Annotated in this window: 98 protein-coding genes (2 of these 98 running past the window's edge); 49 read left to right on the top strand and 49 right to left on the bottom strand. The window is 67.8% G+C overall.

The genetic code is table 11. From position 1 onward, the window contains the following. From QY917_RS13415 to QY917_RS13405, 3 genes are all read right to left on the bottom strand, one after another. Positions 1-581 carry the start of an MFS transporter gene (locus QY917_RS13415; protein WP_302077305.1) on the bottom strand. It extends 676 nt beyond the left edge of the window, so 581 of the gene's 1,257 nt are visible here — the first part of the coding sequence; its start codon is at positions 579-581; its stop codon lies beyond the left edge, outside the window. Between the two features lie 221 nt (positions 582-802). Continuing rightward, positions 803-3,424 carry an S-layer family protein gene (locus tag QY917_RS13410; protein WP_148060995.1) on the bottom strand — a complete coding sequence of 874 codons (2,622 nt, stop codon included), beginning with the start codon at positions 3,422-3,424 and terminating at the stop codon, positions 803-805. Further along, on the bottom strand, positions 3,414-4,697 hold the full coding sequence (locus tag QY917_RS13405) for a DUF4347 domain-containing protein (protein WP_123675486.1): 1,284 nt from the start codon (positions 4,695-4,697) through the stop codon (positions 3,414-3,416). Before QY917_RS13405 ends, QY917_RS13410 begins: the two co-directional genes overlap by 11 nt. 304 nt (positions 4,698-5,001) lie before the next feature. Here QY917_RS13405 and uvrA point away from each other — a divergent pair, with 304 nt between their 5' ends. Continuing rightward, on the top strand, positions 5,002-8,067 hold the full coding sequence (uvrA, locus tag QY917_RS13400) for an excinuclease ABC subunit UvrA (RefSeq protein WP_123675487.1): 3,066 nt from the start codon (positions 5,002-5,004) through the stop codon (positions 8,065-8,067). Between the two features lie 234 nt (positions 8,068-8,301). After that, positions 8,302-9,795 carry a sodium/proline symporter PutP gene (gene putP / locus QY917_RS13395; RefSeq protein ID WP_123675488.1) on the top strand — a complete coding sequence of 498 codons (1,494 nt, stop codon included), beginning with the start codon at positions 8,302-8,304 and terminating at the stop codon, positions 9,793-9,795. 62 nt (positions 9,796-9,857) lie between these two features. Here the strand turns inward: putP and QY917_RS13390 are convergent, their stop codons facing one another. The 5 genes from QY917_RS13390 to pyrF all read right to left on the bottom strand — a co-directional run bounded on the left by QY917_RS13390 (position 9,858) and on the right by pyrF (position 15,956). Continuing rightward, positions 9,858-11,819: a methyl-accepting chemotaxis protein gene (locus QY917_RS13390; protein ID WP_123675489.1), complete on the bottom strand. Its 1,962-nt coding sequence runs from the start codon at positions 11,817-11,819 to the stop codon at positions 9,858-9,860. A gap of 313 nt (positions 11,820-12,132) precedes the next feature. Continuing rightward, positions 12,133-13,107: a succinylglutamate desuccinylase/aspartoacylase family protein gene (locus QY917_RS13385; RefSeq protein WP_123675490.1), complete on the bottom strand. Its 975-nt coding sequence runs from the start codon at positions 13,105-13,107 to the stop codon at positions 12,133-12,135. Then, positions 13,104-14,096 carry a tripartite tricarboxylate transporter substrate binding protein gene (locus tag QY917_RS13380; protein ID WP_041836128.1) on the bottom strand — a complete coding sequence of 331 codons (993 nt, stop codon included), beginning with the start codon at positions 14,094-14,096 and terminating at the stop codon, positions 13,104-13,106. The genes QY917_RS13385 and QY917_RS13380 overlap by 4 nt, the downstream gene beginning before the upstream one ends. A gap of 121 nt (positions 14,097-14,217) precedes the next feature. Further along, positions 14,218-15,114 (bottom strand): LysR family transcriptional regulator, encoded by an 897-nt coding sequence (locus QY917_RS13375; RefSeq protein ID WP_088888065.1) that lies wholly within the window; start codon positions 15,112-15,114, stop codon positions 14,218-14,220. Positions 15,115-15,131: 17 nt separating this feature from the next. Continuing rightward, positions 15,132-15,956 carry an orotidine-5'-phosphate decarboxylase gene (pyrF, locus tag QY917_RS13370; RefSeq protein ID WP_041839097.1) on the bottom strand — a complete coding sequence of 275 codons (825 nt, stop codon included), beginning with the start codon at positions 15,954-15,956 and terminating at the stop codon, positions 15,132-15,134. Between the two features lie 107 nt (positions 15,957-16,063). Here pyrF and QY917_RS13365 point away from each other — a divergent pair, with 107 nt between their 5' ends. Further along, positions 16,064-16,960, top strand: a complete 897-nt coding sequence (locus tag QY917_RS13365) for a DMT family transporter (RefSeq protein ID WP_123675491.1) — start codon at positions 16,064-16,066, stop codon at positions 16,958-16,960. 70 nt (positions 16,961-17,030) lie between these two features. Here QY917_RS13365 and QY917_RS13360 read toward each other — a convergent pair whose 3' ends face one another. The 6 genes from QY917_RS13360 to def all read right to left on the bottom strand — a co-directional run bounded on the left by QY917_RS13360 (position 17,031) and on the right by def (position 21,421). Beyond that, entirely contained in the window at positions 17,031-18,224 is a 1,194-nt protein-coding gene (locus QY917_RS13360; RefSeq protein WP_123675492.1) for a phosphoglycerate kinase, read from the bottom strand. Positions 18,225-18,313: 89 nt separating this feature from the next. After that, complete coding sequence (locus QY917_RS13355; protein ID WP_047349385.1) at positions 18,314-18,649, bottom strand: AzlD domain-containing protein; 336 nt, start codon at positions 18,647-18,649, stop codon at positions 18,314-18,316. Beyond that, positions 18,646-19,395: an AzlC family ABC transporter permease gene (locus QY917_RS13350; RefSeq protein WP_123675493.1), complete on the bottom strand. Its 750-nt coding sequence runs from the start codon at positions 19,393-19,395 to the stop codon at positions 18,646-18,648. The genes QY917_RS13355 and QY917_RS13350 overlap by 4 nt, the downstream gene beginning before the upstream one ends. Continuing rightward, entirely contained in the window at positions 19,392-20,363 is a 972-nt protein-coding gene (gene fmt, locus QY917_RS13345; protein ID WP_011807134.1) for a methionyl-tRNA formyltransferase, read from the bottom strand. The genes QY917_RS13350 and fmt overlap by 4 nt, the downstream gene beginning before the upstream one ends. A 33-nt stretch (positions 20,364-20,396) precedes the next feature. Next, complete coding sequence (locus tag QY917_RS13340; protein ID WP_123675494.1) at positions 20,397-20,912, bottom strand: hypothetical protein; 516 nt, start codon at positions 20,910-20,912, stop codon at positions 20,397-20,399. Beyond that, complete coding sequence (def, locus tag QY917_RS13335) at positions 20,909-21,421, bottom strand: peptide deformylase (protein ID WP_011807132.1); 513 nt, start codon at positions 21,419-21,421, stop codon at positions 20,909-20,911. Before def ends, QY917_RS13340 begins: the two co-directional genes overlap by 4 nt. Before the next feature lie 202 nt (positions 21,422-21,623). Between def and QY917_RS13330 the strand changes: the two genes are divergently transcribed. Further along, entirely contained in the window at positions 21,624-22,883 is a 1,260-nt protein-coding gene (locus QY917_RS13330; protein WP_302077296.1) for a LysM peptidoglycan-binding domain-containing protein, read from the top strand. A gap of 52 nt (positions 22,884-22,935) precedes the next feature. Next, complete coding sequence (gene dprA / locus QY917_RS13325) at positions 22,936-24,096, top strand: DNA-processing protein DprA (RefSeq protein ID WP_123675496.1); 1,161 nt, start codon at positions 22,936-22,938, stop codon at positions 24,094-24,096. A gap of 210 nt (positions 24,097-24,306) precedes the next feature. Here the strand turns inward: dprA and argC are convergent, their stop codons facing one another. Then, entirely contained in the window at positions 24,307-25,239 is a 933-nt protein-coding gene (gene argC / locus QY917_RS13320; RefSeq protein ID WP_011807129.1) for an N-acetyl-gamma-glutamyl-phosphate reductase, read from the bottom strand. Between the two features lie 176 nt (positions 25,240-25,415). Between argC and sucC the strand changes: the two genes are divergently transcribed. The 7 genes from sucC (at position 25,416) to tfpZ (ending at position 31,934) form a co-directional block, all read left to right on the top strand. Beyond that, on the top strand, positions 25,416-26,576 hold the full coding sequence (sucC, locus tag QY917_RS13315; protein ID WP_011807128.1) for an ADP-forming succinate--CoA ligase subunit beta: 1,161 nt from the start codon (positions 25,416-25,418) through the stop codon (positions 26,574-26,576). Positions 26,577-26,595: 19 nt separating this feature from the next. Continuing rightward, on the top strand, positions 26,596-27,489 hold the full coding sequence (sucD, locus tag QY917_RS13310) for a succinate--CoA ligase subunit alpha (protein ID WP_011807127.1): 894 nt from the start codon (positions 26,596-26,598) through the stop codon (positions 27,487-27,489). A 155-nt stretch (positions 27,490-27,644) separates the two neighbouring features. Continuing rightward, positions 27,645-28,328 carry a TerC family protein gene (locus QY917_RS13305; RefSeq protein ID WP_123675497.1) on the top strand — a complete coding sequence of 228 codons (684 nt, stop codon included), beginning with the start codon at positions 27,645-27,647 and terminating at the stop codon, positions 28,326-28,328. A gap of 283 nt (positions 28,329-28,611) precedes the next feature. Then, positions 28,612-29,427 carry a Stp1/IreP family PP2C-type Ser/Thr phosphatase gene (locus QY917_RS13300; protein ID WP_123675498.1) on the top strand — a complete coding sequence of 272 codons (816 nt, stop codon included), beginning with the start codon at positions 28,612-28,614 and terminating at the stop codon, positions 29,425-29,427. Positions 29,428-29,531: 104 nt separating this feature from the next. Beyond that, on the top strand, positions 29,532-30,167 hold the full coding sequence (locus tag QY917_RS13295) for an FHA domain-containing protein (protein WP_123675584.1): 636 nt from the start codon (positions 29,532-29,534) through the stop codon (positions 30,165-30,167). Between the two features lie 343 nt (positions 30,168-30,510). Beyond that, entirely contained in the window at positions 30,511-31,074 is a 564-nt protein-coding gene (locus QY917_RS13290) for a pilin (RefSeq protein ID WP_123675499.1), read from the top strand. 80 nt (positions 31,075-31,154) lie between these two features. Then, a complete protein-coding gene (gene tfpZ, locus QY917_RS13285) occupies positions 31,155-31,934 on the top strand; it encodes a TfpX/TfpZ family type IV pilin accessory protein (protein ID WP_148060996.1) in 780 nt (259 codons plus the stop codon). A 104-nt stretch (positions 31,935-32,038) separates the two neighbouring features. On the opposite strand, the gene moaC is transcribed toward tfpZ, so the two are convergent. Then, complete coding sequence (gene moaC / locus QY917_RS13280) at positions 32,039-32,524, bottom strand: cyclic pyranopterin monophosphate synthase MoaC (RefSeq protein ID WP_123675500.1); 486 nt, start codon at positions 32,522-32,524, stop codon at positions 32,039-32,041. 252 nt (positions 32,525-32,776) lie between these two features. Here moaC and QY917_RS13275 point away from each other — a divergent pair, with 252 nt between their 5' ends. Continuing rightward, positions 32,777-34,201 (top strand): M48 family metalloprotease, encoded by a 1,425-nt coding sequence (locus QY917_RS13275; RefSeq protein WP_302079275.1) that lies wholly within the window; start codon positions 32,777-32,779, stop codon positions 34,199-34,201. Here QY917_RS13275 and QY917_RS13270 read toward each other — a convergent pair. The 3 genes from QY917_RS13270 to QY917_RS13260 all read right to left on the bottom strand — a co-directional run bounded on the left by QY917_RS13270 (position 34,169) and on the right by QY917_RS13260 (position 35,922). After that, the gene (locus QY917_RS13270; RefSeq protein WP_041836445.1) at positions 34,169-34,525 is read right to left on the bottom strand and encodes a phage holin family protein; all 357 of its coding nucleotides are present in this window, start codon (positions 34,523-34,525) and stop codon (positions 34,169-34,171) included. The genes QY917_RS13275 and QY917_RS13270 overlap by 33 nt on opposite strands. Before the next feature lie 143 nt (positions 34,526-34,668). Continuing rightward, positions 34,669-35,142, bottom strand: a complete 474-nt coding sequence (locus tag QY917_RS13265; protein WP_123675502.1) for a hypothetical protein — start codon at positions 35,140-35,142, stop codon at positions 34,669-34,671. A 48-nt stretch (positions 35,143-35,190) separates the two neighbouring features. Beyond that, complete coding sequence (locus tag QY917_RS13260) at positions 35,191-35,922, bottom strand: TerC family protein (protein ID WP_011807113.1); 732 nt, start codon at positions 35,920-35,922, stop codon at positions 35,191-35,193. A gap of 522 nt (positions 35,923-36,444) precedes the next feature. Here QY917_RS13260 and QY917_RS13255 point away from each other — a divergent pair. Beyond that, entirely contained in the window at positions 36,445-36,888 is a 444-nt protein-coding gene (locus QY917_RS13255) for a DUF3717 domain-containing protein (protein WP_123675585.1), read from the top strand. Positions 36,889-36,928: 40 nt separating this feature from the next. Further along, complete coding sequence (locus tag QY917_RS13250) at positions 36,929-37,234, top strand: DUF2007 domain-containing protein (RefSeq protein ID WP_011807111.1); 306 nt, start codon at positions 36,929-36,931, stop codon at positions 37,232-37,234. 73 nt (positions 37,235-37,307) lie between these two features. Here QY917_RS13250 and QY917_RS13245 read toward each other — a convergent pair whose 3' ends face one another. Together QY917_RS13245 and purB are read right to left on the bottom strand one after the other, a co-directional pair. Then, complete coding sequence (locus QY917_RS13245) at positions 37,308-37,868, bottom strand: YaeQ family protein (RefSeq protein ID WP_011807110.1); 561 nt, start codon at positions 37,866-37,868, stop codon at positions 37,308-37,310. Between the two features lie 76 nt (positions 37,869-37,944). Further along, positions 37,945-39,324, bottom strand: a complete 1,380-nt coding sequence (gene purB / locus QY917_RS13240) for an adenylosuccinate lyase (RefSeq protein WP_123675503.1) — start codon at positions 39,322-39,324, stop codon at positions 37,945-37,947. 117 nt (positions 39,325-39,441) lie between these two features. Here purB and QY917_RS13235 point away from each other — a divergent pair, with 117 nt between their 5' ends. After that, a complete protein-coding gene (locus QY917_RS13235; protein WP_123675504.1) occupies positions 39,442-40,056 on the top strand; it encodes a glutathione S-transferase family protein in 615 nt (204 codons plus the stop codon). A gap of 293 nt (positions 40,057-40,349) precedes the next feature. Here the strand turns inward: QY917_RS13235 and QY917_RS13230 are convergent, their stop codons facing one another. The 6 genes from QY917_RS13230 to glnE form a co-directional block, all read right to left on the bottom strand. Then, the gene (locus QY917_RS13230; RefSeq protein WP_123675505.1) at positions 40,350-40,937 is read right to left on the bottom strand and encodes a glutathione peroxidase; all 588 of its coding nucleotides are present in this window, start codon (positions 40,935-40,937) and stop codon (positions 40,350-40,352) included. A gap of 213 nt (positions 40,938-41,150) precedes the next feature. Then, complete coding sequence (locus QY917_RS13225; protein ID WP_123675506.1) at positions 41,151-44,246, bottom strand: efflux RND transporter permease subunit; 3,096 nt, start codon at positions 44,244-44,246, stop codon at positions 41,151-41,153. A 9-nt stretch (positions 44,247-44,255) separates the two neighbouring features. Next, positions 44,256-45,428 carry an efflux RND transporter periplasmic adaptor subunit gene (locus QY917_RS13220; protein WP_088888085.1) on the bottom strand — a complete coding sequence of 391 codons (1,173 nt, stop codon included), beginning with the start codon at positions 45,426-45,428 and terminating at the stop codon, positions 44,256-44,258. Positions 45,429-45,444: 16 nt separating this feature from the next. Further along, on the bottom strand, positions 45,445-46,899 hold the full coding sequence (locus QY917_RS13215) for an efflux transporter outer membrane subunit (protein WP_088888086.1): 1,455 nt from the start codon (positions 46,897-46,899) through the stop codon (positions 45,445-45,447). Then, on the bottom strand, positions 46,896-47,663 hold the full coding sequence (locus tag QY917_RS13210; RefSeq protein WP_123675507.1) for a CerR family C-terminal domain-containing protein: 768 nt from the start codon (positions 47,661-47,663) through the stop codon (positions 46,896-46,898). Before QY917_RS13210 ends, QY917_RS13215 begins: the two co-directional genes overlap by 4 nt. Before the next feature lie 158 nt (positions 47,664-47,821). After that, complete coding sequence (gene glnE, locus QY917_RS13205) at positions 47,822-50,560, bottom strand: bifunctional [glutamate--ammonia ligase]-adenylyl-L-tyrosine phosphorylase/[glutamate--ammonia-ligase] adenylyltransferase (RefSeq protein ID WP_123675508.1); 2,739 nt, start codon at positions 50,558-50,560, stop codon at positions 47,822-47,824. Positions 50,561-50,682: 122 nt separating this feature from the next. Here glnE and QY917_RS13200 point away from each other — a divergent pair, with 122 nt between their 5' ends. The 4 genes from QY917_RS13200 to QY917_RS13185 are packed head-to-tail and all read left to right on the top strand — an operon-like array spanning position 50,683 to position 58,413. Beyond that, positions 50,683-54,801: a YhdP family protein gene (locus tag QY917_RS13200; RefSeq protein WP_123675509.1), complete on the top strand. Its 4,119-nt coding sequence runs from the start codon at positions 50,683-50,685 to the stop codon at positions 54,799-54,801. Beyond that, positions 54,798-55,613 (top strand): carbon-nitrogen hydrolase family protein, encoded by an 816-nt coding sequence (locus tag QY917_RS13195; RefSeq protein WP_123675510.1) that lies wholly within the window; start codon positions 54,798-54,800, stop codon positions 55,611-55,613. Before QY917_RS13200 ends, QY917_RS13195 begins: the two co-directional genes overlap by 4 nt. After that, entirely contained in the window at positions 55,613-57,763 is a 2,151-nt protein-coding gene (locus QY917_RS13190) for a nitrogen regulation protein NR(II) (RefSeq protein WP_302077258.1), read from the top strand. The genes QY917_RS13195 and QY917_RS13190 overlap by 1 nt, the downstream gene beginning before the upstream one ends. Then, positions 57,763-58,413, top strand: coding sequence for a response regulator transcription factor (locus QY917_RS13185; RefSeq protein ID WP_123675511.1), 651 nt, complete (start codon positions 57,763-57,765; stop codon positions 58,411-58,413). The genes QY917_RS13190 and QY917_RS13185 overlap by 1 nt, the downstream gene beginning before the upstream one ends. A gap of 90 nt (positions 58,414-58,503) precedes the next feature. Here the strand turns inward: QY917_RS13185 and QY917_RS13180 are convergent, their stop codons facing one another. Together QY917_RS13180 and QY917_RS13175 are read right to left on the bottom strand one after the other, a co-directional pair. Beyond that, complete coding sequence (locus tag QY917_RS13180; RefSeq protein WP_011807097.1) at positions 58,504-59,154, bottom strand: OmpA family protein; 651 nt, start codon at positions 59,152-59,154, stop codon at positions 58,504-58,506. Between the two features lie 190 nt (positions 59,155-59,344). Further along, entirely contained in the window at positions 59,345-59,494 is a 150-nt protein-coding gene (locus tag QY917_RS13175) for a hypothetical protein (protein WP_162844525.1), read from the bottom strand. Here QY917_RS13175 and QY917_RS13170 point away from each other — a divergent pair. Further along, positions 59,427-60,635 carry a murein transglycosylase A gene (locus tag QY917_RS13170; protein WP_162844526.1) on the top strand — a complete coding sequence of 403 codons (1,209 nt, stop codon included), beginning with the start codon at positions 59,427-59,429 and terminating at the stop codon, positions 60,633-60,635. The two genes, QY917_RS13175 and QY917_RS13170, sit on opposite strands and share 68 nt — an antisense overlap. 108 nt (positions 60,636-60,743) lie before the next feature. Here QY917_RS13170 and QY917_RS13165 read toward each other — a convergent pair whose 3' ends face one another. The 4 genes from QY917_RS13165 to QY917_RS13150 form a co-directional block, all read right to left on the bottom strand. Continuing rightward, positions 60,744-62,453 carry an MFS transporter gene (locus QY917_RS13165; RefSeq protein ID WP_123675513.1) on the bottom strand — a complete coding sequence of 570 codons (1,710 nt, stop codon included), beginning with the start codon at positions 62,451-62,453 and terminating at the stop codon, positions 60,744-60,746. A gap of 74 nt (positions 62,454-62,527) precedes the next feature. Further along, on the bottom strand, positions 62,528-63,784 hold the full coding sequence (locus tag QY917_RS13160) for a DUF5666 domain-containing protein (RefSeq protein ID WP_302077252.1): 1,257 nt from the start codon (positions 63,782-63,784) through the stop codon (positions 62,528-62,530). 20 nt (positions 63,785-63,804) lie between these two features. Beyond that, complete coding sequence (locus QY917_RS13155) at positions 63,805-64,662, bottom strand: DUF6502 family protein (RefSeq protein ID WP_123675516.1); 858 nt, start codon at positions 64,660-64,662, stop codon at positions 63,805-63,807. Positions 64,663-64,962: 300 nt separating this feature from the next. After that, entirely contained in the window at positions 64,963-65,469 is a 507-nt protein-coding gene (locus QY917_RS13150) for an Lrp/AsnC family transcriptional regulator (RefSeq protein ID WP_011807092.1), read from the bottom strand. A gap of 176 nt (positions 65,470-65,645) precedes the next feature. Here QY917_RS13150 and QY917_RS13145 point away from each other — a divergent pair, with 176 nt between their 5' ends. Next, positions 65,646-69,266 (top strand): indolepyruvate ferredoxin oxidoreductase family protein, encoded by a 3,621-nt coding sequence (locus QY917_RS13145; protein ID WP_123675517.1) that lies wholly within the window; start codon positions 65,646-65,648, stop codon positions 69,264-69,266. A gap of 83 nt (positions 69,267-69,349) precedes the next feature. On the opposite strand, the gene QY917_RS13140 is transcribed toward QY917_RS13145, so the two are convergent. Beyond that, positions 69,350-70,480 (bottom strand): mechanosensitive ion channel family protein, encoded by a 1,131-nt coding sequence (locus QY917_RS13140; RefSeq protein WP_123675518.1) that lies wholly within the window; start codon positions 70,478-70,480, stop codon positions 69,350-69,352. Between the two features lie 391 nt (positions 70,481-70,871). Here QY917_RS13140 and yajC point away from each other — a divergent pair, with 391 nt between their 5' ends. The 4 genes from yajC (at position 70,872) to QY917_RS13120 (ending at position 76,603) form a co-directional block, all read left to right on the top strand. Then, positions 70,872-71,204, top strand: coding sequence for a preprotein translocase subunit YajC (gene yajC, locus QY917_RS13135; RefSeq protein ID WP_015914577.1), 333 nt, complete (start codon positions 70,872-70,874; stop codon positions 71,202-71,204). A gap of 94 nt (positions 71,205-71,298) precedes the next feature. Further along, the gene (gene secD, locus QY917_RS13130) at positions 71,299-73,197 is read left to right on the top strand and encodes a protein translocase subunit SecD (protein ID WP_015914576.1); all 1,899 of its coding nucleotides are present in this window, start codon (positions 71,299-71,301) and stop codon (positions 73,195-73,197) included. A gap of 14 nt (positions 73,198-73,211) precedes the next feature. Then, the gene (gene secF / locus QY917_RS13125) at positions 73,212-74,165 is read left to right on the top strand and encodes a protein translocase subunit SecF (RefSeq protein ID WP_015914575.1); all 954 of its coding nucleotides are present in this window, start codon (positions 73,212-73,214) and stop codon (positions 74,163-74,165) included. Between the two features lie 83 nt (positions 74,166-74,248). Beyond that, entirely contained in the window at positions 74,249-76,603 is a 2,355-nt protein-coding gene (locus QY917_RS13120; RefSeq protein ID WP_123675519.1) for a DUF1631 family protein, read from the top strand. Positions 76,604-76,837: 234 nt separating this feature from the next. Here QY917_RS13120 and recX read toward each other — a convergent pair whose 3' ends face one another. Together recX and recA are read right to left on the bottom strand one after the other, a co-directional pair. After that, on the bottom strand, positions 76,838-77,293 hold the full coding sequence (gene recX / locus QY917_RS13115; protein ID WP_011807085.1) for a recombination regulator RecX: 456 nt from the start codon (positions 77,291-77,293) through the stop codon (positions 76,838-76,840). An 81-nt stretch (positions 77,294-77,374) separates the two neighbouring features. Next, on the bottom strand, positions 77,375-78,496 hold the full coding sequence (gene recA, locus QY917_RS13110; RefSeq protein WP_011807084.1) for a recombinase RecA: 1,122 nt from the start codon (positions 78,494-78,496) through the stop codon (positions 77,375-77,377). Between the two features lie 149 nt (positions 78,497-78,645). On the opposite strand from recA, the gene QY917_RS13105 reads away from it, so the two are divergent. The 3 genes from QY917_RS13105 to QY917_RS13095 all read left to right on the top strand — a co-directional run bounded on the left by QY917_RS13105 (position 78,646) and on the right by QY917_RS13095 (position 81,389). Continuing rightward, positions 78,646-79,140, top strand: a complete 495-nt coding sequence (locus QY917_RS13105; RefSeq protein WP_088888100.1) for a MarR family winged helix-turn-helix transcriptional regulator — start codon at positions 78,646-78,648, stop codon at positions 79,138-79,140. 49 nt (positions 79,141-79,189) lie between these two features. Continuing rightward, positions 79,190-79,864 carry a response regulator transcription factor gene (locus QY917_RS13100; RefSeq protein WP_011807082.1) on the top strand — a complete coding sequence of 225 codons (675 nt, stop codon included), beginning with the start codon at positions 79,190-79,192 and terminating at the stop codon, positions 79,862-79,864. 79 nt (positions 79,865-79,943) lie between these two features. Then, positions 79,944-81,389 (top strand): sensor histidine kinase, encoded by a 1,446-nt coding sequence (locus QY917_RS13095; protein ID WP_088888101.1) that lies wholly within the window; start codon positions 79,944-79,946, stop codon positions 81,387-81,389. Positions 81,390-81,469: 80 nt separating this feature from the next. Here the strand turns inward: QY917_RS13095 and QY917_RS13090 are convergent, their stop codons facing one another. After that, positions 81,470-82,396, bottom strand: a complete 927-nt coding sequence (locus QY917_RS13090) for a LysR substrate-binding domain-containing protein (RefSeq protein ID WP_015914570.1) — start codon at positions 82,394-82,396, stop codon at positions 81,470-81,472. A gap of 110 nt (positions 82,397-82,506) precedes the next feature. On the opposite strand from QY917_RS13090, the gene QY917_RS13085 reads away from it, so the two are divergent. The 3 genes from QY917_RS13085 to QY917_RS13075 all read left to right on the top strand — a co-directional run bounded on the left by QY917_RS13085 (position 82,507) and on the right by QY917_RS13075 (position 85,728). Continuing rightward, positions 82,507-83,472 carry a tripartite tricarboxylate transporter substrate binding protein gene (locus QY917_RS13085; protein ID WP_011807079.1) on the top strand — a complete coding sequence of 322 codons (966 nt, stop codon included), beginning with the start codon at positions 82,507-82,509 and terminating at the stop codon, positions 83,470-83,472. A gap of 18 nt (positions 83,473-83,490) precedes the next feature. Continuing rightward, a complete protein-coding gene (locus QY917_RS13080; RefSeq protein ID WP_088888102.1) occupies positions 83,491-84,429 on the top strand; it encodes an N-formylglutamate amidohydrolase in 939 nt (312 codons plus the stop codon). A 330-nt stretch (positions 84,430-84,759) separates the two neighbouring features. Further along, the gene (locus tag QY917_RS13075; protein ID WP_123675520.1) at positions 84,760-85,728 is read left to right on the top strand and encodes a tripartite tricarboxylate transporter substrate binding protein BugE; all 969 of its coding nucleotides are present in this window, start codon (positions 84,760-84,762) and stop codon (positions 85,726-85,728) included. Between the two features lie 121 nt (positions 85,729-85,849). Here QY917_RS13075 and QY917_RS13070 read toward each other — a convergent pair whose 3' ends face one another. Genes QY917_RS13070 through QY917_RS13060 form a run of 3 tightly spaced genes read right to left on the bottom strand, consistent with a single transcriptional unit; the run spans position 85,850 to position 88,135 of the window. Then, the gene (locus tag QY917_RS13070) at positions 85,850-86,581 is read right to left on the bottom strand and encodes an SPOR domain-containing protein (RefSeq protein WP_123675521.1); all 732 of its coding nucleotides are present in this window, start codon (positions 86,579-86,581) and stop codon (positions 85,850-85,852) included. A 58-nt stretch (positions 86,582-86,639) separates the two neighbouring features. Then, on the bottom strand, positions 86,640-87,497 hold the full coding sequence (locus QY917_RS13065) for a biotin--[acetyl-CoA-carboxylase] ligase (RefSeq protein WP_123675522.1): 858 nt from the start codon (positions 87,495-87,497) through the stop codon (positions 86,640-86,642). Continuing rightward, a complete protein-coding gene (locus QY917_RS13060) occupies positions 87,494-88,135 on the bottom strand; it encodes an SET domain-containing protein (protein ID WP_123675523.1) in 642 nt (213 codons plus the stop codon). The genes QY917_RS13065 and QY917_RS13060 overlap by 4 nt, the downstream gene beginning before the upstream one ends. A gap of 110 nt (positions 88,136-88,245) precedes the next feature. Here QY917_RS13060 and QY917_RS13055 point away from each other — a divergent pair, with 110 nt between their 5' ends. The 9 genes from QY917_RS13055 (at position 88,246) to QY917_RS13015 (ending at position 97,247) form a co-directional block, all read left to right on the top strand. After that, positions 88,246-91,191: a DNA topoisomerase III gene (locus QY917_RS13055; protein WP_123675524.1), complete on the top strand. Its 2,946-nt coding sequence runs from the start codon at positions 88,246-88,248 to the stop codon at positions 91,189-91,191. A gap of 4 nt (positions 91,192-91,195) precedes the next feature. Next, a complete protein-coding gene (locus QY917_RS13050) occupies positions 91,196-91,546 on the top strand; it encodes a DUF4124 domain-containing protein (protein ID WP_123675525.1) in 351 nt (116 codons plus the stop codon). A 627-nt stretch (positions 91,547-92,173) separates the two neighbouring features. Then, complete coding sequence (locus QY917_RS13045) at positions 92,174-93,091, top strand: hypothetical protein (protein WP_148060997.1); 918 nt, start codon at positions 92,174-92,176, stop codon at positions 93,089-93,091. 144 nt (positions 93,092-93,235) lie between these two features. Beyond that, on the top strand, positions 93,236-93,832 hold the full coding sequence (locus QY917_RS13040; RefSeq protein ID WP_123675526.1) for an SHOCT domain-containing protein: 597 nt from the start codon (positions 93,236-93,238) through the stop codon (positions 93,830-93,832). Positions 93,833-94,020: 188 nt separating this feature from the next. After that, the gene (locus tag QY917_RS13035; protein WP_123675527.1) at positions 94,021-94,458 is read left to right on the top strand and encodes a hypothetical protein; all 438 of its coding nucleotides are present in this window, start codon (positions 94,021-94,023) and stop codon (positions 94,456-94,458) included. A 110-nt stretch (positions 94,459-94,568) separates the two neighbouring features. Beyond that, positions 94,569-95,099: a hypothetical protein gene (locus tag QY917_RS13030; protein ID WP_148060998.1), complete on the top strand. Its 531-nt coding sequence runs from the start codon at positions 94,569-94,571 to the stop codon at positions 95,097-95,099. 246 nt (positions 95,100-95,345) lie between these two features. Beyond that, positions 95,346-95,747, top strand: coding sequence for a VOC family protein (locus QY917_RS13025; RefSeq protein ID WP_123675528.1), 402 nt, complete (start codon positions 95,346-95,348; stop codon positions 95,745-95,747). A 25-nt stretch (positions 95,748-95,772) separates the two neighbouring features. After that, positions 95,773-96,534, top strand: a complete 762-nt coding sequence (locus QY917_RS13020) for a 3-oxoacyl-ACP reductase (RefSeq protein ID WP_123675529.1) — start codon at positions 95,773-95,775, stop codon at positions 96,532-96,534. Between the two features lie 14 nt (positions 96,535-96,548). After that, positions 96,549-97,247, top strand: a complete 699-nt coding sequence (locus tag QY917_RS13015) for a glutathione S-transferase N-terminal domain-containing protein (RefSeq protein ID WP_123675530.1) — start codon at positions 96,549-96,551, stop codon at positions 97,245-97,247. A 188-nt stretch (positions 97,248-97,435) separates the two neighbouring features. Here QY917_RS13015 and QY917_RS13010 read toward each other — a convergent pair whose 3' ends face one another. The 5 genes from QY917_RS13010 to QY917_RS12990 form a co-directional block, all read right to left on the bottom strand. Further along, a complete protein-coding gene (locus QY917_RS13010) occupies positions 97,436-99,523 on the bottom strand; it encodes an acetate--CoA ligase family protein (RefSeq protein ID WP_123675531.1) in 2,088 nt (695 codons plus the stop codon). Between the two features lie 203 nt (positions 99,524-99,726). Further along, positions 99,727-100,719: a tripartite tricarboxylate transporter substrate binding protein gene (locus QY917_RS13005; RefSeq protein WP_123675532.1), complete on the bottom strand. Its 993-nt coding sequence runs from the start codon at positions 100,717-100,719 to the stop codon at positions 99,727-99,729. A gap of 37 nt (positions 100,720-100,756) precedes the next feature. Then, on the bottom strand, positions 100,757-101,122 hold the full coding sequence (locus tag QY917_RS13000; RefSeq protein ID WP_123675533.1) for a Zn-ribbon domain-containing OB-fold protein: 366 nt from the start codon (positions 101,120-101,122) through the stop codon (positions 100,757-100,759). 5 nt (positions 101,123-101,127) lie between these two features. Next, positions 101,128-102,279, bottom strand: coding sequence for a thiolase family protein (locus QY917_RS12995; protein WP_123675534.1), 1,152 nt, complete (start codon positions 102,277-102,279; stop codon positions 101,128-101,130). Then, positions 102,276-103,145, bottom strand: a complete 870-nt coding sequence (locus tag QY917_RS12990) for an IclR family transcriptional regulator (protein WP_123675535.1) — start codon at positions 103,143-103,145, stop codon at positions 102,276-102,278. The genes QY917_RS12995 and QY917_RS12990 overlap by 4 nt, the downstream gene beginning before the upstream one ends. 219 nt (positions 103,146-103,364) lie before the next feature. Here QY917_RS12990 and QY917_RS12985 point away from each other — a divergent pair, with 219 nt between their 5' ends. The 7 genes from QY917_RS12985 (at position 103,365) to QY917_RS12955 (ending at position 108,873) form a co-directional block, all read left to right on the top strand. Then, complete coding sequence (locus tag QY917_RS12985; protein WP_088888163.1) at positions 103,365-104,126, top strand: tRNA-uridine aminocarboxypropyltransferase; 762 nt, start codon at positions 103,365-103,367, stop codon at positions 104,124-104,126. 64 nt (positions 104,127-104,190) lie between these two features. Next, positions 104,191-104,751: a hypothetical protein gene (locus tag QY917_RS12980; RefSeq protein ID WP_011807054.1), complete on the top strand. Its 561-nt coding sequence runs from the start codon at positions 104,191-104,193 to the stop codon at positions 104,749-104,751. Positions 104,752-104,922: 171 nt separating this feature from the next. After that, positions 104,923-105,927, top strand: coding sequence for an SDR family oxidoreductase (locus QY917_RS12975; protein ID WP_123675536.1), 1,005 nt, complete (start codon positions 104,923-104,925; stop codon positions 105,925-105,927). Between the two features lie 179 nt (positions 105,928-106,106). After that, on the top strand, positions 106,107-106,508 hold the full coding sequence (locus tag QY917_RS12970; RefSeq protein WP_103738492.1) for a hypothetical protein: 402 nt from the start codon (positions 106,107-106,109) through the stop codon (positions 106,506-106,508). Between the two features lie 42 nt (positions 106,509-106,550). Further along, positions 106,551-106,979 carry a VOC family protein gene (locus QY917_RS12965; protein ID WP_011807051.1) on the top strand — a complete coding sequence of 143 codons (429 nt, stop codon included), beginning with the start codon at positions 106,551-106,553 and terminating at the stop codon, positions 106,977-106,979. 268 nt (positions 106,980-107,247) lie between these two features. After that, positions 107,248-108,291, top strand: coding sequence for a pirin family protein (locus QY917_RS12960; protein ID WP_123675537.1), 1,044 nt, complete (start codon positions 107,248-107,250; stop codon positions 108,289-108,291). A gap of 108 nt (positions 108,292-108,399) precedes the next feature. Continuing rightward, entirely contained in the window at positions 108,400-108,873 is a 474-nt protein-coding gene (locus tag QY917_RS12955) for a peptidylprolyl isomerase (RefSeq protein WP_011807049.1), read from the top strand. Positions 108,874-108,930: 57 nt separating this feature from the next. On the opposite strand, the gene QY917_RS12950 is transcribed toward QY917_RS12955, so the two are convergent. Then, positions 108,931-109,812 carry a gamma-glutamyl-gamma-aminobutyrate hydrolase family protein gene (locus QY917_RS12950; protein ID WP_172209386.1) on the bottom strand — a complete coding sequence of 294 codons (882 nt, stop codon included), beginning with the start codon at positions 109,810-109,812 and terminating at the stop codon, positions 108,931-108,933. Between the two features lie 208 nt (positions 109,813-110,020). Here QY917_RS12950 and QY917_RS12945 point away from each other — a divergent pair, with 208 nt between their 5' ends. Then, the gene (locus tag QY917_RS12945) at positions 110,021-110,365 is read left to right on the top strand and encodes an HPF/RaiA family ribosome-associated protein (RefSeq protein WP_015914545.1); all 345 of its coding nucleotides are present in this window, start codon (positions 110,021-110,023) and stop codon (positions 110,363-110,365) included. Between the two features lie 98 nt (positions 110,366-110,463). Here the strand turns inward: QY917_RS12945 and QY917_RS12940 are convergent, their stop codons facing one another. The 3 genes from QY917_RS12940 to tkt form a co-directional block, all read right to left on the bottom strand. Further along, entirely contained in the window at positions 110,464-111,024 is a 561-nt protein-coding gene (locus tag QY917_RS12940) for a DUF924 family protein (protein ID WP_047351172.1), read from the bottom strand. Positions 111,025-111,168: 144 nt separating this feature from the next. Next, positions 111,169-112,170 carry a type I glyceraldehyde-3-phosphate dehydrogenase gene (gap, locus tag QY917_RS12935; protein ID WP_123675538.1) on the bottom strand — a complete coding sequence of 334 codons (1,002 nt, stop codon included), beginning with the start codon at positions 112,168-112,170 and terminating at the stop codon, positions 111,169-111,171. Between the two features lie 53 nt (positions 112,171-112,223). Beyond that, a protein-coding gene (gene tkt, locus QY917_RS12930) for a transketolase (RefSeq protein ID WP_123675539.1) crosses the window boundary here: on the bottom strand, positions 112,224-112,928 show its 3' portion. It continues 1,332 nt past the right edge of the window; 705 of the gene's 2,037 nt are visible here — the last part of the coding sequence; the start codon falls outside the window, past its right edge; the stop codon is at positions 112,224-112,226.

Raw genomic sequence — 112,928 nt, 5'->3', positions numbered from 1 at the left:
GCGCAGGTCAGGCCGAAGAGGCCGGCCAGGCCGATGTGCGCGGCCAGCAGCGGCGCCGCCACCAGGGCGATGGCGAACATCAGCCCGATGCTGGCGCCCACCAGTGCCATGGCCTTGGTGCGCACCGCGTCGCGTGTCTGGTCGGCCAGCAGCGCCGTGACGGCGGCGGACACCGCGCCCGCACCCTGCAGCGCGCGCCCCACCAGCAGCCCCATCACCGAATCGGCCAGCGCGGCGAGCAGGCTGCCCGCGGCAAAGACCAGCAGCCCCAGGACGATGACACGCTTGCGCCCGAAGCGGTCCGACGCCATGCCCAGCGGCAGCTGCAGCACCGCCTGCGTGAGCCCGTAGATCCCCATGGCCAGCCCCACCAGGGCGGGGTCGTCGCCGCCCGGGTACTTGCGTGCCTCCAGCGCGAACACGGGCAGCACCAGGAACAGGCCCAGCATGCGCAGCGCGAAGATCAGCGCCAGGCTCACGCTGGCGCGGCGCTCGAGTGGGGTCATGCGCTGAGGGGCGGGCGTCGATCGGGCTGCAGCAGCATCCGACTGGGAAAAAGAAGAATCCGGCACGGCGTGCACTGAGGCCAGTAAAGCAAAAGGCGATTTTCACCGATTGGCGTCCTGCATGCCTGAACCTGTGAAAGCCAGGGGCCAAGGGGGCTGCCCAACGGCACCCCCGCTGGGCCGGGCCTTTTCGAAAGATGCAAGTAAAAATGCCTGTAGCGCTTGATGGATAAGCGGTAGTAGCTATGTTTTTGAGAGCGTACCGTTTCGACCCATTTCTGCTACTGGCGCGTGTCTCAACACCGCCGCGCCAAGCGGCGCTGTCTGCGCCAGCCCAGCGCACCCAGCGCGGCCGACAGCAGCCCCAGCGCCCAAGGCGCATCCACCGGAATGGAGGCGGGGTCGCTCACGACAGGGCCAGCAACGAGCGCAAACGGATCTCGGATGGCCCCTGCCACGGGGTCTGAATCACCCACTCCGTTGTCGGTGATGGTGTAGCTCACGGTCTTGCGATCGACACTCAGTGTCACTCCCGCCAACGGGAACCAGGTGGAACTGGTTGCCCCGACCGTGGCGGGGCCATATTTCCAGAACTGCACTCCCTGCGGCAAGGGCTGGGGGTATTCGAGGGTCATCGTCACCGATGCCGCGCACCCGCTGGCCTGGAATGCATATTCCCCATACAGCATGGTTTTGCCTGCCGGGGCGGGGTTCGAGAGGCTGGCGAAGCCGCTGGTCGGATCCAGCGTGCAGCTTGCGCCGCCTCCGCTGAGCGTTGCCGTTGCGGTACCCGGCATGTCTGGCGCGCTGCCACTGACCGTCAGCAGACGTGGGATCACGGCGCTGGAGGCTGCCGATGGCGCACTGGTGCCAACGCTGTTGGTGGCTGTCATCGTGAAGGTGTACGACGTGCCGTTGGTCAGCCCCGTCACGGTGCAGGAAGTCGCCCCCGTGGTGGAGCAGCTGCCCGAGGGCGTGCCCGTGACCTGGTAGCCCGTGATGGGGCTGCCATTGGACGCCGGTGCGCTCCATACCAGCGAGACGGAACGATCGCCCGCGGTGACGCTCGTGAAGGAGGGGGCGGCGGGTGCGGTCGGGGCAGCGCCAATCACCAGCTCGTTGGTGGTGGTGTCGGTGGACGCATTGCCGGCAAGGTCGGTCGCCGTGGCGGTGACGCTGTGGGTGCTGCTGTAGGTCAGCGCCAGGGTGCCGCTGGCAGGCGTGGCCGATGCCAGGTTCAGGCTCCAGTTGCCTCCCGTGGGCACCACGGCATACGTGGCGCCGCCGACGGAAACCGTCAGTGTTTCGCCGGCGGCCAAGGTGGCAGTGCCGGTGAGTGTGGGCGTAGTGCTGGTCGCCACCAGAGCGTTCACGGTGGGAACGGTCGGCGCGGTGGTGTCCAGTACATAGGCGCTCGACCAGACGGCGCCGCTGTTGCTTGCGGCATCACTGACGCGGGCTTTGAGCGTGTTGCTGCCGGTGAGCGTTACTCCCGACAACGACCAGGCGCTGGAACCCACACTGGCGGTCGCAGTGGCCCAGGTGGCGCCGTTGTCCAGAGATACCTGCACGGTTTCACCACTGGCCAGGTTGGCCGACAGCGTGCCGCTGACCGTTTGCGCTGCCACTTTGGTGATCAAGTCGGTGCTGCTGGCGCCCGTGTCGGCAGAAAACGCCGCGGTGGCTACGGTGGTCGTTGGGGCCGTGGTGTCAATCACGATGTTTTTGTTGGCTCCCAGCGAGCCGGCCGCACCCGGCGCGCTCAGTTGGAGCAAGGCATTCACATGGATGCCACCACTGTCCTTGATGGTGGCGCCATTCAACGCCAGTGCGCCAGTGCTGCTGTAGTCGAGGTCGGCGCTGTTGTGGCCGGTGGCAACGGTGTAGCTGAAAGTCAGGGTGCTAGTGCCGGAGCCACTTGCGTAAGCTGCGGTACCGCCGGAATTGAGTGCCAGAGTCGGGGTGCCGCCACTGGTGTCCACGACAACAGCGCTGCTGAAACCGACGGTGATGGAGATGGCCTGGCCGGCGCCGTAGCTGCCATTGGCGTTGCTGGAGCTGACGCTGGTAATGCTGGGCTGTGAACCGTCGACCAGTACGCCAGCAGTGCTGCCCAAGCCGTTCAATGTGAGTACGGCATTGTTGCCGGCGAGGTCGCTCAGCGTGCCGCCATTGGCGTTGAGGGCGCCGACGGTGATGCCATTGGCATCGACGTCGCCGTTGACCACGGTATAGCGAAACACCAGCGCGCTGGTGCCCGAGCCGCTTACATAAGTGGCGTAGCGGGTAGTGGCGCCGACCACGATGGCGATACGCGGGGTGCCGCCGCTGGTATCGGCGTGGACTGATTCGTTGAAGTTCACCGTGAAGTCCAGCGAATCACCAGCGTAGTAGGTGGCATTGGGCGGAAGCGCCACGGAGGTCACGGCAGGTGCCGTGGTGTCGAGCATGTAGCTCTGGTTGGCGACAGGGCCGACGTTGCCAGCGGCATCAGTAACCCGGAAGCTCAGGTTGTTGGTGCCGTTTGCCAGCGTAGCGCCGCTCCAAGCCAGCGTAATGCCGCTGACCTTGCTGCTGACATCGAACCATGTGGCCCCGCCGTCCAGCGAACCGTAGACGACATCGCCGAGGGCCAGCGTACTGCTCAGCGTGGCACTGATGGTCTGGCTGGCGGCGTTCGTGATGAAGTCGGTGGCGCTGAGGCCCGTGTCTGCAGACAGCCCGAGATTGCTGAAGGTGATGGAGGGGGCGGTGGTGTCGAGAGTGTAGGTGTGGGTGTAAGCAGTGCTACTGCCGTTGGCGTTGGCCACCCGGGCTTGAAAGGTGTTGCTCCCAGTCAGCGTGGCGTTCGTGCTCCACGTGCTGCTGCCGACAGCGCTGGTGGCATTGCTCCAAGTGGAGCCGTTATCAAAGGACACCTGGACGCTTTCGCCCGCCAACAGATTGGCCGACAGGGTGCCACTGATGGTTTGCGCTGCAACGTTGGTGATGAAGTCGCCTGCTGCTTTGCCCAGAATCTTGCGACAGAGCTGCGGTAACTACGATGGTGCTCGGCGGTCCTACGATGTTGCTCAGCACAATATTGTCGAAGCCCCATTCAAAGACACCCCCGGAATCAGCTGTGGTTATGACCACGCTGCTCACCCCGACGAAGTATCCAGGATGCACCGCAGTTGAAAGGTTGAGCACCCGCGAGTTGCCTACAGAATTGGCAGTGAAAGTTTCGCTACCCTTACTAGTGGTGAGAGTGATGGTTGCTCCATCACCCCCCACTTGGGCCAGCGTGAAAGAGGTCAAGTCGAATGTTTTTCCGCCGGACATCGTCAAGACAAGGCGTGACTCTGTGTAAAAACCGCCTTCTCCCGTCGCCATGACATTGCCGCTTGCATCGGGGACATCGAATCTGAACGCATTTGACTCGGAGTCAACCAACATGTTGCTATCGGTCGACGTGATCACCATCGTGTCAGAACCGATTGTTTGGGTAATCGTTTTGCTACTAGCCGGAGCGACGCTTTCAAAGTCGAAAGTCGTGCTGGCCAGCAGGTGCGGATACCCGCGCACTGTCAGCTTGGCGGTTTCGATGGCGCCCGTTTGGTATTCCAGCACCCAGTTGCCGCCTTGTGCGGCGTCGCCCGTGGCGTCACTGGAAGCCGCGACATCGACCCCCATGGTGGCGGACAGACTTTTAACAAAGGCCCGGCCTGAAATACCCGACGCCACGTCGCAGCTATACAGCAACACATCGCCACCCGTAACCAAGGCTCGGCCTAGTGCGGACAGCTCTGCTTGTGTGGTGGCGTCAGCCAGCGATTCCTGGGTGAGCACTGCTGTGCCCAGCCGCACCACCCCGGCGGAGCCATGCGACAGGATATGGATGGCGTCATAGCCGCTTGCGGTGGCGGCCCATTGCGCGATCTGCGCCAATCCGTCCTTGCTGCCGTCGAATTCCACAATGCCGATGCCCGCGCCAATGCCCCGTGCTAGGTCTTGATAGTCCTTTACCGAGGTATCCACCAGGGCCACTTCTTTACGCCCTTCAAGCTGCGATGGGTTGGCCGCGCGAGTTTCCGCCGCGTGTGCGGTGAAAATGACCCCGAAAGCCGGCATGGTGGCAACCATGGCGAACGCAACCAGCCATCGCGTGGAAATGCGGTGAAGGCATTGACGTAAGAAAAGGGCAGCGTTCATGGGGCAGTTTTCAGAGAGACAGCATCACGCAGAGCTTGATGGCTGAAATGCATCGAGAGCGGCTTGGGCTGTGGGTTGCCGGAGCAGCGACGGCAGGTGGAGGAGGCGCCTCGTGGCGGGGGCTGTTCAAATATCCGAGAAAACTTGATGTAACACAAGTAAAAAGGATGGCGCGTACGCTCAGGGTCGCGCAAGTGCATGCCTGCGGTGCAGGGTCGCCACTTTCTGCCACCCATGCACGGACCAGGCCCCGCCGGGCAGGGCGCCGCCTATGATGTAAGGTTTCCCTTCCGCCTTCTCGCCCGTGACCCGCACCGACGAACCCACCCCTCCGGCCGATGACCCCTACCTCGCCAGCGCTTTGCGCGAGCAGCGCATCAGCATCCGCGGCGCGCGCACGCACAACCTCAAGAACATCGACCTGGACATCCCGCGCAACCAGCTCGTGGTGATCACCGGGCTGTCGGGCTCGGGCAAGTCCAGCCTGGCGTTCGATACGCTGTATGCCGAAGGGCAGCGCCGCTATGTGGAGAGCCTGTCGGCCTATGCGCGGCAGTTCCTGGGGCGGCTGGACAAGCCCGATGTGGACCTGATCGAGGGTCTGTCGCCGGCCATTTCCATCGAGCAGAAGGCCACCAGCCACAACCCGCGCTCCACCGTGGGCACGGTGACCGAGATCCACGACTACCTGCGCCTGCTGTTCGCGCGCGCGGGCACTCCGTACTGCCCGGACCACGGCCTGCCGCTGTCGTCGCAGACCGTGAGCCAGATGGTGGATGCGGTGCTGGCCTTGCCCGAGGACACCAAGCTCATGTTGCTGGCGCCCGTGGCACGCCAGAAGAAGGGTGAGTTCACCGAGCTGTTCTTGCAGATGCAGGCGCTGGGCTACGTGCGCTTTCGCGTGGACGGGCAGATCTACGAGCACGAAAGTCTGCCGCAGCTCAAGAAGACCGAGAAGCACGACATCGACGTGGTGATCGACCGCTTGAAGGTGCGCCCCGACGCCCAGCAGCGCCTGGCCGAGAGCATCGAGGCCGCCCTGCGGGTGGGCGGGCACGAGGGCAACGGCCGGGTACTGGCGCTGGAGATGGACTCGGGCCAGGAGCACCTGTTTTCCAGCAAGTTCGCCTGCCCGATGTGCAGCTACTCCCTGCCCGAGCTGGAGCCGCGCCTGTTCTCGTTCAACTCGCCCACGGGCGCTTGCCCCGCGTGCGACGGCCTGGGCCAGCAGGAGGTGTTCGACCCCGCGCGCGTGGTGGCTTTCCCGGCCATCAGCCTCGCCAGCGGCGCCATCAAGGGCTGGGACCGGCGCAACGGCTACTACTTCGCCATGCTGGAGAGCCTGGCGCGGCATTACGGCTTTGATGTGGAGACGCCCTTCGAGGAGTTGCCCGAACGCGTGCGCGAGGTCATCCTGCACGGCTCGGGTGAGGAAGAGATCGCCTTCAGCTACCTGCTGGACAGCGGCCCGAACAAGGGCAAGCCCATCGTCAAGAAGCACCCCTTCGAGGGCATCCTGCCCAACATGGCGCGGCGCTACCGCGACACGGACTCGGCCGTGGTGCGCGAAGACCTCGCGCGCTACCGCAGCGCGCAGCCCTGCCCCGAATGCCACGGCGCACGCCTGCGCCGCGAAGCGCGCCATGTGAAGGTGGGCGAGGGCGACGCCGCGCTCGGCATCTACGACGTGAGCCACCGCACGCTGGCGGACGCGCTGCAGTGGTTCGCGTCTCTGCAGCTGGCCGGCGCCAAGGCCGAGATCGCCGGCAAGATCGTGCGCGAGATCGCCGCGCGCCTCACCTTCCTGAACGACGTGGGCCTGTCCTACCTGAGCCTGGACCGCAGCGCCGAGACGCTCTCGGGCGGCGAGGCGCAGCGCATTCGCCTGGCCTCGCAGATCGGCAGCGGCCTGACCGGCGTGATGTACGTGCTGGACGAGCCCAGCATCGGCTTGCACCAGCGCGACAACGACCGGCTGATCGCCACCCTCACGCGGCTGCGCGACCTGGGCAACAGCGTGATCGTGGTGGAGCATGACGAGGACATGATCCGCGCCGCCGACCACTGCGTGGACATGGGGCCCGGCGCGGGCGTGCATGGCGGTCGCGTGATGGCGCAGGGCACCTACGCCGAGCTGTGCGCCAACCCGCAATCGCTCACCGGGCAGTACCTGAGCGGCGCCAAGACCCTGCCGGTGCCTGCGCGGCGCACGCCCTGGCTGCCCGTGTTGCAACAGAGCGCCGCAGCGCCCGAACCCGACAAGAAGCCCAAGTCGCGCTTTCCCGAGACGGCTGCCAGCCTGCGCAAGAAGGAGCGCCTGGCCGAGCACCGCGCCACGCAGGGGCAATTGCAGGCGCTGCGCGTGGTGGGCGCCACGGGGCACAACCTGAAGGGCGTGAGCGTGCAGTTCCCGGTGGGGCTGTTCACCTGCGTGACGGGCGTGTCCGGCTCGGGTAAGAGCACGCTGGTCAACGACACGCTGCACAAGGCCGTGGCGCGCCAGCTCTACCGCGCGCACGACGAGCCCGAAGCGCATGAAACCATCGAGGGGCTGGAGTATTTCGACAAGGTCATCAACGTCGACCAAAGCCCCATCGGCCGCACGCCGCGCAGCAACCCGGCCACCTACACGGGCCTGTTCACGCCGATCCGCGAACTGATGGCCGAGACCACCACCGCCAAGGAGCGCGGCTACGGCCCTGGGCGCTTCTCCTTCAACGTGGCGCAGGGCTCGGGGGGCGGGCGCTGCGAGGCCTGCCAGGGCGACGGCGTGGTGAAGGTGGAAATGCACTTCCTGCCCGACGTGTACGTGCCCTGCGACGTGTGCCACGGCCAGCGCTACAACCGCGAGACGCTGGAGGTGCAGTGGAAGGGCAAGAACATCGCCCAGATCCTGGACCTGACGGTGGAGGACGCCCACGCCTTCTTCAAGGACGTGCCCACGATCGCGCGCAAGCTGCAGACGCTGCTGGACGTGGGCTTGTCTTATATCCGCCTGGGCCAGAGCGCCACCACGCTCTCGGGCGGCGAGGCGCAGCGCGTGAAGCTGGCGCAGGAACTCTCCAAGCGCGACACCGGCCGCACGCTCTACATCCTGGACGAGCCCACCACCGGCCTGCATTTCGCCGACATCGACCTGCTGCTCAAGGTATTGCTGCAGCTGCGCGACGCGGGCAACACCATCATCGTCATCGAGCACAACCTGGACGTCATCAAGACCGCCGACTGGGTCATCGACATGGGCCCGGAGGGCGGGGCCGGCGGCGGCACCGTGGTGGCCGAGGGCACGCCCGAGCAGGTGGCCCACAATGCGGCCAGCCACACGGGCCGCTACCTGGCGCCATACCTGTCTGCCGCCCAAAATCAGTAGTAACCCTGAGGTTTTGCGCCGCCGGCAGTTACAGTTGCGCGCCGCGGCGGAGTGTTTCACTACGCCAGCGCGGCTTTATGGCGAATGATTGGGCGCGGGCTCTGGAATCATCGAGCCACTTCGCTGGCCGGCGCTTACCGGCACGGCAGCCCCCGGCCTCCGCGCCGGCTTCTCCTCCACCTTTTTTGGCAGGACTTCGCGGCGCGCAGCGCGCCCCGCGGGCCTGGACGTTTCATGAACCTGCTAGACCCGACCGTCATCACCTTCGGCATCTACCTGCTGGCCATGCTGTTCATCGGCTGGCTGGGCTACCGCGCGACGACCGACCTCTCCGACTACATCCTGGGCGGGCGCAGCCTGGGCAGCTTCGTCACCGCGCTGTCGGCCGGCGCGTCCGACATGAGCGGCTGGCTGCTCATGGGCCTGCCCGGCGCGGTGTACCTGAGCGGGCTGAGCGAGGCGTGGATCGCCATCGGCCTGACCATCGGCGCCTACCTCAACTGGCGCCTCGTGGCCGCGCGGCTGCGCCTGTACACCGAGCGCACCAACAATGCCCTCACGCTGCCCGACTACCTGGCCTCGCGCTTCGAGGACGGCGCCAACGTGCTGCGCCTGGTGACCACGGCGGTGATCCTGGTGTTCTTCACCATCTACTGCGCCTCGGGCGTGGTGGCGGGTGCGCGCCTGTTCGAGAGCATGTTCGGCCTGCCATACCAGACAGCCCTGTGGGTCGGGGCGCTGTGCACCATCGCCTACGTGTTCATCGGCGGCTTCCTGGCGGTGAGCTGGACGGACACCATCCAGGCCTCGCTGATGATCACCGCGCTGATCCTGGCGCCCGTGGTGGCCTACTTCGCCGTCACCGGCGAACTGCAGGCCGGCCAGAGCCTCACCGAGATGATCGGTGCGCAGAAGCTCGACCTGATGCACAACGCCAGCGTGATCGGCGTGGTCTCGCTCATGGCCTGGGGCCTGGGCTACTTCGGCCAGCCGCACATTCTGGTGCGTTTCATGGCGGCGGATTCGGTGGCCTCCATCCCGCGCGCGCGCCGCATCGGCATGACCTGGATGGTGCTGTGCCTGGGCGGCGCGGTGGCTGTGGGCCTGGTCGGCATCCCGTACTTCGCGGTGCACACGCAGCAGGCCGCCGGCGTGCAGGCCAATGCCGAAACGGTGTTCATCGAGATCGCGCGCCAGCTCTTCAACCCCTGGATCGCCGGCCTGCTGCTGGCGGCCATTCTGGCGGCGGTGATGAGCACGCTGTCGTGCCAGCTGCTGGTGTGCTCCAGCGCGCTGACCGAGGACATCTACCGCGTGTTCCTGCGCAAGAACGCCACGCAGCGCGAGCTGGTGTGGGTGGGCCGGGCGATGGTGTTCGCCATCGCCGTGGTGGCGATCATCATCGCGGGCAACCCCAACAGCCGCGTGCTGTCGATGGTGAGCTACGCCTGGGCGGGCTTCGGCGCGGCGTTCGGGCCGGTCATCCTGCTGTCGCTGTTCTGGCGCGGCATGACGCGCAACGGCGCGCTGGCCGGCATCGTGGTTGGTGCCGTGACGGTGGTGGTGTGGAAGCAGGGCGGCTGGCTGGGGCTGTACGAGATCGTGCCCGGCTTCGTTCTGGGCGCGCTGGCCGTGGTGCTGGTGAGCAAGCTGGGCAAGCAACCCTCGCCCGCCATGCTGCAGCGCCACGACGCGGTGGACGCCGAGATGGCGCGTCTGCAGGCTTGAGGCGATTGCGGGTTTGAGGCAAAAATGGCCTCAAACCCTTTATGGATAAGCGCTAACAGCTATTAATTGGATAGCGCAACGGCGTGCGGTCGTTCGCCCAGCTTGAACACCGCCACGCCCTCCACCAGCTCCTGCGCCTGGCTGCGCAGGCTGGCGGCGGCGGCGGCCATCTCTTCGACCAGCGCGGCGTTCTGCTGCGTGGTCTGGTCCATCTGGCTCACGGCCTCGCCCACCTGGGCCACACCCAGCGACTGTTCGCGGCTGGCGTTGCTGATCTCGCCCATGATGTCGTTGACGCGGCGCACGGCGGTCACCACGTCTTCCATGGTCTTGCCGGCGCGCTCCACCAGCGCATTGCCGCGTTCCACGTCATGCACGCTGGCGGAGATCAGCTCCTTGATCTCGCGCGCAGCGCCCGCGCTGCGCTGCGCCAGGCTGCGCACCTCGCTGGCCACCACGGCAAAGCCGCGGCCCTGCTCGCCGGCACGCGCGGCCTCCACGGCGGCGTTCAGCGCCAGGATGTTGGTCTGGAACGCGATGGAATCGATCACCCCGATGATGTCCGCGATCTTGCCGGACGAGCTGTGGATGCCGTGCATGGTCTGCACCACCTGCGCCACCACCTCGCCACCCTGCGCGGCCACGCCGCTGGCGCTGGTGGCCAGCTCGCTGGCACGCGCGGCGCTGTCGGCGTTCTGACGCACGGTCGCGGTCATCTGCTCCATCGATGCGGCGGTCTCTTCCAGGGCGCTGGCCTGGCTTTCGGTGCGGGCTGCCAGGTCGGTGTTGCCCTGCGCAATCTGCGCGCTGGCCGTGGCCACGCCCTCCGCGCCCTGGCGCACACGGCCCACCACCTCGGTGAGCTGGCGGCGCATCTGCAACAGCGCGGCGATCAGGCGGCCCATTTCGTTGCTGCCGTGGGCGATGTCGCTGCCCGACAGGTCACCGCGCGCCACGGCGCGGGCCAGCTCCACGGCCTGCGCCACCGGCTGCGTGATGGAGCGCACGAAGACCAGCATCAGCACCGTGGCGCCCGCCAGCGTGCCCAGCAGTGCCAGCGCCTGCCATGCCAGCGTGGCGCGCAGGTGGTCGATGCGCGCCTGCAGGGCCTCGTCCACGCCCTGCATGGCCTGGGCGTTCAGTGCATACAGCGCGTCGATGGTGCGGGTGTAGGTGTCGAAATACTCCTGCGCGGGCAGCGTCAGTGTGTCGGCCTGCAGCAGGGCCTTGTCGGCCAGGGCCAGCGTGGCCGTGATTTGCGCGTCCAGCGTGCGCGCGGGCGCGCCCAGCGTGGCCGCAAAGGCAGGGCTCGCCTCGGTGGCGCGCGCCAAGTTGCGCAGCGTGTCGCCCTGCAGCTCCACCACGCGCTGGCGCAGCGACTGCAGCAGCCCCTTGGCCTCCAGCGGCAGCTCGCCGCCGCGGCCCAGGAAGCCCGCGCCCTGGGCGCGCATCACGCCCAGCTTCTCACCCAGCTGCGGCGCATGCACCAGCGAGGCCTGGATCAGCGCGTTGGTGGCGAAGTCGGGGTCCAGCTGCAGCTCGTAGCTGTGCAGCAGCTGCTCGCCGGTCTGCAGCAGCGACGTGATCAGCGCCGTGTGCTGCGCCGTGCTTTGCGCGGCGGGCAGCGAGCGTGCGGCCACGGCCGGCTCCAGCTGCTGCCAGGCCTGCTGGGCGCGCTGCCAGGCGTCGCGCTGGGCCGCGGGCACCTGCGCCGCGTCCAGGCGGGCGGTGGCCTCGGCGAAGGCTTTGTTCACCGCATCGCGCGCGGCCGGGCGCCGGGCGGCCAGGGTTTCGTCACCGCCCAGCATGCCGTTGGAGAGGCCGCGGTGCACCTGCAGCCCCTGCACCACCTTGTGCAGCGCCAGCAGCGGCGGGGCGCCACGGGCCTCGTGGCGGGCGCGCGCCAGGTCGTCGAGCGCGCCGCTCACGAACAGCCAGGTGGGCACGGCGCTCATGAGGATGCCGGCGAGGCCCAGGATGAGGAATTTGTAAAGCAGCGGCAGGCGCTGAGAAAGCGAGGTCATAGCGGGAACCTTTCCTTGTCCGCGAGACCGCCTAGTGGGCGGGCGAGACAAAGAGATGTCAAGGACGTGTAACGTAATGTTATTCGGCAAAAACCGGCCTGTCCTTGAACGAGTTCAGCTTTTTGGGCGCGCAGGGGCTTCATTCCGTCCCAGAGGTTTTGCGACGGGTTTAAGGGTGTTTTTGGCCCCTAGCCCAATAAATACGGGCGCTAGTAGCTATCAGTATGGAAGCAAAACCTGCGCATGCCCCAGACGCTGCCACGCGGCCGGCCCGCCCTGCGCGGGGCGAGGCACCGACCGCAGGCCGTGCCGCCTACAGCGGCCGCCGCGTGGCGAAGCGCACCACCGTCACGCCGGCGCGCGCCTGGCGGGTGCTGGGCATGACCAGCACGCAGTCGTCGTAAGGCGTGGTGACGGGCTCGCCATCGTTGTCGCCGATCACGGTACCGGCCTGGGGGATCACCTCCAGGCCCGTGAAGGGCTCGGTGAAACGAAAGCGCTCGCTCCTGGCGACCACCGGGCCGGTGACCTCCAGCGCCCACTGGCGCGGCGCGTCGGGCAGGCGCCAGCCGGGCAGCACACGTGCCAGGCTGGCGGAATCCACCACGCCGGCCGCTTGCAGGAAGCGCACGCACTGGTCCTGCGCCACGGCGCGGCTGGCCGGGTCGCCATGGAAGCCGCATTCGACGAGCAGCGAGCGCGTGTCGCCGCCCTCGGCATCGGGCTGGCCGAAGCGGCCATAGTCGCGCATGCGCGTGCCGTCCTTGTGGCCCGCGTCCACCACGATGTGCTCAGGCGCGGCCAGGGTGCGCGCGAGGTGCAGGTTGCGCGGCTGCATGCCGGTGAGCAGCAGCGGCGCGCAGGGCTCGTGCATGGAGTGCAGGTCCAGCAGCCAGTCGGCCTCGGCCACGAAGGGGCGCAGCGCGGCCGCGCGCCGGCGCTCCAGCGTGTCGCCGGCGTCCATGCGCGCATCCACCCACTGGCGGTTGAGGTCTTCGTCCACGAAGCGGGCGGCGTCGTGGTGGTGGGGGTCGAACCGGTCGAACGCGGCCAGATTGCACAGCGCCAGCGTGAGCGTGCCGCGCGCGGGGCGCAGGCCGGCTTCCAGCAGGCCCTTGAGCGCCCAGGCGCCGCACAGCTCGTTGCCGTGCACGAGGGCGCTGATCATCACGTGGCGGCCCGGCGTGCCGGAGTCGAAGCGCCACACGCCCTCGGTGCCGGTGTTGCCGGCGCGCCAGGCGCCGAGGTCGGGCGCGGTCAAAGTGAAAGGCAGGGGAGCGCTCATCATTCTTCGATCTTGGCGAACTCGATGATCTTCTTGTACTTGGCGACCTCTGCGGCGAGGAACTTGTCCACGTCCAGGCTGGGGGATGCCACGGTGGAGCCCGCGGCTTCCATTCGCTTGCGGAAGTCCGGCGACTCCAGTGTCTCGTTGAGCGCCTTCTTGAGCCGCTCGGCCACGGGCTTGGGCAGGTGGGCGGGCGCCATGAGGGCGAACCAGGTGCCGATGTCCACGTTCTTGTACTGCGCCGATTCGGCCAGCGCGGGAATGTCGGGCGCGACGGTCGAGCGCTTGGCCTCGGTGGTGCCCAGGGCGATCACTTTGCCGCTCTTGATGTGCGGCAGGCCGCTGGAGAGCACGAACACGCCGAATTCCAGGTTGTTGCCCACCAGGTCGTTGGTGAGCGGCGCCACGCCGCGGTAGGGGATGTGCGTCATGAACAGCTGGCCCTGTTCCTTGATCATCTCGCCGGCCAGGTGCAGCGAGGTGCCCACGCCCGAGCTGCCATAGCTGAGCTTGCCGGGGTTCTTGCGCACGCGTTCGGTGAACTCCGCCAGGTTCTTCACGCCGGTGCCGGTGCTGGCCACCAGCACCAGGGGCTGCGAGGCCACGAGGCCGATGGCGGTGAAGTCCTTGATGTCGTACTTGACCTTCTTGGTCACCAGCTTGTTGATGGCGATCTCGTTGCTGGCGCCGACCAGCAGCGTGTAGCCGTCGGGCGCGCTGCTGGCCACCTTCTGCGCGCCAATGGCGCCACCCGCGCCGCCCAGGTTCTCGATCACCACGGGCACGCCCAGGCGGTTGGACAGCTCCGCGCCCACGGCGCGGCCGGTCAGGTCGGTGCTGCCGCCGGGCGGATAGCCCACGACGATGGTGATGGGCTTGCTGGGGTAGGCGGGCGCTTGCGCGAAAGCGGCAGGGCTGGCAGCGGCGAGCAGCGCGGCGCTGGCCAGCAGCGCGCGGCGCAACGGGGCGGGGGTGCGGGAAGTGTGCATGGCGTTTTCCATAGGCAGGTCGAGGTGGGTGCCATTGTGAAAAGCGCATCGTGGCGGCGTCGTGCCGAAGTGGCACCAGGCCGTGCATTGTGGGCACGCGGCCCGCGGGTTTATCCGGGGATCACTGGCGCGCCAATGTGGCCCACAGCGCCTCGGCCCAGGGCGAGAGCCGGCGCTTGGGCCGGTACATGCGCACGTCGAAGCGCACCTGCATGCGCTCGTCGCCCGCGCGGGCCAACCGCCCGGACTGGCAGTCGGCATGCACCATGGACCAGGGCAGCCAGGCCACGCCCAGGCCGCGCAGCACGTACTCGTACTGCGCGTCGGCCGAGTCGCATTCCACCACGCGCGCCAGGCGCGGCGCCAGCGGGTCATGCGCCAGGCGGTCTTCCACCAGCCGGCCGAGCGCCAGCGTGTGCGAGTAGGCGAGGTAGGGCACCGCATCCGTTCCGCCAAAGTGGTGCAGCGGCGCACCGCCGGCGCGGGCGCGGGAGACGGGCACCAGGCGGTCGCTGGCGAGCGTGAGGTGGGTGAACTGCCGTGCGTCCAGGCGCACGGCGAGCGAGGTGTGGTGGTAGGCCAGGGTGAAGTCGGCCTCGCCACGCTCGATCATGGCCACGGACTCATCCAGCGCACAGGTGCGCACGCGCAGCTCGCCGCCCGCCAACACGGGCTGTATGCGGGCCAGCCAGTCGGCCACCACGGTGCGTGCCAGGGTACGGCCGGTGGCCAGGGTGACGGTGCGCGCCTGCCGCCCCGCGATGGCGCGCAACTCCTCGTGTGAATGGGCCAGGTTCTGCGCCATCTGCTGCGCGGTTTCCAGGAAGGCCTGGCCCGCGGGCGTGAGCCGCACGGGCCCGCCGCCGTCGCGCTCCGTGAGCGGCGTGCCGGCCCACGCCTCCAGCGCGCGGATGCGCCGCCCGAACGCGGGGTGCGTCACATGGCGCAGTTCCGCCGCGCGGGTGAAGCTGCGCTCATGCGCCAGGGCGATGAAGTCCTCCAGCCACTTGAGTTGCATGGCCGGAAAACGCTGGGCTAGGCGCGCGCGGCGTTGAGCGCGGCGCGCGTGGCCTGGGCCGCGTTGCGTGCGGCCGCGGCAAAGTCTGCACCGCCCGAGGCGTAGAGCACGGCGCGCGAGGAGTTCACGATGATCGGCCCGTCGGCGCGCAGCCCGGCGCGCACGGTGGCGGCTGCGTCGCCGCCCTGCGCGCCCACGCCGGGGATCAACAGCGGCAGCGTGGGTGCGAGCGCGCGCACGCGCTCAATTTCTTGCGGGTACGTGGCGCCCACCACCAGGCCGAGCTGGCCGTTCTTGTTCCAGGGGCCCTGCGCCTGGCGGGCCACGTGCTCGTACAGCAGCGGCTGGCCTTCGACGCTGGCCAGGCGCTGGGCCTGCAGGTCATCGCCACCGGGGTTGGAGGTGCGGCACAGCAGGAAAGCACCCTTGCCGTGGTAAGCCAGATAGGGCTCGATGGAGTCAAAGCCCATGAAGGGCGAGAGCGTCACGGCATCCGCGCCATAGCGCTCGAAGGCCTCTTTGGCGTACTGCTCGGCCGTGGAGCCGATGTCGCCGCGCTTGGCGTCCAGGATCACGGGCACATGCGGGGCGTTGCAGCGCATGTGCTGCATCAGGCGCTCCAGCTGGTCCTCTGCACGGTGCGCGGCGAAGTAGGCGATCTGCGGCTTGAAGGCGCACACCAGGTCGGCCGTGGCGTCCACGATGGCGGCACAGAAGTCGTAGATCTTGTGCGCCTCGCCACGCACGGACTCGGGAAAGCGCGTGGGTTCGGGGTCCAGGCCCACGCACAACAGGGAGTCGTTGCGCGTGGTGGCGTCGCGCAGCATGTCAAGAAAAGTCATGTCCGTGATTTTAGGCAACACCGTGCCGCTGCCGTGCGCCATGGCGTCCTGGTGTTTTCGCGGGCGGCTTCGGCAAGGACGGCGCCTGCCCGGCACAATCGCCACCCATGCCTGCTCTTTCCCGCCGCCAGCTCGTCGTTCTTGCCCTGTTGACCCTGGTGTGGGGCCTCAACTGGCCGGTGATGAAGATGGGTGTGGCGCACTTTCCGCCGCTCACCTTTCGCATGGCATCGCTGTGGCTGGGCCTGCCCATCCTGGCCGCGGTGATAGGGGTGCGCAAGCTGCCCTTCACTATTGCGCGCGCGCATTGGGGCCGCGTGGCGCTGCTGGCGCTGACCAACATGGTGCTGTGGCATGTACTCATGATCCTGGCGATCCCGCAGCTGTCCAGCGGACGCGCGGCCATCCTGGGCTACACCATGCCCATCTTCTCGGCCGTGCTGGGCGCGCTGGTGTTCGGCGACCGCCTGGCCGGGCGCGCGTGGATGGGCGTGGGGGCGGCGCTGGTGGGCGTGGTGCTGCTGCTGTGGCATGAGATCGGCGCGCTGGGCGGCAGGCCCCTGGGCGTGACGTTGATGCTGGTGTCTGCCGCGAGCTGGGCCATGGGCACGCAGCTGTTGCGGCGCCTGACCGTGCCGGTGCCGCTGCTCACGCTGTCGTTCTGGATGGTGGCCATCACCTGCGTGGTGCTCACCGTGTTGGCGGTGGCGTTCGAGCGCGAGCGCTGGGTGGCGCCCGACGCCCAGGCCTGGGCCGCCATTCTCTACAACGGGCTGCTGGCGCTGGGCTTTGCGCAGACGGCGTGGTTCTTCCTGGTGCGCACGCTGCCGCCCGTGGCCTCCACGCTCAGCGTGATGATGATTCCGGTGCTGGGCGTGTTCAGCGGCGCGCTGTGGCTGGGCGAGGTGCTGCACTGGCAGGACTGGACCGCCGTGGGCCTGATGGCCGTGGCCATCGGTACCGTGCTGTGGCCCGCGCGTGCGGTGCAGGCGCAGAAGTTCTAATAAAAAGAGCTCCTACCGCTTATGCAATAAGCGCTAGGAGCTCTTACTTTTATAGCGTTCTACGGTCGGATCAGCCTGCCGCGCGCTTTTGCAGTATTTCGAAGGCCGGCAGGGTCTTGCCCTCCAGCACCTCCAGGAACGCGCCACCGCCGGTAGAGATGTAGCCCACGTCCTTCTCGATGCCGTACTTGGCAATCGCCGCCAGGGTGTCGCCGCCGCCGGCGATGCTGAAGGCGCTGGATTCGGCGATGGCCTGTGCGATGGCCTTGGTGCCGCCCGCGAACTGGTCGAATTCGAACACGCCCACGGGGCCGTTCCAGACGATGGTGCCCGCGGCCTTGAGCTGCGCGGCCAGCTTGGCCGCCGTCTCGGGGCCGATGTCCAGGATCAGGTCGTCCTCGGCCACTTCGCTGGCCTTCTTCACGGTGGCGGGTGCATCGGCCGCGAAGGCCTTGGCAACCACCACGTCGGTGGGAATCGGCACCTCGGCGCCGCGCGCGGCCATGGCGGCGATCACGGCCTTGGCTTCGTTCACCAGGTCGGGCTCGGCCAGGCTCTTGCCGATGGGCAGGCCGGCCGCCAGCATGAAGGTGTTGGCAATGCCGCCGCCCACCACCAGGCCATCCACGTTCTTGGACAGGCTTTGCAGGATGGTCAGCTTGGTCGAGACCTTGGAGCCGGCCACGATGGCGACCAGCGGGCGCTTCGGGTTGGCCAGCGCGGTCTGGATGGCGTCGATCTCGGCGGCCAGCAGCGGGCCGGCGCAGGCCACCTTCGCGTACTCGGCGATGCCGTAGGTCGTGCCCTCGGCGCGGTGGGCGGTGCCGAAGGCGTCGTTCACGTAGATGTCGCACAGCTGGGCCATCTTCTTCGCCAGCTCGGGGTTGTTTTTCTTCTCGCCCTTGTTCACGCGGCAGTTTTCCAGCAGCACGACTTGGCCGGGCTGCACCTGCACACCGTCCACCCAGTCGGCCACCAGCGGCACCTCGCGCCCGAGCAGCTCGGACAGGCGCTGGGCCACCGGGGCCAGCGAATCCTCGGGCTTGAACTCGCCTTCGGTGGGGCGGCCCAGGTGGCTGGTCACCATCACGGCGGCGCCGGCCTCTAGCGCCATCTGGATGCAGGGCACGGAGGCACGGATGCGCGTGTCCTCGGTGATGCGGCCGGCGTCGTCTTGCGGCACGTTCAGGTCGGCACGGATGAACACGCGCTGGCCACGGGCCTGGCCCTGGGCGCAAAGGTCGGAAAAGCGAAGGATGTGCATGGGAACAGTGGGTGAGTGCGCCGCGCGGTCACGGTGCGGTCATGAAAACTGCGCGGATTGTAGGCGCCGGGTAACCGCGCCGTAACTCTCTACCAGCCCAGTCCAATATGCAGCGGCAGGTACACCGCCATGCCCACGACGATGGTGCCCAGGATGCCGCGGCGCCAGAAGTAGTAGCCCGCGGCGGCGGCCACGGCGGGCAGCCGTGCGTCCTGCAGCGTCTGGATCAGCGCGCCCTGGGTCATGACCAGCTCGGGCGCGATGACCCCGGCCAGCGCGGCCAGCGGCGCGTACTTCAGGCCGCGGCGCAGCCAGTCGGGCATCGGCAGGTCGCGCTCGGGGATCATGAAGAACGCGCGCGTGAGCAGGGTGATGCCGGCCAGCCCCAGGATGGCAATGGCCGGCTCGATCCAGGCACCGTTCATGTGTCGCCTCCCACCGCGCGGGTGCGCGCACGCCGCAGCGCGCGCTCGGCCGCTTCGGCGGCCAGCCCTGCGGTGACGGCTGCGGCGATCGCCACCAGGATGTTGAGCTTGAGCGGCAGCGCGAAGGTGGCCACCGCCGCCGTGCAGGCCACGGCCGTGGCGAGCCAGGTGGCGCGATCGTTCAGCATGGACAGCAGGATGCCCAGCAGCGCCAGCACGCCCGCAAAGCCCAGCCCCCAGGACAGCGGGATGGCGTTGGCCAGCACGATGCCTGCAATGGACGGCACCTGCCAGGCCAGCCAGTTGGCCGAGGCCGCGCCCCAGAAATAGGGCACCTGCTCGGGCGCAGGCACGGGCTTGGGAAAGCGCTTCATGAAGCTCACGAAGATCACATCGCCGCTGAAGTAGCCCAGCGCCAGCCGGTGGCGGCGCGGCAGGTGGGCGAAATAGCTGCGCCACATGCTGCTGAAGATCACGAAGCGCAGGTTCACGCAGGTGGCCGTGAGCCACACCACCCACAGCGGTGCGCCCGCCACCATCAGCGGCAGCACGGCCAGCTGTGCGCTGCCGGCATACACCGCCAGCGACATGAACAGCGCCATCGGCAGCGACATGCCGCTCTTGGCCATGGCTACGCCCGTCACCAGGCCCCAGGCGCCGATGCCCAGGCAGGTGCCGGCCATGTCACTGACGCCCTGGCGGAAGGCCGGGTCGCGCAGCTGGGCGCGCAGGAAAGGCAGACTCATGGGGCGGCGCCCAGCACCATGCCTGGCGCCAGCGGGAAGCCGCGCAGGAAGTCCGCGGCGGGCAGCCGCTTGCCGCCCGCGCGTTGCAGCACCGTCAAGCGCAGCAGGCTGCCGGCGCCGCAGGCCACGCCGATGCCGTCGGCATCTATAGACAAAATCTGGCCGCAGGCCGCATCCAGCGTGCGCGAGCAGCTATCTATTTCGCAGCTCCATACCTTGATGGCATCGGCACCCAGCGTGGTGGCCGCGCCGGGGAAGGGGTCGAAGGCACGCACGCGCCGGGCGATCACCTCGGCCGGCTGGTTCCAGTCGATGGTGCTTTCCGCCTTGTCGATCTTGTGCGCGTAGGTCACGCCCTCGGCTGGCTGCGGTGTGGGTTTGAGGCCCCCGCAGGCGGCCATCTCCAGCGCCTCCACGATCAGCCGCCCGCCCAGCTGCGCCAGCCGGTCGTGCAGCGTGGCGGTGGTATCGGCGGGGCTGATGGCGGTCTTTTCCAGCAACAGCATGTCGCCGGTATCCAAGCCCGCGTCCATCTGCATGATGGTCACGCCGGTTTCCGCGTCGCCGGCCTCGATGGCGCGGTGGATGGGCGCCGCGCCGCGCCAGCGCGGAAGCAGGCTGGCGTGGATGTTCAGGCAGCCGAGCCGGGGCGTGTTGAGCACCCACTGCGGCAGGATCAGCCCATAGGCGGCCACCACCATCACATCGGCCTGCGCAGCCTCGATGGCGGCTTTGGCGGCCGCTGCGTCCTCAGGGTACTTGCCATCCAAGCGCAGGCTCAGCGGCTGCGCCACGGCGATGCCGTGCTGCAGCGCGCACTGTTTGACGGGTGAAGCCTGCAGCTTCATGCCGCGGCCCGCGGGGCGGTCGGGCTGGGTCAGCACCAGGGGCACGGTGAATCCCGCGGCCAGCAGGCGTTCCAGGGCCACGCGCGCAAACTCGGGCGTGCCGGCAAAAATGACTCTCATACAACGCGTGGAATAGCGGCCCCGGGGTGGGGCTCAGTGAAAGGGGTCGTTGTCGTTCAGCCGCTCGTCCGTGAACATCACGCGCTGCACGACGCCCGCTGGGTCGATGTGCACATGGGCCTGGCGGGGCTCTCCATTGTCACGAAAGCGGTAGGTCCAGATATCGCCATTGAAGCGCGCCACCTTCTCCACCAGCGCAGGCGGGCCGAAGGTGCGTCGCACGGCTGCGCGCGTATCGACGCCATTGCGCAGCGCATGGAAGTGCTCCAGCGTCAGTACCTGCTCCACCCGCACCAGGCGTTGCCGGGCGTCAAAGTCGAGGTGGTAGACCTGTTGGCCTGCGGGCTGGCGGCTGTAGACCAGCCGTTCTCCGCCTTCCGGGAGCATTACGGTCAGCGTGGGTGCGCCCATGGCGCGCTCGATGTCCGCACGCGGCGTGCCTGCTTTCTGCCATTCGGGTACGGCGCAGGCCGCCAAAAAAACAGCCAGCAGCAGTGCGCTCCAGCGGAGCCGGCGCGGTGCGGTTGCGTGCGCCGGCAGCGGGGTCATGCGCGTTCGGCCTGCTTTTGCTGCTTCAACAGCTTGGTCTTGATGCGGTTGCGCTTCAAGGGCGACAGGTATTCCACGAACACCTTGCCCAGCAGGTGGTCCATCTCGTGCTGGATGCACACGGCCAGCAGGCCCTCGGCCTCGATCACGCGCGGCTGGCCGTCGCGGTCCAGCGCGCGCACGTGCACGGCAGTGGAGCGCTCCACGCCATCGTAGATACCAGGCACCGACAGGCAACCCTCGTCGCCCACTTGTTTCTCGGCACTGGCCCAGGTGATCTCGGGGTTGATCAGCACCAGCGGCGTGTCGCGCTCTTCGGAGACGTCGATCACCACGATGCGCTCGTGCACATCGACCTGCGTGGCGGCCAGGCCAATGCCATGGGCGTCGTACATGGTGGCGAACATATCGTCCACGATGGCGCGCACGCGCTCATCCACCGCCGTCACGGGCTGGGCGACCTTGTGCAGGCGAGGATCGGGGTAACAGAGAATCGGAAGAATTGCCATGGCAGAGCGCTCAATATGTCGCTATTTTCGCCACTTTTGCCCGCCATTGCGGCGCCCAATCACAATAATCGTTGCCCGATCAAGGGCTTGGGCACAGAATCTCAAATGGTTTGTAATGTATTCGCGGCAGTTTCTTCTGTAAAACAATTAACTGCACCGCAGCGAGAGGGGCGTTTTTCCAATGAATGACACGAGGAACAATATGGCGGCTCAGGCCCGTATGCGCGTGACGGCGCTCGGCGCACTGGCTTTGTTGGCGGGTGCCGCCATGGCACCGGCGGCGCAGGCACAGAATTACCCGATTACTTCCGAGCAGCGCGCCACCGCGCAGCAGGTGGCTTCACGCGGCGTTCCCCTTTCCGAATTGGCCGCCAATGCGCCCGATACCTACGTGGTGAAACGCGGTGACACGCTGTGGGGTATTTCCGGCATGTATTTGAAGCGCCCCTGGCGCTGGCCGGAACTGTGGGGCATGAATCTGCAGTCCATTCCCAACCCGCACCTGATTTTCCCGGGCCAGACGCTGTACCTGGAAAAGGTGGACGGCTATGCCCGCCTGAGCACCAGCCGCAAAGGCGCGCCCGAGACCGTGCGCGTGTCGCCGCGCACGCGCTATGACAGCCTGGCCGGCACGGCGCTGCCCACGCTCAAGCCGCACCTGATCGAACCCTTCCTCGTCGAGCCTCTGGTGGTGGACGAGCTCACGCTGCAGCAGGCCCCGCGCATCGTGGCCACGCGCGACGAACGCATGATCATGGCCAACGGCGACCGCGCCTACGTGCGCGGCCCTGAAGGCAGTCCCCTCGTGATGGCGCCTGGCGTGCCGCGCCAGTACCGCGTGTTCCGCAACGCCATTCCGCTGAAGGATCCGCACACTGGTGAGGTGCTGGGCTACGAAGCGCAGTATGTCGGCCGCGCCGAACTGGTGCGCAGTGAAACTACCACTCCCGTGCACCAGCGCGATGTAGCGCGGGGCAAGAGTTCCAGCGAGGGCCGGGGGGAAGTGCTGGAGGGGCAAGCCGACGGCACAGCGGTGGACATCGTTCCCGCCACGGTGGACCTGAGGGGCGCGAAGGAAGAAATCCGCGCCGGCGACCGCCTGCTGCCCGCACCACAGCGTAGCTTCAACAGCTACACCCCGCGGGCACCGCAGGGCCCCGTGGATGCCAGCGTGGTGTCGATCTACGGCAGCGCGGCCGTGGCCTATGCAGGCCAGAACCAGGTGATCACCATCAACCGCGGTATGCGCGACGGCATGGAAGCCGGCCACGTGCTGCAGCTGCTCACGCAGGGCGAGCGCTTCAAGGACAAGACCGACGAGCAGCGCGCCATGGTGCGCCTGCCCAGCGAGAGCAATGGCGTGGCGATGGTGTTCCTCACGTTCGACCGCGTGTCCTACGCCCTGATCCTGCAGTCGCAGCAGGCGGTGCGTGTGGGCGACCGTCTGGTCAACCCCGAGTAAGCCCCGGGCGCCGCCACCTGCGGGCGGCCGCTCCCCCTCCTTGTCACCGCGCATGCAACGCGACGAACTGGCCGCTTGGCTGCGACTGACGCTCACGCCTGGCGTGGGCAACGGTGCCGCGCGCAGGCTGCTGGCCGCGTTCGGCCTTCCCCAGAACATCTTTGCGCAGGGCGAGAGGGCCTGGCAGTCCTGCGTCACCACGGCGCAGGCGCGCGCGCTCGCCTGCGTGCCCGAGGAGCTGGAGGTGCTGACCGAGCGGACGTGGCAGTGGCTGCTGGACGGGCGGGCGCCCGCGCAGCCGGCGCACGGCATCGTCACGCTGGGTGACGAGGCCTATCCTCCTGCGTTACTGGCCACCGAGGATCCGCCGCTGCTGCTGTACCTGCTGGGTGCTCCGCAGTTCGTGCAGGGCGGCGCGCCGTTCGCGCCGGCGCACAGCCTGGCCATGGTGGGTAGCCGCAACCCCACGGCCCAGGGGGCGGACCATGCGCGGCAGTTCGCACGCGCTCTGCGGGAGGCGGGTTTGTGCATCATCTCTGGGCTGGCGCTGGGCATCGACGCGGCGGCGCACGAGGGCGCGCTGATCGATCCGCCCGACGGCGCCGCGCCCGCCACCATTGCCATCGTGGGCACCGGGCTGGACCGGGTGTACCCGCGTGCCAACAAGGAGCTGGCCCACCGCATCGCGCGCCACGGCTTGCTGGTCAGCGAATACCCGCTGGGCACGCCGCCGTTGCCGGCCAACTTTCCCAAGCGCAACCGCATCATCTCCGGCCTGTCGCAGGGCACTCTGGTGGTGGAGGCGGCGCTGGCCTCGGGCTCGCTGATCACCGCGCGACTCGCGGCCGAGCAGGGGCGCGAGGTGTTCGCCATACCCGGCTCCATCCACGCGCCCCAGTCGCGTGGTTGCCACGCGCTGATACGCCAGGGCGCCAAGCTGGTGGAGTCGGCGCAGGACGTACTGGAAGAACTGCGCTGGCATGCGCCGGCAGCCGCCATCCCTGCGGAACAGCCCGCGCCCGAGGAGCCCCTCGCGCCGTCGTATCAATGTGTGCTGGATGCGCTAGGGTTCGATCCACTGGGGCTGGACGCGCTGGTGGCGCGCACGGGGCTGGATGCCGCCACGCTGCAAGTACGGCTGCTGGAGCTGGAACTGGAGGGACGGGTGGCGCGCCTGCCCGGCGGGCTGTTCCAGCGCACGGGGCAGGCCTAAAGCAGCGACGGCAGTGCGCGCTTCGCGGTGCACGCCTGCGGGGAAGGGGCTTGCCGCGTGGCCTTGACCGCTCGGCGGATCAGCCGGCGCGGTACGGGCACGCGTTTGCTATATAAAAATGAGCTGTTCGCGCTTGCTGTGCAACCATTTCAAAGATTTTTTCCTTTGAAACCTGGATGAAATAAGCGCAGGCAGCTATGTTTTTTGATGTTATAGCCCGAGCATCAACCGCAGGTTCTGCACCGCGGCGCCGCTCGCGCCCTTGCCCAGGTTGTCCAGGCGCGCCACCAGCACGGCATGGCGATAGCTCTCATTGGCGAACACGCGCAGTTCCAACTGGTTCGTGTCGTTGAGCGCGAGGGCATCGAGTTTGCCGTCCTCGGTGGGCGGCAGCACCTTCACCCACTGTTCGGGCGTATTGCTCTTGGCGTAATGGGCCGCCAGTGCGTCGTGCAGGTCCGCCGCCTTCGGCTGGCCGGGCAGCAGGTCCAGATGCAGCGGCAGTTGCACCAGCATGCCCTGGCGGAAGTTGCCCACCGAGGGGATGAAGATCGGGCGGCGCGTGAGCCCGGTGTACTTCAGGATTTCGGGCAGGTGCTTGTGCGATAGGCCCAGCGCATACAGCTCAAAGGGCGCCGCCTGGCCTTGCTCATAGGCCTCGATCATCGTACGGCCGCCGCCGGAGTAGCCGCTCACCGACGGCAGCGCCAGTGGGTGGTCGGCGGGCACCAGGCCGGCGTCGACCAGCGGGCGCAGCAGGGCGATGGCGCCGGTGGCATAGCAGCCGGGGTTGGATACGCGCGTGGCGCTGCGCACGGCCTCCAACTGGCCGGGTGCCAGTTCGGGAAAGCCGAACACCCAGCCCGGCGCCGTGCGGTGGGCGGTAGAGGCATCAATGATCTTGATGGCGCGGCCGGTCTCGGCAGTGATGGCGTCCACCAGCGCGACTGTTTCGCGCGCGGCATCGTCGTGCAGGCACAGCACGACCAGGTCCACACCGGCGATCAGTGCGCGCTTGGCGGCGGCGTCCTTGCGCAGTTCGGGGGCGATGCTGACCAACTCCACCTGGGGCATGGCCTGTAGGCGCTCACGAATCTGCAGGCCGGTGGTGCCTGCCTCGCCATCAATAAAGACCTTGGACATCGAGTAGCTCCTGCAAGGGCCGGCCCAGGGATGGGGCCGGGGGCGTAAGTTATATCCACATCAATGGTGCGTCGCAGCATGATACATTTACCGGCTGCCATTCCCGAGCATGCGGCTGTATTTCCGCTCTTCGGCAGAACGGGTACAAACACCATCCTTCCCCTGAGAGAGACCTCATGAAGATTCACGAATACCAAGGCAAGGAAATCTTGCGCAGTTTCGGCGTGCCCGTCCCGCGTGGCATCCCCGCTTTCACGGTGCAAGAAGCCGTGGAAGCCGCACAAAAGCTCGGCGGCCCCGTGTGGGTCGTGAAGGCCCAGATCCACGCCGGTGGCCGTGGCAAGGGCGGTGGCGTGAAGGTCGCCAAGACCATTGATGACGTGAAGGCACGCGCCAGCGAGATCCTGGGCATGCAACTGGTCACGCACCAGACCGGCCCTGAAGGGCAAAAGGTGCGCCGCCTGTACATTGAAGATGGCGCTGACATCAAGAACGAACTGTATGTGTCCCTGGTCACCGACCGTGGCACGCAGAAAGTGGCGCTGATCGCTTCCAGCGAAGGCGGCATGGACATCGAGGAAGTGGCCCACTCCACGCCCGAGAAGATCATCACCGAGATGATCGACCCCCTGACCGGCATCACGCCCGAGCAGTCCAAGAAGGTGGCCGCAGCCATCGGCCTGACGGGTGCTTCGGTGGACCAGGCGGTGGACCTGTTCGCCAAGCTCTACAAGTGCTACATGGACACTGACGCGTCCCTGGTCGAGATCAACCCGCTGAATTGCGACTCCAAGGGCAACCTGATGGCCCTGGACGCGAAGTTCAACTTCGACGCCAACGCGCTGTTCCGTCACCCGGAAATCGTGGCCCTGCGCGACCTGGACGAGGAAGATCCGGCGGAAGTCGAGGCCTCCAAGTTCGATCTGGCCTACATCTCCCTGGACGGCAACATCGGCTGCCTGGTGAACGGCGCGGGCCTGGCCATGGCCACCATGGACACCATCAAGCTGTTTGGCGGCGAGCCGGCCAACTTCCTGGACGTGGGTGGCGGCGCCACCCCCGAGAAGGTCACCGAAGCCTTCAAGATCATGCTCAAGAACCCCAAGGTCAAGGGCATTCTGGTCAACATCTTCGGCGGCATCATGAAGTGCGACACCATCGCCACCGGCGTGATCACCGCCTGCAAGGCCGTGAACCTGCAGGTGCCGCTGGTCGTGCGCATGAAGGGCACGAACGAAGAGCTGGGCAAGAAGATGCTGGCCGAGTCCGGCCTGCCCATCATCAGCGCCGACACCATGGCGGAAGCCGCCACGAAGATTGTCGAAGCCGTCCGTTAAGCAGGCCCGGAGATAAAACATGTCGATCTACATCAACAAAGACACCAAGGTCATCACCCAGGGCATCACCGGCAAGACCGGTCAGTTCCACACGGAAAAGTGCCAGGAATACGCCAACGGCAAGAACTGCTTCGTGGCGGGTGTGAACCCCAAGAAGGCCGGCGAGAAGATTTTTGACATTCCAATCTTTGGGTCGGTCAAGGACGCCGCCAAGGAAACCGGTGCTACCGTCTCCGTGATCTACGTGCCGCCCGCAGGCGCGGCCGCCGCCATCTGGGAAGCCGTCGAGGCCGACCTGGACCTGGCGATCTGCATCACCGAAGGCATTCCCGTGCGCGACATGCTTGAAGTGCGCAACAAGATGAAGGCCAAGGAAGCCGCCGGCGGCAAGCGCACGCTGCTGCTGGGCCCCAACTGCCCTGGCCTGATCACGCCGGACGAGATCAAGATCGGCATCATGCCCGGTCACATCCACAAGAAGGGCCGTGTGGGCGTGGTGAGCCGTTCCGGCACGCTGACCTACGAAGCCGTGGCACAGTTGACCGAACTGGGCATCGGCCAGTCGTCCGCCGTCGGCATCGGCGGCGACCCGATCAACGGCCTCAAGCACATCGACGTGATGAAGGCTTTCAACGACGATCCTGATACCGACGCCGTGATCATGATTGGCGAGATCGGCGGCCCCGACGAGGCAGAAGCTGCCCGCTGGTGCAAGGCCAATATGAAGAAGCCCATCGTGGGCTTCATTGCCGGCGTGACCGCTCCTCCGGGCAAGCGCATGGGCCATGCGGGTGCGCTGATCTCCGGCGGCGCCGATACGGCGGACGCCAAGCTGGCCATCATGGAAGAGTGCGGTTTCACCATTACCCGCAATCCTTCCGAGATGGCTCGCCTGCTCAAGGGCCTGCTGTAATCTGCGAGCGTGGCGCGGTGTAGCGCGCCAGGTTACGCAAAATTACGCACGCGCGCGAGGGTCGTCCCTCTCTACACTGTCGGTTCCAACACAAAAGAAACGCCAGCTTGGTTTACCCAGGCTGGCGTTTTCGATTCATAACACTGGAGCCATCAATGGAGTACTTGAGCAATGCCGATTTCTGGATCGGCCTGGTGAAGATCGTCTGGATCAACATCATTTTGTCGGGCGACAACGCTGTCGTCATCGCCTTGGCGGCGCGTTCGCTGCCTCCGCAGCAGCAGAAGAAGGCCGTCATGTTCGGCTCCGGCGCGGCGGTGGTGTTGCGCATCGTATTGACGGTAGTGGCGGCCAAGCTGCTGGAGCTGTCCTTCCTGCAGATCGTCGGGGGCTGCCTTCTGCTGTGGATTGGGTATCAACTCCTCACGGGCGAAGAGGAAGATGACGGTGCTTCCAAATCCGCAGGGGGCATGTTCGCGGCCATCCGCACCATCCTGATTGCCGACCTGGTGATGAGCCTGGACAACGTCATAGCCGTCGCCGCGACGGCCCAGGGGAACATGGTGCTGCTCGTCCTGGGGCTGGCCATCAGCATACCGCTGGTGATCTTCGGCTCCACCCTGATGATCAAGCTCATGGAACGCTTTCCCGTCATCGTCACGCTGGGGGCCGCGTTGATCGGTTGGGTGGGAGGCGAGACCATCGTCAACGACAACTTGCTCCACGATTACGCGATTGGGCACCCGTGGCTCCACTACGTAGCCGCCATAGCGGGCGCCGTGCTGGTGGTGATGGTGGGCAAGCTGGCGCAATCCCGCGGCGAACCTCGGCAGGCGTGAAAAGTCTGGCGCGCGGTAGTGCGACGGGAATGTGCCGCGACCTGACGGACATGTCCTTGAAGTAGCAAAAATGGCAGGCAAGAAGGGGCTGCGTAGGGCCTCTTTTGCAACACACGTCAACGGGCCTGGCTTGCATGCGTTCAACATCATGACGGACCTATCGCCCGGTGCGCCTCGACTATGATGCGCAGTCCCGCAATGCCGGTTGTGAGGGATATGCAGCGATGCCCTCCTCAACCGCATGTAAAGCGTCTTCGCGTGAGGCGTATCGCGGGAGTCTCTTATGAAACCTCTGCCGATGCTGAGCTACGAATTCTGCGCGTTGACGGACACGGGGCGGGTGCGCTCCAACAACGAAGACGCTGTGGCCATCCATGAGACGGTGCAGATGGTCATTCTGGCCGACGGCATGGGGGGCTACAACGCGGGCGAGGTGGCTGCCGGGATGGCGATCACCTACATCGGCACCGAGATGGTCCGCTGGCTGCAAGGCGATGGCTCCGCGGCATCGCCTTCGGATGTACGGCATGCACTAGAGGCCTGTGTGGACAATGCGAACCACGCGATCCTCGGCGCCTCGATGTCCAACCCGCAGTACCTGGGAATGGGTACCACGCTGGTCGTCGGCGTGTTCCGTGACGACCGGCTCATTCTCGGCCACATCGGTGATTCGCGCTGCTACCGGTGGCGCGAGGGCCTCTTGCGGCAGATCACGCGCGACCACTCGTGGTTGCAGGAGCAGATCGACCTGGGACTGCTCACACCGGCACAAGCAGCCGTTTCGGGGCAGCGCAACCTGGTTACACGGGCGCTGGGAGTGGATGTGTCCGTGCACATAGAAATCAACGAATTTCCTGTCGAGCCCGGTGACTTGTTCATTCTTTGCTCCGACGGCCTGACGGATATGTTGAGTGACGAAGATTTGGCCGAACTGGCGCGGATGCCCATTGCGCTACAAGATAAAGCGGCGCGCATGGTGGCCATGGCCAACGCCATGGGAGGGCGGGACAACATCAGCGTAGTGCTGGCGCAAACGCAACTCGCTCAGGACGCCAAAAAACGCGGCGGCCTCATGGCGCGCCTGCTGCGCACCTCGTGACCCTTCCACCAAGCTCAGTCCGACCGCCAGGGCTTCAATTGCCTGTGCCCGGAAATTGCTACTTCCCTCTACTAGCTAAGTTGTTTGGATAAGGAAAAGTGATCATGCCCAGAATGGTCGTGTCGATCGATGGAGTTGTCATCAAGGAAGTTACCTTCACCAAGGAACGCACAACGGTAGGCCGCCGCCCCTACAACGACGTGGTCATCGACAACCTTGCCGTCAGTGGTGAACATGCGGTCTTCCTCATGAATGGGGACGATGTAGAAGTGGAAGACCTGGGCAGCACCAATGGCACCTATGTCAATGGCAAGGCCATCAAGCGACAGCCTTTGCGCAACGGCGACACGGTGGAATTGGGGAAGTACAAAATCCGCTTCCTGCACGAAGAGCCTGGTCACGACTATGAGAAGACGATGGTCTTTAAGCCGGGCATGTTGCCGCCGCTGGCCAAGCCTGCGGCCTCTGCTCCAGTCGTGCTGAGCGCCGCCGTACGGGTGATGAACGGCCCCGCCGCTGGCCGTGAGGTGGCGCTGACAAAAGTGGTTACCACCATTGGCAAGCCCGGCGTGGCCGTGGCTTCCATTACCAAGCGGCACAGCGGCTTCGTCCTGGCTCATGTGGAGGGGGGTGACTTTCCGTTGCTGAACGGGGCCCCGGTGGGGGGGAGTCCCGTCACCCTCAAAAATGGCGACCGCATCGCGCTGGCCAGTACCGAGATGGAGTTTGTGCAAGGCTAGAGCGTGCAGAGGGCAACGCTAGTGTGGCGATCATTAGCGCTTCGCTTTTAAAAGCCGTTAGCGCCTGATGGGAGAAGGGGTGCTGCCGCGGGTCGCAGAATGCCACGCTGCTTCTAACAGACCGAATTGCGTAGTTCTCCACGTAGAACACCTTAGGGTGACAAATGTGTCGACGTGTGACCGATTGGTTAGGTTTTTCCTTTGCTGGGTCAAGGAAACTGGTGAAAAATGTCGCGCACTGCAACGTTTGGTTGCATTTTGATGTTGGCACAGAAGCTGCTCAAGTGTTTTCAACCCGCAGGATTCGTCTGCGGGGGCTATTACCTAATTCTGAGGAGGATTTATGAAGCGTACCCTGCAACAAGGTTTCACCCTGATCGAATTGATGATCGTGGTGGCCATCATCGGTATTTTGGCCGCCATTGCGCTGCCTGCTTATCAAGACTATACGATCCGTACCAAGGTTTCTGAGGGCTTGGTTCTGGCTTCTGGTCAAAAGCCCATCGTTGCAGACAATGCGGCTAATGCCACGCCTGATGCATCAGGTGGTTTGTTCGCCAGCATGGAAACGGCTGCGCCAGGTGCTGCTGCTGCGCCTTGCAATGCCGCAGGTACTTGCAGTCTGAATGGCGGAACAACTGCTGCTCCTCTGACGAAGAATGTCGAGAGCATTGTTGGCACCACGGCTGATGGCCATATGGTGATTTCGTACACGCCCGCTCTGGTGCCAGCTGCAAGCAACATTCTGGAATTGTGGCCTACTGCTAACGGCGCCGTTTTGGCCGCAGGTACGCCTCCGAATGGTCCACTGAAGTGGACTTGCTACACGGCGGGCAAGGCTGCAGTTGATGGTGCTACGAACGGCGCCACGCTGCAGCCCAAGTATGCACCTGCTGAGTGCCGTTAATACCTGTGTGATGGGCTGATTTCAGCCCAACAAAAAGGGCTCCGGGAAATCGGGGTCCTTTTTTCTTTTGGCTTTCCGTCATGATGGTCCGTTTTCTCAAATCCCAGGCAACCGCCCGTGCAGTACTGATCCATTTTGGAATTAGTGCGTGCATTGCTTTGCTCATGGCTTTTGTTGTTTTTGGCCTATGGTTTGGTGCGCCTTTCCGTACATTAGCCGGGGGGCTACATCTATTCTGGTTGCTGATCGGTGTAGACGTTGTCTGCGGTCCGCTGCTTACTGCTGTTCTATTCAATCCGTCGAAGTCGCGTCGTGAATTGACACTAGACCTTTCATTGGTGGCGCTGTTGCAAATTGCAGCCCTTGCCTACGGTGTATATAGCATTGCATTAGCGCGCCCAGTGGTGGTAGCAGCCGAGGTTGATCGTTTTGTGGTTGTTTCGGCGGTCCAGATTAACCGCGATGATTTGCACGAGGCGCCTACCCAGTTTCGCAAATTGTCGTGGACGGGGCCTGTGGTGTTGGGCATCCGAGCACCGCGCGATGGCGATGACACACTTCGCAGCATTGAACTGTCATTGCAGGGTATGGAGCCCAGTGTGCGTCCTGGTTGGTGGCAAAACTATGAGGAAAGTCGCCTCGCAGTCCAATCACGTATGAAACCTATTACGGCCTTGCGGGCTGCGAGGCCCCCGGAAGAACAGACGGCTATTGATATTGCTGTTCAAAAAACTGGGCAACCAATGGATAATATCCACTACATGCCACTTGTCAGTTCAAAGTCGTTGGATGACTGGATTATCTTGCTGGACAAGGAAGCCAATATTGTCGGTCAAGCGCCTGTCGGAGGTTTTGAGTAAACAATATCGAACTCGAAGAAACAGAGCGCGCACAGTTAAAGCACGCGCGGCTAATCTAGACAGCCGCAGCACACAAGTTTTACTGATGGAAGAGGATTTGCCATTCAGGCCATAAAACTACCCGATTTCCCGCCGTGCTTCTCCAGCACCCTGACCCCCGTCATCACCATCCGCTTGTCCGCCGCCTTACACATGTCATAAACGGTGAGCAGCGCTACCTGCACGGCGGTCAGGGCCTCCATCTCCACCCCGGTAGGCCCCACCGTTTCCACCGTAGCCGTGCATTGCACAGCGCTGTCGGAAGGCAGCAGTTCGAACTCCACGGCCACGCGGGTGAGGGCCAAGGGGTGGCATAGCGGGATCAGCTCGCTGGTCTTCTTGGCTGCCATGATGCCGGCGATGCGCGCTACGCCGAGCACGTCGCCCTTCTTGGCGGTGCCCGACTCGACCAGCGCCAGTGTGGCGGGCTGCATCTCGATGCGGCCCGTGGCAATGGCCACGCGGTGCGTGGCCGGTTTGGCGCCGACGTCCACCATGTGGGCTTGGCCTTGGGCGTCGAAGTGGGTGAGGGGAGAGGGGGACGTTGTCATAAGGCGGGTTTACAACCGGGTGCGAAACATTCCAATGGCCGGGGCATCATACGGCCATGTGCAGATGGCCGCGATTGATGGCCGGCCCGTTCCCGCGGGTGGAGGAGTTTTGTGCAAGGTTCTCTACAAAATTGGCTCCCAGCGCCCAGCTGGAAAGCGCTGACAGCTTCTTTTTTTATAGCATTTGGCTCCCTGCAAGCACCGGCTGTGGTGGCACAGCCATCGCTGCCCACACTGGGAGACGGCCTGGAGATGACGACCAGTGCCGAGCGCAAGCTGGGCGACCGCATCATCCGCGAGCTGTACCGCGACCCGGATTACATCGATGACGCGGTGCTGAATGAGTATGTGCAGGGCCTGTTTCAGCCACTGGTGCAGGCTGCCAAGGCGCGGGGGGAATTGTCGCCCGAACTCGAGGAACGCTTTGCCTGGGAGATCTTGCTGGGCCGCGACCGTACGGTGAACGCATTTGCCCTGCCGGGCGGCTACTTCGGCGTGCATCTCGGGCTGATCGGTGTGGTGAGCACGCGCGACGAACTCGCGTCGGTGCTGGCACACGAACTCAGCCATGTCACCCAGCGCCATATTTCACGCCTGATCGCGCAGCAGGGGCGGCAGACGCCGCTGATGCTGGGTGCGCTGATCCTCGGCGCGCTGGCGGCGAGCCGCAGCCCCGATGCGGCCCAGGCCCTGATGGTGGGCGGGCAGGCGCTGGCCGTGCAGAGCCAACTGAACTTCTCGCGCGACATGGAGCGCGAGGCCGACCGTGTGGGCTACGGCCTGATGGCGCCCGCCGGCTTTGCGCCGCAGGGCTTCGTGGGCATGTTCGACAAGCTGCAGCAGGCCAACCGCATCAACGACAACGGCAGTTGGCCCTACCTGCGCAGCCACCCCTTGACCACGCAGCGCATTGCGGACATGCACAGCCGCATTCCGCCGGGTGCGGCGCAGCCCGCGCAGGCTACGCTGGAGCACCTGATGATGGCTGCGCGCGCGCGCGTGCTGATGCGCCCCGGTGTCGACGCTTGGCGACAGTGGGTTGCCGAGCCGCAGGACGCCGGCTTTGCCGCACGGCCCGCACGGCAGCGGGTGGCGGCCTGGTATGCGGCCACCCTCAGCGCGGTGCAGTTGGGCGACATGGCGGCTGCGCGCAAGGCGTTGCGTGCGCTGCAGTCCAGCGCAGGTACCGATGCTGCCGCGTTGCGCCAGGCGCGCCTGCTGGGTGCCGAGCTGGAGCTGGCTGCGGGCGACGCGCCCGCGGCGCTGACGTACCTGCAGGGCAGCGTCGTCACGGAAGGCAGCGGTGTGCCCAGCGCGCCCGCGCCCGCACGGCCAGAGATGCTGCTGCGCACCCAGGCCCTGCTGCGCACGGGCGCGGCAGGCGAGATGGCGGGGCCCTTGCAGACCTGGGTAGCCACGCATCCTCGGGACGCGACCGTCTGGCAGGCGCTGGCGCAGGTATGGCAACAGCAGGGGCAGCCTCTGCGCGCGGTGCGCGCCGAGGCCGAGGCACACGCTGCACGCTATGACTACGCGGCTGCGGTGGACCGTTTCAAGGCGGGGCAGGACCTTGCGCGGCGCAGCAGCGCGGCGGGGGACTACATCGAAGCGTCGATCATCGACACGCGGCTGCGTGCGGTGGAGTCACTTCTTAAGGAACAGGCCGCCGAGCGCTGATTCGATCAGCATGCCCAGCAGGGAGTAGATCAGCGAACCGATCAGCGCGGCGGTAAAGCCGTGTACCTGGAAACCGTCGCCCAGCACCGACGCGGCGGCCCAGAACATGAGCGCGTTGATCACGAAGAGGAACAGCCCGATGGTGACGATGGTCACCGGCAGCGTCAGCACCACGAGGACCGGGCGCAGCACCACGTTGAACAGGCCGATCACAAAGGCCGCGATCAGCGCAGCGCCGAAGCTGCGCACCTCCACGCCGCTGTAGAGGTAGGCCACGCAAAGCAGGGCGGCCGCGCTCAGCAGCCATTTGAGCAGTAGTCGCATGGCGCGCAGCATAGCACCGGGCCGGCGAATGCGCCGCGCCGCATGCGGCATGAGAGCGTGTAAAAAAAAGCCGGCCCATCTACGCTTGCACGCGATGGGCCGGCTGGGCTGAACCGTGGTTTTGCCGAGTCCTGCCGTGCCGATCAGTCGGCGGCCAGCATGAACAGCAGGCCCAGGCTGGCGAGCGAGCCGGGCACCGTCCAGCGCCGTGGCGGTTTGCGCACGATGACCGGCGCGGCGGCGGGCGCTGCGTCGGTCGGGGTGTTCACCTCCTGTTCCAGCTTGGGGCGACGGGCGTCTACCACCGTGCACGCGCCATGCTCGGACTGCAGCTGCGCCAGCAGCTCGGGCAGCGGCCCCTTGGCCAGTACCGTGCTGATGGGCGCACCCTCTGCCCGCAGCCAGGGCTGCAGCTGCGCAAACAGCTTGTCCGCCCATTTGGCGCGCCAGTTCTCGCGTGCGCTATGGCTCACCCATTTGCTAATGCGGTGCGTCATGCGCGGTGCGCAGGCCACCAGCACCCAGTGGATCGTGCCCGCAGTGGCGGGGGTCGCCAGCGGCTCCAGGACTTGCCGCGCGTAGGCTGCGTCGTCCACATACACGATGACCTTGTCCATGGCGGATCTCCTGTCGGGCCTATGGGTGCGTGTGCAGGAAGGCCTGTTTCAGCCGTGCTGTGCAGGGGCCGTCTTGCCGCGCTGCGCGACGATGGCCTTGCCGACCACCAGCACCAGCAGGGCGCCGGCCACGCTGGCGGCGTACTTCAGAGTGTCGGACTGCTCCAGCTTGAACATCCACTGCCACTTGTCGGGGTTGGCCAGCGCGGGGTCGGAGACCAGCATGCCGCCGGCGATCCAGCCCAGCAGCATGCCGCCGGCGGTGATGATGACCGGGAAGCGCTCCATGAGCTTGATGACCAGTTGGCTGCCCCACACGATGATCGGGATGGAGATCAGCAGGCCCAGCACCACCAGCAGCAGCGAGTGGTCGCCCGCGTTCTGCGCGGCGCCGGCAATGGCGATCACGTTGTCCACGCTCATCACCAGGTCGGCCACGATGATGGTCTTGATGGCGGCCAGCAGCTTGTCGCTCTCGGCCACGCTGCCGTGGCCGTCCTCGTCGGGGGCCAGCAGCTTCACGCCGATCCACACCAGCAGGATGGCGCCCACCACTTTCAGGAAGGGCAGGTTCAGCAGCGTCATCGCGAAGGCAATCAGGACCACGCGCAGGATGATGGCGCCCGCCGTGCCCCAGATGATGCCCTTGGTGCGCTGCGCGGGCGGCAGCTTGCGGCAGGCCAGGGCGATCACCACGGCGTTGTCACCACCGAGTAGGATGTCGATGATGATGATCTGCCCCAGTGCAACCCAGAACTCGGGTGAAGTCAGAAATTCCATAAAGTCCTCGTTATCAGTAACCGAAAGGAGGCCCGCAGCCACTGTAGGTGGCGGTGGGCGGCTCCGCAAGAGAGACACTGCACGGTGACCAGGGACTCGTCCACCCGCGTGGGTTGCGACGCGCGAAGAGGTAAGGACGGCCTTGATCAGCCCCGCAGGGCCATCAAAGGTCTTGCTCAGCCCGCGTGCGATGCGTGGCGCATGCCGGGCCCGGGCTGCCGGAAGCGGTGCGCTTCGTACTGACGACAGACCGAGAGCCTCCGCACCCCGGGGCGATGGCCGTCAGGACTTGGAGGTCAGGAGCTACTCCCCTTCGAACCTGCGATTGGAACATGCCACGAGGGCGGCGCGCAAGCGGCAGGCGTTTTTTGCGCAAGGCGGTTTGAAGAAAATGTTGCCAGATGCGCGACGGAATATGCCTGTCATGCTATTTAAAACATAGCGAATGGCCCTGGCGACCCCGCCGCCATGCGCATGGAACACACCGGGACGGGCGGTATCATCGGCGCGCCCCTACCTGCCATGTCCTGCATCCACGTCGCCGATATCGAAGCCGCCATCAACCATTGGCGCGCCCGCGCCCCATCGCCCGATGGCGTGGGACTGGCGCCGGAAATCGAGGCGCTGGCCGAGGTGTATGGCCGCATGGTGTTTGCGCGGGCCGAGGACGTGGCGCCGCAGCAGATGCCCGCCGCGGCGCTGGCGGCGTGGCTGGCCTGGTACGAGACCACACCCGACACACCGTGCATCGCCATCTGCTCCACCAGCCAGGGGGATGAATGGTGCAAGGGCTGCGGGCGCAGCTTTGCCGAGGTGCAGCACTGGTTGGCGATGAGCCCGATGGACAAGCGCGCCGTGTGGCGGCGCATCACCCGCGAGGGCGTGGCGCTGCGCTTCACGCGCTATGCCGAACGTGCGGCTGAGCGCCCCGCCGATTGCGCCGGCGGCGCTCCCGGCGCTGGTTGACCGGCTTTACGGCGGGGCGCGCGCCGGCTAAGGTGGCCGCATGCTGCGTTTGACCCAGGCCCCCGATATCGCCATGGCCACGCTGTGGCGCGACCTGCTGTGCGAGGCCGGCATGCCCGCCAGCGTGCAGCGCCAGCATCTGGGCGCGGCGGCGGGCCACCTGCCGCCAGGAGAGTGCCTGCCCGAGATCTGGCTCACGTACCCCGAACATGCAGAACGCGCCCGTGCGCTGTTGCGGGAGTTCCAGCATCTGCCGCAGCGCCAGTGGCGCTGCCACGCGTGCGGCGAGGCGATCGAGGGCGGCTTCGAACAGTGCTGGAATTGCGGCGCCTTGATGCCGCAGTAGATTGCTATTTATTCAGGAGCTGCTGGCGCTTGTTGGTCGGGCGCTAGAGGTGTTTTTTGCTCAAAACGCCACGTTACTTCCAGCGCAGCGGTTCCACATGCACGCTGCCCAGGGTGCTGCTCAGCGTGAGGCCGCCTTCCTGTACTGTCGCCTGCAGCTGCATGCTGCGCTCGGCCAGTGTCGCCAGTTGCTGGGCGGCGTCGGCGGGCAGGCGCCAGACCTGCAGCTTGTCCAGCCGCGTGAGCTTGTTCTCGATGCCCTTCCACCACACCTCGGCTGCGTGGTGAAAACAATAAACGATGACCGCATCGGATTTGCTGCAGGCCTTGGTCAGCGGCTTGTCCTCGGGCTGCCCGACCTCGATCCACAACCGCTTGCGACCCGTGAAGTCGGTCAGCGATACGTCCGGGTCCTCCGGATCGGACAGGCCCGCGCCGAACGCCAGCGTGCCATCGCCCTGGCAGGTGTCCTGCAGTTCATGGGCCTGCAGCGCCAAGGCGGCCAGCCGCACCATCATGCGCTCGTCGGTCTCGCTGGGGTGGCGCGCCAGGGTGAGTGCATGGTCGGCGTAGTAGCCGTGGTCGATGTCCGCGATTTGCAGGTTCGCCTTGAAGATGGTGGACTTGAGGGCCATGGGATGCTTTCAAAATGAGAGCTGCCCGCGCTTGACTGGCAAGCGCGGGCAGGCAAAAAGGCTCAAACCGGCTGGATCAGACGCGGCGCGCCAGCTCGGCCGCCTTGCCGGTATAGCTGCCCGGCGTCATGGCCAGCAGGCGGTCCTTGTCGGCTTGGGGGATCTCCAGGCCGTTGATCAGCGCGTGCAGCGCCTCGGCCGTCACGGTCTTGCCGCGCGTGACTTCCTTGAGCTTCTCGTACGCGCCCTGCACGCCGTAGCGGCGCATCACGGTCTGGATGGGCTCGGCCAGCACTTCCCAGCTGGTGTTGAGGTCGTCGGCCAGGGCTTCTTCGTTCAGCTCCAGCTTGTTCAGGCCGGTCATCAGCGAGGTATAGGCCAGCGCGGCGTAGCCCAGCGCCACACCGATGTTGCGCAGCACGGTGCTGTCGGTGAGGTCGCGCTGCCAGCGGCTGATGGGCAGCTTTTCGGACAGGTGCCTGAGCAGCGCATTGGCCAAGCCCAGGTTGCCCTCGGCGTTCTCGAAGTCGATGGGGTTGACTTTGTGGGGCATGGTGGACGAGCCGATCTCGCCCGCCTTGAGCTTTTGCTTGAAGTAGCCCAGGCTCACGTAGCCCCAGATGTCGCGCGAGAGGTCCACCAGGATGGTGTTGGCGCGGGCGATGGCGTCGAACAGCTCGGCCATGTAATCGTGCGGCTCGATCTGGATGCTGTAGGGCTGGAAGGTGAGGCCCAGGCCCAGCGGCTCGGGCGTCTCCACGACCTTGCGGCTGAAGGCTTCCCAGTCGAAGTCGGGCCAGGCCGACAGGTGGGCGTTGTAGTTGCCCACGGCGCCGTTCATCTTGCCCAGGATCTTCACCGCCGCGATGCGCTCGCAGGCCGCCTGCAGGCGCACGACCACGTTGGCCAGCTCCTTGCCCACCGTGGTGGGGCTGGCGGTCTGGCCGTGGGTGCGGCTGAGCATGGGCACGTCGGCAAACTGGTGGGCCATCTCGCGCAGCTTGAGCACGATGCGGTCCAGGCCCGGCAGGATGACCTGGTCGCGGCCCGAGCGGATCTGCAGCGCATGGCTGGTGTTGTTGATGTCCTCGCTGGTGCAGGCGAAGTGCACGAACTCGGCAGCCTTCTCCAGTTCGGGGCGGGCCTCGAACTTGGACTTGATCCAGTATTCCACGGCCTTCACGTCGTGGTTGGTGGTCTTCTCGATGTCCTTGATGGCGGCCGCGTCGGCCTCGGAGAAGTTCTTCACCAGGCCCAGCAGGTAGGCGCGCGCGCCGGTGGACAACGGCTTGAATTCGGCAAAGCCCGCGTCCGACAGCGCGATGAACCAGGCCACCTCCACCTGCACGCGGCGGTGCATGTAGCCGTGCTCGCTCATGATGGGACGCAGGGCGGAGAGTTTGGCGGCGTAGCGGCCGTCAAGGGGCGACAGGGCGGTGATGGTGGACAGGCTCATGGGCCGTCATTGTAGGTGGGCGCCTGGAATGCCGAAGGGCCGCGGCCGGCCGGCGCGCCCGCCCCTAGAATCGCGCTCACCCGACCAACCCCATCCCCCTAGGCGCTGCACACCACCATGAAACTGATCGGATCGAATACGAGCCCCTACGTGCGCAAGGTGCGCGTGGTGCTGGCCGAGAAAAAGCTGGATTACCAGTTCATCGAGGAGAACGTGTGGGCCGACGACACGGCCATCAGCGCGTCCAACCCGCTGGGCAAGGTGCCCTGTCTGATCATGGAGGGCGGTGAGGCGGTGTTCGATTCGCGCGTGATCGTGGAATACCTGGACACGCTGTCCCCCGTGGGCAAGCTCATTCCCGCCCTGGGGCGCGAGCGCGCCGAGGTCAAGACCTGGGAGGCGCTGGCCGACGGCCTGCTGGACGCCGCCATCCTCGCGCGCCTGGAGGCCACCTGGGCCGGGCGTCAGGACGGCGAGCGCAGCCAGGCGTGGATCGACCGGCAGCTCGCCAAGGCGCGCGCCAGCCTGCAGTCCATGAGCAAGGGGCTGGGCGACAAGCCTTATTGCAGCGGCATCCACCTTACGCTGTCGGACATTGCCGTCGGCAGCGCGCTCGGGTGGCTGGAGTTCCGCTTTCCTGACATCGCCTGGCGCACGGACCATCCCAACCTGGCCCGCCTGATGGACAAGCTGATGCAGCGCCAGAGTTTCATCGACACCCAGCCGCGCTGAACCGCCGACCCACTGGGCCTAAAGAAAAAGCGCGCCTTCCGTGAGGAAGTGCGCGCTTTTTGCTGCGGAATAAAAAAAGTTGCGAAGCGCCCCGAAACGAATGAAGAGAGGGAGGGAGGAGAAGCGCCCCAGGGTTGCAACCAGGCCGGGCCTGGAAGGCTTCGCAACGTTAAAAACGGTTATCGGATCACGCCGCGATGGACTCGCGGCCACGGTTAACTCCTAGAGTGGAGGTGATGGTAAAAAGTTCCAGATCTCACCCATAAAAAATTTCAAAAAAATTTCACCAAGCCTCAACGCGGCGCCGCCAGTTGCTGCTCGATGGCCTGGATCAGCGCTTTGCTGTGGGGTTCCACCGAACTTCCGTAGCTTCCCACCACCTTGCCCGAACGGCTGACCAGGTACTTGTGGAAGTTCCACCGTGGCGTCTGCCCCGCGGACGCTGCGGCGAGCTGGCGGTACAGCGGCAGGGCTTCGCCGCCCTTCACGTGGCTCTTGGCAAACAGCGGGAAGCGCACGCCAAACGTGTTTTCGCAGAACTGGGCGATCTCGGTGTTACTGCCGGTTTCTTGTGCAAAGTCGTTCGACGGAAAGCCCAGCACCACCAGCCCTTGGTCGCGGTAGCGTGCGTACAGCTCTTCCAGGCCCTGGTATTGGCCGGTGAAGCCGCAGTAGCTGGCCGTGTTGACCACCAGCAGCACCTTGCCGGCGTATTGGCACAAGGCCTGCGGCGCCTCGTCCTGCAGGCGCGGCACGGTGTGCTGCAGCAGGGCGGGGCAGGCCTGGGCGTCTACTGCGGGAGTCGCCGCAACATCCGCCGCCTGGGCGGCGGGGCCCAGCAGCGTGGCGCATAGGAGCAGCGGCAAGGTCAGGCGTGGCATGGTGCAGGGATGGCGGGGAGGGCAAAAGCCCGTACACGCCGCCATTGCACCATGTCTGCAGGCGGCGAAAAAGTTTTTGGCTATCGACCATGCTGAAAGCATGGGTTTCACCTTGTTGCGATCTGACCGCCCTCGATGTCGCGTAATTGCTATTAAAAATATAGCTTCCAGCGCTTGCTGTAAAAGCGCTGGAGCCCTAAAACACGCTAGACCCTAGCTGGGTGCCCGGGCCTCGCCTGCCTGCGCCTCGCGCGCATGGGGACGACGCAGTACCCGGTGGCGCAGCCATTGCTCGAAGTCGTCCACATAGGTGAACACCGCCGGCACCACCAGCAGGCTGAGCACCGTGGAGGTGATGAGGCCGCCGATCACGGCCACGGCCATGGGGGAGCGGAAGCTCATGTCCGCGCCGCCCAGCGCCAGGGCAATGGGCATCATGCCGGCGCCCATGGCCAGCGTGGTCATGATGATGGGGCGCGCGCGCTTGTGGCAGGCGTCCAGCAGCGCGTCCATGCGGCTCATGCCGTGGCGCCGCGCCACGATGGCGTATTCCACGAGCAGGATGGAGTTCTTCGTGGCGATGCCCATGAGCATGATGAGCCCGATGAGCGACGGCATGGAGAAGCTCTTGCCGGCCAGCAGCAGCGCCACGAACGCCCCGCCCAGCGACAGCGGCAGCGCCGCGAGGATGGTGACCGGCTGCAGGAAGTCCTTGAACAGCAGCACCAGCACGATATAGATGCACACCACGCCGGTGAGCATGGCCAGGCCGAAGCTGGCGAACAGCTCACCCATCATCTCGGCGTCGCCCACGTCGATCAGGCGCACGCTGGCAGGCAGGCCCCGTACTGCGGGCAGCTGGCGCACGGCCTCGGTCACCTCGCCCAGGCCGCGCTCGCCCAACTCGATCTCGAAGTTCACGTTGCGCGAGCGGTCGTAGCGGCTGATGACCGCGGGGCCGCCGGCCAGCGACAGCTCGGCCACCTCGCCCAGGCGCACCGGGCCGTGCGCGCCGGGCACCGTGAGGCGCTCCAGCACCGACAGGTCTTCGCGCGCAGCATCCTCCAGGCGCACGACGATGGGCACCTGCCGCTGCGCCAGGTTGAGCTTGGGCAGGTACTGGTCGTAGTCGCCCACGGTGGCCACGCGCAGCGTCTCGGCGATGGCGCTGCTGGTGACCCCCAGGTCGGCGGCGCGGGCGAAGTCGGGGCGCACGGCGATCTCCGGGCGCACCAGGCTGGCCGTGGAGCTCACGCCGCCGATGCCCGCGATGGTGCGGATGTCCCGCTCCACCGCGCGGGCGGCGGCCGCGAGCGCCTGCGGGTCTTCGCTGGCCAGCGCCAGGATGTACTTGTCGTTGGAGCCGCCCAGGCCCACCTTCACGCGCACGCCGGGCAGCTCTTGCATGGCGGCGCGCAGGCGCTGCTCGATCTCCTGCTTGCGCGGGCGCTCGCCCCGCGGCGTCATGCGCAGCGTGAGCGTGGCCTTGCGCGGGTCGCCCGCGCCCGCGCCGGCGAACGGGTCGGCCCCGGCCGAGCCCCCGCCGATCGTGGTGTAGATGCTCTCCACATGGCCCACGCCCATGGCGCGCTCGGTGGCCAGGGCCACCACGGCGCGCGTGTCGGCCAGCTTCGCGCCGGGCGGCAGCTCCAGCGTGACCTGGGTCTGGGCGTTGTCGTCCGCCGGGATGAAACCCGAGGGCAGTAGCGGGATCAGCGCCAGGGAACCGACGAAGAACAGCAGCGCGCCCAGCAGCGTGAGGACGCGATGCTTCAGGCACCAGTGCGAGGCACGCATGTACGCGGCCAGCCAGCGCGGCTCCTTCTCGTGGTCCACCATGGGCTTCATGATGTAGGCGGCCATCATCGGCGTGAGCAGGCGCGCCACGACCAGCGAGGCGAACACCGCCAGCGCCGCCGTCCAGCCGAACTGCTTGAAGAACCGCCCGGCAATGCCGCTCATGAACGCAGTGGGCAGGAACACGGCGATCAGCGTGAAGGTGGTGGCGATCACGGCCAGGCCGATCTCGTCGGCTGCCTCCATGGCCGCCTGGTACGGCGTCTTGCCCATGCGCAGGTGGCGCACGATGTTCTCCACCTCCACGATGGCATCGTCCACCAGGATGCCCACCACCAGTGACAGCGCCAGCAGCGTGATGATGTTGATGGAAAAGCCCAGCAGGTGCATGCCGATGAAGGCGGGTATCACCGACAGCGGCAGCGCCACGGCGGACACGATGGTGGCGCGCCAGTCGCGCAGGAACAGCCACACCACCACCACCGCGAGGATGGCGCCCTCGTACAGCAGCTTCATCGAGCTGTCGTACTCGTCCTGCGCGATGTCCACGAAATCCACCGTGCGCGTGAGCTGCAGGTGCGGGTGCTCGGCCATCAACTGGTCCAGCGCGCGCTGCACGCCCGCGCCCACCTCCACCTCGCTGGCGCCGCGGCTGCGCGAGACCTCGAAGCCGATGACCGGTTTGTCGCCCAGCAGCGCGGCGGTGCGTGGCTCGGCCACGGTGTCGGTCACGGTGGCCACCTGGTCCAGGCGGACATGGCGGCCGCCGGACAACGCGATCTCCAGCGCCGCGATCTCCTGCGCCGTCTGCACCGTGGCCAGCGTGCGTAGCGGCTGCTCGGCCCCGCCCAGCTCGGCGCGGCCGCCAGCGCTTTCCACCTGCACCTGGCGCAGCTGGCGCGAGACTTCGGCCGCGGTGGCGCCCAGCGCCTGCAGCTTGAGCGGGTCCAGCGCCACGCGCACCTCGCGCGCCACGCCGCCCACGCGGTTGACCGCGCCCACGCCGGGCACGGCCAGCAGCCGGCGCGTGAGGGTGTCGTCCACGAACCAGGACAGCGCCTCGTCGTCCAGCTGGTTCGAGGCGATGGCGAACGCCAGGATGGGCTGGCTGGACAGTTCCAGCTTGGTGATGATGGGGTCGCGCAGGTCCGCGGGCAGATCGGAGCGCACGCGCGAGACGGCCGAGCGCACGTCGTCCACCGCCTCCTGCACGGGTTTTTCGAGCTGGAACTCGGCCGCGATGGTGGCTGTGCCGTCGGTCAGCGTGGAGGTGATGTGCTTGAGCCCCTGGGTGGTGGCGATGGCGTTCTCGATCTTGCGCGCCACGTCGCTCTCCAGCTGCCCCGGCGCCGCGCCGGGCAGGGAGGCCGTGACCATGACCACGGGCAGGTCCATGTCGGGAAAGTTCTGCACCTTCATGGACCGGAAGGCCAGCAGTCCGGCCAGCGTGAGCAGCACGAACAGCATGGCCGCCGGGATGGGGTTGCGGATCGACCAGGCGGAGAGGTTCATGGTCGCTCCTTATTTGCTAGCTGCTTGCGCTTGAGGGACGGGCGCTGCAGCCTCTTTTGGTGCTGAATCTGCGGCAGGCGCAGCCTGCACGCGCACCAGGTCGCCGTCGTTCAGGAAGGCGCCGCCGCGCGCCACGATGCGCGCCTGGGGCGCCAGGCCCGAGGTGATGGCCACGCGCTCGCCGCTGCGCGCACCGGTCTGCACGCGGTGCATGGCCACGCGCGAGTCCGTGCCTACCTCGAACACGTGCGAGAAGCCGTCGCGCACCACCACGGCCGACAGGGGTACCAGCAGCGCGTCGCGCTCGCCCAGCAGGAACTCGCCGCGCGCGAACATGCCCGCCCTTATCTCGGGGTGCGCCGGCAGGTCCACGTACACCAGCGCATTGCGCGTCTGCGGGTCCACCGTCGGGGCCAGCATGCGCACCGTGCCTTCCACCTGCGCGCCGCTGGCGGCCGTCACCACCGCCTTGGCACCGGGACGGATGCGGGGCAACTCGCTGGAGGTGACCTCCGCGCGCCACTCCAGCCGGCCCTTGCGCACCATGCGAAACAGCTCGGTGCCTGCACCCACCACCGCGCCCACGGTGGCCGTGCGCGCGGAGATCACGCCACTGTCGGGCGCCAATACCTGGGTGTGTTTCAGGCGCAGCTGCTGGGCGTTGAGCGCCGCCTGTGCCGCCGCCACGCGAGCCTGCGCGGTCTGCGCGCCGGTGGCGTATTGCTGGATCTGCTGCTGGCTCAGTGCACCCGAGGCGCTCAGGGTGTTGGCGCGGTCGGCGTTGGCCTGCGCCTCGGCCTGGGCGGCGCGGGCCTCCAGCAGGCTGGCGCGGGCCTGGGCCACGTCGGCCTCGATGGTCTCGGGCGCGAAGGTGGCCAGCACCTGGCCGGCGCGCACCGTGTCGCCCACGTTCACGCGCACGTCGGTCAGCCGCAGGCCGCTCACCTCGGCGCCAATGCTGGCCTCCTGCCACGCGGCCACGTTGCCGTTGGCCGGCAGCCGCTGGGTCACGTTGCCGCGCTGCGGCTGGGTGGTGGCCACGGTGAGGGCGGGGCGCGGCCCCTCGGCCTGTGCGGAGTCCTCGGCATGGGTGGGGCCGCTGCCCAGCAGGACGGCGGTGGTCGCGGCAAGCCCCAGCAAAGCCAGGGCGATCAGGGTGCGGGTCGGTGTCAGGCGCGGCATGGCGGTCGAAAAGGATTTAGTGCGAAGAAGAAGGGGGGGTGGTGGCCGCCTGCGTGGAGGTCTGGGCCGCCGGCGCGTCGGCCTCGGGCGTCCAGCCGCCGCCGGCCGCGCGGTACAGCGCCACCCAGGCGGCCATGCGCTCTTGCTCCAGCGCGACCACGGCGGTGTCCGAGGCGAGGGCGGTGCGGCGGGCGTCCTCCAGTTCCACCAGGCTCGCCAGGCCAGCGCGCCAGCGCTCCTGCGTGGCGGTGAAGGAGCGGCGGTAGTCCTCGGCGGCGCGCCGGGCGTCGGTGCTGCGGCGCGCGGTGCTGTCCAGCCGCGCCAGGGCCTGCTCCACCTCGCTCACGGCCTGGCGCACCTGCGCGCGGTAGGCCTGCGCGGCGCTGTCGTAGCGCGCACGGGCGGCATCCACCTGCGCGGCGCGGCGACCGCCGTCGAACAGCGGCAGCGTGACGGCCAGCGGGCCGATGGACCAGGTGTTGCTGGTGGCTTGCACCCCCGCGGTGCGCACCAACCCGCGGCCAATGGTGCCGCTGAGCGTGAGGCGCGGGTAGCGCTGCGCCTGGGCGTCGCCCACCTCGGCACTGGCGGCCGCCACCTCGCGCTCGGCGGCGTACACGTCGGGCCGCTGCGCCAGCGTCTGCGCGGGCAGACCGTCGATGCTGAACAGCTGCTCGGGCGGGTGCAGCGGCGGCGCGGCAGCCAGCTGCGTGCGCAGCAGGGGCTCGTCGCGCCCGGTGAGGGCCACCAGTGTCTTGACGATCACCTCGCACTGCAGGCGCTGCTGCTCGGCGCGCACCGCGCTGTCGGCCTGGCTGGCCGTGGCCAGCGCGGCAGTGGCGGGGGCGGTGAAGCCGGCGCGTTCGCTCTCGCGCGTGAGGCGGGCCGTCTCGCCGCGCGAGCGCGCGTCGGCCTGCGCCACCTGCAACTGGCGCGCGCAGTGGTGCCAATTGCTGTACTGCAGAGCCGTCTCGGCCGCCACGGAAACGCGGGCCTCGTGCCACTGCGCCTGCGCACCGGCCAGGCGCTCGCGCGCGGCGTCCGCCACGGCGGCGTTGCGGCCGAACAGGTCGATCTCCCAGCCGGCCTGCAGCCCCGCCTGCGCGGTGGTGGCCACGCCGCGCACCTGCTCGTTGAAGCCGCGGCTGGCGCTGGCCTGCGCGTCCAGGCTGGGCAGCAGTGCCGCGCGTGCGGCCGTCTGCTGCGCGCGGGCCTGTGCCAGACGGGCGCCGGCCTCGGCCACCGTGGGACTGAGGGCCTGTGCGTCCACGATCAGCGCGCCCAGCAGCGGGTCGCTGTGGCGCTGCCACCAGTCGGCCAGATCGGCCACGCTGCCTTGGTGGGGCAGCGGTGCGTGCCAGGCGGCGGGCGCGGGCGCCTGCACGGCCGCGGGCGGGCGTTGCACGGCGCAGGCGGCCAGTGCCAGGGGCAGGGTGGAAAGCGCAAGGCGCTGGAGGACGGGGCGCTTCATGGTGCGGTAGACCTGCGGGCGGTGCGCCGGCGGGGGGTGGAAGAGGTCGAAGGGGAGGGCGAGGCTGGAGTAGAAGGGCGGACAGGCTGAGCGCGCGTACGCCGGCGCCGCTCGGTGGCCACCATGGCCATGGCGTAGTCGGCCAGGCGTTCCGCCCACTGGTCCACGGCCGCCGGGGATGCGAGCAGCTGTGGCTGCATGGCGCACACCACTTCCTGGTGGCTCCACAGCTGAAAGGCCAGTCCGGTGACGGTGAGCGTGAGGCGGTGCAGGTCGTCGTCGGCCTGCGGTAGCCCCAGGTGCCGGCACAGCAGCGCGGCCATGGCCTCGTTGGGTGCGCGCACGTCTTTTTCCAGCTCGATCTGCCACTGCGCCGTGGGCTCCAGCATTTCACGGATGTGCAGCCGCACCACCTGGCGTGCCATCTCGCCGTCGTGCAGCGGCCCCAGCGCGCCCTGGTAGAAGCAGTGCAGCGCGGCGCGCAGGGACAGGCCGGGGCGCATGAAGTCGGGCACCAGCGATTGCAGCGAGCCGAAGGGCGCGGAAAACAGCGCCGCGTACAGCGCGGCCTTGTCGCCGAAGTAGTAGCTCACCGAGGCCACGTTGACCTGGGCCTCGGCGGCGATCGCGCGGATCGAGGTCTTGGCGTACCCCTGTTCGGAAAACAGCTTGAGCGCCGCCATCAGCAGCCGGGTGCGCGCCGGCGGCGGGCTGTCACCGGTGGCGCCGGGGCGGGGGGGCGAGAGGGGGGCAGACGTCGTCATCGCGGCGCATTAGACCACGATGAATCAAACGTTTGTTTGATTTTTACGGGGCGCTACATCTGCGCACGAATGGAAATCCCATGTATCAAAAGTGCCTCTAGCGCTTTATGGATAAGCGCTAATAGCTATGAAAAATATAGCTAACTGCCGTAGTCCACTCAGCCGAACACGGCGCGCCACAGCGCGCGCACGGCGCCTTGCTCGGCGGCCAGCGTCTCGGGCGGCACGCGGGTGGGCTCTTCGTTGAGCCGCGCGCGGTGCTGCACGTGGCGCAGCGTGCGGTAGGCGTCGGCGGCGGCGCGGCCCACGCCCGCAGGCAACAGGCCGGCGGCCTCGGCGCGCTGCAGCAGCGCGATGTTGCCCACGTTGCCCTGCAGCTCGGGGTGCGCCGCGGAGTGCGCCAGCACCAGGTACTGCACGGCGAACTCGGCATCCACCATGCCGCCGGGGCTGTGCTTCACGTCGAACTGGTCCGCCGGCGCCGGGTGGGCGCTGCGCACGCGCTCGCGCATGGCGACGATCTCGCTGCGCAGCGCGGCGGCATCCCGCGGCGCGGTGATCACGGCCTGGCGCACGGCGTCGAAGCGCGCGTGCAGGCCTTCGCTGCCCATCACGAAACGCGCGCGTGTCATGGCCTGGTGCTCCCAGGTCCAGGCGGTGTTGCTGCCGCGCTGCTGCTGGTAGTCGGCATAGGCCTGGAAGCTGGTCACCAGCAGGCCCGAATTGCCGTTGGGCCGCAGGGCGGTGTCGATCTCGAACAGGTCGCCCTCGCCGGTCTTCACGGTGAGCCAGTTGATGAGCTTGCGCACGAAGGCGGCGTAGACCTCGGGGGCACGCTCGTCGTCGTCGTCGAACACGAAGACGATGTCCAGGTCGCTGCCGTAGCCCAGTTCCTTGCCCCCCAGCTTGCCGTAGCCAATGACGGCGAACTGCGGCTGCTCACGGTGGCGGTTGCGCAGCCGGCCCCAGCACCACTCGGCCGTGACGCGCAGCACGCTGTCGGCCAGCGCGGACAGGTCGTCCGCCACCTGCTCCACGGTGATGCGCCGCTCCACGTCGCGCGCCAGCGTGCGGAAGGTCTCGGCATGGTGGGCGCGGCGCAGCAGGTCGAGCAGGTTCTCGTCGTCGTCCTCGCCCGTGGACTGCAGCGCGGCCAGGCGCAGCCCCAGTTCGCGTTCGAAGTCGGCGGGCACGAAGCGCTCGGACAGCAGGGCGTCGCCCGCCAGCTCGTCGATCACCCCGGGGTGCTGCAGCATGTAGCGCGCGGGCCACCTGGCGGCGCCCAGCAGGTGCAGCAGATGCTCGTGCACCGAGGGGCGCTCCAGCAGCAGCGCCAGGTAGCTCTCGCGGCGCAGCAGTGGCTCCAGCCAGCCCACCAGGCGCACGGCGGCGTCCTCGTTGACCTGGCCCTCGGCCAGCCAGCGCCCGGTGCGTTGCACGATGCGAAACAGCCGTGCGCGCGCCTCATCGCGCAGGCCCTGCACGCGCGGATGGGTGCGCCACTCGGCCACGCGCTCGCGCACCTTGGCGGGCAGTTGCTCCAGCAGCGCCTCCAGGTCGGGGGCGGGCGACGCAGCCGCTGCGGCGCGCGGGCCGCCGCATCCGCCATTGCTGCATTGCTTGTGGCCCGTGCCGCCGAGCAGGATGTCGAACTCCTGGGCCACCAGTTCGCGGTGCGCGTCCAGCGCGCGCAGGAAGTCGCAGCAGTTCAGGCCCAGGGTGCGTGCGATCCAGGCCAGATCATCGTCGCGCGTGGGCAGCACATGGGTCTGCTGGTCGTCCAGGTACTGGATGCGGTGCTCCACGCGGCGCAGGAAGGTATAGGCGGCCGCCAGCTGCTCGGCCGTCTCCTGCGGCATGAGGCCGGCGCGCGCCAGGCGTTCCAGGGCCTCCAGCGTGGGACGGCAGCGCAGTTCGGGGAACTGGCCGCCGCGCACCACCTGCAGCAGCTGTACCGTGAACTCGATCTCGCGGATGCCGCCGCGCGAAAGCTTCACGTCGTTGGCGCGCTCGGGGTGGCCGGCGCTGCGCTTGGCGGCATGGTCGCGGATCTGGCGGTGCAGCGAACGCAGTGCGTCGAACACGCTGTAGTCCAGGTAGCGGCGGAAGACGAAGGGCAGCACCACGCCGCGCAGCGCCTGCACGTTCGGCATGCCCAGGCAGTCCAGCGGCGCCACCACGCGGCTCTTGAGCCAGGCAAAGCGTTCCCATTCGCGGCCATGCACCAGCAGGTATTCCTCCAGCGACGCCAGCGACACGGCCGGTGGCCCCGAGTTGCCGTGCGGGCGCAGGGCCAGGTCCACGCGGAACACGAATCCGTGCTCGGTGGTGTCGCCCACCAGGCTGTAGATGGCCTTGACCGCCCGGGCAAAGTATTCGTGGTTGGAGAGCTTGCCGCGCCCGTCGGGCTGGCCGGCGGTTTCGCCCTCGTGTTCGTAGACGTAGATCAGGTCGATGTCGCTGGAGACGTTCAGCTCGCGCGCGCCGAGCTTGCCCATGCCCACGATCCACAGCTGCACGGGCTGGCCCTGGGGCCCCAGCGGCGCGCCGTGGCGCGCGTCCAGCTCGGCGCGGGCGTGCCGGCAGGCGCGGTCCAGTGCCAACTCGGCCAGCCGGGTCACGGCCAGGGTGATGTCGGACAGCGGCGCGGCCTGGTCGCAATCCAGTGTGATCAGCCGCTCCATCACCAGTTGGCGCAGGATGCGCAGCGCCGCGCCCAGGTCGTGGCCGCGCGCCAGCAGGGCGTCGCAGGCCTGGGCCATGGTCTCGCGGGTGGGCACGCCCGGGGGCAGCAGCGCCAGCTCGGCCTGGTAACGGCGGTGCAGGCGCTGGTGAAAGCGCGAGTATTCCGACGGCGGGCTGCCGGCGGTCACGGGATCAGTCGAAGGCATCTGCATGGCAAGGGCTGCTCGGTGCGCTCGCGGGCCACGCCGGGGCGCGGCCGTACATAACGACACCGTGGGGTGCTGAACCCTCAGGGGATGTGCGGGTCATAATTCCTGCCATCGTTTCGCCCGCCATGACAGAGTCTCCTCCCCATCCCTCCCGCCTTCTCAAACTCGTGGCGGGCTGTGCGCGATGGGGATTGGTCGCCTTGGTGACCTTCTGGTTGCTGCTGGCGGCCGCCTGGGGGGGGCTGCATGGCTGGATTGTGCCGCGTATCGGCGACTTCCGTCCGCAGCTGGAACAGCAGGCCCAACGCGCACTGGGGGTACCTGTGCGCATCCATTCCATCAGCGCGCGCAGCGAAGGGCTGATCCCCTCGGTGGAGCTGAAGGACGTGGCCTTCCTGGACGCCCAGGGGCGCGAGGCGCTGCGCCTGCCGCGCGTGGTGGTGGCGCTGTCGCCGCGCTCGCTGCTGCGCTTTGGGTTCGAGCAGATCTATATCGAAGGCCCCGAGCTGGACATGCGCCGCGAGCGCGACGGGCGCATCGTCATCGCGGGCTTGGCCTTCCGCGACAGCGCCGAGGGCGACAGTGCGGCGGCCGACTGGCTGTTCTCCCAGGCCGAGGTGGCGATTCGCGGCGGCACGCTGCGCTGGACCGACGAGCTGCGTAGCGCCGAGCCGCTGGCGCTCACCGAGGTGAGCGTGGTGCTGCGCAACAGCGCGCGCCGCCACCAGGTGCGCCTGGACGCCACGCCACCCGCCGAATGGGGCGCACCCTTTACCTTGCGCGGCCAGTTCCGCCAGCCGTTGCTGTCCACGCACAGCGGCGACTGGCAGCGCTGGAGCGGCGAGCTGTTCGCCCACTTCCCGCGCGTGGACGTGTCGCGCCTGCACCGGCACGCCGATCTGGAGGGGCTGCAGGTCGCGCAGGGCCGGGGCGCCGTGCGCGCGTGGGTGGATGTGCAGCGCGGCCAGATCGGCGGCGGCACGGTGGACATGGCACTCGACGAGGTCAACGCTACCCTGGGCAAGAACCTGCGCCCACTGGCGCTGCGCACGGTGACGGGGCGGGTGGGCGGTCGCTGGCTGGACGACGGCTTTGAGCTGTCCACCCAGAATCTGCAGTTCGTGGCCGACGATGGCCTGCGCTGGCCCGGCGGCAATCTGGCGCTGCGCCACAGCGGACAGGGCCAGGCAGGCCGAGAGCGTGGCGAACTGCAGGCCGACCGGCTGGACCTGGCCGCCCTGGCGCAGATCGCGAGCCGGCTGCCCCTGGGCGACACCGTGCACGGAGCGGTGCGCGACTATGCGCCGCGCGGCCTGGTGGAGCAGTTGCAGGCCGAATGGCAAGGGCCGCTGGCGCAGCCGCAGAAGTACCAGGTTCGCGGCAAGGTCGCAGGATTGGCGCTGGCGGCGGATGACGCCGTGCCCACCGTCGCCGGCCTCAGTGGTGCGCAGGTGTCTTTCGATCTCACCCAGGCGGGTGGGCAGGCCGAGTTGGCCATGGCCGACGGGACGCTGCGCCTGCCTGGCGTGTTTGAAGAGCCCGTAGTGCCCGTGCAGCGGCTGGAAGCGGGGGTGCGCTGGCAGATCGAGGGCGAGCGCATCGCGGTCCAGACCAGCCAGCTGCGCTTTGCCAATGCGGACGCCCAAGGCGAGGCGCGGCTGAGCTGGCACACGGGCGACCCTGCGGCGTCGCCTGCGCGCGCGCGCTTTCCGGGGGTGTTGGACCTTTCGGGCACGCTGTCGCGGGCCGATGGCACGCGCGTGCATCGCTACCTGCCGCTCACCGTGCCAGCGGAGTCGCGGCACTATGTGCGCGACGCCATCCTTGCGGGGACCGCCAGCCAGGTGCAGTTCCGCGTGAAGGGCGATCTGCACGGCTTTCCCTATGGCCATGTTCCGCGCGAGGGCGAATTCCACATCGCAGCGCGTGTCAAGGACGTGACGTACGGCTACGTGCCACCGGCGCTGTTGCACGCGGGCGACCGGCCCTGGCCGGCTCTCACGGCGCTGTCGGGGGAGCTGGTTTTCGACCGCGCGGGCATGGAAGTGCGCAACGCCACGGGGCGCTTTGCCGGGTATCCCGCGCTGCGGGTGCAGAAAGTGAACGCGAAGATCGCGGACCTGCAGCACACTGAAGTGGTGGTCGGGGCCGACGTGCGCGGCCCGCTGCCCGACATGCTGGCGCTGGTGAGCGCCTCGCCCATCTCCCGGCTTACGCAGGGGGCGCTGGACCGGGCCGCCGCCACCGGCGTGGCCGAACTGCAGCTGGGCCTGACGCTGCCCATCAGCCGTATCAACCAGTCCACCGTGCGCGGCAGCGTCACCCTGGCGGGCAACGACGTGCACTTTGTGCCCGAGGCGCCCCTGGTGAGCGCGGCCCGGGGCGTGGTGCAGTTCAGCCAGAGCGGTTTCACGCTGGTCGACGTGCAGGGACGCGCCCTGGGGGGCGAGGTACGGCTGGAAGGCGGCATGAATGCGGCGCCGGCGGGGGTTGGAGAGTCCTCGGTGCGCGTGCGTGCGCGCGGCACAGCCACCGCCCAGGGTCTGCGCGAGGCGCAGCAGCTGGGCCTGGTGTCGCGGCTGGTGCGCGGCGCCAGTGGCAGCGCCGCCTACACGGTGGCCGTGGGGGTGCGGCGGGGAGTGGCCGAACTGCAGGTGGCCAGCGACCTCGTCGGTCTTTCGCTGACGGCGCCCGCGCCGCTGGGCAAGGCAGCGCAGGCCCCGTTGCCCGTGCGCTTCGAGAACCGCTTGACGCCCGAGGCCGCAGCCTCGGGTACCGCGCCCTTGCAGGACGAATTGACGCTGGAGTTGGGCGACGTGGGCAGGCTCAACTACCTGCGCGCACTGGACGGGCCGCAGGCGCGCGTGCTGCGCGGCGCGCTCGCCATCGGCGTGCCGCCGGCGCAGATGCCCGCGCCTCCCGCCCAGGGTGTCGCGGCACACGCCGTGTTGGGTGCGCTGGACGTGGATGCGTGGACGGCGCTGTTGCAGGAGCCCTCGGCACCGTCGGCACAGGCACAGGCAGTAGTACCGGCACCCGTGCCCTCCGGAGAGGCGCTGACCACCCATTACCTGCCCACCAGCCTGGCCGTGCGCGCTGCCACGCTCACGCTGCATGGGCGCACGCTGCACGACGTGGTGGTGGGCGCGTCGCGGCAGGGCGCCGTGTGGCGTGCCAACGTGGATGCCGATGAGCTGGACGGGTACCTGGAGTACCGCCCTGCCGGCGCGTCCGCGCCGCGTGCCGATGCGGCCCAGGGGCTGCTGCACGCCCGGCTGGCGCGGCTGGCCATTCCGCAGATGGCCGAGACGCAGGTCAACGCGCTGCTCGATGCGCGCGAACCGGGCACGCTGCCGGCGCTGGACATCGTGGTGGAGGATTTCGAGTTGCGCGGACGGCGCCTGGGGCGCATCGAGATCGAGGCGCGCAACCGCGGCACGGAGGGCGGCCAGCGCGAGTGGCGCCTTTCCAAGTTCAATCTGACCGCCCCCGAGGCCGTGCTGACCTCGCAGGGCCACTGGGCGCTGGTGGGCAGCGGGGCGCAGGCGCAACGGCGCACGGTGATGGATTTCGAGCTGGACATCCGCGATTCCGGCGCCTTGCTGGCACGCTTTGGCATGGACGGCGTGGTGCGCCACGGCAAGGGACGCATCGGGGGCCAGGTGGGTTGGCTGGGCTCGCCGTTGTCACCCGACTACCGCACCATGAGCGGCCAGATGAACGTGAACGTGGAGGCAGGCCAGTTCCTCCAGGCCGACCCGGGACTGGCCAAGCTGCTGAGCGTGTTGAGCCTGCAATCCCTGCCGCGGCGCTTCGCGCTGGACTTCCGCGACGTGTTCAGCGAAGGCTTCGCATTCGACTTCGTGCGTGGCGACATGCGCATCGAAAACGGTGTGGCCACCACCAACAATCTGCAGATGAAGGGCGTGAATGCCGCCGTGCTCATGGAAGGCAGCGCCGACATCGAACGCGAGACGCAGGACCTGCACGTGGTGGTCGTGCCCGAAATCAACGCCATGACGGCTTCCCTCGTGGCCACGGCGATCAACCCCGTTATCGGCCTGGGCAGTTTCCTCGCGCAGGTTTTCCTGCGCGGCCCGCTGATCCAGGCCGCCACGCAGGAATTCCGCATCGACGGCACCTGGTCAGAACCGCGTGTGGAGCGCATCCAGCGCCGCAAGAGCGCTGCGCCGGAAGGCGCAGCGAGCCCTACCGTTCCACCGGCATCAGGAGACAAACCATGAAAGTCGCAGCCTTGCAAATGGTCTCGGGCGTCGCGCTGCAGGCCAACTTGGCGCAGGCGCGCGATCTGCTGGAGCAGGCGGCGCAGGCGGGCGCGGAGCTGGCGGTGCTGCCCGAGTATTTTTGCGCCATGGGCTTGGCCGATGCGGACAAGCTGGCGCTGCGCGAAACCATGGGCGACGGCGTTGTCCAGCGGTTTCTGGCGCAAGCGGCGCGCGAGCTGGGCCTGTGGGTGGTGGGCGGCACGCTGCCGCTGGTGTGCGACAGCGAAGAGCGCGTGCACAACACCACGCTGGTGTTCTCGCCCGCCGGGGACTGCGTGGCGCGTTACGACAAGATCCACCTGTTCCGCTTCGACAACGGCACTGAATGCTTCGATGAGGCGCGCGTGATCCAGGCGGGGCGCGAGAGCGTGCGCTTTGCCCTGCCGGCGCGGGATGGCAACGTGTGGCGCGTGGGGTTGTCGGTGTGCTACGACCTGCGCTTCCCCGAGCTGTACCGCCAGCACGCGCGCGCGGGTGCCGACCTGCTGCTGGTGCCCAGCGCCTTCACCTACACCACCGGCCGGGCACACTGGGAGGTGCTGCTGCGTGCGCGCGCCGTGGAGAACCTGGCCTATGTGCTGGCGCCGGCGCAGGGCGGAACGCACGAGAACGGCCGGCGCACCTGGGGCCACAGCATGCTGGTGGACCCCTGGGGCAGCGTGCTGGCCCAGCAGCCCGAGGGCGCGGGCGTGGTCCTGGGTACGCTGGATGCGGCGCATCTGCGCCAGGTACGCCGCCAGCTGCCGGCGCTTGAGCATTGCGTGCTCTGATGGGCGGCACCGTGGAGCACGGCGGATCGGCGGGCGGACGGGACAGAGGTGCTGCGGGCCGGCAGCAGGGCCCGCAGTCGCTGCTGCCCCCTTCGGCGCCTGAAGACGGGCCCCAGGACAAGGTACCCCGCCGGTGGCGCCGCTGGGTGGGTGCGTGGCGGCGCTGGTCCCTGTGGACGCTGCTGGTGGCGCTGGTGGCGGGCATGCTGGTTACCCAGGTATGGCTGGCTGGCCGCTACGAGGCCAGCCAGGTGCAAAGCCGCCTGGAACGCGACACTGCCGACGCCGTGGCCGACATCCGCAACGCCTTCGCGCACAACCTGCAGAACCTGCAGGCGCTGCAGGCGGGCGACCCCGATCTGGCCGCGTGGGAGGCGCGCGCGGCCGAGCTGCTGAGCACGCGCCGCGAGCTGGTGCGCATCGAATGGCGGGACACGCAGTTGCTGCTGCGCGCACATGCGGAGTCGCCCTATCGCCCCCTGCCGTGGGACGCCACCACGCGCAGCGGCACGCATTCGGAGACCATGCTGGCCTGTACCAACGCGCGGCGCATCACCGGCCCGTCGTACTCCAGCAGCTATTTCCAGCCCCTGCCCGACGGCATGGGCGCCGAGATGATGGAGGTCTGCCTGCCGTTGATCCAGGACGGACGCGTGCGCGGCTTCCTGGTGGCCACCTACGCGTTGCAGACCGTGCTGCAGGATTTGGTGGCGCCCAGCCTGCAGCGCACGCAGGAGGTTTCGTTCACCGAGGCCGACGGCACGCGGCTGGCGCTGGTGGGCGCGCTGCGCCGCGGCTCGCGCATGTTCACGGCGCAGCAGCTGTTCGACCTGCCGGGCAACACCCTGGTGCTGCGCATGGACGGCTGGCACGCCGCGCCCAGCGTGTTTCCCAACGTCCTCACGGCCCTGGTCACGGCCATGTCGATCGCGCTGGTGTCGGTGCTGGTGGTGCTGGTGCGCGACAACCGGCGCCGCCTGCGCGCCGAGCGCGACCTGGGCGACGCGCTGGCTTTTCGCAAGGCGATGGAGGACTCGCTGGTCACGGGGCTGCGTGCGCGCGACCTCAACGGCCGCATCACCTATGTGAACCCGGCGTTCTGCGACATGGTGGGCTTTCCCGCTTCCGAGCTGGTGGGCCAGACGTCGCCGCTGCCCTACTGGCCGCCCGAGCATGCGCAGGAATATGCGGAGCGGCAGGTGGTGCGCATGTCGGGCCGGCTCGACCCGCCGCGCGAAGGGTACGAATCCACCTTCATGCGCAGGGACGGCACGCGCTTTCCCGTCATGATCTACGAAGCGCCGTTGATCAACGCACAGGGCCTGCACACGGGGTGGATGGGCTCGTTTCTCGACGTGAGCGAGCAGCGGCGCGTGGAGGAGCTGTCGCGCACCTCGCAGGAGCGCCTGCAGGCCACGGCACGCCTGGCCACGGTAGGGGAGATGGCATCGCTGTTGAGCCATGAACTGAACCAGCCGCTGGCGGCCATCTCCAGCTATGCCAACGGCTCGCTCAACCTGCTGGAGCCGGCGCCGGGCGCCGAGTTACCGTCGCCCCAGGACCTGCAGGACGTGCGCGTGGGCGTGCAGCGCATTGCAGCGCAGGCCGAGCGCGCGGGCCGCGTGATCAAGAGCGTGCACGACTTCGTGCGGCGCCGCGACCAGACCCGCGAGCCGGTCACCGCGCAGGACCTGTTCGATGCGGTGCTGCCCATCATCCGGCTGCAGGCGCGCAAGCTGGGCGTGCGCGTGGTGCTGTCGATCGAGGACGGCCTGCCGCCCGCGCTGTGCGACCGCACCATGGTCGAGCAGGTGCTGTTGAACCTCACGCGCAACGCCATGCAGTCCATGGACGACCCGCAGATCCATCCGCGCATCCTCGACCTGCGGGTGCGGCGCGCGGCCTCCAATGCGTCCAACAGCTGGCTGGAGTTCTCGGTGGCCGACATGGGCATGGGCATTCCGGAGGATGTGGCCGAGCGCCTGTTCACGCCGTTCTACACCACGCGCGTCGAGGGCATGGGCCTGGGGCTGAGCCTGTGCCGCACCGTGGTGGAGCAGCATGGGGGCTTTCTGGACCATGCGGCGCGTGAGCCGCGTGGTACGGAATTCACTTTCACCCTGCCCGCATTTCAGAAAGCCGACCCCTGATGGAACCCGCCTCCAACGCCACTGTGTACATCGTGGACGACGACGCCGAGGTGCGCGAGGCGCTGGCTTGGCTGCTGCGCTCGCGCCGTGTGCTCAGCGAGGCGTTCGCCAGCGCCGAAGCGTTCGAGACCATGCTGGCCGAGCGCACCGCCAGCGGCCTCATGCAGCGCCAGCCCTGCTGCCTGCTCCTGGACGTGCGCATGCCGGGCGGCATGAGCGGCCTGGCGCTGTTCGACAAGATGGTGGAGCGCGGCGACACCGCGGGCATGCCGGTGATCTTCCTCACGGGCCACGCCGACGTGCCCACCGCCGTGGCCACGGTCAAGCGCGGCGCGTTCGACTTCTGCGAGAAGCCGTTTTCCGACAATCAGCTCGTGGACCGCATTCAAGCAGCGCTGGAGCTGTCGGCCCGGCACATCGAGGCCTGCCGCGCGTGCCACGAACTGCAGGACCGGCTGGCCGACCTGACCGACCGCGAGCGCGATGTGATGCGGTTGGTGGTCGAAGGCCTGCCCAACAAGCTCATCGCCGATCAGCTCGACATCAGCGTGCGCACGGTGGAGGTGCACCGCGCGCGCGTGTTCGACAAGATGCAGGTCAAGTCGGCGGTGGAGCTTGCCAACCTGCTGCGCGCCGCGCCACCGGCGTAAAAAAAGACGCGGGCCCTTGCGGGCGCGCGTCGTCTTCGTCTTCACATCGTCGGCGCGGGCAGGATTGCCGCGCCGACGGCCTGTTGCAGATCAGCCGCGGCCCTGGCGCTCACCCACATAGATCTCCACGCGGCGGTTGCGGGCGCGCCCGTCGGAGGTGTCGTTGGAGGCCACAGGTTCACGCGAGCCACGGCCTTCCACGTGGATGCGGTTGCCGTTCACGCCACGCGCCGTAAGGTAGTTGCGCGTGCTCTCGGCGCGGTCCAGCGACAGCGGGTTGTTGATCGCATCGCTGCCGGTGGAGTCGGTGTGGCCGACGATGCGTACCTCGGTGTTCGGATTGTTGCGCAGGCCCTCGGCAAAGCGGTCCAGAATGGGGCGGAAGTTGGGCTGGATGTCCGAACGGTTGGTGGCGAACGAGATATCGCTCGGGATGTCCAGCTTGAGCTGGTTGTCCGGCGTCTGCGTCACCGTCACACCGGTGCCCTGGGTGGCAGCCTGCATGTCCTGCTTTTGGCGCTCCATGTGCTGGGACCAGATGTAGGTGCCCAGGGCGCCCACGCCCGCGCCGATCACGGCGCCCTGCGCCGCATGACCGCCCGTCATGGCGCCGATGGCTGCGCCGCCCAGTGCACCCACGCCGGCGCCGGTGGCGGTGCGGCGCTGGGTGTCGGTCATGTTGGCACAGCCCGTGGCCAGCATGACCACCGCGAGACTGCCGATGAGGAGAGGTTTGCGCATGAGAGAACTCCTTTGTTGTTGCTCGGTCGGCTCGCAGCCCTCCAGCGGGCGGCTGGGCCAGTGCGAGCAGCGTAGCAATCCAGCGGTGCCTCGTCTGTAGGACGCGGCGCAACGCGCGTGCGCGGCTTGAGGCCGATCGGCCTGCATTCGATGGGCCGCGCAGATGCCAAGTCAGACCCCGCGAAAGACCTCAGTCGTGCGGCGGGGCGTCGTCCCGCGAGGGGGGCTCGCTGGGGGCCGCTGGCGGCTCGCCGCCCTTGCGGCCGCTGAACATGGTCCACCAGACAATGCCCACGAGGAGCACCAGTGCAAGCAATGCTTCAAGCAAAATCAGCCCCATGAATCTTCGTCTCCTGCGCCTGGTGGTATCGGCGCTGATTGTAGGAACGCTGGCCGCGTGCTCCACCCGTCCTCCGGCGCCCGTGACGCCCAGCGTGCCGTCCGTGCAGCCGCCCGCCGCGCCCACTGTACCGGTGCCTGTGCCGGGCACGCTCACGCAGTCCAAGAGCCGCTGGGTGCCGGTGGGCTGGGGCGAGTTGCCGGGGTTTGAGGGCGATGCGCTGCACGAGGCCTGGAACGCCTGGCTGCGCAGCTGCGAGCGCCCCGCGCCGGCGTTCGCGCCGCTGTGCGGCGATGTGCGCCGCCTGAGCATCGCGTCGCCCGAGGAGCAGCGCGGCTGGATGATGCAGCGCCTGCAGCCCTACCGCGTCGAGTCGCTGGACGGAGCGGCCGACGGCCTGCTCACGGGCTACTTTGAGCCCTATCTGGACGCCGCGCGCCAACCGGGCAACGGCTTCAGCGTGCCTTTGTATGCACCCCCGGCCGATCTGGCGGCGCGCAAGCCCTGGTACACGCGCCAGCAGATCGACACCCTGCCGCAGGCCCAGGCCGCCCTGGCCGGCCGCGCCATCGCCTGGGTGCGCGACCCGGTGGAAGCCATGGTGCTGCACATCCAGGGCTCGGGCCGGCTGCGCGTGCAGGAGGCGGACGGCAGCGTGCGCCTGGTGCGCCTGGCCTTCGCGGGCACCAACGACCAGCCGTACAAGAGCGTGGGCAAGTGGCTGCTGGACCAGGGCCTGGTGCGCGACGCCACCTGGCCCGGCATCACCGCCTGGGTGCGGGCCAATCCGCAGCGCGTGAACGAGATGCTGTGGTCCAACCCGCGCTACGTGTTCTTTCGCGAGGAGCCGCTGGACGCGCTGGACGCCGCCTTCGGGCCCAAGGGCGCGCAGGGCGTGCCGCTCACGCCGGGGCGCTCGATCGCCGTGGACCGCCAGAGCATCCCCTACGGCACGCCGGTGTGGCTGGCCTCCAGCGGCCCTACGGCGCAGTTGTCGCGCCTGGTGCTGGCGCAGGACACGGGCAGCGCCATCCTGGGCGCGGTGCGCGCGGATTACTTCACCGGCTGGGGCCCCGAGGCGGGCGAGATTGCCGGGCGCCTGAAGCAGGGCCTACGCCTGTGGGCGTTGTGGCCGCGGTAGTGCTATTGATTTGGAAGCTGCTCGCGCTTGATCTATGGTGCTTTTAATACAAATTAATGCTGAAATGACCGTAAGGCAAGCGCTGAAAGCTATCAATATGGTAGTGATTCATTCGCCCTCGACCACGTAGCGCGACACCACGGGCGGCGCGTCGCCCACGTGGAAGGCAAAGCGCCGGTCGCGCAGCGCCACGTCGGAGGCGGTGACGCGGTCAAAGCGCCGCAGGTGTTCCGTCCAGGATTCGTCCACCACGCGCTCCACGTAGCGGCGCGGGTCGGCGATGTCGTGCTGCAGCTCCCAGCTCAAGGCGCCCTGGCGCAGGCGCGCGCGGCGGCTTTCCTGCATCACGGCGCGGAATTCTGCCGCCCGCGCGGGGTTGATGAAGTATTCGATGCTGACCACCAGCCGCAGGCCGGCGGCGGGCGGGCTGTCGGCCCGCGGTACCTGGAAGGCGCGCGAGGCGCTCAGGTCCTCCTCGCCATGGCGGTTGCTCACCAGGCGCTGTACCAGCGCCATCACCAGCACCCCGGTGAGTGCCGCCAATGCCAGGCTCATGTGCACGCTGGAGAGTGCGGCGACCTGCCCCCACAGCGCCGCGCCCACGGCCGTGGCGCCCATGATGGACATCTGGTAGATGGACATGCCGCGCGCGCGCACCCAGTTGGGCAGCGCCAGCTGTGCGGCCACCGTGAGCGAATTGGCGGTGGTGATCCACGCCGCCCCGCCCACCAGCATGGCCGGCACCGCCACGTACACGTTGGGCGCAATGGCGACCACGGCCGTGGCCAGCGCCTGCAGCAGCGTGCCGCGCGCCACCAGCTGGTCCAGCGACATCATCTGGCGCAGGCGCGGCAGGAACATGGCAGCGCTCACGGCACCCGCGCCCATGGAGGCCAGCAGCAGCGTGAAGGTGCCTGCGCCGCCGCCCTGCAGGTCGCGCGCCACCAACGGCAGCAGCGCCAGCAGCGCCGTGGCATGCAGGAAGAAGATCGAGATGCGCCACAGCACGGCGCGCATCGGGGGCGACTCGCGCACGAACTGCAGACCCACGCGCATGGCACTGGTCAGGCGCTCGCGCCCCAGCGGGTTGGGCATGGGCTGGCGCCGCCAGCGCATGATGGTGAACCCCGCCACCAGCGACAGCACGGCATTCAGCACGAACACCCAGGCGCTGCCCGCGCTGGCGATGATGGCGCCGGCCACCAGCGGGCCAATGATGCGCGAGGCGTTCATGGCCACGCCATTGAGCGCCAGCGCCGCGGGCAACTGTTGGCGGTTCACCAGCTCCGGCACGATGGCCGCAAACACCGGCCAGCGCATCGCCAGCCCGATGCCGTTGGCGAAGGTCAGCGCCAGCAGCAGGTAGGGGTTGAGCCCACCCCAGAGGATGGCCACGCACAGCACCACCGCCACGGCCGCCACCCAGAACTGCGTGACCATGAAATAGCGCCGCCGGTCCAGGATGTCGGCCAGCGCGCCGCTGGGCAAGCCCAGCAGGAACACGGGCAGCGTCGAGGCCGTCTGCACCAGCGCCACCAGGGCAGGCGAATCGGTCAGCGTGGTCATCAGCCAGGCCGTGGCCACGTCGTTCATCCACATGCAGGTGTTGGCCGCCAGCCAGGTGAGCCACAGCATGCGGAACACCGGCACCGACAGCGGCGCGAAGGGCGACTGCGGCGCACGCTGCGCCGCGCTGTGCTGCAACTCGGCTGTGGCGGCGGCCTCGGCGGTGTGGGCGGCGGCGGAGGCCGCGTCGGGGCCTGGCGGTGTGGGTGGTGAACTCAGCGGTCCGCTGTCATGGAGGGGCTGGGGCGGCATGTGTGGCCATTGTGACGGGAATGCGGCGCGCTTGCTGCGCCGGGGCCGCAATCTCGGCGGGTGCGAAACGGTGTTCAGCCTCTGTTGGAATTGCCGTTGCCGTTGCCGTTGCCTCCGGCGTTCCCATTGCCGTTGCCTCCGGCATTCCCGTTGCCATTGCCTCCGGCATTCCCGTTGCCATTGCCTCCGGCATTCCCGTTGCCATTGCCTCCGGCATTTCCGTTGCCATTGCCTCCGGCATTTCCGTTGCCATTGCCTCCGGCATTCCCGTTGCCATTGCCTCCGGCATTCCCGTTCCCGTTGGTGTTTGCGGGAGGAGGCAACGCGGATGGAGGGTCAACTACGGCCCTCTGCCGCACGCGTATCCGCTGCGCGACCAGCACGCCGTTGGCAGACATCCGGCCCGCCACTTCCAGCGTTGCGCCGTTGCGGATGTCATCAGCCCGCCCCCCGGTTATTTGCGCGCCCGAGGCATCGATATCCGTGCCTTGCAGCGCAAAGGATTGTGCAGAGGCGAAGTTCGTCACCACACCTTCCAGCACGACGGGCGCGTCTGCCTGGCGTGAGAGGCTGTGCGCTGGCCGCAGCACGCGGGCCGCGAGCACGTTGCCGGCCGGGGCCTGGGCTGCATGCACATACAGCGGCATGCCGTTGTCCAGCATGCCGGCCTCCAGACCATTCAAAAAGGCAGCCTGCGCATACTGGATCTGCATCCTGCCCAACTGGAACCGGCGGGCCACCGTATCGAGGGCCTGCACGCTGCCCCACAGCACGGGCTGTACCGAGGGGAGCGTGGCGGTGGTCAGCTGCAGCCGGGTCGCGCGCATCAGCCCACTGCTGGTGGGCAACGCATGTACCTGCACGATCTGGCCGACTTGCAAGGCGGCCAAGCCGGACAGTCCGTCGAGCACGGTCTCGTCATCGACATATACCCGCGCACCCATTACCTCGATGCGCCCCAGCGCCGCGTCCACGGCATCCACCGCCCCCCGTAGCTCCGGTATCGACAGTACGTGCGCGGCCGTACCCGTGCTGAATCCGGTATCGAGGGTGCCGTTCACTTGCACGGTCATGCCAGGTTTCAGGGTGCTCTGGCCGCTCTTCAGGCTTTGCTGACCATCGGCGTCTTCCTGCGAGACGCCTTCCACTTCCACCTGGGCGTGGCTGATATCGAAGCGCACGCCGTTCACAACCATGTACGACCCGCTGGGTGATTCGCCGAGGCTGTCGACGCTGCCAATGGCCACGGAAGACATGGCGATGCCGGTGCCGCCCGAGCCCACGCCGTCGCCGCCTCCACAGGCTCCGAGCACCAGCCCCAGCGTGGTCATCAGCGCGTATATCCCAGTCCTCATGTTTTTTTCCTGCGCTTTGCAGAGCCTGCACGGGTGGTCGGTTTCAGGTCCGGCGGCTCGTCCTCATGGTAGACATACACCCCTACGCGCATGCGTGCCGTTCCCATGCCTGCCGCAGAGGCATGGGCTTGGGTCATTTCCCGTACCAGGCGGTAATGCACGGAATCCCAATGTTCCCGTGCCATCTGGTGGATGCGTTCGCACTCCGACACGGTCAAGCCCGAGGCATAGACGGAGCGTTCCAGCATCCGGGGCTGCTGTCCCAAGGTATTGCTGACGGCGGCCAGCAGATGGTCCCGCACATTGTCCCCGGTGAAGGCCAGCATGTCCCGCAGGCTGGTGGCCGGGATGAAACCGTCGCCCACCAGTTCCACCTCGCCTTCGCCGTCGCCCGTCAGCCCCCTGACCAGATTCAGGCGCTGAAGCTCCTCCAGCAGGGTTCTGTGGTGCACATCGCCGCGGGTGGCGAGACGCGCCACCAGTTCAAAGGAGGGGCCATGGCCGGTGTCCACAATAGGAAGGCGGCGCCGGCTGGGCTCCTCGGCGGCAAGCTGCAACCAGGCCGTGAAAGCCTTGGCGGCCGACGACCCTTCGGTGGCAGGCAAAGGGTCGCGTACTTGGCGCACTCTGGCGGTCACGTCCTTGCGATTGAGACCGGTGGTGACCGAGATCTGGCTCAGGTTGGGGTCGGGAATGCCTTGGCTGCGCCAGAGATGGCGCGCTTCCTCCAGCAGCAGGTCCCTCAGGATTTCTTCGAGTTGGGCGTGCTTCAGTCCCATCGCCAACGCCAGCCTGACCGCGGGGCGAAGGATTCGTACCAGCGCGGACTGCGTCCATTTCAGGCGGTCTTGCATGGGAAGGTGAAAGGGCGAGAGGCTCGTCGCTCAAGTGTGACTGCTTATGCAGCCAGCGGTGCCTAAAAAATGCGAGTGTGCCATCTGCCTGACACCAGGAGAAGGACCGCCAGGCGCGATGGCCGTTGGCGTCATGTTCCCTGAACGCGCTGGAGTTTGACCTCGCTGGAACGAAGCCGCCTCGATGCGCGGCCGCTTCAGCGGGTTGCTGGCATCGTGGCGCCCGGGCACCAGTTGCAATGAAAATGCGGTCAAACCCTTATGGGGAAAGCGGTGCAAGCTACCGAATTAGGAGTGGTCCTACGCTGCGGCGCCACGCACCACGGGCCGCACCGGGCCCAGGTGCGCCAACGGCAGCGCGCCGCCTGCCTTGACCTCGCCCAGCGAGAAGCTGGTGTGCATGTCCTTCACGTTGGGCAGGTTCAGCAGCACGGTGCGTGCGAACTGCGAGAAGCTGTCCAGGTCGCGCGCCACCACCTGCAGCTCGAAGGTACCGGTGCCGCTGATGTAGTGGCACGAGACCACCTCGGGGATCTGGGCGATGGCCTGCTCCATGGCCAGCGTCAGGTCGCCGGTGTTGCGCTCGGCGTCCAGGCGCACGAACGCCAGCACGCCCAGGCCGATCTTGTGGCGGTCGATTTCCGCGTGATAGCCGCGGATGTAGCCCGCTTCCTCCAGGGCGCGTACGCGCCGCCAGCACGGTGCAGCGGACAGGCCTACGCGTTGCGCCAGCTCGGCGTTGGTCAGGCGCGCCTCGGCCTGCAGCTCGCGCAGGATGGCGATGTCGTATTTGTCCAAGGTTTCCATTTTTGGATTGTTTTAAGAAAGAAGCTTTCGCGCATCAGGGTAAACGCGGCAAATAAAGCAAACACATATCGGTGTCTCGCGCATACACTGCGCAGATCGGGTGGCGCCCACACGGCACCGTCCCGCACGCCGCGCCCAACAGAGGCGGCGGATCACAGAACCCACGGAGACAAGACATGAATGCCCCGCTGCCCGAACACGTCCGCCGCGCGCTGGAGACGGTCACCCTTGAGGACAAATACACACTGGGCCACGGCCGCGCCTTCATGAGTGGGGTGCAGGCCCTCGTGCGCCTGCCCATGCTGCAGCGCCAGCGCGATGCCGCCGTGGGCCTGAATACCGCGGGCTTCGTGAGCGGCTACCGTGGCTCGCCCCTGGGCGGCTACGACCAGGCCCTGTGGGGCGCCCGCAAGCACCTGGCGGAGCACCACGTGGTCTTCCAGCCCGGCGTGAACGAGGAGCTGGCCGCCACCGCCGTCTGGGGCACGCAGCAACTGGACATCTACCCCCAGTCCAAGAAGTACGACGGCGTGTTTGGCATCTGGTACGGCAAGGGCCCGGGCGTGGACCGCTGCTCCGACGTGTTCAAGCATGCCAACATGGCCGGCACGGCGCGGCATGGCGGCGTGATCGCCGTGGCGGGCGACGACCACATCAGCAAGAGCAGCACGGCGGCGCACCAGAGCGACCACATCTTCAAGGCCTGCGGCCTGCCGGTGTTCTTCCCCAGCAGCGTGCAGGACATCCTGGACATGGGGCTGCACGCCTTTGCCCTGAGCCGCTTCTCGGGCCTGTGGTCCGGACTCAAGACCATCCAGGAGGTGGTGGAGTCGTCCAGCAGCATCTCCGTGGACCCCGACCGCGTGAAGATCGTCATGCCCGAGGACTTCACCATGCCGCCCGGCGGCCTGCACATCCGCTGGCCCGATGCGCCGCTGGAGCAGGAGGCGCGCCTCATGGACTACAAGTGGTACGCGGCACTGGCGTACATCCGCGCCAACAAGCTCAACTACAACGTGATCCAGGGCCCGCAGGACCGCTTCGGCATCATCGCCAGCGGCAAGGCGTACAACGACACGCGCCAGGCACTGGTGGACCTTGGCCTGGACGACGACACCTGCCGTCAGCTGGGCATCCGCGTGCACAAGGTCAATGTGGTGTGGCCGCTCGAAGCCACCATCACGCGCGACTTCGCGCAGGGCCTGCAGGAGATCCTGGTGGTGGAGGAAAAACGCCAGGTCATCGAATACCAGATCAAGGAAGAGCTCTACAACTGGCGCGCCGACGTGCGTCCCAACGTGCTGGGCAAGTTCGACGAGATCGAGGGTGACAACTCCGGCGGCGAATGGAGCATGCCCAATCCCAGCCAGAACTGGCTGCTGCGGCCCAAGGCCGATCTGACGCCGGCCATCATTGCCAAGGCGATCGCCAAACGCCTGAAGAAGCTGGGCGTGCCCGAGGACATCGTGGCGCGCATGGACGCGCGCATCTCCGTGGTGGAGGCGCGCGAACGCGGCCTGCTGGAGGTGAAGACCGACACCGGCGAGCGCATGCCGTGGTTCTGCAGCGGCTGCCCGCACAACACCAGCACCCGCGTGCCCGAAGGCTCGCGCGCCGTGGCCGGCATTGGTTGCCACTACATGGCCAACTGGATGCCCGACCGCGCCACGAGCACCTTCACGCAGATGGGCGGCGAGGGCGTGACCTGGGTGGGTCAGGCGCCGTTCACCAAGGACAAGCACGTGTTCGCCAACCTGGGCGACGGCACCTACTTCCACAGCGGCCTGCTGGCGATTCGCCAGAGCATCGCCTCGGGCGCAAACATCACCTACAAGATCCTCTACAACGACGCCGTGGCCATGACCGGCGGCCAGCAGGTGGGCGAGCGCCCCGAGGGGCATTCGGTGGCGCAGATCGCCCACAGCCTGCGCGCCGAGGGCGTGGTCCGGCTGGTGGTGGTGACGGACGAGCCCGAGAAGTACCACGGCCGCACGCACCCGGCCAACGCCGCGCGCGCCGGCCACCCCGAGCTGCTCAACGACCTGCCGCCGGGTATTGAGGTCTTCCACCGCGACGAGCTGGACCGCATCCAGCGTGAATTCCGCGAGATCACTGGCTGCACGGCCATCATCTATGACCAGACCTGCGCGACTGAGAAGCGCCGCCGCAGGAAGCGCGGCCTGCTGGCCACACCCGCCAAGACCGTGGTCATCAACGAGCTGGTGTGCGAGGGCTGCGGCGATTGCTCGGTGCAGTCCAACTGCCTGTCGGTGGAGCCGGTGGAGACCGAGTTCGGCCGCAAGCGCCGCATCAACCAGAGCACCTGCAACAAGGACTATTCCTGCGTGAAGGGCTTCTGCCCGAGCTTCGTCACCGTCGAGGGCGGCCAGCTCAAGAAACCCAAGAAGGAGAAGAAGGGCGACCTGTCCACGATGGCGCCCATCCCCGAGCCGGTGCTGCCGGCGGCCGAAGCCGCGTGGGGCATCGTCGTGGCTGGCGTGGGCGGCACGGGCGTGATCACCATCGGGTCCCTGCTGGGCATGGCCGCGCACCTGGAGGGCAAGGGCGTCATCACGCAGGACGCGGCGGGCCTGGCGCAAAAGGGCGGCTCCACCTGGAGCCATGTGCAGATCGCCAACCGCCCCGAGGCCATCCACACCACCAAGGTGGACACGGCCAAGGCGGACCTGGTGATCGGCTGCGACCCCATCGTTGCCGCGAACAAGGCCACGCTGGCCGCCATGCAGCCGGGGCGCACATTCGTGGCCCTCAACAGCCACGGCACGCCGGCCGCGGCCTTTGTGCACAACCCCAATTGGCAGTTCCCGGCTGACGGCTGCGAGGCCGCCATCGCCCAGGCCGTGGGCGCCGAGCTGCTGGGCGTGTTCGACGCCGAGCAGGTGGCCAGCCAGTTGCTGGGTGACAGCATCTACACCAACCCGCTGATGCTGGGCTATGCGTGGCAGAAGGGCCGCGTGCCGCTGTCCCACGCCGCGCTCATGCGCGCCATGGAGCTCAACGGCGTGCAGGTGGAGAACAACAAGGCCGCCTTCGAATGGGGACGCCGCTGCGCGCACAACCTGGCCGAGGTGCAGGCGCTGTTCAAGGCCGCGCAGGTGATCCAGTTCGTGAAGAAGCCCGGCTTGGCCGAGATGGTCGCCAAGCGTGTGGACTTCCTCACGGGCTACCAGAACGCCGCCTATGCGGCCGAGTACCAGGCCTTCGTGGACAAGGTGCGCGCGGCCGAGGATTCACTGGGCCAGGGCACGCGCCTCACTGAGGCGGTGGCGCGCTACCTGTTCAAGCTGATGGCCTACAAGGACGAGTACGAAGTGGCGCGGCTGCACACCGACAAGGCGTTCACCGACAAGATCGCCGCGATGTACGAAGGCGACTACAAGCTGGTGCACCACCTGGCGCCCCCGCTGCTGGCCAAGCACAACGACAAGGGCGAGCTGGTCAAGCAAAGCTACGGGCCCTGGGTGCGCAAGGCCTTCGGCGTGCTGGCTCGCATGAAGGGACTGCGCGGCACGGCGCTCGATGTCTTCGGTCGGACCGAGGAGCGCAAGACCGAGCGCGCGCTGATCCGCGAATACCGCGCCTGCATCGAGGAACTGCTGAAGGGCCTGACGGCCGAGCGCCTGGCGCTGGCGGTGGAGATCGCGCGTATCCCTGAGGACATCCGCGGCTACGGCCATGTGAAGGAGCGCCACCTGCAGGCCGCGCGCAAGAAGTGGTTCGCGCTCATGGACCGCTGGCGTGCCCCACACGCGGGTGCGCCCCGCCAAGTGGCCTGAGACTGGGCGGGCCTGTCATGCCCGCCCATTCCTTCTGACCCCGCCCGTCGCCGCATGCCCCCGCCCGAGGGCAACGCGGTCGTTCACGCGTTCTGAGGAATGGGCATGCCGGCCACACTGGACGGGCCTTCCTGCCCGGCCGGCGGGTCGGCCAGCTGCACGCGGCTGACCGGCACCGCCAGCCGCATGCCCAGCGCCTGCAGCCGGCCCAGCAACGCCAGGTTGATGCGCTGCTGCAGGTCCATGTAGAGGTTGTAGCCCGGGTCTTTGACGATGTAGACCACTTCATAATCGAGCGAGCTGGCGCCAAATCCCTTGAAATGAGCGCGGTCGAAGCGCAGCTGCGGTTCGGCCTCGATGATGTCGCGCACCGCTTGCGCCAGGGCCTGCGCCTGCGCGGGCGAGGTGTCCTGCGCCACGCCAAAGCCAAACACGATGCGGCGCTCGCGCATGTGGCGATAGTTGTTGATGGTCTGCTTGAGCAACTCGGTATTGCTCATCACCACCTGTTCCCCGCTCAGGGCGCGGATGCGCGTGGTCTTCACGCCCACCTGCTGCACGGTGCCTGCGATGGGACCCACGACGATGAAGTCGCCCACCTCGAAGGGCTTGTCCACCGCGATCGCCATGGAGGCGAACAGATCGCCCAGCACGCTTTGCACCGCCAGCGCCACCGCAATGCCGCCCACGCCCAGGCTGGCCACGAAGGCGGTGATGTTCACCCCCAGGTTCGAGAGGATGGCCAGCAGCACCGTGGCCCACACCAGCGTGCGCAGCCCCCAGGACATGAGCGTGGCCGAGGCGCTGATCTGCCCCGTGCCCGCGGCGCCATGGTGGCGCCGGTAGCGCTCGACCCCCAGACTGATGGCGCGCGTGCCCCACAGCCCCAGCTGCACCGCCACGGCCAGGAACCAGAGCTGGCTCACACGGTCATGCCAACGCCCAGGCAGGTCCAGCATGCCGGTGCCCACCAGCAGTGCTGCCAGCAGGATGAGCAGACGGCTGGTTCCGGCGAGCACCTGCGCCAGCAGGCTTGCCGCGCCGGCATCGCCGCCGCCGGATTTGCGGTCGGCATGCGCGACGGCCCAGCGCAGCAGCAGCGTGAGCGCCAGGTAGATGCCCATGGCCGTGGCCGCCGCCGCCAATACTTCGGCAGCGGACATGCCCCAGAACCACTCTGTCTCCAGCCAGGCGGATACCGATGCGAAATCCATGGAAAGCGTTTCCTTTCTTGACACGGGGGGTGGGAGGGAAGGGGCCGCGGCGCGGCGCCGGCCGCCGCGGGCGGCACACAGGCATGCTACGAAGCCCTGCCAGGCGCCGGCGTAGGCCCAGGCCGACGATGGGCGCGTCGCATCCGATGCATTAACCGCCCCTGGTCCGGGGCTTTATGCTATATAAGTGATAGCTGATTGCGCTCACTGGACGGGCGTTGCAATGTGTTTTGATGCTGAATCCCAGAGGGCGCCCGCAGCCTGCCGGCCGCCGGTGCGCGCAGCCCTGGCCGGCAGCCCCCCGCATACAATGGCCGGCTCACCGCCCGCAGGCCCTGGCGCCTCCCGGCGGAGCCCCTTTGCACCTATTACTACCAGTGGAGTTCTTCCCGTGTTGATTTCTTCTGCTTTTGCACAGACCGCCCCCGCCGCAGCCGCCGAGGCCGGCCTGATGGGATCGCTCACCAGCATGCTGCCGCTGGTGCTGATGTTCGTGGTGCTGTACTTCATCATGATCCGTCCCCAGATGAAGCGCCAGAAGGAGCACCGCGCCATGATCGACGCGCTGGCCAAGGGCGACGAAGTGGCCACGGCCGGCGGCTTGCTGGGCAAGGTGGCGGGCCTGAGCGAAGGCTACCTGCAACTGGAGATTGCGCCTGGCGTGCAGGTGCAGGTGCAGCGCAGCGCCGTGGCCCAGGTGCTGCCCAAGGGCACGGTCAAGTAAACCGTCCCAGCTGTAGGCCCACGGGCCTTGTTATGAGGGCAGTGCTGCGCCGCATCCCGCGGCCGCTGCCCCGCATGGATTGAAGAGCGCGATCATGAACCGTTATCCGGTCTGGAAGTACGCGATCCTGGTGATCGTGTTGCTCATTGGGGCCCTGTATACCCTGCCCAACTTCTTTGGCGAGGCGCCCGCGGTGCAGGTGTCGTCGGCCAAGGCCACGCTGAAGGTCGACGCCGCGGTCCAGCAGCGCGTCGAGGACGCGTTGAAAGCCGCCAACGTGGCCTCGGACTCCATCGTGTTCGACGGCAACTCGGTGCGCGCGCGCTTTGACACGCCGGACAACCAGCTCAAGGCCAAGGACGCGATCGAGAAGGCCCTGATCCCCGACCCGAGCGATCCTTCCTACATCGTGGCGCTGAACCTTGTGTCGCGCTCGCCCGACTGGCTCACCGCGCTGCATGCACGGCCCATGTACCTCGGCCTGGACCTGCGCGGCGGCGTGCACTTCATGCTGCAGGTAGACATGCAGGCGGCGATCACGAAGAAGATCGAGTCGTACGCAGGCGACCTGCGCAGCGCGCTGCGCGAGAAGAACATCCGGCACGGCGGCATCGGCCGCGAAGGGCAGGCCGTGGACATCCGCGTGCGCGACGAGGCCACGCTCACGGCGGCACGCAACCTGATCGCCGACCAGTTCCCGGACCTGGCGGTCGTGAGCAGCGCCGACGGTGACGGTATGCGCCTGCGCGCCACCATCAAGCCCGAGGCCCTGCGCAAGGTGCAAGAGCAGGCCTTGAAGCAGAACATGGTCACGCTGCACAACCGTATCAACGAACTGGGCGTGGCCGAGCCCGTGATCCAGCAGCAGGGCCTGGACCGCATCGTGGTGCAGCTGCCCGGCGTGCAGGACACGGCCAAGGCCAAGGACATCCTGGGCCGCACCGCCACGCTGGAAGTGCGCATGGTGGACGAGGGCACCGAGGCGCGCGCCGCCGAAATGGGCACGGGCCCCGTGCCGTTCGGTGCCGAGAAATACCTGGACCGCAACGGCCAGGCCGTGATCGTGAAGAAGCAGGTCGTGCTGACCGGCGAGAACCTCACCGACGCGCAGCCAGGATTCGACGGCCAGACCCAGGAGCCCACCGTGAACCTCACGCTGGACGCCAAGGGCTCGCGCATCTTCAAGGACATCACGCGCGAGAACGTGGGCAAGCGCATGGCCATCGTGCTGTTCGAAAAGGGCAAGGGCGAGGTGGTGACCGCACCCGTGATCCGCAGCGAGATTGGCGGCGGTCGCGTGCAGATCTCCGGCCGCATGACCACGGCCGAGGCCAACGACACCGCACTGCTGCTGCGCGCCGGCTCGCTGGCCGCGCCCATGGAGATCATCGAGGAATACACCATCGGCCCGAGCCTGGGCGCCGACAACATCGACCGGGGTATCCAGTCGGTGGTCTGGGGCATGGTGGCCATCGCGGCCTTCATGTGCGTGTACTACATGCTGTTCGGCGTGTTCTCCACGATCGCGCTGGGCGTGAACGTGCTGCTGCTGATCGCCATCCTGTCGATGCTGCAGGCCACGCTGACCCTGCCCGGCATCGCCGCCATGGCCCTGGCGCTGGGCGTGGCCATCGACTCCAACGTGCTGATCAACGAGCGCATCCGCGAGGAGCTGCGCGCTGGCGTGGCCCCGCAGGCGGCGATCGCCACGGGCTACGAGCGCGCCTGGGCCACCATCCTGGACTCCAACGTCACCACGCTGATCGCGGGCCTGGCGCTGCTGGCCTTCGGCACGGGGCCGGTGCGCGGCTTTGCCGTGGTGCACTGCATCGGCATCCTGACCAGCATGTTCTCGGCGGTGTTCTTCTCGCGTGGCCTGGTCAACCTCTGGTATGGCCGCAAGAAGAAGCTCAAGAGCGTGTCCATCGGCCAGGTGTGGAAGCCCGAGGGCGATGAGCACCGCTCGGTGGCTGCCCGCGGCAATAGCAACTAAGAAAGGGGAAAACCATGGAGTTTTTCCGCATCAAAAAAGACATCCCGTTCATGAAGTACGCGTTGGTGCTCAACGCGGTGTCTTTCATCACTTTCGCGCTCGCGGTGTTCTTCCTGGTCACGCGGGGCCTGCACCTGTCGGTGGAGTTCACGGGTGGCACCGTCATGGAGGTGGCATACACGCAGACGGCCGACATCGGCAAGGTGCGCGACACCGTCGCGGGCCTGGGCTATGCCGACGTGGTGGTGCAGAACTTCGGCACCTCGCGCGACGTGATGGTCCGCCTGCCCGTGCAAAAGGGCGTCACCTCGGCCCAGCAAAGCGAGCAGGTGCTGAGCGCGCTGAAGGCGCAGGACCCCGAGGTCACGCTGCGGCGCACCGAGTTCGTGGGCCCGCAGGTGGGCGAGGAACTGGTGCACGGCGGCCTCATGGCGCTGGGCATGGTGGTGCTGGGCATCGTGATCTACCTGGCCTTCCGCTTCGAGTGGAAGTTCGGCGTGGCAGCGGTGATCGCCAACCTGCACGACGTGGTCATCATTCTGGGCTTCTTTGCGTTCTTCCAGTGGGAGTTCTCGCTGTCGGTGCTGGCCGGCGTGCTGGCCGTGCTGGGCTATTCGGTGAACGAGTCGGTGGTGATCTTCGATCGTATCCGCGAGGCCTTCCGCAAGTTCCGCAAGCTCAACACGCATGAGGTGATCGACCACGCCATCACCTCCACCATGAGCCGCACCATCATCACCCACGCTTCCACCGAGGCCATGGTGCTGTCCATGTTCTTCTTCGGGGGCCCCAGCCTGCACTACTTCGCACTGGCGCTGACCATCGGCATCCTGTTCGGCATCTACTCGTCGGTGTTCGTTGCCGCGGCCATCGCCATGTGGCTGGGCGTCAAGCGCGAAGACCTGGTCAAGGCGCCGACCCGCAAGGAAGGCGACCCGGCCGACCCGAACTCCGGCGCCGTGGTCTGACGATGCGCGTGCGCAGCCGCCTTGTCCGCGTGCCGATGCAAAGGCCGGGGCGCGACAGCGGCTGGGGCTAATATCGGAGCCCTATGGATTTTTCGCCCACTTCCACTGCCCACCGACGGCTGGCCCACCTGGCCCGCCAGCGTTTCGTGGAGGGGCTGTGCGCCGGCTTGTCGGCGCTGGACAGAACAGTCCATGACTTCCTGACCGAGTTGATGGGGCAGACCGCCACGCAGCGCGACATGCAGTTGCGGCGCGATGCCTGGATGGGCCATCAGGCCCACCGCAAGACCTGGGTGGAACACCTGGGCCGGGCCTGGCGTGAAAGCCTGGCGCCCCCGCCCGTCACGGGGCGCGGCACCCTCAACGCGTCCAAGGCGTTCGATGGGCTTGAACTGCTGGGCGACGATGTGTTGGAGAACAAGATCATCGCCTCGCGCATGGCGCTGACCCTTACCGAGCATGTGGCCGCTCCCTTCGATGCCGCGCGGCAGCGCACACAGCATCTGGAAGGCCGCGAGCTGGCCGGCACCGATATCCTGCGCCCCGAAACCCTGTGCCTGCATCTGGTCGAGCAGTGGTTGGAGGTGGGCCTGCAGCGCGACCATTTGCAGATGGTGATCGACCCGCTGCAGCGCGAACTGGCGGCGCTGGCGCTGGCGCAGTACCAGGCCCTCGTGAAGCTGTACGACGAACAAGGCGTCGTGGCGCAGGACGACCTGCGCGCCCGCGTGCGCCGCGCGGCCGCCGGCCCCAACACCGGCAGCCCCGGCGAGCCGCCGCCCGCGTCCGGTCCCGTGGGGCTGGCCTCGCAGGCATTGCAGCAGTCGCGCGCCGCGCTGGGGCGGCCCACGGAATTTGCCCCCACGCGCCAGGCGGCGTCGGCCTTCATGCCTCCGCCCCCCGGCATGCGCGGACAGCCGGCGATGGCCGGCATGGGCAGCCCGCTGGTGCGCGCGCGCCAGCGCGCCCAGGGCGTGATGATGCAGCTGCGGCGCTTGCTCACGCAGCCCACCACGGGCTACGACATGGTCAAGGCACCCCCCGCGTCCGCGGCGCTGGCCCATGCGCTGGCGGCGCACCGCGTCTCGGCCGACAGCTACTACAGCGACGTGGCCACGCTGGTCGAGGACTACAGCCCACAGGCCGTGGTCCGCGTGGCGAGCGCCGTGCGCGAGCGGTCCGTGGAGTTCAAGAAGAAGGCCAGTACCGCCAGCGAGAAGGCCATCATCGAGGTGGTGGCGCTGATGTTCCAGAGCATCCTGAGCGAAGACCGCATCCCGCCCTCGGTGCGCGTGTGGTTTGCACGCCTGCAGGTGCCGGTGCTGCGCGTGGCGCTGGCCGAGCCCGAGTTCTTCAGCAACCTCACGCACCCCGCGCGCCAGCTCATCGACCGCATGGGCGCCTGCGTGCTGGGCTTTGACGCCAGCTCCATCAATGGCAGCGCGCTGGAGGCCGAGATCCGCCGCATCGTGCAGGTGATCGAGCAGTACCCCGAGACCGGCCAGCGCGTGTTCCAGCTGGTGCACGACGAGTTCGAGAAATTCCTCGCCAAATTCCTCACCGAGAAGCAGGGCACCTCGCGCATCGTCAGCGTGGCCCAGCAGGTGGAGCAGCGCGAGACGCTGGCGATCCAGTACACCATCGAACTGCGCGCGCTGCTCAAGGACATGCCGGTGCGCGACGAGATCCGCGAGTTCTTGTTCAAGACATGGGCCGAGGTGCTGGCGATGTCGGCCGTGCGCGACGGGGCCCAGCATGCCAGTACCGCCGCCTTCAAGCGCGCCGCGGCCGACCTGGTGTGGGCGGCGGGTGCCAAGCCCAACCGGGCCGACCGTGCGCTGGTCATCCAGAACCTGCCGGCGCTGCTGCAGAGCCTGCGCCAGGGGCTGGCGCTGATCGGCGTGGCGGGGCCCGAGCAGGATGCACAGATCAAGGGAATCACCGACACGCTGGCCGACGCTTTCCTCTCCAAGACGGCCTCGATCCCGCAGGCGCACATCGATGCCATGGCCAAACGCCTGGCGAACCTGGAGGACTACATCGGCGACGAGGCGCTGGGCGACATGCCGCTGAGTGCGGACAACATCGAGATGCTGCTGGGGATCGACGCCTCGTCCATCCACGTCATCGCCGACAACGGCGCGCCTGTGCAGGACGACATGGTGGCCTGGGCGCAGCAGCTGCCGCTGGGCACCTGGTTCACGCTGGACCACAACGGCGCGTCCACGCAGGTGCAATACGCCTGGCACAGCCAGCGCAAGCAGCTGCACCTGTTTGCCACGCGCGATGGCGGCAGCTACCTCATCCAGCTGCGCCGGCTGGGGGCCTACCTGCAGGCGGGCCTGCTGGTAGCGCAGGAGGAGGAGAGCCTCACGCTGCGCGCCACGCGCGATGCGCTCATCAAGCTGGACGCCAACCCGGAGCGCCTGCTGGGTTGAGCGGTCGCGCAGCGGCCCAACGCGCACAACGGGGGCCGGCTGCGCACAGCCGCGCCGCGGGCCTCAAGCCTCTGGCAGGTCCATTGCGGCGCTAAAGCCATCGCGCGTATTGCGCGGTTTGGCATTGCACGACGGCGCGGCGTTGCGGGGTGCGACCGGTGGCGGACTGCGCGTCGACAGCTGCTATGGATGACATAGCTTTTGCCGCTGGACAGAAGCGCGCCAAGCCCCGTTCTATTCCCATTCATCACCACCCCGCACCACGCGGCGCACCACGTCGGCGGCGAAGCCACGCGTGGCCAGAAAGCGCATCTGGCGCGCACGCTCCTGCGGCGTGTCGGCGGGCTGGTCGCCAAAGCGCTGGCGCCACACGGCCCGGGCGCGCTGCAGTTCGGTGCCCGCCAGCTGGGCGGCGGTGCTGCGCACCAAATCCTCGTCCAGCCCCTTGCGCCGCAGCTCCTGCAGCACGCGCTGGGTGCCGAAGCGCTCCGCGCGGCGGTGCACCACGGACTCGGCCACGCGCTCTGCATTGATGAAGTCGCGCGCCTGCAGCTCGTCCAGCAGCGCTGGCAGATCGTCGCCCTCCTGCACGTGGCGCGCCAGCTTGGCCTGCAGTTCGCTGCGCGAATGCTCGCGCTGGGCAAGCAGGCGCAGCGCACGGCCCTTGAGGGAGAGGGCGGTGAATCCCATGAATGCTATTGAAAAAAGAGCTTCCAGCGCTTGATGGTCAAGCGCTGGAGGCAGATTTCGTTCAAGAACTCCGGTGCGTGGTTACGCTTCGATCTCGCCCGTCTTGTCGGCCTTCTTGCCGCGCGCAGGCTTGTCTTCGGGCAGATCGGCCGCCGGGCTGGCGTGGCCCGTGGGCAGCAGCGCGATGCCCAGACTTTCGCGCACCTTGTTCTCGATCTCCACGGCCAGGCCGGGGTTCTCGCGCAGGAACTCGCGGGCGTTGTCGCGGCCCTGGCCGATTTTCTCGCCGTTGTAGGCATACCAGGCGCCACTCTTTTCCAGGATGCGCGCGTTCACGCCCATGTCGATGATCTCGCCCTCGCGCGAGATGCCCTCGCCGAACAGGATGTCGAACTCGGCCGTCTTGAACGGGGGCGAGACCTTGTTCTTCACCACCTTCACCTTGGTCTCGTTACCAATGGCCTCGTCGCCCTTCTTGATGGTGCCGGTGCGGCGGATGTCCAGGCGTACCGAGGCGTAGAACTTCAGCGCGTTGCCGCCGGTGGTGGTCTCGGGGCTGCCGAACATCACGCCGATCTTCATGCGGATCTGGTTGATGAAGATGACCATGCAGTTGGTCTTCTTGATGGTGGCGGTGAGCTTGCGCAGTGCCTGGCTCATCAGGCGTGCCTGCAGGCCGGGCAGGGCGTCGCCCATCTCGCCCTCGATTTCGGCCTTGGGCGTGAGCGCGGCGACCGAGTCCACCACGATCAGGTCCACGGCGCCCGAGCGCACCAGGCTGTCCACGATCTCCAGCGCCTGCTCGCCCGTGTCCGGCTGGCTGATGAGCAGGTCGGTGAGCTGAACGCCGAGCTTGCTGGCGTACTGCACATCCAGCGCATGCTCGGCATCCACGAAAGCGCACTGGCCGCCTTGCTTCTGCATCTCGGCGATGACCTGAAGCGTGAGCGTGGTCTTGCCCGAGCTTTCCGGTCCGTAGATCTCGATCACGCGGCCGCGCGGCAGGCCGCCCACGCCCAGGGCGATGTCCAGGCCCAGCGAGCCGGTGGAGACCACCTGGATGTCCTCAATGGCCTCGCCCTCGCCCAGGCGCATGATGGTGCCCTTGCCGAACTGCTTTTCGATCTGCGCGAGGGCGGCTTGCAGGGCCTTGGCCTTTTCGCTGTTGACGGCGGTTGCGTTGCCTTTGACGGTGGCGTCCATGGAATGCTCCTTCGGGTCGGGGTCACGGTGAAATCGTGTGCCTGCCTGGAAACTGTTTCCAATGACAGGCTGGATGCTTGAACAGTAGTTTATGGGCGGTTGATGCGTTATCCAATCAATTTTTGGTCAGTTTGGCTGACAATGTGCGGATGACCGCTCCCCCCAGCCTCGACGACCGCTGGCGCCAGACCCACCTGGGCCGCCTGCTGGGCCATGCCATGCGGCGCTTCGATGCGCGCGTGCTGCAGCTCATGGCGCGCGACGTGCAGGTGCCGCTGGCGCTGTCCAACCTCGCGGCGCGCGACCAGGTGAGCGCCGCGCACATCCACATCACGCGGCATCTGTCGCTGCAGGGGGACCGCCTCACCGACCTGGCCGAGCGCGCGGGCATGGCCAAGCAGTCCATGGCCGCGCTGGTGGAGCAGTGCGCGGCCTGGGGTCTGGTCACGCGCGAGCCCGATCCGCGCGATGCGCGTGCGCGCCTGGTGCGCTTCACGCCCACGGGACTGGCGTGGCTGCAGGCGTTTCGCGCGGCGGTGGCGCAGGCCGAGGGCGAGTTCCGCGCCGAGGTGGGGCAGGACGTGGCCACGGTGGTTGCGCTGGGTCTGGAGGCCTATGCCGGCGGCGAGGGCACGGCGGCCTAGAATTCAGATAGAGCGCAGGCCGGCGCACGACAACCAGGAGAGACACCCCATGCGCATCCTCATCGCCGAAGACGACCAGGTGCTTGCCGACGGGCTGCTGCGCACGCTGCGCGGCTCGGGCGCCGTGGTGGACCATGTGGCCAGCGGCACCGAGGTCGATACCGCGCTCCTGACCAACAACGAGTTCGACCTGCTGATCCTCGACCTGGGTCTGCCCAAGATGCACGGCCTGGAGGTGCTCAAGCGCCTGCGCGGGCGCGGCTCGGCGCTGCCGGTGCTGATCCTCACGGCGGCCGACAGCGTGGACGAGCGCGTGAAGGGCCTGGACCTGGGCGCCGACGACTACATGGCCAAACCGTTCGCGCTGTCGGAGCTGGAGGCGCGCGTGCGCGCACTCACGCGCCGCGGCATGGGCGGCACCAGCAGCGCCATCCGCCACGGGCCCCTGGTGTACGACCAAGCGGGCCGCGTGGCCACCATCGACGGCAAGATGGTGGAGCTGTCCGCGCGCGAGCTGGGCCTGCTGGAGGTGCTGCTGCAGCGCGCCGGCCGCCTGGTGAGCAAGGAGCAGCTGGTGGAGCGCCTGTGCGAGTGGGGCGAGGAGGTGAGCAACAACGCCATCGAGGTCTACATCCACCGCCTGCGCAAGAAGATCGAGCGCGGGCCGATCCGCATCGCCACCGTGCGCGGCCTGGGCTACTGCCTGGAAAAGATCCCCGGCTGACAGCACCCGTGGATGCTCTGTTATTGATAGCTGCTTGCGCTTGATGCATAAGCGCTAGCGGCCAAAAAAGCCCACCACCTTGAAAATCTTCCAGCGCGAGCAGCGCTCCCTCTTCGGCGAAATCCTGGACTGGATGCTCACGCCGCTGCTGCTGCTGTGGCCGGTGAGCCTGGCGCTGACCTGGCTGGTGGCCCAGGGCCTGGCCAACAAGCCCTTCGACCGCGCGCTGGAGTACAACGCCCATGCGTTGGCGCAGCTCGTCACGGTGCACGACGGCAAGGTGCTGTTCAACCTGCCCCAGCCCGCCAGCGAGATCCTGCGTGCCGACGAGTCCGACATCGTCTATTACCAGGTGCTCTCGCCCACGGGCGACTACCTGTCGGGCGAACGCGACCTGCCGCGCCCGCCGCCCGAGGAGCAGGCGTTCTCCGGTGAGGTGCGGCTGCGCGACGCCGAGCTGCGCGGCATCGACATCCGCGTGGCCTACATCTGGGTGCGCGTGCCGCTGCCCGATGCGCCCGCCGCGCTGGTGCAGGTGGCCGAGACACGCGCCAAGCGCAGCGTGCTGGCCACCGAGATCATCAAGGGCGTGATGCTGCCGCAGTTCGTCATCCTGCCGCTGGCGGTGCTGCTGGTCTGGCTGGCGCTGGCGCGCGGCATCAAGCCGCTGCACCAGCTGGAGGAGCGCATCCGAGCGCGCAAGCCCGACGACCTCTCGCCGCTGGACCACAAGGCCGTGCCGATGGAAGTGGCGCCGCTGGTGGATTCGGTGAACGACCTGCTGCGGCGCCTGTCGGAATCCATGGCCACGCAAAAGCGCTTCCTGGCCGACGCCGCGCACCAGCTGAAGACCCCCCTGGCCGGGCTGCGCATGCAGGCCGACCTGGCGCAGCGCGAGGGCACCAGCACCGAGGAGCTCAAGCAGTCGCTCAAGCAGATCGGGCGTTCGTCCATCCGCGCCACGCACACCGTCAACCAGCTGCTGGCGCTGGCGCGGGCCGAGGGCGGCAGCGCCGTGGTGCAGCGCCAGCCGCTGGACCTGGCGCGGCTGGTGATCGAGGTGGTGCGCGACAGCGTGCCGCGCGCCATGGACAAGCACATCGACCTGGGCTACGACGGCGTCGAGCCCGGCACCAATGGCGTGTGGATGGACGGCAACCCCACGCTGCTGAAGGAACTGGTGCGCAACCTGGTGGACAACGCCATCAACTACACCCCGTCCAGCGCGCAGCAGCCCGGCGTGATCACCGCGCGCGTGCTGCCCGACCCGTTCAGCCATGTGCTGCTGCTGCAGGTGGAGGACTCGGGCCCCGGCGTGCCCGAGGCTGAGCGCGAACTGGTCTTCCAGCCCTTCTACCGCGCGCTGGGGACGGACGCCGACGGCTCCGGCCTGGGCCTGCCCATCGTGCGCGAGATCGCGCGCCAGCACGGCGCCGAGGTGGAACTGGAAGACGTGCGCCCCGGCGCGGCCATGCCCGGCGCGCGCTTCAGCGTGCGGTTCGCGGCACGCGAATCGGGGCCATAGCGCTGCCGCTGTCCGATGCTATCGATCAAATAGCTGCTCGCGCTTGATGGGCAAGCGCTGGAGGGCATTTTGAGGTGGATTCAAGCAGCCGGTGCGGCAGTGCCCGCTGCGGGGTCCGCCAGCGCCAGCAGCCAGTCGCGAAAGCGCACCAGCGTGGCCAGCTGCGCACGCGACTCGGGGTAGCACAGCCAGTAGCCCAGGTCGCTCGTGTAGCCGCCGCCGGGCAGCGGCTCGGTGACGGTGCCGGCGGCAATCTCGTCCTGCACCAGGCAGCGCGGCACCAGGGCCAGGCCCATGCCTACCGACACCGCACGGATGATGGTCTGGAACTGGTCGAACTGTGGGCCGGCCAGCGGGTCCAGGCCGTTCACGCCGTGCGCCTCGGCCCAGTGCTGCCAGGCACCGGGCACGCTCACGTGGCGCAGCAGCGTGTGGCGTGCCACGTCCTGCGGGCTGTGCAGGGGCGGCGCGCCGGCCAGCCCGGCGCGCGGGCCGATCAGGGCCACGTCGTTGCCCGTCAGGTAGTGCGCGCGTGCGCCCGGCCAGTGCCCGTCGCCGAACAGGATGGAGCAGTCCAGCTCGGGGTCGGCAAAGTCGTAGCCGTGCACGTAGGGCACGAAGTGCAGCGTGATCTGCGGGTGCTGCGCACGCAGCTGCGGCAGGCGCGGAATCAGCCACTTGGCGGCCAGCGTGGGCAGCACCGACAGGTGCAGCGCGCCGCCCTCGTCGCCGCTGGTGATCAGCTCCAGCGTGGCCGCCTCCAAGCGGGCTAGCAGGGCGCTCACGGCCTTTTCGTAGCGCTCACCGGCGGGTGTGAGCGACAGGCGCTTGCGGCTGCGCTCGAACAGCGGAACGCCCACCCAACGCTCCAGCTCCTGCACCTGCTTGCTCACCGCGCTCTGGGTGAGGTGCAGTGCCTCGGCCGCGCGCGAGATGCCCCCGAAGCGGGCCACGGTACAGAACGCCCGCAGCAGGTGCAGCGGCGGGTGAAGGCGGCGCAGGATCATGGGGTTTGCCGATCAAAACATTCCACAATGGAATGATAACAGGCACAGCTATTGCTTTTCCGTCCACACCCCTTCGTTTATCTTTCGTGCACCATCAAAGGAGTGAGTCCATGCAACGTCGCAAACTGATTGCCGCGCTGGCGGTTACCTCTGTAGTTTCTGGAATGACCTTCGCCCAGGACAACAGCCGTCCCCTGCGCATCGTCGTGCCCTTCCCGCCGGGCGGCGCCACCGACATTGCCGGCCGCTCGCTGCAGGAACCCCTGCAGCGCCTGCTGGGCCAGCCGGTGGTGATCGAGAACAAGGCCGGTGCGGGCGGCTCCATCGGCATGGCCGAGGTGGCGCGCGCCACCGACGGGCTGACCTTCGGCGTGGCCACGTTGTCCACCCACGGCGTGAACCCGGCCGTGCTGGGCAAGCTGCCCTACGACCCCATCAAGGACTTCGTCGGCGTGACCGAGATCGTCAAGGCGCCCGGCATCATCGTGGTCAACCCCAAGGTGCTGCCCGTCAAGGACTTCGCCGACCTCGTGAAGCACCTGAAGGCCCATCCCGGCAAGGTGGAATACGCGACGCCGGGCAACGGCACCATCGGCCACATGTGGGGCGAGCTGTTCAAGAGCGCCACGGGCACCAGCATGGTGCACATCCCCTACCGCGGTGCGGGTCCGGCCACCAACGACGTGCTGGGCGGCCAGGTGCCGGTGTACTTCGACCAGGTGGCCTCGTCGCTGCCGCACGTGAAGGCCGGCAAGCTCAAGGCCTTGGCCGTGTCCTGGCACGAACGCCTGGCCGTGCTGCCCGACGTGCCCACCTATGCCGAGCTGGGCTACAAGCAGGCCAACGATGCGTCGTGGTTCGGCCTGGTGGCGCCCAAATCCACCCCCGCGGCCCAGGTGCAGCGCGTGCAACAGGCCGTGGCCCAGGCCCTCAAGGAGCCGGCGGTGCGCGATCGCCTGGCGGCCCAGGGGCTGTATGCGTCGGGCACCACGCCCGCCGAGTTCTCCGCGCAGATCGCGCGTGAAATTGACAAGATGAAACAGGTGGCAGCCTATGCCAAGATCAAACTGGATTGATTTCCACGGAGTGTGCCTATGCAAGCAGTGCTGAAACTGATCCACAGCCAGTACCTGCAGGCCGAGCCCGGCGCAGCCGGCGCCCCTGCGGCGCCGCCCGCTGCGTCACCCGCACGCATGGTCTCCCGCATCGCGGGGCGCACGCCCCTGGTGCTGGATTCGCCGCACAGCGGCACCGTCTACCCCGCCGACTTCCGCGCTGCGCTGGACCTGCCCGTGCTGCGCCGTGCGGAAGACACCCACGTCGAAAAGCTCTACGCTTTCGCGCCCGGGCTGGGCGTGGGCTGGGTGGAGGCGCACTTCCCGCGCATCTACCTGGACGCCAACCGCGACACCACCGAACTGGACGCCACCCTGCTGGACGCGCCCTGGCCCGACCCGGTCACCACCGACCCCGTGGTGCTGCAGAAGGTGCGCCTGGGCAAGGGGCTGATCTGGAAGTTCACCGACGAGGGCGAGCCCATCTACGACCGCCCGCTGGGCGTGGACGAGGTGCGTGCACGCATCGATCGCTGCTGGCGGCCCTACCACGCGGCGGTGGCGGCCGAGATCGACGCCGCCCACGCGCGCCATGGCTACAGTATCCACCTCAACTGCCACTCCATGCCCGCCGTGGCCGCCAGCCACGCCACGCTCTACCCGGGCCTGCACCATGCCGACTTCGTGGTGGGCGACCGCGACGGGGCCACCGCCAGCCCGGCGCTGTCGCAGCAGATCTGCGCGTTCCTGCGCGAGCGCGGCTACAGCGTGGACTACAACCATCCCTACAAGGGTGTGGAACTGGTGCGCCGCTACGGCAACCCCGCGCAGCACCGCCACAGCATCCAGGTGGAGATCAACCGCAAGCTCTACATGGACGAGCAGACGCTGGACATCCTGCCGGCAGGGTTCGACCGGCTGCGCGCCGACCTGCGCGCGCTGGTGGAGTCTCTGCTGGCGACCGACCCGCGCGGCTGACCGCTGGCGGCGGCATTCAGGCGGCGGCCTCGGCCGCGAAGGGGCCCGCGGCTGTACCGAGGTTCCCAACGCAAGGCCCGTTCCCATGGACGGGCCTTTGTCATTCCACGCGCTTGTGCAGGCCAGTAGCGATAAAAAACATAGCTGCTGGCGCTTACCAGGCAAGGGTGAATGCGGGATTTCTTCCCTACAGCCACCGGGCGCCCCCGCGGTGTGCGCCGGCAGTGCATTCCGCATTGGAATGAGATGTATCGCAATGCTCATTGGTCAGCGGCCCGCGGGGTTCCCAGAATGGTTTGTTACCAAAGACCAACCTTGAGGGAGCATTGCATGCAGCGTAGAGACATCCTGACATTGGCGGCCGCTGGCGCCATCCCCGGCCTGGCGAGTGCCCAGGCCTCCAGCAGCACCCTGCGGCTGGTCGTCCCCTTCCCGCAGGGCGGCGCCACCGACATCACGGCACGCGTGCTGGCCGCGCCGCTGTCGCGCATCCTCGGCATGCCCGTGAAGGTGGACAACCTGCCCGGCGCGGGCGGCGCCACCGGCATGCAGGCGGTGGCCAAGGCCGCGGCCGACGGGATGACGCTGGGCGTAGCCACGCTCTCCACGCATGGCGTGAACCCCGCCGTGTACAAGAAGCTGCCCTATGACGCGATCAAGGACTTCGCGGCGGTGACCGAGATCGTCAAGGCCCCGGGCGTGCTGGTGGTGCACCCCAGCGTGCCGGCGCAAAACTTCGAGCAGTTCATCAAGCTGCTCAAGAGCCAGCCGGGCAAGATCACCTATGCCACGCCCGGTGCGGGCACCATCGGCCACATGTGGGCCGAGTTGCTGCAAAGCACCACCGGCACGTCCATGAAGCACGTGCCCTTCCGCGGCGCGGCGCCCGCCGTGGCCGACCTGCTGGAGGGCAAGGTGCAGGTGTACTGCGACCAGGTGGCGTCGTCGCTGCCTCATATCCAGGCCGGCAAGCTGCGCGCGCTGGCCGTGTCGTGGAATCAGCGCCTGGCCGTGCTGCCCAAGGTGCCTACCTATGCTGAGCTGAGCCTGTTCACCAACAACGATCCGTCGTGGTTCGGTCTGGTGGCACCCGCCGGCACGCCCGCCGTCGTGGTCCGCGCGCGCCGCAATGCCGTCGCACAGGCGCTGGAGGAGCCCGCCGTGCGCAAGGCGCTGGCCGACCACGGGCTGTTCCCCTCGGGCTCGCTGCCCGCGGAATTCGGGGCACAGATCCAGAAGGAAGTGGACAAGATGCGGCGCGTGAGCCGCTTTGCGCAGATCAGCTTGGACGCGGGCTGACGGCTGACGGCGGGCCGGCAGCGGCGCTGCCGGTGCGAAGGCCGCCATCCATCAAGACTGCCGCGCGCCATGCCGCGCAGGCCACCGCGGTCGGCAAACCGCGCCGGCGGCGTGCCAGGGATCAGGCGCAGGGGCGCAGCGTCTTGCCCGCCAGCGCCGGCTGCAGCGTGGTGTCCAGGCGTGTGCGCAGCGTGTCGTTCACGGCCGGCAGGCGCAGCATGAAGCCGGGCGCGTCGGCGCGCTCCTGCACCACGCGCGCGGTGCGCACGCCCTGGTTGGCCAGCAGGGCCATGCCGCGCTGCGCGGCCTCCTCGGTGGAAAAGCGTCCCAGCGACAGCCCCGGCTCCAGTGCCGCGCCGGGCCGGTCGTAGGGGATCTTGAGCGTGCGCAGCTCGGCGCGCTTCTTGGCCACCGCCTCTTCGTCGGGAAAGCGCCCCATGTACACCATCCAGCGGCCCGTGATCGGCGTGGGCTCCAGGGTCCAGCTGCCCTCGGGCAAGGCGGCCGCCGCCTGGCGCAGCGCGTCGGCCTGGCGCGCGTCGAACACGCCCGCCTGCAGGCAGGCCGGGGGCTCCGCGGGCGCGGCGGCGGTTGCGGGGGACGACGCCGCCCCGCTGGTGGCGGGTGCGGAGGCCGGCGCGGAAGACGCCGGGCCCGCCGGTGCCGCGGACGACGCGGCCCCCTTGCCGCCCTGGGGCAGCAGGCGCAGGTTCTGCGGGGCGATCTGCTGCTCCATGCGCTGCGGCTCGGACTCATCCACCGGCGCCAGGCCCCAGCCGCGCAGCAGCCCTTGCGACCAGGCGTAGTAGCCGGCGTTGGCCAGTAGCAGAAGCACGACGGCAAGGCGCAGCATGGCTCAGTCCTTCAGGGTGCGGGGGCGCGCAAAAAGCGCGGGGAACGCGGCGTGGCGGTCATTGCGGGCGCACGCTGATCTCGGCGCTGGTGACGGGCTGCATGCCGCGCGCGGTGTGCACCAGCAGGGTGCCGTCCTCGGTCACGCCGTGGGCCGTGCCCTGCGTGCCGTCGCTCAGCGTGACGGCGCGCCCGGCCAGCAGGTCGCGCTGTGCAAAGCGCGCCTGGAACGGGGCGAAGCCATGCTCGGCAAAACCCAGCAGTGCATGCACCAGCGGCGGCGCGATGCGCTGCAGCGCGCTGGCCGCGGTGAGCGTGGTGTCCACCTCGCGCAGGCACGCGGGGGGCGTGCGCAGCCCGTCGGCCAGCACGGGCAAAACGTTCAGCCCGATGCCCACCACCACGTAGCGGCTCTGGCCCGCCACCAGCGGCGGCACGGCCGCGCCGGGCGCGGTCAGGGTGGCCGTCTCCACCAGAATGCCGCCGAGTTTGCGCCCATCCTGGAGCCACAGGTCGTTGGGCCACTTGAGCAGGATGCGCGGGTGCCCGCTGCCTTCGGGGGGCAGGACGGGCTGCAGCGCCTGCGCCACGCTCACGCCCACGGCCAGCGACAGGCCCGACCAGTCGTGCGGCGCCAGCGGCAGGCCCAGCGAAAACGTGAGCGCGGGCACCACGCCGGTGTCGCGGTAGGTGGCGGCGCTGTGCCAGTCGCGCCCCAGGCGGCCGCGGCCGGCGGTCTGCTCCTCCGTCACCAGCAGCGTGGGCTCCAGCCGGCCGTCGCGCGCGCGGCGCATGAGCTCGCTGTTGGTGGAGTCGATGCTGGGCAAGACCTCTACGGTGAAGCCGGGCAGCAGCGGCGCAATCGCCTCCCACAGGGCCTCGGCCGGCCAGCGCACGGGGGTGGCGGCGGGGCTCACCGCTGGGCGCTCCTGCGGCCCTGGCGGGGTTTCGCGGATTTGGCGGGCTTGCCGGCTTTGCCGCTGCCTTTGGCTTCCTTGGCCTTGCGGGTCTTTGGGGCCTTCCCGGCTTTTTCGGTGGGAGGTTGGGGCGCCAGGCCCGGCGGCGCCCAGCCGCGCTTGGGCGCCAGCAGGGTGCCGCGGCAATTCTTGCTGCCGCACCAGCAGGGGTATTCGGCCTTCAGCTTGGGCGTGTAGCGCTCTTCGATGATCAGGCCGTAGTCGTAGTTCAGTTCCTCGCCCGCGCGGATGTTGCGCAGCGCGGTGATGAAGATGCGGCCGCCCTGCTCGTCGGCAAAGCAGTTGGGGTCGCAGCTGTGGTTGATCCAGCGCGAGGAATTGCCGCCGAACTTTGCGTCGATCACACGGTCTTCATCCACGTGGAAGTAGAAGGTGTGGTTGGGCTGCGCGGGGTCGTGCGGGTGGCGGTCCTGGGCTTCCTGCCAGCTGATGACCTCGCCCCTGTATTCGACGAGGACCTCGCCCTCGGCAATGTCCTGCACGGCGAACACACCCTTGCCATGCACGCCCGAGCGCCGGGTCTGGATGCGCCGACCGGCGGCGGGCGTGGGGGCGGCGGTGGAAGCGGTGCGGGGCATGGGGAAACTCTGTTACTTTGAATGTGTGCACACATGCGTGCGCGTGCGCGCGTGTGAGGCGGATTGTAGAAGCGCCAGCAGGGCGCGGTATGGCGTAAGAGACCCACAAAATGACCAAAACACTGGTAATTGCAGAAAAGCCCTCGGTGGCGCAGGACATCGTGCGCGCCCTCACGCCGGTTGCCGGCAAGTTCGAGAAGCACGAGGACCATTTCGAGAATGAGCGCTACGTGGTCACCAGCGCCGTGGGCCACCTGGTGGAGATCCAGGCGCCCGAGGAATTCGACGTCAAGCGCGGCAAGTGGAGCTTTACCCACCTGCCGGTGATCCCGCCGTATTTCGACCTGAAGCCCGTGGACAAGACCAAGAGCCGCCTGAACGCGGTGGTCAAGCAGGCCAGGCGCAAGGACGTGACCGAACTGGTCAACGCCTGTGACGCGGGCCGCGAGGGGGAGTTGATCTTCCGCCTGATCGAGCAGTACGCCGGTGGCGCCAAGGGGACGTTGGCCAAACCCGTCCGCCGCCTGTGGCTGCAGAGCATGACGCCCCAAGCCATCCGCGACGGCTTCGAGAACCTGCGCAGCGACCAGCAGATGCAGGGCCTGGCCAGCGCCGCGCGCAGCCGCTCCGAGGCCGACTGGCTGGTGGGCATCAACGGCACGCGCGCCATGACGGCCTTCAACTCGCGCGACGGCGGGTTCTTTTTGACCACCGTGGGCCGCGTGCAGACGCCCACGCTGTCGCTGGTGGTGGAGCGCGAGGAAAAAATCCGCAAGTTCGTCAGCCGCGACTACTGGGAAATCCACGCGGGCTTTCATGCCGAAGCCGGCGAATACCTGGGCAAGTGGTTCGACCCCAAGTGGAAGAAGAGCGACGACCCCGAGGCCCGCGCCGACCGCGTCTGGTCGCACCACCAGGCCAAGGACATCGCCGACGCCGTGCGCGGCAAGGCCGCCACCGTCACCGAGGAAAGCAAGCCCACCACCCAGGCATCGCCGCTGCTGTTCGACCTGACCAGCCTGCAGCGCGAGGCCAATGGCAAGTTCGGCTTCTCCGCCAAGACCACGCTGGCGCTGGCGCAAAGCCTGTACGAGCGCCACAAGGCGCTGACCTACCCGCGTACCGACTCGCGCGCGCTGCCCGAGGACTACCTGCCCGTGGCCAGGCAGACCTTCGGCATGCTGGCTGGCAGCGGCATGCGCCACCTGGCGCCGTTCGCGCAGCAGGCGCTGGACGACGGCTACGTGCGCCCGTCCAAGCGCATCTTCGACAACAGCAAGGTGAGCGACCACTTTGCCATCATCCCCACCACGCAGGCCCCCAGCGGCCTGTCCGAGGCTGAGCAAAAGCTCTACGACCTGGTGGTGCGCCGCTTCATGGCGGTGTTCTTCCCCAGTGCCGAATACCAAGTCACCACCCGCATCAGCCAGGTGGTGGGCCATTCGTTCAAGACCGAGGGCAAGGTGCTGGTCAAGCCCGGCTGGCTGGCCATCTACGGCAAGGAGGCCGCCAACGAGGTCGAAGACGGCAAGGCCGGCGACAAGGGCCAGCCGCTGGTGCCCGTCAAGCCCGGCGAGATGACCCACACCGAGTTCGCCGAGGCCAAGGGCCTGAAAACCAAGCCGCCCGCGCGCTACTCCGAAGCCACGCTGCTGGGTGCCATGGAAAGCGCCGGCAAGCAGATCGACGACGACGAACTGCGCGAAGCCATGCAGGAGAAGGGCCTGGGCACGCCGGCCACGCGCGCGGCCATCATCGAAGGCCTACTGACCGAAAAATACATGCTGCGCGAGGGCCGCGAGCTGATCCCCACGGCCAAGGCCTTCCAGCTCATGACGCTGCTGCGCGGCCTGGATGTGCAGGAGCTGTGCCGCGCCGACCTGACGGGCGAATGGGAATTCAAACTCGCGCAAATGGAAAAGGGCCAGCTGAGCCGCGAAGCCTTCATGCAGCAGATCCAGGCCATGACCGAGAAGCTGGTCAAGAAGGCCAAGGAATACGACCGCGACACCATCCCCGGCGACTACGCCACCCTGTCCACGCCGTGCCCCAACTGCGGCGGCGTGGTGAAGGAGAACTACCGCCGCTACGCCTGCACGGGCGCGAACGGCGCGGGCGAGGGCTGCGGCTTCTCGTTCACCAAGTCGCCCGCGGGCCGCACGTTTGAAACCGCCGAGGCCGAGCAGCTATTGCGCGACCGCCGCATCGGCCCGCTGGAGGGCTTCCGCTCCAAGGCCGGCTGGCCCTTCGTGGCCGAAGTCACCATCGCCCGCGACGAAGAGGCGGGCAACTACAAGCTCGAATTCGACTTTGGCGACGACAAAAACGCCGAGGAATCGGGCGAGATCGTGGACTTTGCCGGCCAGGAAAGCTTAGGTGCCTGCCCCAGCTGCGGCGCCCCCGTGTATGAACACGGCAGCAACTACGTGTGCAGCAAATCGGTGCCCACCGCCCAGCAGCCCACGCCGTCGTGCACCTTCAAGAGCGGCAAGGTCATCCTGCAGCAGCCCGTGGAGCGCGCGCAGATGCAAAAGCTGCTGGCCACCGGCAAGACCGACCTGCTGGACAAGTTCGTCAGCATGCGCACGCGCCGCGCGTTCAAGGCCTTCCTGGCCTGGGACAAAGAGGCGGGCAAGGTCAACTTCGAGTTCGAGCAGCGCGAATCCAAATACCCGCCGCGCAAGACGGCTGCTGCAAAAACAGGAGCTGCCAGCGCAAGCGGGACGGGCGCTGGAGCCGTAAAAGCCTCTAAACCCGCCACCAAGGCCGCCGCCAAGAAGGCCGCCGCCAAAACCACGGCCGCCAAGACCCCGCGCAAGGCCAGCACCGCCGCCGGCAAGGCGCCCAGCGCCCAACTGGCCGCCGTGATTGGCACTGAACCCGTGGCGCGCCCCGAGGCCGTCAAGAAGATGTGGGACTACATCAAGGCCCACAACCTGCAGGACCCGCAGGACAAGCGCACCATCGTCGCCGACGACAAACTGCGCGCCGTCTTCGGCAAGGACCGCATCGGCATGTTCGAGCTGGCCGGCATCCTGGGCCAGCACCTGGCCTGACGCCATGCTGAGCCGCGGCGAGCGCATCTTCTGGGGCGGCCTGGCCGCCGCCGTCATTGCCGGCGCCGCCGCCGCGTGGTGGACGGCCGACCAGTGGACGCCCCACGCCGCCCCCTGGGCCGCGCAGATGTGGCGCAAGATCACCCGCCCCGGCCCCGACACCCTGCCGCGCGACAAGGCCGGCCGGCCCGCGCCCGCCGTACAGGGCGCGGCCGGTGCCGCGTCGGCGCCCCTGGCGCAGCCGCGCAAATGCCAGCAACCCGACGGCCGCGTGATCTACACCGACCAGCCGTGCCCGCGGGGCAGCCGGGAGCAGACGGTGGACGGGGCGGTCACGTCCCTGCCGGCGCGCTGAGCGGGCATTGCGGCGGCGCCGGGGGCCGTGGTGCTCCCCTGATGCGCTTGGTGCAGCGCCGTGACTGCAGGGCATTGACGCCCTGAATTCATGTTGCTCCTGTTTCGATAGCTATTAGCGCTTACTGCATAAGCGCTAGGGGCTGTTTTCGTCTTAAGCCGCGCACCGCGTCCCCATCCAGCCGGATGCCGCGGGCTCGGGTTTTCGTCAGTTTGGAATCAGCTTCGCCGCCTATAAGGTTTCAATCCGAAACAAATGGGATGGGCGGGGGAGGAATGGCGACGTTGATACCCGCACTTGGCTCATGCGCGGGGCGCATGCAGTCGGGTGAACGCAGGCTGGCCGAGCGGCTAGCGAAAGTTTGAGAAGACGACTGCCGGCTGGTAGGGCATGCCGATAGGCCCCAAGCAGACCTTCACCGAATTCGTGGTAGTGCCTCGCGCTTAATTCAACGTTTCAGCGTCACTGAATAAAAGGGAGGAATGCAATGCGTGTGCATCGGCTAAGTTTTAGGCGGTCTAAATTTCTACAACGCTCAGAAATATGCGGTGCTGTATGCCCGCGCATGTGTTCGGCACGCCTTCGACTGCGTTTGTACGATTACCTAATCCTGGTTAGCCCACCGAAATGCCGAGCCTCACGCTTATAAGGCGACTTCCCCCAAAGCTATCAGCGTGGCTGTTCTACAGAGGCTATCCAGTCGCGCTTCTGATCCGATTTTTACTGGGCAATATATACGGAGTTCTGCTGTTATCGGTTGCCATCTACATCTATCGGTTATATTTTTCGAACTCACAACCTCTCTCTTTTGCAGAGATGGCTGTTTGGTTTGATGATCTGTCGGCAGAAACAAAGACTGGGCTTCTCGCAGCATCTCTCACCATTATTGGGTTTATGTTCGCTTTTCAGACCGCAACCGAAAACTGGAAGAACGAAGCTCTCGCAAACATAAAAATCCACGTCGCCACAGAGATTGAAGGATTTTTTGCAGAGGCGTCGCATCTCACATCAAATGCCGAGATATACGCAAACACCCTCGTAAACACCATCAAAAAAATACAGAGTAGCAAAGATCAATCGGACATCAATTTCGCAGTTCAATGGGCTATCGATCGCTTGCCTGCCTTCATGGCGGCAAGAGAGCGGCTATCTGCTATGTCTATCGAGATTCACCGATTGTCCGGGAAGCACTTTTCAATACTCGCCACAGTGCCGGGCGCGATCGATTCGATGGAAGACTGCGCCGCGTCATTTGAGCAAATAACTAAGCATATGTGGTTTAGGCTTCCCTCTGTGCCAGCAGATCATCCTAACCCAGTGGGAATTTTCTTCTCACAGGTCAACGTTGCGGAATGCTCGGATTTTGTCCGTTGCTGCGGCGAAAATTTTGGTCGCATAAATGGCTTATCCGGTGGTGTAAGAGGTGCTCTTCTCGCCCCCGTAATTGGTATGCGCGTGGGAACCTGGTCAAGCCTACTTGGCAAGAAAGATCAATTTGTCGCAGCCCTCAATAAAGTCAAGAAGGAAGATTTGAAGAATGGCTAACCCATCATTCCAGCGGACCGCCTTCGGCGTCCGCTGAATTTCAACGTTAGGTCACGCAGCTGATAATCAGTGGCGCATCTTTTGTACCGCAGCTATACATCAGCTCGCGATAATGTTGAAAAAGTCGAAACATAAAATCTCCTTATGACACAACACAACAACAAGCCTTTCAGCAGCAACGACGCCGGGAAGCTCTTTGTCTTCGCGTTGCTCGTACTTCCGCCGAGCTTTTTTTTGGTCGGAATCGTTCCTGTTCTGTTCTTGCTATTTGGCGCTCTTATGTTCCGAAAGTCAGAAAACTTTGGCCATATCGAAATTGCTGCACGCAATTACCGGATTTTTTGCATTCTGGTGTTTCTCGGGCTGATGGGCGTTGCTGGTTACTTTTTTCTTGAGTACCTCGGAGCAGACCGTGATTCTTGGGAGCGCAAATACCTCCTTCGCGACGCGGCCGCATGCGCCGCAAGCAGCTTGATACCCCTCTTCTACATTGCCGCCATGCAAGTGCTATTCCTAAAGCCCATGCGTGCAAATGAAGATTGGCTGACACAAAAGGTCTCAGCAGTTGGTAGAAAATCGACATCAGGCAACACAGGAGATATTGACATCATCAAAGGCGAGAGGTTGCGGTCGTTTTCGGTTGCGGACGAACTCCTCAAATGGGCAAAGCTTAAGGAAGATGGCCATATTAGTGAGCAGGAGTTTGCAGAAGCAAGGCGAAAGCTGATGGAACGCAACTGAGTTTTAGCACCCAGCAACATTGAAAAAGCGATACCTCTCAAGCCGCTCACTCTAAGTGGTTGATTTACAATGAATTTTTCTGAGCGACTTTCGGGCGATTTGTGGCCTTGGCCCGATTATTTTGCTAACCCTTCAGTCAAACGGACTGGCCTTCGGCCAGCCGCTTACTTTGGCCGTTGGGCATAACCATGACGATTCAGCAAATTCCCAATGTCCGAGTTTGGTTGCAAGGCCGGGACTACGTCGAATCTGCCGAAATCCTGCTGGACTACAACCGCGTCCAACCTGCCGCCGTTGTGGCCGGCTTGGCCATCGAGATATTCATTAAGTCATTCCTCGCTACCCGCCATGCAACGGGTCATGCCACAACCGAGCGCGGCCATAGCGGGACCGCTATGTTCCACAAGCTGCCCGCCACACTGCAAGATGAGTTGCTGGTTTGCTCAAGCGAAGTTGATACCGCAGTGGATTTCGTCGCTGAACTGACAAAGCATGACGGTGCCTTCGTCTCGGGACGATATTGGTACGAACCCACGGCATCTAAAGTGCTCAGCTCGGATACCGTTTATTTCGCGCGGCATCTCTGCGAAACAGTGTTCCTCTTGGGCCAGAAACGCAGTGCTTAGTTGCGAGCAGCGATGCCCAACCCGTCATTCCAGCGGACCGCCTACGGCGGCCGCTGAATTCAAACGTTAGGTTTCAGAATCACTTCTTTGCGACCATGAAAGGGCCGTACATGAATACCAGGATGTTGGCCACTTCATTGGTCCTAAGTGGGGCCTTGGTTGGATGCGGAAAGGAACCTGCCAAGCCGATAGAAGTGAAGCTTGATCCGCTCAGTAGCTTCAAGGTCATCGCAGAAGAGTGCCAAGGCGCATTCAACGCAAGCGATAACGTGGTGCCTGGAAAGACCGGTGGTTTTGTCCGGATTGAGATTACGCCAGGCCCTATGAGCTTTGACGTCAAAAAGACAGACTCGCTTGTCTCTCCCTACACGGCATACATAGACCTGACCTTCGCAGAGAAGGCGCTTGCAGCCCCTACCGAAGAAGCTGCGCGAGCTTGGGATGGCGTTGCAATTGTCACAATGCAACATTGGCGGCTGCTGTATGCCCTGCAGGACGGCAAGTGGAAGCTTCAAGAAGAGCTTTACTCATTTGCTGTGCCCAGCGCAGGAATCACCGAGCAGGCTCCTACAAAGATGAGCGCGGGGGCAATTTCAAAAAGAGTGCCTTCCGCTATGTCATGTACGCCGAGCCAAGGGTGAAACCTTACCAGTCGCTCGGGCCGACTCGCGTCGGCAGGCCGCCGCTCGCGGCTCAGCTTCAACGTTAGGGTTAGGCATACGACTCGTCCCACGATCATCGGCTGCAAGTAGGGGTCGTTGATACCTCCTTGTAGCTTTCCTGCGGCCCAGCGCTTCGCCCGCTACTATCTGTGCCCGCGGCGCATGTGCCGCGCGCCTGTCCTCCAGGTGCCCACCAAAGCATTTCACCAAGGAGACCCACACCCCATGTTCAGCCACGTCATGCTGGGAGCCAGCAACCCCGACCAATCCAAGCAGTTCTACGACGCCTTTCTGGGCGCCCTGGGTTGCAAGCCTGGCTTTACCGACCCCAAGGGCCGCACCTTCTGGCGCCACGCGGGCAACACCTTTGCCATCTCCGCGCCCATCAATGGCGAGCCGGCCTGCTTTGGTAACGGCGCCACGACGGGCTTTGCGGCCGAGTCGCCCGAGCAGGTGGATGCGGCGCACGCGGCAGGCGTGGCCAGCGGCGGCGTGACGTGTGAAGACCCGCCGGGCTGGCGCGAGCATGCGCCGGGCGGGCGGCTGTACCTGGCCTACCTGCGCGACCCGGCCGGCAACAAGCTGTGCGTGCTGCACCGCCCGCCCAAGGAAGCCAAGGCCGCCTGACGGCGCGTTTCACTAGGATTTATGCATGCTTTTGTCTGAACAATGGGTGCTGGTCACGGGCGGCGCCCGGGGCCTGGGCCAGGCCATCACACGCGCCGTGGCGCGCGAGGGCGCGGGCGTGGTCATCAACTACCACCGCAGCGATGCCGCCGCGCAGGCGCTGGCCGACGAGCTGGGTCCGCGCGCCATCGCGCTGCAGGCCGACGTGACTGACGCTGCCGCCGTGCAGCGCCTGTTTGCCACTGCGCGCGAGCGCACGGGCGCCCCCATCAGCGCCGTGGTGAACAACGCGCTGGCGCAGTTCTCGTTCGACGGCGACGCGCGCCCCAAGCTGGGCGAGATCACCTGGGAGCGCTTCAGCCAGCAGATCGAGGGCGCGGTCAAGGGCGCGCTCAACACCATGCAGGCAGCGCTGCCCGCCATGCGCGCGCAGGGCTTCGGGCGTGTCGTGAACGTGGGCACCAACCTGTTCCAGAACCCGGTGGTGCCGTACCACGACTACACGGCGGCCAAGGCCGCGCTGCTGTCGCTCACGCGCACGGCGGCGCACGACCTGGGGCCGGATGGGATCACGGTGAACATGGTGTCGGGCGGGTTGCTGCGTACCACCGACGCCAGCAGCGCCACGCCCGAGGCGGTGTTCGACCTGATCGCCAGCATGACCCCGCTGCGCCGCGTGACCACGCCGGCCGAGTTTGCCGACGCGGTGCTGTTCTTCCTCTCGCCGTGGGGCCGCGCCGTGACGGGGCAGAACCTGGTGGTGGACTGCGGCCTCGTCAAGGATTGAAAAAGGAGTTGCCCATGGCATGGACCCACCCCATCACGGCCAAATGGCCGGCCGCGCACCCCGACCGGCTGCAGCTGTATTCGCTGCCCACGCCCAATGGCGTGAAGGTGTCGATCCTGCTGGAAGAGACGGGGCTGCCGTACGAGCCGCACCTGGTGAGCTTCGAGACCAACGACCAGCTCTCGCCCGAGTTCCTCGCGCTCAACCCCAACAACAAGATCCCCGCCATCCTCGACCCCAACGGCCCCGGCGGCCAACCGCTGGCGCTGTTTGAGTCCGGCGCCATCCTGGTCTACCTGGCCGAGAAGACCGGGCGCTTTCTGCCGCAGGATGCCGCCGCGCGCTACGAGACGCTGCAGTGGCTGATGTGGCAGATGGGTGGCGTGGGGCCGATGTTTGGGCAGCTCGGGTTCTTCCACAAGTTCGCGGGCAAGGACTACGAGGACAAGCGCCCGCGCGACCGCTACGTGGCCGAGTCCAAGCGCCTGCTGGGCGTGCTGGAGCAGCGCTTGACGGGCCGCGACTGGATCATGGGCAGCGACTACACCATCGCCGACATCGCCGTGTTCCCCTGGGTGCGCAACCTCGTGGGCTTCTACGGCGCGGGCGATCTGGTGGGCTTTGACGCCTTCCCGCAGGTGCAGCGCGTGCTGGCGGCCTTCGTGGCACGCCCCGCCGTGCAGCGGGGGTTGGAGATTCCGGCACGGGGCTAACCCGGCGCGGGGCTGACCCGCCCGAGGCTCACCCCACCCAGGGCGCACGCGTGGCGCGGCGAGCCCTCACGCATCCGGCCCGGCGCGGCACAAGCGCACGCACCAGGGTGGGCGTGCGCCGCGCCCCGGCCAGCGCGCCGGTTCATGGTCAAAAACGGCTCTAGCGCTTATGTAGCAAGCGCAAGCAGCTATGCTTTTGATACTTCCACCAGCGCATCCACCACCACGGCGCCCTGGCCTGCGGCGCCCACCATCACCGGGTTCAGGTCCAGCGATGCAATGGCGCCGCCGGCACCCGCGATCACCTGGCCCACGGCCACGGCGATGCGCGACAGGGCGGCCACGTCCAGCGGCGGCTCGCCGCGCACGCCATCCAGCAGCGGGGCGATGCGCAGCGTGCGCAGCGCGGCCTGCACGTCAGCCTCGGAGAACGGGGGCAGCAGGACGGCGCAGTCCTTGAGCGCCTCCACGTACTTGCCGCCGTCGCCCACCACCACCACGGGGCCAAAGATCGGGTCCTTGCGCGCGCCCACCATGAACTCGTGCTGGCCCTTGCGCGTGGCCGCCACGATCACCCCGTCGCGCTGCACGCCCATCGCGTCCATCTTGGCCCAGAAGCGCTCGAACAGCTCGGCCGCCTGCTCGCGCGTCTGCACGTTGAGGGCCACCAGCCCGTGCTCGGACTTGTGCGGCACCTCGGCCGAGCAGGCCTTCACGACCGCGGGCGCGCCGATGGCGTCAAACGCTGCGCGCGCCTCGTCGGCGGTGCGGCACAGGTGCATGGGCACCGTGGGCACGCCGTGGCGCGCCAGCAGGCCCAGGCTGTCCACCTCGTTCAGAAAGCCCTGTGCGCCGGCAGGCACCTGCACGTGGGGCAATGCGGGCCACGTGGCGCGCGGCTGGCGCATCCGTTCCGTGTGGCCGGCCACCTGGGCCAGCACGGCGATGGCCTCGCCCTCGTTGGGGAAGGTGGCGATGCCGTGCGCGCGAAAGGGCGCCGCCACGCTCTCTTGCCACGCGGCCACGGCCACGGGCTTGCCCGTCGCGGCCTCGAAGGCCGCGGCGTCGCGGGCGAACCGGTCCACGTCGTAGCCCGCGCCGGCCACGGGAATGTTCAGGAAGAACAGGTCCGCCGCCGGGTCCTGCGCCACGGCGGGCAGCACGTCGCCGAACAGGCCGCTGTTGGACAGCAGCGCGGCGGTGACGTCGATGGGGTTGCTGGCGGTGGCAAAGCCCGGCAGCTTGGAGGCCACGTCGGCCTGCGTGGCGGGGCTCAGCTCCGCCAGGGACAGGCCCATGTCTTCGGCGGCGTCGGCGCCCATCACGCAGCTGGCGCCGGAATTGCTGATCACCACCAGGCGGCGGCCCTCGGGGCGCCAGCCCTTCAGGTAGGCGTGCGCGGCGCGTGCCTGCTCATGCGGGTCGCGCACGCGCCAGATACCGTGGTGCTTGAAGAACGCGTCCACCGTGCGGTCCTCGTTGGCCAGCGCGCCCGTGTGGGACGACGCGGCCTTTTGCCCGCTGGCCGACCGCCCGGCCTTCACCGCGACGATGGGCAGGTCGCGCTCGCGCGCATAGGCGGCGGTGGCGGCCAGCATCTCGGGGTGGGCGATGTTCTCCAGGTACAGCAGCAGCAGTTGCACATCGGGGTCGTGCGCCACGGCCCAGGCCATCTCGGACGCGGTCACGTCGGCCTCGTTGCCCGTGGCATGCACATGGCGCACGCCCAGGCCGCGCCCGCGCAGCAGGCCGTAGGCCATGGCGCTCATGCCGCCGCTCTGGCTCACGATGCCCACCGGGCCGTCCATGGGCGGCACCTCGATGAACATGGTGGAAAAGCCCGCGATGGCGCCCGTGCCGAAGTTGGCCAGGCCCTGCGTGTTGGGGCCGTACAGGCGCATGCCGGCGGCGCGCGCGGTGGCCACCATGTGGTCCTGCAGCTCGCGCCCGGCGGGGCCCGTCTCGCCAAAGCCCGAGGCGATCACCACGGCGGACTTCACGCCGCGCGCGGCGCATTCCTCCACCGCGGCGACGGTCTTGTCGCCGCCCACGGCGATCAGCGCCAGGTCGGGCACCTCGGGCAGCGCGGCCAGGCCGGCGTAGCTCTTGTGGCCCTGCACTTCCTCGCGCGCCGGGTTGATGGGATAGATGGTGCCCCGGTAGCCGTGGCGCTGCATGTAGTGGATGGGCCGGCCACCGATCTTGTGGATGTTCTCGGAGGCGCCAACGATGGCGACCGAGCGGGGGTTGAGTGCGGAGGTGAGAAGGTCAGACATGATGGGTTGCGAGACGTTGGGCGTTCAGTCGCCCCGCCGCTGGCAGGGCCGTGGAATGGAATGGCAGGGACAGGGGCGCGGCGCAGGCAGCCAGCACACGCCAGCTCGGCGGCAACCCGCCCGGGGCCTGAAGCCGGCCGCGCCGCCACCGCAGCGCCCAGCGGGGCGAGCGTGTAGCGCGCGGCGCGGCCATTCAGCGGGCCTCAGTCAATCTTTGCGCCGGAGGCCTTGACCACCTTGCCCCACTTGTCCACCTCGGCCTGCAGGAAGCCGGCGTAGGCGGTGGGCGTGCTCCAGGCGGCGGCAAAGCCCTGGGCCTCGAAGCGCTGTTTCACCTCGGGGTTGTCCAGCGCCTTCTTCAGCTCGGCGTTCAGGCGGTCCACCACTTCCTTGGGCGTGCCCGCGGGCGCCAGCACGCCGTTCCAGGCGATGGCCTCGTAGCCGGGCAGGCCGGACTCGGCCACCGTGGGGATGTCCGGCGCGCTGGGCGAGCGCTGGCTGCTGGTCACGGCCAGCGCTTTCAACTTGCCGGCCTTCACGTGCGGCATGGACGAGAGCATGGTGTCGAACATCAGGTCCGCCTGGCCGCCCATCACGTCGGTGAGTGCGGGCGCGCTGCCCTTGTATGGCACATGCGCCATCTTCACGCCGGCCGACGCGCTGAACAGCTCGGCCGACAGGTGCGTGGACTGCCCGTTGCCGGACGACGCGTAATTGAGCCCGCCCTGCTTGGACTTGGCCAGCGCGATCAGCTCCTTCACGTTGTTGGCGGGCGTGGCGGGATGGGTCACGATGACCAGAGGCCCGCTGGTGAGCTGCGAGACGGGCGCGAAGTCCTTGGTAATGGAGTAGTTGAGCTTGCTGAACAGCGAGGGGTTGATGGCATGCGCCGTGGTGGCCACCACCAGCGTGTAGCCGTCCGCGGGGCTGCGGGCCACGGCCTCGGCGCCGATGTTGGCGCCAGCGCCGGGGCGGTTGTCGATCACGAAGGGCTGGCCCATCTGCTCCTGGAGCTTCTGCGCCACCACGCGCGCCACGATGTCGGTGGGGCCGCCGGGCGGGTAGGGCACGACCAGCTTCACGGGCTTGTTCGGGTAGTCGCTGGCCCAGGCAAAGGGCGTGGCGGCGGCGCACAGCGCGGCGCAGACGAGGCCGACGGCATGGCGGCGCGGGGCGATGGGGGTGGTCTTAGGCATGTCTTTGTCTCCTTGATCGTTGTGGTGAAAAAAGCGGTCAGGCGGCTGGCACGAAGCGCAGCAGCGGCCGGCCCTGGTGCTCGAAGAATTCGGCGCGCACGCGCTCGCCGATCTGCACGCCCGCGGCCGCGTGGCCCATGAGGCGCGGGCCCTCGTCGAGCTGCACGATCGCCAGCGTGTAGGGCGCCAGCGCGCGGAAGTCCTCCGAGGGCGTGCGCGCCACCACCGTGGTGGCGCGCACGGTGGCGGTGCCGGCGGCGTCGCGCCAGTCCAGCCCGTCGTGGCCGCAGCGTTGGCACGCGTAGCGCGCCAGGGTCTGGGCATGGCCGCAGGCGGCGCAGCTTTGAAAGCGCACCACGCCCGCGCGCAGGCCGTCGTTGAAAGGGGTTGCCAGCGAGGTCATGGCGGTCAGCCCTCCGTTGAAAGAATGAGGCTCACGTGGGACGACATCACGCCCCCGTCGGCATGGATGAAGGCGCGCTGCGGGGTGCGGATCTGCCGCTCGCCCGCCTGGCCCGTCATCTGCCGCCACGCCTCCACGGTGTGGGCCATGCCGCCGGCCACGCCGCAGTGGCCGAACGACAGCAGGCCGCCGTGCGTGTTCAGCGGCAGCGCGCCCGTGGGCGCGAAGTCGCCCGCGCGGGCCCGTGCGGCAGCGCCGGCGCGCGGCGCGAAGCCGATCTCTTCGAGCAGCATCACCAGCGTGATCGTGAACGAGTCGTAGATGCCCAGGTAGTCGATGTCCGCAGGGCTCAGGCCGGCCTCGGCAAAGGCTTGGGCGGCGGCATCGGATGCGCCGCACCGCATCACGTCGGCCATGGCGGTGAGGTGCTGGTGGCGGTGTGCCTGGCCCGCGCCCGCCAGGCGCACCGGGGCGTGCGGGCCGGGCTCGGCCGAGACGACGAACGCCATGGCGCCGTCGGAAATGGGGCAGCAGTCCAGCAGCGACAGCGGCGCGGCGATGGGCTTGGCGGCCAGCACCTCGGCATGGGTGATGGGCGTGCGCAGGTGCGCCTCGGGGTGGCGCGCGGCGTTGGCGCGCATGAGCACGGCGAACTCGGCCAGGTCGGCGCTGGTGACGCCCGTGCGGTGCATGTATTCCGAGGCCATCAGCGCGTAGTACGCGGGCACGCTGGCGCCGTTGGGCACCTCGTAGTCGGCGTCGCCCACCTGGGCCAGGGTCTGGATGGAGCTGTCGCGCGACTGACCCGTGAGGCGGTTCTCCCCCGCCACCACCAGCACGTTGCGGCAGCGGCCCGAGCGCACCAGCTCGCGCGCGGCCATCAGCATGGCCGCGCCCGTGGCCCCGCCCAGCTGCATGCTGTGCGCGTAGTGCGGCGCCAGTGCGAAGCGCTCGCAGAACAGCGTAGACAGCATCAGGTGCGGCAGCGTGGTGGCGTAGCCGCACAGCACGCCGTCGATGTCGGCGCGTGCCAGGCCGGCGCTGGCCAGCGCCTGGTGCGCGGCGCCGGCCATCAGGTCGAGCGCGCCGCGCCCTTCGTGGCGGCCAAAGGGTGTGCTGCCCGCGCCGCGCAGGTAGGCGGGGGAGGGTGGGGTCATCGCAGGGTCTCCGGGAGGGTTCTTGAGGGGGAGGCTGCGCCGGCCTGGCGGCGGCTGGTGCGCACGGCCTCGGACCAGCGCACCTGGCATACGGTGGATTCGCGCATCAGCGCCTGGGCCATGGCGGCTTCCCGCGCGAGGATGCGGTCGTTCAGCGCGGCAATGCTCAGGGCCGCCACGGGGCGGCCCTCGGGGTCGAGTACGGGCACGGCGATGCCGCCCATGCGCTCGACTACCACGTCCAGCAGCACCACGTGGCCGCGTTCGCGCGCGTCGGCGATGCGCTCGCGCAGCAGCGCGGGCGTGATGCGCGGGTAGCGGCTCATCTGGTTGGCGAGGATCTCCAGCGCCGCCTCGCGCTCGGCCTCGGGCATCCAGGCCAGCAGCGCCAGGCTGCCGGCCCCGGCGCCCAGCGGGCGGCGGCTGCCCACGCGCAGGTAGTTGGCGCGGATGGGGTAGGTGCCTTCCTCCACGTCGATGCACAGCGACTCCACGCCGCTGGGGATGGACAGCACCACGCTGTCCTCGAACTGGCCCACCAGCCGCAGCAGGCTGGGGCGCGCCAGCGGCCGCGGGTCAAAGCGCCGCAGCGCGGCCGCGCCCAGCACCATGAGTTCGGGCCCCAGCGAGAACTGCTTGCTCTGCGCATCGCGCGCGACGAAGCCGTCGCGCACCATCACCTCCAGCAGGCGCAGTGTGGTGGCCTTGTCCAGTTCGGCCGCGGCGGCAATGTCGGTCAGGCGCGAGTTGCCGCCCTCGGACATCACCCGCAGCACGCGCATGGCGCGCTCCACGGTGGACGTGCTGCCACCGGGCAGGTGGTTCACCACGGCCTTGGGGCGTGCGCTGGAGGGGGTGGGGGGCATGGCGTGTGTTTCTTTGGATGAAACGTGATTTGTCATGAAATTTAGGTGTGGGTGCGGTGGTTGGTCAAAGACCGTGTTTTAAATTTCAATGGCTAAAACAGTTGCGCCGCGATGCGAGGGCTTACCCTGATGAAAGCGGCGGCCGCGCCGCGCGCATGCCCCACAATCGCCGGCTTGCCGACCCTTGTGCGCGCCCGTTGCGGCGCACGCCGCCCTTCCATGCCCCATGCCGTTTCCCTGCTGCGCGCCGCGCGCCTGGCCCGCAGCGCCAAGCCGTTCCTGGCGCGCGGCGGCTCGCGCCGCGAGCGTTGCGAGGGCTGCCGCCTGCCGCTGAGCCACTGCCAGTGCGCGCTGCGCCCGCAGCCCGCGGTGCGCGCGGGTATGTGCCTGCTGATGGCGGACACCGAGCCGCTCAAGCCCAGCAACACGGGCTGGCTGATCGCCGACCTGGTGCCCGACACCCACGCGTTTGGCTGGGCGCGCACCGAGGTCGATCCCGCCTTGCTGGCGCTGCTGGCCGACCCGCAGTGGCAGCCGTACGTGGTGTTCCCGGGTGAGTTCGCGCAGGCCGCGCGCGTGGTGCAGGCCGTGGCGCCACAGGCCGACGCGGCTGCGCCCGCCGCTGCGCCGCAGGGCCCGCGCCCGCTGTTCGTGCTGCTGGACGCCACCTGGCCCGAGGCGCGCAAGATGTTCCGCAAAAGCCCCTATCTGGACCGCTTCCCGGTGCTGAGCCTGCACAGCGACGAGGCCTCGCGCTACCGCCTGCGCCGCTCCAAGCGCAGCGACCATTTCTGCACCGCCGAGGTGGCGGCGCTGTGCCTGGCGCAGGCGGGCGACACGCACGCTGCCGCGTTGCTGCTGGCCTGGCTGGACGTGTTCAGCGAGCGCTACCTGCTGGCCAAGCACCAGCGCCCCGTGGACCTGGACAGCGCTGCGCACCAGCAACTGCGCGCGCTGGCCGGCGCGCAGCACACCGGTTGACGCAGTTGGTTGCACCGCGGGCCGCGGCGCTGCGCACAATGCCAAGTCTTTCGCTGACAACGCCATGCACCGCCGACTCGCCCTCTCGCACGCACTGACCGCCGCCCTGGCACTGGCCGCCGGCTGTGCCAGCGCGCAGCCCAGCTACACCATCAGCACCCAGCAGCTGCAGCAGGCGCTGGCCGAGCGTTTCCCGCGCAGCTACCCGCTGGGCGGGCTGCTGGACCTGCAGTTGCAGACGCCGCAACTCACGCTGCTGCCCGAGCGCAACCGCCTCAACGCCGTGCTGGACGTGGCGGCCAGCGGCGCGCTGCTGCAGGCGCGGCGATACACGGGCGCGTTCGATGTGGACTTCGGCCTGCGCTACGAACCCACCGACCGCACCATCCGCGCGCACGACCTGCATGTGAACGCGCTGCGCCTGGACGGTGTGCAGCCCTCTGCCGCCGGCATGCTGCAGCGCTACGGCCAGCAGTTGGCCGACCAGTCGCTGCGCGAGGTGGTGCTTCACCAGCTGCGCGACAAAGACCTGGCGCTGGCCGACGGCATGGGCCTGCAACCCGAGAGCATCACCGTCACCCCGCGCGGGCTGCTGGTGCGCTTCGGCACCAAGCCGCTGTCGTGAATGCTGCGCTACTCATAGCGCTTCGCGCTGGATACGCAAGCGCTGCGGGCTGTTTGGATGCAAATGCGCAGCGCGAGGGCGGCTGTCCTACGCCGTTGCGCCGCCAGCGCGGTTACAAATAGGGTTTTGCCCTTCGTTGCGCCGCGCAGCGTCTGCGCGGCCCGCCGCACCATGACCACAGCTTTGCCCGCCAGTCCGTCCAGCGTCTTTGCGTCCTCGCCCAATCCGGTGGTGGTGATCACCGGCGCCTCCAGCGGCATCGGCCACGCCACGGCGCTGGCGTTTGCGCGCCGCGGCGCGCGCCTGGTGCTGGCCGCGCGCAACCCTGACACGCTGGCCCCTGTGGCGCTGGCATGCCGCGCCGAGGGTGGGCAGGCGCTGGGCATTCCCACCGACGTGACCGGCGCCGACGCGGTGCAGGCCCTGGCCGACAAGGCGGTGCGCCACTTCGGGCGCATCGATGTGTGGATCAACGGCGTGGGCGTGGGAGCTGTGGGGCGCTTTGACGATGTGCCACTGGCCGCGCACCGCCGCGTGATCGAGTCCAACCTGCTGGGCCACGTGCACGGCGCGCACGCGGCGCTCACGCGCTTTCGCGCGCAGGGCCACGGCCTGCTGGTGAACCTGATCTCGCTGGGCGGCTGGGTGCCTGCGCCCTACGCGGCCGCCTACACGGCCAGCAAGTTCGGCCTGCGCGGCCTGTCCGAAAGCCTGCGCGCCGAGGTGGTCGACCTGCCCCAGGTGCATGTGTGCGACGTGGCGCCCACGTTCGTCGATTCGCCGGGCCTGTCGCACGGCGCCAACTACACGGGCCGGCGCATCCGCCCGCCGCTGCCCATGGTGGACCCGCGCGCGGTGGCCCAGGCCATCGTGGACCTGGCCGATGCGGCCCAGCCGCGCGCCGTCACCTGGCTGGGCCTGGGCGCGATGCCCGGGCGTGTGGCGCATGCGCTGGCGCCGCAGGGCACGGCGCGCGCCATGCGCTGGTTCAGCGACCTGGGGCTGCGCCGGGCAGCGCCCGCGCCGCTCACCCAAGGCAATCTGTTTGCCCCCTCGCACCAGACCTCCATCGACGGCGGCCACCGCCAGCGCATGGCGGGATCGGCCACGGTGGTGGCGGTGCTCGGTGTGGTCGGCCTGGCGGTGGGCTGGTGGTGGGGACGCGGACGGCGTTGATGCTCCTATTTGCATAGCTGTAAGCGCTTGATGGGCGGGCGCTGTAGTCCTTTTTTATGCAAAGCAGCAGCGCCCGGCGTTTTCCTACAGCCCGCGCGCGGCCGGCTGCCTACGATGGCGCTGCCGGGGCCGCACCATGTGTGGCGCGGCATCCCACCTGCCACCGCCAGGACGCCGCCATGACCTCTCGCCCCTCCCACACCGACGCCACCGACGCCGCGCCGCCGCCGGCCGAAAGCCACCCCGCCCACACCTTCACGCTGTACGCGTCGGGCGGGCGCGTGTACGCCAGCAATGTGCGCGACAAGCTCATCGACCTGGGCGCCCTCGCACCGCAGGCGCAGGGCTGGGCCTACCAGCTGGATGGCGACGGGCGCGTGGAGGCCGAAGGCTTTGACGATGCGCGGCAGGCGCTGGCCCACATCGCCGCCAGCATCACCTTCCTGTACCTAGACGGGCAGTTCACCGCGCTGCAGGACCTGGGCGACCGCGCCCGCCCCGACGTGCGCGGGGCGCCGCAGATCCAGGTGGCGCTGGACCCGCGCGGACAGGCCCGGCCCGCCATCGGCGCTGCGGCGTAGGCGGTGCCTTTCAACCCCACGGCCCTTTGTGCGGAGAACGCGATGCAAGTCCAACCCTATCTGATGTTCGATGGCCGCTGCGAAGAGGCGCTGGCGTTCTACGCCCAGGCGCTGGGCGCGCAGACGCAGTTGCTGATGCGCTTTCGGGACAGCCCCGAGCCGCCCGCGGGCGAATGCTCCGCGTCAGCCGCCGTGCCCGGCGACAAGGTCATGCATGCGGAGCTGCGCGTGGGGGAGACGACCCTCATGGCCTCGGACGGCATGGCGGGCGGCCACCCGGTGTTCAACGGCATCTCGCTCACGCTCTCGGTGGCCAGCGAGGTGGAGGCGCGCAGCAGGTTCGACGCGCTGGCCGACGGCGGCACGGTGGTGGCGCCGATGGCCAAGACCTTCTTTTCGCCCGCGTTCGGCATGGTCAACGACCGTTTCGGCGTGTCGTGGATGGTGCTGGCGGACTCCGCGCCGGGCTGAAGGCGCGGGGCAGGTGCCGCGGGCCGGCCGGCCGTCGCCGAGGGAGCTGCGGGCCCGCGTACAGGGCGCCAGGTTGCTCATGAAAAAGTAGCTGCCAGCGCTCACCCCGACTGCCTTTGCGACGGTTTTTGCTCGAAGATTGGGCTGCCATCGTTCCACGCATGGGCCGCAGTGTCGCGCCGGCGCCCGCTGGGCAAATGGCCTTCCGTCCCCACATGATGCACAGTGCCTGCGCCGTGTCGCCGCGCCGGCCTTGGAAAGGAGCCCCATGAACACCCGCGCCAGTCCCGTCCTGCAATCCCAGCCCCTGGGGCCGCTGTGGCCCACGCTTGATCCGTTCCTGTTCTGCGCCCACCATGACGACGCCTATCCCGCCGGCAACCGCGCCATGGGCGTGCAGGCGGTGGCGCTGGAGGGGCGCCAGATGGGCAGCGACTTCAGCCGCAAGGACGGCTTTTCGATGTACCACGGAGAGCACGTGCCCGGCTTTCCCGGCCACCCGCACCGGGGCTTCGAGACCGTCACGCTGGTGCGCAAGGGCCTGATCGACCATGCCGACTCGCTGGGCGCGGCCGCGCGCTTCGGTGGCGGCGACGTGCAGTGGGTCACCGCCGGCGCGGGCATCATGCATTCGGAGATGTTCCCGCTGCTGAACACCGACGCGCCCAACCCGCTGGAGCTGTTCCAGATCTGGCTGAACCTGCCCGCGCGCCACAAGATGGTGCGGCCGCACTTCACCATGCTGTGGAACGAACGCATCCCGCGCCTGGAGCATGCCGACGCGGCCGGCCTGCGCACCACGGTCACCGTGGTCGCCGGCGCGCTGGACGGCGCCGGTGCGCCGCTGCCGCCGCCCCCCGAGTCCTGGGCCGCGCAGGCGGACGCCGACGTCGCCATCTGGACGCTGCGCATGGAGCCCGGCGCGCATTGGACGCTGCCGGCGGCCCGCGGACAGGGCACGCGCCGCATGCTGTACTGGTTCGTGGGCGAAGGGCTCTCGATCGCCGGCGAGCCCCAGGGCGGCCACGCGGCGCTGGAGGTGGCGGCCGATCGGGCGCTGGAGCTGGTCAACACCGGCGGCGACACCGTGGAATGCCTGCTGTTGCAGGGCCGTCCCATCGGCGAGCCGGTGGTGCAGTACGGCCCGTTTGTGATGAACACCCAGCAGGAAATCATGCAGGCCATGCAGGACTTTCGCCGCACGCAGTTCGGCGGCTGGCCCTGGGACGCGAGCGACCCGGTGCACGGCAGCGCCCCCCGGCGCTTTGCGCGCCACCCGGGCAGCGCGCAGGACGAGGTGCCGCAGGCCTGAATGCCTGCACGGCGGCCGGCCCGGCCGCCCGCACGGCCTTGGCGTGTGCGGGACAATGGCGGCCTTGCGGCGCCTGCCCGCGCCGCCGCCCTCCACGGAAACCAAGCCATGAACATCACCCAAGACACCGCCGTCACGCTCAGCTACCGCGTCACCGATCCCGCCACGGGCAAGCCCCTTGATGCCGGCAATGTGGCCTACCTGCACGGCGGCTACGAGAACATCTTCCCCAAGGTCGAGGCCGCGCTGGAAGGCCAGGCCCCGGGCCATGCCGTCACGCTGGACCTGGCGGTGGAGGACGCATTCGGCGCGCGCGACGAGAGCCTGGTGCGCACCATCCCCAAGAGCGAGTTCCCCCCCGGCGTGAAGGTGGGCGGCCAGTTGCAGGGGCCCGGCGCCGACGGCCAGCCGCAGATGTTCCACGTGGTCAAGATCAAGGGCCCCGTGGTGCACCTGGACGGCAACCACCCGCTGGCCGGCAAGGCGCTGCGTTTTGCCTGCAAGGTGACCGAGGTGCGCGCCGCCACGGCCGAGGAGATCGCCCACCGCCATGTGCATGGCGGGCATGGGCATCACCATTGATGCTGCTTTATTGATAGCTGTCAACGCTTGCCTATCAAGCGCCAGCGGCCATTTTGGCTAACGCCTGCGCAGCAGCGCGCGGCGCAGCAGGCGCTCCGCGCGGTCGCGGATCTGCAGCGGGCTGTGGCCGGGCCGGGGCAGCACGCGCGCCCGGCTGCAGGCGGCCAGGAAGTCGTGCAGCAGCGGCGAGTCGTCTAGCGTGACGGCCGCGCTGGCGCGGAACTCCGGGTGCCACTGCGTCGCCGCGATGTAGCCGCGCCCGTGGCTCGGGTTGCGGCGTATCGCCTCGGGCACGCCGTCGGGGTAGCTCCAGGCCTCGATGTCGAAGCCGGGCGCCAGGTTCTTGATGCCCTGGTGGTGGATGCTGTTCACGGTGACGCGCGGCTGCTCCGGGTACAGCCGCGCCAGCCGCGTGCCGGGCACGATGTCCACCTCGTGGAAGTGCTGGTCGTAGGTGCTCGGGTTGCGGTGCTGCAGCGCGCCAGGGTGCTGGGTCTCGATGTCCTGGTACAGCGTGCCGCCAAAAGCCACGTTGATGAGCTGCAGCCCGCGGCACACGCCGAAGATGGGCTTGCCGGCCTGCTCGAAGGCCTCCACCACCGCCAGGTCGTACAGGTCGCGCACGCGGTCGCCCAGCCATGCGTCCTTGAGCGGCACCTCGCCGTAGCTGCCGGGCCAGACGTCCGCCCCGCCGTGCATCACCACGCCGTCGAGCCACTCGGCGTAGTGCTTGAGCGTGACGTCTCCGCGCGCGGTCTCGCCCGTGGGGCAGGGCACCATCACCACCAGCGCACCGGCCGACATGATCCAGTGCGCGATGGACTGCTCCACGTACTGCAGGGTCTTGTTGGTGAACAGTGGCCGGCCCGGGTCCGCATGCGAAAAGCACGCGGACAGGCCGATCTTCAGGCGCGGCTGGGAGGGCGTTACCGACGGCATGCGGTCGGGCTGTAGCCAGGGCGGCAGGACAGTCATCGACTCAGTTGTAACACCGCGCTTGCCCGCACGCTGTAGGAACGAGCCGCAGAGCGCGGCTGTGCGTTTTGCTTGATACGAATCAAGCATGCAGGCGCCTACTGGGGCATGATGAAGACGAGGGGCGCTACCGTCCGCCCCATCGACCCATCCACTTCACGAAGGAGAAAACATGCAGATCCAGGTGCATACCGACGACCACATCCAGGGCGGCGAATCGCTGGCCCGCTGGGTGCAGGAAGAAGCCACCGCCAAGCTGGCGCGCTTTCGCGAGCACGTGACGCGCGTGGAGGTGTTCCTGTCCGACGTGGACGGCGGCAAGTCCGGCGCGGCCGACAAGCGCTGCGTGATCGAGGTGCGCCCCGCTGGCCGCCAGCCTGTGGCTGCGCGTGCCGAGGCGGCCAAGGTGGCCGATGCTTTCACGGCGGCCGTGGAGAAGCTGGTGCGCGCGCTGGGCGACGACATCGAGCGCGCCAAGGACCGCAACGGCCGCGACACCATCCGCACGGCGGAGTGAGCGGGCGCTATTGATGCAATAGCTGCCAGCGCCTGACAGTAGGGCGCTGCAATGCGCAAAAGGCCGCAGGAGCGTTGGCTCCTGCGGCCTTTTGCCTTTCAGAAGCTGCTGCCCGGCTGCTGCAGGAAGGCGAGCTCCTCGGCCGTGCTGGCGCGGCCCAGTGCGGCGTTGCGGTGCGGATAGCGGCCAAAGCGCGCAATGATGTCCCGGTGCGCATGTGCGAAGTGCAGGCTGCCCGGGTTGCCCAGCGCGGTGAACAGGCGCACCGATTCTTCCTGCACGCGCGGCGACTCGCTGTGCATGTAGGGCATGTACAGGAAGGCGCGCTGCGCGGGCTCCAGCCGCGCGTCCAGACCCTGTGCCAAGGCCTCCTGCGCCAGCACCAGGGCCATGCCGTCCTGCGCGAAGGCGGCGGGGGTGTCGCGGTGCAGGTTGCGCGAAAACTGGTCGAGCACCAGGATTTCCGCCAGGCGGCCCTGGGCATCACCGCGCCAGTGCCACAACTCCCCCTGCGCGGCCTGCGCGTGCAACGCAGCGAAGCGGGTGCGGATGGCGGCGTCGAACGCGGCGTCCTTGGCGAACCATTGCTGCGGCGTGGCCTCGTCGAACCAGAAGCGCAGCACGTCGGCGGCGGTGGGGAGGGCGGGAGAGGTGGTCATGCCGCAAGTATGGGGTGCCGGCCGTGGACGTGCTTTGCTATTGAATAAATAGCTACCTGCGCTTGATGGGTAAGCGCCGGAGGCATATTTGACATAAAAAACGCGCCCGAAGGCGCGTTCTCTGTGAGCGGCGGAGGCTGCGGCTTACTTGCCGGCCATCACGCGCACCATCTCCAGGCACTTGTTGGAGTAGCCCCACTCGTTGTCGTACCAGGCCACGACCTTCACGAAGGTCTTGTCCAGGGCGATGCCGGCGTCGGCGTCGAACACCGAGGTGTGGGTCTCGCCCACGAAGTCGGTGGCCACCACCTTGTCCTCGGTATAGGCCAGCACGCCCTTCAGCGCGCCCTGCGACTGGGCCTTCATCTCGGCCTTGATCTCGTCGTAGCTGGCTTCCTTCTCCAGCTCCACCGTCAGGTCCACCACCGACACGTCGGAGGTGGGCACGCGGAAGGACATGCCGGTCAGCTTCTTGTTCAGCGACGGGATCACCACGCCCACGGCCTTGGCGGCGCCGGTGGAGCTGGGGATGATGTTTTCCAGAATGCCGCGGCCGCCGCGCCAGTCCTTGTTGCTCGGGCCGTCCACGGTCTTTTGCGTGGCGGTGGCGGCGTGCACGGTGGTCATCAGGCCGCGCTTGATGCCCCACTTGTCATGCAGCACCTTGGCCACGGGGGCCAGGCAGTTGGTGGTGCAGGACGCGTTGGAGATGATGGCCTGGCCGGCGTAGGTGGCGTGGTTCACGCCGAACACGAACATGGGCGTGTCGTCCTTGGACGGGGCCGACATCAGCACCTTCTTGGCGCCGGCAGCGATGTGCTTCTCGGCGCTGGCCTTGTCCAGGAACAGGCCGGTGGACTCGATCACGATGTCGGCGCCGACTTCGTTCCACTTCAGGTTGGCGGGGTCGCGCTCCTGCGTCAGGCGGATCTTCTTGCCGTTGACGATCAGCGTGTTGCCCTCGACCGAGACCTCGCCCTTGAAGCGGCCATGCACGCTGTCATAGCGCAGCATGTACGCGAGGTACTCGGGCTCCAGCAGGTCGTTGATGCCAACGACTTCGATGTCGGAGAAGTTCTGCACGGCCGAGCGCAGTACGTTGCGGCCGATGCGGCCGAAGCCGTTGATGCCAATCTTGATCGTCATGGTGTGAGCCTCTAGGGATGGATGGATTGCAAAAAAACGAGAACCGGGAGGGATCAGCGCGCGCGCTGCAGCGCGGCCAGCACCGTGTCGGCGACGTTCTCGGCCGTGAAGCCGAAGTGCTTGAACAGCACGCCGGCCGGGGCCGACTCGCCATAGGTGTCGATGCCGACCACCGCGGCGCAGCCGTACTTCCACCAGAAGTCGGACACGCCCATCTCGACGGCGATGCGCGGCGTGCCGGCGGGCAGCACCAGTCGCTTGTACTTGGTGTCCTCGCGATCGAAGGTGGTGGTGCTGGGCATGGAGACCACGCGCACGGCGATCTTCTTGGCGGCCAGCAGTTGCTGCGCGGCCAGGGCCAGCTGCACCTCGGAGCCGGTGGCGATGATCACGGCCTGGGCCTTCTTCTTCAGACCCACGGCGGCGGGCTCGGAGAGGATGTAGGCGCCGCGCGAGATGTCGCCCAGGTCGCTCTTGGGCGCGTAGGGCAGGTTCTGGCGGGACAGCAGCAGCGCGGTGGGCTTGTCGCGGTTGGACAGGGCCACGCTCCAGGCCACGGCGGTCTCGGCCGTGTCGGCGGGGCGCCACACGTCCAGGCCGGGGATCAGGCGCAGGCTGGCGGCGTGCTCGATCGACTGGTGCGTGGGGCCGTCCTCGCCCAGGCCGATGGAGTCGTGCGTGAACACGTGCACTACGCGCTGCTTCATCAGCGCGGCCATGCGGATGGCGTTGCGGCTGTAGTCGCTGAATGTGAGGAA

Source organism: Diaphorobacter sp. C33 (assembly GCF_030503915.1).
Lineage (GTDB): Bacteria > Pseudomonadota > Gammaproteobacteria > Burkholderiales > Burkholderiaceae_C > Diaphorobacter > Diaphorobacter nitroreducens.
This window is presented reverse-complemented; position numbering and strand designations above follow the sequence as displayed.

What these genes read in the sequence shown, in the direction of transcription:
- QY917_RS13295 (WP_123675584.1), top strand. Translation starts at nt 29,532, where the DNA reads ATGCCCAGAATGGTCGTGTCGATCGATGGAGTTGTCATCAAGGAAGTT.
- QY917_RS13200 (WP_123675509.1), top strand. Translation starts at nt 50,683, where the DNA reads ATGACAGAGTCTCCTCCCCATCCCTCCCGCCTTCTCAAACTCGTGGCG.
- QY917_RS13380 (WP_041836128.1), bottom strand. Translation starts at nt 14,096, where the DNA reads ATGCACACTTCCCGCACCCCCGCCCCGTTGCGCCGCGCGCTGCTGGCC.
- dprA (WP_123675496.1), top strand. Translation starts at nt 22,936, where the DNA reads ATGCAACGCGACGAACTGGCCGCTTGGCTGCGACTGACGCTCACGCCT.
- QY917_RS13215 (WP_088888086.1), bottom strand. Translation starts at nt 46,899, where the DNA reads ATGAAGCGCCCCGTCCTCCAGCGCCTTGCGCTTTCCACCCTGCCCCTG.
- QY917_RS13340 (WP_123675494.1), bottom strand. Translation starts at nt 20,912, where the DNA reads ATGACCCCGCTGCCGGCGCACGCAACCGCACCGCGCCGGCTCCGCTGG.
- QY917_RS13175 (WP_162844525.1), bottom strand. Translation starts at nt 59,494, where the DNA reads ATGGGGCTGATTTTGCTTGAAGCATTGCTTGCACTGGTGCTCCTCGTG.
- QY917_RS13140 (WP_123675518.1), bottom strand. Translation starts at nt 70,480, where the DNA reads ATGGATTTCGCATCGGTATCCGCCTGGCTGGAGACAGAGTGGTTCTGG.
- QY917_RS13045 (WP_148060997.1), top strand. Translation starts at nt 92,174, where the DNA reads ATGCCGAGCCTCACGCTTATAAGGCGACTTCCCCCAAAGCTATCAGCG.
- moaC (WP_123675500.1), bottom strand. Translation starts at nt 32,524, where the DNA reads ATGACAACGTCCCCCTCTCCCCTCACCCACTTCGACGCCCAAGGCCAA.
- QY917_RS13120 (WP_123675519.1), top strand. Translation starts at nt 74,249, where the DNA reads ATGGATTTTTCGCCCACTTCCACTGCCCACCGACGGCTGGCCCACCTG.
- QY917_RS13180 (WP_011807097.1), bottom strand. Translation starts at nt 59,154, where the DNA reads ATGCGCAAACCTCTCCTCATCGGCAGTCTCGCGGTGGTCATGCTGGCC.
- QY917_RS13225 (WP_123675506.1), bottom strand. Translation starts at nt 44,246, where the DNA reads ATGAACCTCTCCGCCTGGTCGATCCGCAACCCCATCCCGGCGGCCATG.
- tfpZ (WP_148060996.1), top strand. Translation starts at nt 31,155, where the DNA reads ATGATGGTCCGTTTTCTCAAATCCCAGGCAACCGCCCGTGCAGTACTG.
- secF (WP_015914575.1), top strand. Translation starts at nt 73,212, where the DNA reads ATGGAGTTTTTCCGCATCAAAAAAGACATCCCGTTCATGAAGTACGCG.
- QY917_RS13360 (WP_123675492.1), bottom strand. Translation starts at nt 18,224, where the DNA reads ATGCACATCCTTCGCTTTTCCGACCTTTGCGCCCAGGGCCAGGCCCGT.
- QY917_RS13270 (WP_041836445.1), bottom strand. Translation starts at nt 34,525, where the DNA reads ATGCGACTACTGCTCAAATGGCTGCTGAGCGCGGCCGCCCTGCTTTGC.
- QY917_RS13145 (WP_123675517.1), top strand. Translation starts at nt 65,646, where the DNA reads ATGAATGCCCCGCTGCCCGAACACGTCCGCCGCGCGCTGGAGACGGTC.
- QY917_RS13250 (WP_011807111.1), top strand. Translation starts at nt 36,929, where the DNA reads ATGCTGCGTTTGACCCAGGCCCCCGATATCGCCATGGCCACGCTGTGG.
- QY917_RS13290 (WP_123675499.1), top strand. Translation starts at nt 30,511, where the DNA reads ATGAAGCGTACCCTGCAACAAGGTTTCACCCTGATCGAATTGATGATC.
- QY917_RS13165 (WP_123675513.1), bottom strand. Translation starts at nt 62,453, where the DNA reads ATGCCGCCCCAGCCCCTCCATGACAGCGGACCGCTGAGTTCACCACCC.
- QY917_RS13040 (WP_123675526.1), top strand. Translation starts at nt 93,236, where the DNA reads ATGACACAACACAACAACAAGCCTTTCAGCAGCAACGACGCCGGGAAG.
- QY917_RS13365 (WP_123675491.1), top strand. Translation starts at nt 16,064, where the DNA reads ATGCCTGCTCTTTCCCGCCGCCAGCTCGTCGTTCTTGCCCTGTTGACC.
- QY917_RS13245 (WP_011807110.1), bottom strand. Translation starts at nt 37,868, where the DNA reads ATGGCCCTCAAGTCCACCATCTTCAAGGCGAACCTGCAAATCGCGGAC.
- putP (WP_123675488.1), top strand. Translation starts at nt 8,302, where the DNA reads ATGAACCTGCTAGACCCGACCGTCATCACCTTCGGCATCTACCTGCTG.
- fmt (WP_011807134.1), bottom strand. Translation starts at nt 20,363, where the DNA reads ATGAGAGTCATTTTTGCCGGCACGCCCGAGTTTGCGCGCGTGGCCCTG.
- QY917_RS13025 (WP_123675528.1), top strand. Translation starts at nt 95,346, where the DNA reads ATGTTCAGCCACGTCATGCTGGGAGCCAGCAACCCCGACCAATCCAAG.
- QY917_RS13090 (WP_015914570.1), bottom strand. Translation starts at nt 82,396, where the DNA reads ATGATCCTGCGCCGCCTTCACCCGCCGCTGCACCTGCTGCGGGCGTTC.
- QY917_RS13390 (WP_123675489.1), bottom strand. Translation starts at nt 11,819, where the DNA reads ATGACCTCGCTTTCTCAGCGCCTGCCGCTGCTTTACAAATTCCTCATC.
- recA (WP_011807084.1), bottom strand. Translation starts at nt 78,496, where the DNA reads ATGGACGCCACCGTCAAAGGCAACGCAACCGCCGTCAACAGCGAAAAG.
- QY917_RS13050 (WP_123675525.1), top strand. Translation starts at nt 91,196, where the DNA reads ATGCTGAGCCGCGGCGAGCGCATCTTCTGGGGCGGCCTGGCCGCCGCC.
- QY917_RS13190 (WP_302077258.1), top strand. Translation starts at nt 55,613, where the DNA reads ATGGGCGGCACCGTGGAGCACGGCGGATCGGCGGGCGGACGGGACAGA.
- QY917_RS13170 (WP_162844526.1), top strand. Translation starts at nt 59,427, where the DNA reads ATGGTCCACCAGACAATGCCCACGAGGAGCACCAGTGCAAGCAATGCT.
- QY917_RS13100 (WP_011807082.1), top strand. Translation starts at nt 79,190, where the DNA reads ATGCGCATCCTCATCGCCGAAGACGACCAGGTGCTTGCCGACGGGCTG.
- QY917_RS13235 (WP_123675504.1), top strand. Translation starts at nt 39,442, where the DNA reads ATGAAACTGATCGGATCGAATACGAGCCCCTACGTGCGCAAGGTGCGC.
- QY917_RS13265 (WP_123675502.1), bottom strand. Translation starts at nt 35,142, where the DNA reads ATGGACAAGGTCATCGTGTATGTGGACGACGCAGCCTACGCGCGGCAA.
- QY917_RS13150 (WP_011807092.1), bottom strand. Translation starts at nt 65,469, where the DNA reads ATGGAAACCTTGGACAAATACGACATCGCCATCCTGCGCGAGCTGCAG.
- QY917_RS12985 (WP_088888163.1), top strand. Translation starts at nt 103,365, where the DNA reads ATGCCCCATGCCGTTTCCCTGCTGCGCGCCGCGCGCCTGGCCCGCAGC.
- QY917_RS12995 (WP_123675534.1), bottom strand. Translation starts at nt 102,279, where the DNA reads ATGACCCCACCCTCCCCCGCCTACCTGCGCGGCGCGGGCAGCACACCC.
- pyrF (WP_041839097.1), bottom strand. Translation starts at nt 15,956, where the DNA reads ATGACTTTTCTTGACATGCTGCGCGACGCCACCACGCGCAACGACTCC.
- QY917_RS13255 (WP_123675585.1), top strand. Translation starts at nt 36,445, where the DNA reads ATGTCCTGCATCCACGTCGCCGATATCGAAGCCGCCATCAACCATTGG.
- QY917_RS13405 (WP_123675486.1), bottom strand. Translation starts at nt 4,697, where the DNA reads ATGAACGCTGCCCTTTTCTTACGTCAATGCCTTCACCGCATTTCCACG.
- QY917_RS13355 (WP_047349385.1), bottom strand. Translation starts at nt 18,649, where the DNA reads ATGAACGGTGCCTGGATCGAGCCGGCCATTGCCATCCTGGGGCTGGCC.
- QY917_RS12955 (WP_011807049.1), top strand. Translation starts at nt 108,400, where the DNA reads ATGAACATCACCCAAGACACCGCCGTCACGCTCAGCTACCGCGTCACC.
- QY917_RS12975 (WP_123675536.1), top strand. Translation starts at nt 104,923, where the DNA reads ATGACCACAGCTTTGCCCGCCAGTCCGTCCAGCGTCTTTGCGTCCTCG.
- QY917_RS13035 (WP_123675527.1), top strand. Translation starts at nt 94,021, where the DNA reads ATGACGATTCAGCAAATTCCCAATGTCCGAGTTTGGTTGCAAGGCCGG.
- QY917_RS12950 (WP_172209386.1), bottom strand. Translation starts at nt 109,812, where the DNA reads ATGCCGTCGGTAACGCCCTCCCAGCCGCGCCTGAAGATCGGCCTGTCC.
- QY917_RS13060 (WP_123675523.1), bottom strand. Translation starts at nt 88,135, where the DNA reads ATGCCCCGCACCGCTTCCACCGCCGCCCCCACGCCCGCCGCCGGTCGG.
- QY917_RS13185 (WP_123675511.1), top strand. Translation starts at nt 57,763, where the DNA reads ATGGAACCCGCCTCCAACGCCACTGTGTACATCGTGGACGACGACGCC.
- QY917_RS12980 (WP_011807054.1), top strand. Translation starts at nt 104,191, where the DNA reads ATGCACCGCCGACTCGCCCTCTCGCACGCACTGACCGCCGCCCTGGCA.
- sucC (WP_011807128.1), top strand. Translation starts at nt 25,416, where the DNA reads ATGAAGATTCACGAATACCAAGGCAAGGAAATCTTGCGCAGTTTCGGC.
- QY917_RS13000 (WP_123675533.1), bottom strand. Translation starts at nt 101,122, where the DNA reads ATGACCTCGCTGGCAACCCCTTTCAACGACGGCCTGCGCGCGGGCGTG.
- QY917_RS13375 (WP_088888065.1), bottom strand. Translation starts at nt 15,114, where the DNA reads ATGCAACTCAAGTGGCTGGAGGACTTCATCGCCCTGGCGCATGAGCGC.
- QY917_RS13195 (WP_123675510.1), top strand. Translation starts at nt 54,798, where the DNA reads ATGAAAGTCGCAGCCTTGCAAATGGTCTCGGGCGTCGCGCTGCAGGCC.
- gap (WP_123675538.1), bottom strand. Translation starts at nt 112,170, where the DNA reads ATGACGATCAAGATTGGCATCAACGGCTTCGGCCGCATCGGCCGCAAC.
- def (WP_011807132.1), bottom strand. Translation starts at nt 21,421, where the DNA reads ATGGCAATTCTTCCGATTCTCTGTTACCCCGATCCTCGCCTGCACAAG.
- QY917_RS13010 (WP_123675531.1), bottom strand. Translation starts at nt 99,523, where the DNA reads ATGTCTGACCTTCTCACCTCCGCACTCAACCCCCGCTCGGTCGCCATC.
- QY917_RS13055 (WP_123675524.1), top strand. Translation starts at nt 88,246, where the DNA reads ATGACCAAAACACTGGTAATTGCAGAAAAGCCCTCGGTGGCGCAGGAC.
- QY917_RS13155 (WP_123675516.1), bottom strand. Translation starts at nt 64,662, where the DNA reads ATGCAAGACCGCCTGAAATGGACGCAGTCCGCGCTGGTACGAATCCTT.
- sucD (WP_011807127.1), top strand. Translation starts at nt 26,596, where the DNA reads ATGTCGATCTACATCAACAAAGACACCAAGGTCATCACCCAGGGCATC.
- QY917_RS13005 (WP_123675532.1), bottom strand. Translation starts at nt 100,719, where the DNA reads ATGCCTAAGACCACCCCCATCGCCCCGCGCCGCCATGCCGTCGGCCTC.
- QY917_RS13305 (WP_123675497.1), top strand. Translation starts at nt 27,645, where the DNA reads ATGGAGTACTTGAGCAATGCCGATTTCTGGATCGGCCTGGTGAAGATC.
- glnE (WP_123675508.1), bottom strand. Translation starts at nt 50,560, where the DNA reads ATGCAGATGCCTTCGACTGATCCCGTGACCGCCGGCAGCCCGCCGTCG.
- QY917_RS13350 (WP_123675493.1), bottom strand. Translation starts at nt 19,395, where the DNA reads ATGAGTCTGCCTTTCCTGCGCGCCCAGCTGCGCGACCCGGCCTTCCGC.
- QY917_RS13260 (WP_011807113.1), bottom strand. Translation starts at nt 35,922, where the DNA reads ATGGAATTTCTGACTTCACCCGAGTTCTGGGTTGCACTGGGGCAGATC.
- argC (WP_011807129.1), bottom strand. Translation starts at nt 25,239, where the DNA reads ATGTCCAAGGTCTTTATTGATGGCGAGGCAGGCACCACCGGCCTGCAG.
- recX (WP_011807085.1), bottom strand. Translation starts at nt 77,293, where the DNA reads ATGGGATTCACCGCCCTCTCCCTCAAGGGCCGTGCGCTGCGCCTGCTT.
- QY917_RS13230 (WP_123675505.1), bottom strand. Translation starts at nt 40,937, where the DNA reads ATGCCACGCCTGACCTTGCCGCTGCTCCTATGCGCCACGCTGCTGGGC.
- QY917_RS13070 (WP_123675521.1), bottom strand. Translation starts at nt 86,581, where the DNA reads ATGCTGCGCCTTGCCGTCGTGCTTCTGCTACTGGCCAACGCCGGCTAC.
- purB (WP_123675503.1), bottom strand. Translation starts at nt 39,324, where the DNA reads ATGAGCCTGTCCACCATCACCGCCCTGTCGCCCCTTGACGGCCGCTAC.
- QY917_RS13015 (WP_123675530.1), top strand. Translation starts at nt 96,549, where the DNA reads ATGGCATGGACCCACCCCATCACGGCCAAATGGCCGGCCGCGCACCCC.
- QY917_RS13210 (WP_123675507.1), bottom strand. Translation starts at nt 47,663, where the DNA reads ATGACGACGTCTGCCCCCCTCTCGCCCCCCCGCCCCGGCGCCACCGGT.
- QY917_RS12940 (WP_047351172.1), bottom strand. Translation starts at nt 111,024, where the DNA reads ATGACCACCTCTCCCGCCCTCCCCACCGCCGCCGACGTGCTGCGCTTC.
- QY917_RS13030 (WP_148060998.1), top strand. Translation starts at nt 94,569, where the DNA reads ATGAATACCAGGATGTTGGCCACTTCATTGGTCCTAAGTGGGGCCTTG.
- QY917_RS12965 (WP_011807051.1), top strand. Translation starts at nt 106,551, where the DNA reads ATGCAAGTCCAACCCTATCTGATGTTCGATGGCCGCTGCGAAGAGGCG.
- QY917_RS13385 (WP_123675490.1), bottom strand. Translation starts at nt 13,107, where the DNA reads ATGATGAGCGCTCCCCTGCCTTTCACTTTGACCGCGCCCGACCTCGGC.
- QY917_RS13075 (WP_123675520.1), top strand. Translation starts at nt 84,760, where the DNA reads ATGCAGCGTAGAGACATCCTGACATTGGCGGCCGCTGGCGCCATCCCC.
- QY917_RS12990 (WP_123675535.1), bottom strand. Translation starts at nt 103,145, where the DNA reads ATGCCCCCCACCCCCTCCAGCGCACGCCCCAAGGCCGTGGTGAACCAC.
- QY917_RS13275 (WP_302079275.1), top strand. Translation starts at nt 32,777, where the DNA reads ATGACGACCAGTGCCGAGCGCAAGCTGGGCGACCGCATCATCCGCGAG.
- QY917_RS13020 (WP_123675529.1), top strand. Translation starts at nt 95,773, where the DNA reads ATGCTTTTGTCTGAACAATGGGTGCTGGTCACGGGCGGCGCCCGGGGC.
- QY917_RS12960 (WP_123675537.1), top strand. Translation starts at nt 107,248, where the DNA reads ATGAACACCCGCGCCAGTCCCGTCCTGCAATCCCAGCCCCTGGGGCCG.
- QY917_RS13220 (WP_088888085.1), bottom strand. Translation starts at nt 45,428, where the DNA reads ATGCCGCGCCTGACACCGACCCGCACCCTGATCGCCCTGGCTTTGCTG.
- QY917_RS13080 (WP_088888102.1), top strand. Translation starts at nt 83,491, where the DNA reads ATGCAAGCAGTGCTGAAACTGATCCACAGCCAGTACCTGCAGGCCGAG.
- secD (WP_015914576.1), top strand. Translation starts at nt 71,299, where the DNA reads ATGAACCGTTATCCGGTCTGGAAGTACGCGATCCTGGTGATCGTGTTG.
- QY917_RS13160 (WP_302077252.1), bottom strand. Translation starts at nt 63,784, where the DNA reads ATGACCACGCTGGGGCTGGTGCTCGGAGCCTGTGGAGGCGGCGACGGC.
- QY917_RS13330 (WP_302077296.1), top strand. Translation starts at nt 21,624, where the DNA reads ATGGCGGCTCAGGCCCGTATGCGCGTGACGGCGCTCGGCGCACTGGCT.
- QY917_RS12970 (WP_103738492.1), top strand. Translation starts at nt 106,107, where the DNA reads ATGACCTCTCGCCCCTCCCACACCGACGCCACCGACGCCGCGCCGCCG.
- QY917_RS13105 (WP_088888100.1), top strand. Translation starts at nt 78,646, where the DNA reads ATGACCGCTCCCCCCAGCCTCGACGACCGCTGGCGCCAGACCCACCTG.
- QY917_RS13085 (WP_011807079.1), top strand. Translation starts at nt 82,507, where the DNA reads ATGCAACGTCGCAAACTGATTGCCGCGCTGGCGGTTACCTCTGTAGTT.
- QY917_RS13300 (WP_123675498.1), top strand. Translation starts at nt 28,612, where the DNA reads ATGAAACCTCTGCCGATGCTGAGCTACGAATTCTGCGCGTTGACGGAC.
- QY917_RS12945 (WP_015914545.1), top strand. Translation starts at nt 110,021, where the DNA reads ATGCAGATCCAGGTGCATACCGACGACCACATCCAGGGCGGCGAATCG.